Below are 114,147 nucleotides of genomic sequence, written 5' to 3'. Positions count from 1 at the left end.
GGTACGACGCGAGCGGACGCTCGAGCAGGGTCCGCACGGCCTCGAGCTTGCTCGACGACCGCCGAGAAGCGGTGGTACTCATGGCGTTCCTTCGGGGAAGAAGAAGAGAAACTCTCATCAGTGTGGCCCGTGGGGTGTCGACGGACCCGCATCTGGGACGCGTGTCGCGCCCCCGTCACAGGTCAGGTCGTGGCGCGGCGGGCGGCCTGCGCGAATGCGTCGCCGCGGTGGGCGTAGTCACGGAACTGGTCCATCGACGCCGCGGCAGGCGCCAGCAGCACCGTGTCACCGGGGCGGGCCAGCCGCGCGGCGGCGGCCACGACGGCGTCCATGAGCGCCTCGGCGTCGTCGGCGTCGACGACCTCGACCGGGACGTCCGGCGCGTGCTCGGCCAGGGCGGCCGCGATCAGATCGCGGTCGGCGCCGATCAGGACCGCGCCGCGCAGCCGATCGCGGACGTCGCGTGCGAGGTCGGTGTAGGTCGCTCCCTTGGCCAGTCCCCCGGCCACCCAGACCACGTGGTCGAAGGCCTGCAGGGACGCCCGGGCCGCGTGCGGGTTCGTGGCCTTCGAGTCGTCGACCCAGCGGACGCCGTCGTGCTCGACGACCGTGCTGATCCGGTGGGGCCCGAGCCGGAAGGCGCGCAGGCCGTCGCGGACTGCGACCGCCGGCACCCCGTGCGCGCGGGCCAGCGCCGCGGCCGCGAGGGCGTTCTCGACGTTGTGGGGCGAGTCGTCGTCCAGGTCGGCCAGCGAGGCCAGCTCGGCGGCGCTGGTGGCGCGCTCCTCGACGAACGCCCGGTCGACCAGGATCCCGTCGACGATGCCGACCATGCCGACCTCGGGGATCGCGCGGGTGAAGCCGATGGCGCGGGCGCCCTCGACGACGTCGGCCTCCTCGACCAGGTGCATCGTGGCCTCGTCGGCGACGTTGTAGACGCACGCGAGCTGCGCGCGCTCGTAGACCTTGCCCTTCGCGGCGGCGTAGGCCTCGGCCCCGCCGTGCCAGTCGTAGTGGTCCGGCGCGAGGTTGAGCACGGCGGCCGCCTGGGCCGACATCGAATGGGTCCAGTGCAGCTGGAAGCTGGAGAGCTCGACGGCCAGCACGTCGCGACCCGCCGGGTCCATGACCGCCTCGACGACCGGCGTGCCGACGTTGCCGACGGCCTGGGCGCGCAGCCCGGCGGCCTGCAGGATCGACTCGAGCATCTGCACGGTCGTGGTCTTGCCGTTCGTGCCGGTGACGGCCAGCCACGGCGCCGGGTCCGGCCCGCGCAGCCGCCAGGCCAGCTCGACCTCGCCCCAGACGGGCACACCGCGACCGGCGGCCTCGACCAGCAGCGGCGCGGTCGGGCGCCAGCCCGGAGAGGTGACCACGAGGTCGACGTCCTGCGGCAGGGAGGCCGTGGAGCCGGGGCCGAGCCGCACGTCGGCGCCCAGCACCTCCAGCAGCTGCGCCTGCTCGGCACGGTGCTCGTCGCCCTCGGACTCGTCCAGGACGATGACGTCGGCGCCCAGGTGGTTCAGGGTGTCGGCGGCCGCGAAGCCGCTGATGCCGAAGCCGGTGACGACGGCGCGCACGCCGTCCCAGGCGGACTCGCGCCCGAGTGTCGTCACGTCGCGGTCAGAAGGCACCGGCGACCCACTCCCAGTAGAAGAGGCCGATGCCGGAGACGACACAGATCCCGGAGATGATCCAGAACCGGACCACGATCGTGATCTCGGCCCAGCCCTTGAGCTCGAAGTGGTGTTGCAACGGGGCCATCCGGAAGATCCGTTTGCCGCCGCTGAGCTTGAAGTACCCGACCTGCAGGATGACCGAGAGCGTGATGATGACGAACAGGCCGCCCAGCACGACGAGCAGCAGCTCGGTGCGGGTCATCAGCGCGAAGCCGGCCATCAGCCCGCCCAGCGAGAGCGAGCCGGTGTCGCCCATGAAGATCTTCGCCGGCGAGGCGTTCCACCACAGGAAGCCGAAGCACGCGCCGGTGACCGCCGAGGCGATGACCGCGAGATCGAGCGGGTCGCGCACCTCGTAGCACTTGGGGCCGGCGTCGGGCATGAAGCAGCTCTGGTTGGACTGCCAGACGTTGATGAGGACGTAGGCGCCGAAGACCATCACCGAGGCGCCCGTCGCGAGGCCGTCGAGGCCGTCGGTCAGGTTCACGCCGTTGCTGGCGCCCGCGATCAGCAGCAGCACCCACAGCACCAGCAGCACGGTGGGCAGGGTCCACGGCAGGTCGCGCGTGAACGAGATGGCGTGCGTGATCGGGGTCTGGCCGTCGCCGTCCTCCCAGCCGATCGCCAGGACGGCGAAGACCAGGCCGACGAGGATCTGACCGACCATCTTGGCCTTGCTGCGCAGACCGAGGCTGCGCTGCTTGCTGACCTTGATCCAGTCGTCGAGGAAGCCGATGACGCCCAGGCCCACGAACAGGAACAGCAGCAGCAGCGCCGAGGCGCTGGTCTCGTGGCCGGTGATGAGCTTGGCGATGGCGTAGCCCAGGACGGTGGACACGATGATGACGAGTCCACCCATGGTCGGGGTGCCGCGCTTCACGTGGTGGGACGTGGGGCCGTCATCGCGAATGAGCTGCCCGTAGCCCTTCTTCACGAGGACGGAGATCGCGAATCGGGTACCGACGAGCGTTCCGACGAGCCCGACGACCCCCGCGATCAATACGGCCAGCATCGCTTCCGTTCGTTCCTTCCGTGACGTGATTCAGTCGCGCAACAGCGCTTCGACAACCCGCTCGAGGCGGGCGCCCCTCGATGCTTTCACAAGCACCACAGCATCGGGGCCCAGGCTCGCGGAGACAGCCGTCACGGCCGCCTCGACGTCCGGGACCGACTCGCCGACCGGACCGGCGCCCTCCGCGATGGGTGCGGCGGCGGCGCCCACGGCGACGACCCGGGCGATTCCCAGGTCGGCTGCGAGCCGGCCGATACGGCGATGCTGCTCCGGCGATTCCTCGCCCAGTTCCAGCATCTCACCGAGGATCGCGACGCCTCGTCCCGGGGCCATCTCGGCCAGGGTGCGCAGCGCCGCGGACATGGACTCGGGGTTCGCGTTGTACGCGTCGTTGATGACGACGGCTCCCCCACCGGCGCGATGCCGCTCCATCCGCATCGGCGACGCGGCGTGGGCGTCGGCGAGGGCGGCCACGGCGTCGGCGACGGGCACGCCCGCCGCCGTGGTGGCTGCCACCGCGGCGGCCGCGTTCATCGCCTGGTGCTCGCCGAGTTGGGGCACGGTGGCCTCGAACCGCTCGCCGTCGACCTCGAGGACGAAGTGCGGGTGGCCGTCGGCGTCAAGGCTGACGTCACCGACCAGCCGGACGTCCCCGGCGCGGCCGAAGGTGACGACCCGTCCGCGCGTGCGCGACGCCATGGCGGCCACGCGCTCGTCGTCGGCGTTGAGGACGGCGACGCCCTCGGGGCCCAGGGCCTCGACCAGCTCTCCCTTCGCCTGCGCGGTGCGGTCGAGACCGCCGAACTCGCCGGCGTGGGCGCTGCCGACGTTCAGGACGACCGCGATGTCGGGCGGGGCGATCGCGCACAGCGTGGCGATGTGGCCGATGCCGCGGGCGCCCATCTCCAGCACCAGGTGCCGGGTGTCCTCGTCGGCACGCAGCACCGTCAGCGGGACGCCGAGCTCGTTGTTGAAGGAGCCCTCGGGCGCCACGGTGGCTCCGCGCGTGGCGAAGACGTGTGCCATCAGGTCCTTGACGCTGGTCTTGCCCTGCGACCCCGTGACGGCGACGACGGTGACGTCCGCTCCGTGCCGCAGGGCGGCCAGGCGGTCGGTCGCCAGCAGGCCGAGGGCGTGGACGGGCTCGTCGACCAGCACGTGCGGCCCGGGCACCGCGCGGGTGGCGAGGCTCGCGACGGCGCCGGCGTCCAGGGCCGTGCCCACGAAGTCGTGTCCGTCGACCCGCTCGCCGGAGATCGCGACGAACAGCGATCCGGGCACGACACGACGGGAGTCGACGACGGCGGGGCCGTGGACGACGAGGGTGTCGTCGCCCTCGACGCGTCCCCGGGTGGCCTCGGCGATCTGCGCCAGGGTCGTGCGGATCACCGGACGTCCCCGATCAGCTCGGCGAGCACTTCGCGGTCGTCGAACGGGTGGACGACGTCGCCCACCTGCTGTCCCCGCTCGTGGCCCTTGCCGGCGACGACGACCGTGTCGCCCGTGCGGGCCAGGTCGACCGCGGCCGCGATGGCCTCGCGGCGATCGCCGATCTCCAGCACCCGCGCGGCGCTCCCCGCGGCGCCGGCCAGCACCTCGGCCCGGATGGTCGCGGGGTCCTCGCTGCGGGGGTTGTCGTCGGTGACGACGAGCACGTCGGCCAGCCGGGCCGCCACCTCACCCATGAGGGGGCGCTTGCCGCGGTCGCGGTCGCCGCCGGCGCCGAGGACGACGATGAGGCGACCGGCCGTGACGGGGCGCAGCGCGTGCAGGACGGCCTCGACCGCCTCGGGCTTGTGGGCGTAGTCGACGATCGCGGTGAAGGACTGGCCCTCCTCGACGCGCTCCATCCGGCCGGGCACGCCGCGTGCGGTCGCGATGCCGTCCGCCAGGCGCTGCAGGTCGTGCCCCTCGCCGGCGAGCGCCACGACCGCCGCCACGGCGTTCGAGACGTTGAACGCTCCCGGCAGGGGCACGGACAGCTCGGTCTCGCGGCCGTCGGGGGCGAGGAGGGTGACGTCGCTGCCGAGGCGGTGGGCGCGGATGTTCAAGGCGCGCCAGTCGGCCGCCGCACCCTCGGTGGAGAACGTCGTCACGGGCAGGGACGTCATCTCGGTCAACCGGCGACCGTGGGCGTCATCGATGTTGATGACCGCGCGACGGGCGTGCTCGGGCGTGAAGAGCTCGGCCTTCGCCTGGAAGTACGACTCGACGTCGTGGTGGAAGTCCAGGTGGTCGCGTCCGAGGTTGAGGAAGACAGCCGCGTCCAGCACGAATCCGTCGACACGGCCCTGGACGATGGCGTGGCTCGAGACCTCCATCGCGCAGGCGGCGACCTGCTCCTCGGCCATGACCGCGAAGAGCGCCTGCAGGGCGGGCGCCTCCGGCGTGGTGAGGCTGCTCGCGGCGGGACGGCCCGCGATCCGCGTGCCGATCGTGCCGATGACCGCCGCGTGGTCCTCCCCCAGCGCCGCCTCGGCGAGGTAGGTGGTCGTGGTCTTGCCCTGGGTGCCGGTGACGCCGATCGTCGTGAAGCGGGTGCTGGGGTGGCCGTAGAAGTCCGCCGAGAAGGCGGCCAGACGGGCCCGCGGCTGGTCGGCGACGACCCGCGGCACGTCGGCCGGCAGCGCCTCGGCGCCCTCCGGGTCGGTCAGCACCGCCACCGCGCCGGCCTCGAGGGCCCGGGCGGCGAACCGCACGCCGTGCGTGGTGGCGCCGGGCAGCGCGGCGAACAGGTCACCGGCCACCACGTCGCGCGTCGAGAGGCTGATGCCGGTGACCGTGGCGTCCCCCGCGACGGTCGATCCCGGGAGCGCTTCGGAGACCCTCGCGAGGTCCCATGCGGGCACGTCCAGCGGTCTGACCCTCATCTCATCCACTCGCCCCAACCTACCGGGCGCCACGCGGGCTACCAGTCCTGCTTGATCTTCGGCGGCTTGGCGCCGGTCGGCGCGACGCCGAAACGCTCCAGCGCCATGGACATGATGTCCTTGAAGACCGGGCCGGCCATCGAGCCACCACCGGCGTTGGCCGGCGGCTTGTCGATCACGACGTAGGTGATGAAGCGCGGGTTGTCCGCAGGCGCGAAGCCCATGAAGGAGATCGTGTTCTGTCCGCGCACGTACCGGCCGGTGTTCGGGTTGACGCGCCACGCCGTGCCGGTCTTGCCCGCCACGCGGTAGCCCTCGATCTGCGCCGCCGGCGCCGTGCCGTCGTCGGCCGTGACCGCTTCCATCATCCGCGTGACCTCGGCGGCGGCCTCGCGCGAGATGACCCGCTGGGAGTCGCCGGTCTGCGTCTTCTCCTCGGAGCCGTCGGCCTTCGTCAGCGAGTCGACCACCCGCGGCGTGCACATCACGCCGCCGTTGGCGATCGCGCCCACGGCGCGGACCATCTGGATGGCGTTGACCGAGACGCCCTGACCGAACGACGTCGTCGCCTTCTTCGCCTTCGTCCACTCGCGGACGGGCGAGACGATGCCGACCGACTCCTCCGGCAGGTCGATCCCGCTCTGGGAGCCGAAGCCGAACTTGCGCAGGTAGGAGTAGAAGGTCGAGTCCGACATCTGCTCGGCGGCGACGATCGTGCCCAGGTTGGACGACTTGGCGATGACGCCGGCCGCCGTCAGCTGCAGGGTGCCGTGCTGCCAGTAGTCGCCGATCGGGTAGCCGTCGATGACCATGCCCGAGGGGACCTTGATCTTGGTGTCCGCCGTGACCTTGCCCTGGTCGGCCAGGGCCGCCATGGTGATCGTCTTCATGACCGAGCCCGGCTCGAAGACGTTGGAGACGGCGCGGTTGACCAGCGTCTTGTCGTTGACGCCGACGCGGGTGTCCGGGTTGTAGGTGGGCGCCTGCGACAGCTGCACGATCTGGCAGGTGCGGACGTCCATCGTGACGGCGAGACCGTAGTCGGCGCCCGCGGAGCTCACCACGTCGCGCAGTCGCTGGTCGGCGTACCACTGCAGGTCCCGGTCGAGCGTCGTGTTGACGTCGCTGCCCGGGGTCATCTCCTTGACCGTCGAGTCGGCCATCGGGATGCGCTGGCCGGTCGAGGAGACCTCGTAGGTCGACGAGCCGTCCGTGCCGGTCAGCTTGCCGTCGTAGAAGGCCTCGAGGCCGGCGATGCCCTTGCCGTTCTCCTCGGTGATGCCCAGGACGTTGGCCGCCAGCGATCCGCCGGGGTAGCTGCGCAGGCTCTTGGTCTGCGTGAAGACGCCGGTGTACCCGGCCTCGGCCACGGCCTGGACCGCCTTGCGCGCCTCGTAGGCCGGCAGGTCCTTGGCCAGGTAGACGAACCGGGACTTCGGCGTGCGGAGCTTGCGGATCGTGTCGAAGTAGTCGATCTCGTCGCCGAGCTTCTCGTGCAGGATGCGTGCGATCTCGGGAGCCTTGTCGGCCGCCATGGACGGGTCGCCGGTGATCGTCAGGCCGTGGGTGCTGGTGACCAGCTCCTCGCCGTTGCGGTCGACGATGTCACCGCGGGGCGCCGGGACGACGGCCTTGCGGGTGCCGGCCTCGACCGCCATCGCGGCGTACGCCTTGGCGTCGACGGCCTGGATCTGGAACAGCCGGCCCGCGAAGAGCGCGAACAGGGCCAGGACGATGACGACGAGGAACCGCAGTCGGGTCCGGGTGACCGCGAGGGGCATCAGCCGGCCCTCCGCACGTTCGTGCCGCGCTCGGCGGGGACGGCCTCGCCGATGACCTTGCCGTCGGACAGGCGCAGGAAGACCGGGTTGGCATTGGGCACCATGCCCTCGGTGAGGGCGCGATCGGCCAGGCCCGAGGGGCTCTGCATCCGGTCGACCTCGGTGGCGAGCTGCTCCTTCTGGGCCTGGAGCAGCGTCGAGCGCTGCTGCAGCTCGTCGATGCGGAAGGCCTGGGCCTGCATCGCGGTGCTGAGCAGGATCAGGCCGACGAGCCCGAGCGCCAGGACCGAGAGCACGACCACGACGAACGGCGCCCGGCGGGCGCGGACCCGCACGGGGCCGACGAGGCGCAGGCCGACGTCGCGGGCGTCACGGCCGCGGGCGGCGATGCCCGAGGCCAGCGCGGAGGATCGGCCGACGGCCGTGCGGGTCAGGGTGCGGGGCGAGGTGGCGGTGCTCATGGGGCGGCGATCCGTTCGACAGCGCGCATCCGGACCGAACGCGCACGGGGGTTGTCGGCGATCTCGTCCTCGCTGGCCAGCTCGGCGCCCCGGGTGAGGGATCGGAAGCGGGCCAGCATGGACTCAGGTACGACGGGCAGGTCCCGCGGCGCCTTGGTGGTGGTGACGGAGGTGATGACGCGCTTGGTGATCCGGTCCTCCAGCGAGTGGTAGGACAGCACGACGACGCGGCCACCGACCGCGAGCAGGTCGAGGGCGGCCGGCAGGGCGCGGCGGTAGACGCCGAGCTCGTCGTTGACCTCGATGCGCAGCGCCTGGAACGTGCGCTTGGCCGGATTGCCACCCGTGCGCCGCGCGGGCGCCGGGATGCACCGACGGATCAGGTCGACCAGCTGGTCGCTGCGCTCGAAGGGACGCGTCGCGCGCTCGGAGACGATCTCCTTGGCGATGCGGCGGGCGAACTTCTCCTCGCCGTACTCGCGCAGGATGCGGGCCAGGTCGCCCTCGGCGTACGTGTTGAGCACGTCGGCGGCGGTCAGCTCGTCCTCGGGGTTCATGCGCATGTCCAGCGGCGCGTCCTGGGCGTAGGCGAAGCCGCGCTCGGCCAGGTCCAGCTGCATCGAGGAGACGCCGAGGTCGAAGAGCACGCCGTCGACCGTCGTGCGGCCACTGGCCGCGACGACCTCGGGCAGCTCGTCGTAGACCGCGTGGGCGGCCTCGAAGCGATCGCCGAAGAGGGCCAGCCGCTCCCCCGCGCGCCGCAGCGCCTCGCCGTCGCGGTCGACGCCGATGACGTGAAGGTTCTCGTACCGGGTGAGCAGCGCCTCGGTGTGTCCACCGAGTCCGAGGGTCGCGTCGATGATGACCGGACGGTCGACCCGCTCCACGACGGGCGCGAACTCCGACACGACGCGGTCCAGCATCACCGGGACGTGCCGGGCGCTCATGCGCGCGACTCCGTCGCCTGCCGGGCACGACCGATGAGGCCCGATTCCCGCCTGCCGAGCTCTGACGCCGGGGAAGTGACGTCAGAACCCCTCAGGCGGGCATCGCGCCCCACCGTCCGCGCGCTCAGAAGATCCCGGGGAAGATCTCCTCCGACAAATCGGCGAAGCCCTCCTCGTGCTCGTCGGAGAAGTCGTTCCATCGAGTGGAGTCCCAGATCTCGAACCGCTCGCCCGTGCCCACGACCGTGCAGTCGCGCTCCAGGCCGGCCCACTCGCGCAGCAGCTGCGAGACGGGCACGCGCCCCTGCTTGTCCGGCGTCTCGTGCGCCGCACCGCCGAAGAGCATGCGGATGAAGTTGCGTGCCTGCCGGTTCGTGAACGAGGCCTGCCGGGCTCGCGAGGAGAACTCGTCGAACGCCTCGGGCGTCCACCCGTAGATGCAGTGCTCCTGACCGCGGGTCAACACCACGCCGTCCGTGAGCAGTGGCCGGAACTTCGCGGGAAGGAACAGTCGCCCCTTCTCGTCCAGCCGCGGGGTGAACGTGCCGAAGAAGTGCGCTGATGCCGGTGCGGTCATCGCGTCCCTCCTGTTCCACGTTGCTCCCCTTCGCGGTCGAAGTTCGGTGTTTCCACCACTACGCACCACCTTAACCCACAACGCTCCACCATCCACCTACTTTTCGTCAAGAGTCGGGGTGTGTCGCGTGAGACGGCACAGAAAAGGCCCGTCATCACGGGGATGACGGGCCGGTGGAGCGAAGTGGGGAGATTCAGCGCCCCGGGTGGAGGATCAAGGGGAAACGTCGAAGGCCCCGCCGGAGGCGGGGCCTTTCGAGGGTGCTTCAGTCGATGGGGATCAGTAGCCGTCGTCCTGACGACGCTGCCAGCGCTCCTCCATCCGCTCGACGAAGGAGCCGGAGCCCTTCGGTCCGCGCGGCGACGACGGCGCGGGACGAGTCGGCTCCTGGGCGCCGGAGATCCCGCGACGCCAGGCACGGACGAACAGGTAGGCGGACGCCACCATCACGATGAAGCCCGCGGCGCCGATCCAGGTCATCTTGGACACGGCTCCGCCCAGCAACATCGCGATACCGGCCAGGAAGCCCACGACGCAGATGGCCGCGACACGACGGTTGTGCGCGATCAACTTGGAGCCGCGCAACGTGGACGCGAACTCGGGATCCTCTTCGGCCAAGGACTGCTCCAGTTGGGCGAGCAGTCGGGCCTCTTCGTCCGACAGTGGCACGGTGGACTCCTTGATCAGGGGTGTGATGTTGATTCTAGGCGGGCCATGGTCTGCAAACCAGCCGAACGTCCCGCGAACTGGGGAATCCGGCGGACCTCGCGCTCCAACGCGTACAACTGCTCGCGGGCGCCCGCGGATCCGTCGACGACGACACCGGGCACCTCGTCGCTGAGAACCCTGACTCCCTGGGCCAGGACGGGCGTCAGCCCATGACCGGACAGCAGGGCCTCGAGCTCCTCGAGCAGCCAGCGGCGCGGGCCGAGGCCGGCGAGGTCCCAGGACGCGTCCGGGGTGGCCTCCACGAGGGCGCGGGCTCCGGCGAAGTCACCCGCCGCGGCGCGGGCCGCGACGGCCGCGACCCGGCCCCCGACCAGCACGCTGAGCCAGCCGCCGGGCCGGAGCGCGGCACGGGCCGCGTCGACGGCCTGCGCCGGGTCGAGCACGTGCTCCAGGACGCCGTGGCAGATCACCAGGTCGATCGATCCGTCCGCCACGTGCTCGGCGAGGTCTGCGGAGTCCCCGAGCAGTCCCTCGATCTGCACCCCGGCCTCGGTCGCGCGTCGCGCCGAGGCGGCGAGGGCGTCGGGGCTGGGGTCGACGACCGTGACACGGTGGCCCAGCGCCGCGACCCGGACGGCGTCCGAGCCGGTGCCGCCACCGAGGTCGAGCACGTCCAGGGAGCCGGATCCGTCGTCGTCGGCGCCGGCCTGCACCAATGCGTCGAGCACGCACTGCCATGCCAGGACGCCACGGATCGGACCCATGACGTCACCTTCCCACAGGGCGGTGGGTCGAGCCGCTCGCGGTACGGTCACGGCATGGATCCCTCGGCCCTCGACCGACCCACCGACCGGCCCGACGGAGACCGTTCCGCCGGTGTGGCGGCGTCCGCGCGGAGGGCCTGACCATGGCACGCATCCTGGTCGTGGGTGGTGGATTCGCCGGCCTGTCGGCCGCGGCTCGGCTGGCCAAGCTGAGGCACGACGTCACCGTCCTGGAGCGCGAGACCGAGCCGGGTGGCCGCCTGCTGGGGATCCGGATCGGCGACGACCGCTGGGCCGCCGGCCCCGAGAGTGTGACGCTGCCCGGTGTCTTCCGTGACCTCTTCCGCAAGTCCGGGCGCCCCATGGACGCCCTCATCGCGATCACCCCGGCCGGCCCGCGCCACCACGTGCTGCCGGCCCGCTGGCCCCGGCGGACGGTGACGCTCGACCTGCCCTTCGGCACGCGCGGCGCCCAGGTCGACGCCGTCGTCTCGGCCTTCGGCTCCGACGCCTGGTCGCCGTGGGTCGACGAGTCGCCCGCCCCATGGAACGAGTTGCGCCGCCGCGTGTTCGAGGTGGCACACACGCCGGACTCCCCCGTCGCCGCGGTGACGTGGAGCGACCGGTCCCTGAGGGACGTCGTCCGCCCCCTGCGCGACTCGCGCCTGCGCCGGCTCGCGGCGGACCTGCCCGGCCTCACCGAGGCGGCTCCGGGCGTGCTGGCCGTGTGGCACTACGTCGAGCGGAACTTCGGCCGCTGGCGGTTCGACGGCGGCAGCGCCGGCCTGGCCGCGGCGCTCACGACGCGCCTGCGCGAACGCAAGGTGACGGTCGAGACCGGCGTCGACGTCGCCCGACCGGTCGAGAGCGGGGTCGAGCTCGCGGACGGGTCGACCCGCGAGGCCGACGTCGTGGTGTGGGCGACGGGGACCGATCCGCTGGCGTCCCCGACGGCGCCGACCCTGGAGCACACCGCGGTCCGGCTGGACGGTGACCCCGACGTGCCGGACGACCTGGTGGTCCACGACCGCGACGTCGTGCGCGGCTGGCGCTCGGGCCCGGACGGCTGGGTGTTCGAGGCCCGCCGTGACGTGGATCCGCTGGCGGTGCTGGCCCGTCACGGGCTCGACCTGACACCGCGCGTGACCTGGAGGGAGAGCGTCCCCGCTCCCCCGACGTCGGACGACCTGCCGCGCCCGGCCAGGAGCCCGCGCCCCGGACTGTGGCTCGTGGGCGCCGCCGCGTCGCCCGGTGCCTCGCTCGAGGTCACGGGCATGGGCACCGCCGCCCTGGCGGAGCACCTCGGCGCCGTTCCCCGCTGACGCGAGGCAGCGGGCTCAGATCACGTCGTCGGCGCGCAGCCGCTCGAAGATCTCGCGGGTCGCGGGCGAGCGGTTGAGCGTCATGAAGTGCAGGCCCGGGGCGCCGCCGGCGATCAGCTCGCGGCACAGCTCGGTCGCGAGGTCGATGCCCTTGGCCCGCACCGCCTTCGGGTCGTCGGCGAGCGGCTCGATCTGGTCGAGCACCTCGCGCGGCATCTCGGCGCCGGAGAGCTCGGCCATCCGGGCCACCTGCTTGAGGTTCAGGATCGGCATGATGCCCGGCACGATCGGCAGGTCGCAGCCGCGCTCACGGATGCGGCGGACGAGGCCGAAGTAGTCGTCCGCGCGGAAGAACAGCTGCGAGATCGCGAACGACGCGCCGGCCCGGGCCTTGGCCACGAGGACGTCGGCGTCGGCGTCGAGTCCGTCCGCGTCGGGATGTCCCTCGGGGAAGGCTGCGACGCCCACCGAGAGCCCGCCGACCTCGTGCACCAGCTCGACCAGCTCGATCGCGTGGCTCATGCCGTCGGGGTGCGGCTCCCACGGGGCGCGGGGGCCACCGGCCGGGTCGCCGCGCAGGGCGAGCACGTGCCGCACGCCGGCGGCGACGTACTGCTTCAGCACGGTCTCGATCTCACCGCGGCTCTGGCCGACCAGGGTCAGGTGGCCGACGGGCGGCATGGGGGCCTCGCGCGCGATGCGCTCGGTGATGCGGACCGTGCGGTCCTGGCTGGTCCCTCCGGCGCCGTACGTCACCGAGACGAAGGTCGGCTCGAGAGGCGCGAGATCGTCGATCGTGCGCCACAGCTGGGCTTCGCCCTCGTCGTCCTTGGGCGGGAAGAACTCGAACGAGACCGCGGGCCGGTCGGAGGCGAGAGCCTGCAGGATCGGGTCCTCGCGTGCGGCGTCGTCGGTGTCGGGCATGACCACAACGGTATCGTCACCGAGGTGACCAGCCCGGCAGACGATCCCACTTTTCGGACAGCTGTCGCCCGACAGCTGGACTCCTTCGTCGCGGACCAGCGCGTCCTGCTGACCGAGGTCGACCCGGCGGTCGGCGACCTCGTGCAGGCGGCGGTCGACTTCACCGTCGGCGGCAAGCTGTTCCGGCCGACCTTCTGCCACGCGGGCTGGCTGCTCGCCGGCGGCTCCCCCGCCGATCCGCGCATCGCCGCCGCCGGCGCCGCCTTCGAGTGGCTCCAGGGCAGCGCCCTGGTCCACGACGACCTCATGGACGGCTCGGACACGCGCCGCGGCCGGCCGAGCGTGCACCGCGACTTCGAGGCGCGCCACGTCGCGGCCGGCGCGGTCGGCGACCCCGAGCAGTACGGCGCCCGGGTCGCGATACTGCTCGGAGACCTCATGCTGTCGTGGGCCGACGAGCACTTCCGTCGCGCCGAGCCCGACTCCCGGACGGCGCTGCTGTGGGACGCCTGCAAGTCCGAGGTCGTCTCCGGCCAGTTCCTCGACGTGCTGACCCAGACCCGCGAGACGCTCGACGTTGCCAGCGCCATGCACGTCATCCGGTTCAAGTCCGCCAAGTACACGATCGAGCGGCCGCTGCACGTGGGTGCGGCGCTCGCCGGGGGCGACGACACGCTGCTGTCCCGCCTGACCGACGTGGCCCTGCCGCTGGGCGAGGCCTTCCAGCTGCGTGACGACGTGCTCGGCGTCTTCGGCGACCCCGCCGACACCGGCAAGCCGGCCGGCGACGACCTGCGCGAGGGCAAGCGCACCGTCCTCGTGGCGCGGACGGCCGACGTCACCGGCGACGCCCGCGTCCTGTCCCTGCTGGGCCGGCCCGAGGGCGTCGACGAGCTGCGTGACCTCATCGAGGCCAGCGGCGCGCTGACCGAGGTCGAGCGCGACATCGATCGTCTCGTCGCGCAGGCCGAGCGGGCCATCGCCGTGCTCGGCGACGAGGCGGCCGCGGTGCTCGACCCGCTGGTCGACGCGGCGACGCGACGCGTCCGCTGATCCGCCGGACCACAGCACTTCGGGGAGCGACCCCTAGAATCAAGGTGTTCTCAGGAGGCGTGGATGACGGTCACGGATGACAACGCACTGGTCGGGCGGACGCTCGACCAGCGTTACGTGATCCACGAACGCATCGCCCGCGGGGGCATGGCCAGCGTCTTCCGGGCCACCGATCTGCGCCTCGACCGGGTCGTGGCCGTGAAGATCATGCACCCCGACACGGACCTCGCAGAGGCCCCCGAGCGCTTCGTCCGCGAGGCCCAGTCCGCCGCCAAGCTGAACCACCGCGGCATCGTCTCGGTCTACGACCAGGGCGTCGACGGCGACACCGTCTACCTCGTCATGGAGTACGTCCCGGGCCGCACCCTGCGCGACGTCCTGCGCGAGGAGGCGCCGATGCCCCCGCGGCGGGCGCTGTCGTACCTCGAGCCGGTGCTCATGGCCCTGTCCGCCGCGCACGACGCCCGGCTGATCCACCGCGACATCAAGCCCGAGAACGTCCTCATCTCGACGACCGGCGAGGTCAAGCTGGCCGACTTCGGCCTGGCCCGCGCCATCAGCACGGAGTCGACGCTCGACGGCGTCCTCGTGGGCACGGTGTCGTACCTGGCACCCGAGGTCATCACCCATCAGGGCGCTGACCCGCGCACCGACGTCTACGCCTGTGGCGCGATGCTCTTCGAGATGCTGACGAGCACGAAGCCCCACGTCGGCGACTCGCCGCTGGCCGTGGCGCACCTGCACGTCAACGAGGACGTCAAGCCGCCCTCCACCCTGCAGCCGGGCATCCCGCCGTACCTCGACGCCCTCGTGATGCGCGCCATGACGCGCGACCGCGGCCGCCGCTCCCCCGACGCCCGCGTGCTGCTGCACCAGGTTCGTCAGGTCCAGCGCGCCCTCGCCGCCGGCCTCGCCGACGATCCCGACCTCACCGCCGACCTGCTGCCCGGCGCCGGCCCCACGCCGGCCGAGATGCCCACGCTCGACCGTCTGCCGGCCGACGTCGAGCTGACGGCTCCGGTCGCCTCCTGGATGGACGGCCCGCCGACACGGGCGACGACCTCGGTCAGCGAGCCCACCACGACCTTCGGCGCCGCACCGCCTGCCGCCACGGTGCCCCCGGCGGCGGCCGTCGCGACGCCCCGGAGCCGCCGCGGCCCCGTGCTGCTCATGGCCGCGGTGGCCGCCCTCGCCGCCACCGCCCTGCTGGGCTGGTACCTCGCGATCGGGCGGTACGAGATCGTCCCGAACCTGGTGTCCATGGACCGTCAGGAGGCGGTCGAGGCCGCCGAGGCGGCCGGCTTCACCGTCGAGATCGGCGACCCCGCGTTCTCCGAGGTCGTCGAGAAGGGCGCCGTCGTCTCGACGGACCCCGACGCCGGCTCGCGACTGCTGCCGGACGAGCCCATCACCGTCACGCTCTCCAAGGGCAAGGAACGGTACGAGATCCCCAACATCCAGGGCCGCACCGTTGCCGAGGCCGAGACGATCCTGGGCGCCCTGCACCTGCGCGTCGGCGAGGTCACCGAGGAGTTCAGCGACAAGGTCCCCACCGACGGGATCATCAAGTCCTCGAGCCACAAGGTCGGCGATCAGGTCAAGCGCGACACCGAGGTCGACCTCGTCGTCAGCAAGGGCCCGCGCCCGATCGAGATCGAGGACCACGCCGGCGACGAGGCCGACGAGGCCAAGGCCGAGCTCGAGGGAGAGGGCTTCACCGTCCGCACCGTCGAGGAGAACAGCGACTCGGTCAAGAAGGGCCGCGTCATCAGCCAGACGCCCTCGTCCGGAACCGGCGTGCGCGGCGACACGATCACGCTGACGGTCTCGCAGGGTCCCCCGCTCGTCGCGGTGCCCGACCTCAAGGGCAAGACCGAGGACGAGGCACGCGCCGCCCTCGAGGCGCTCGGGCTCAAGCTGAACGCCGCGCGCAACCCGTTCGCCGGCGGCGACGCGAAGGTCCAGTACCAGATGACCGACGCCGGCAAGAAGATCAAGCGCGGCTCGACCGTGACGGTCTTCCTGTCCTGAGCCGCCCGGCGCAAGGGGCCGTGGGGGGTGGGGCGCGCCGAGCGCGCCCCGACCCTCAGGAGCGGCCGGAGAGCATCTCCGCGACGAGGAACGCCAGCTCGAGCGACTGGGCGCGGTTCAGGCGCGGGTCGCACAGCGTCTCGTAGCGGTGCTCGAGGTCCTGCGCCGACAACTTCATGCCACCGCCCAGGCACTCGGTGACGTCGTCGCCGGTGAGCTCGACGTGCAGGCCGCCGGGCCACGTGCCCAGCGAGCGGTGCACCTCGAAGAAGCCACGGACCTCGTCGATGACGGCGTCGAACTCACGGGTCTTGTAGCCGTTGTCGGTGGCGAAGGTGTTGCCGTGCATCGGGTCGGTGACCCACGCGACCTCGGCGCCCGCGGCGGTGACCTTCTCGACCAGGGTCGGCAGCAGGTCGCGGATCTTCTCGGCGCCGAAGCGCGTGATGAAGGTGACCTTGCCGGGGACCCGGTCGGGGTTGAGCTTCTCGTAGAGCGCGAGCGCGTCGTCGGCGCTGCTCGTGGGGCCGAGCTTGACGCCGATCGGGTTGGCGATCCGGCTCAGCAGCTCGACGTGCGCGCCGTCGAGCTGGCGCGTGCGCTCGCCGATCCACACGAAGTGGCCGGACACGTCGTACGGCAGGTTCGTGCGCGAGTCGATGCGGGTCAGGGCGTGCTCGTACTCGAGCACGAGCGCCTCGTGCGAGGAGTAGAAGTCGACCGTGTGCAGCTCGTCGGGATCGGCGCCGATGGCCTCCATGAACGCCAGCGCGCGGTCGATCTCGTCGCCGATGCGCTCGTAGCGCTCGCGGACCGGGCTGTTGCGCACGAAGTCGGTGTTCCACGTGTGCATCTGCTTCAGGTCGGCGTAGCCGCCGGTCGTGAAGGCGCGCGCGAGGTTCAGCGTGGCGCTGCTGGCGTGGTAGACGTCGACGAGCCGCTGCGGGTCAGGGTAACGCGCCTCGGGGGTGAAGTCGAAGCCGTTGACCGCGTCCCCGCGGTAGGCCGGCAGGGTCACGCCGTCGCGGGTCTCGGTGTCACTGGAGCGCGGCTTGGCGTACTGCCCGGCGAGGCGGCCGACCTTGACGACCGGGACGCTCGCGGCGTACGTCAGCACGACCGCCATCGACAGCAGGACCCGCAGCTTGTTGCGGACGTTCTCGGCGGTGACGCCCTCGAACGTCTCGGCGCAGTCGCCGCCCTGCAGCAGGAAGGCCTCGCCGCGCGAGACGGCCGCCATCTTGTCGCGCAGGGAGTCGCACTCGCCGGCAAACACCAGCGGCGGCATCTTCCTCAGCTTCTCGACGGCACGGTCCCGCGCGTCGAGGTCGGGGTACGTCGGCTGCTGGGCAGCACCGATCGCACGCAGGTCTTCCAGGCTGGGGATGCTCACCCGCCAAGGATACGCGACCAGCTACCCGGACTCCGACGACGTCCAGATCCATGACGAGCAGCGCAGCGACGAGCCGGCCGGCCCGTGCGGAGCTCTGCGGAGCGCGGGATCGAGGGCGAAGCGCAGCGAGCCCGCCCGGCCCGTCACTCGGCGATCTCCTCCCAGATCTCCTGTGCCTCGGCCCGCTCACGTTCGCGGGCGGCCTGCTTCTCCAGCTCCTTGTCGCGCTTCTTCGCGTCGGGGGCGTAGAGGTCGACGTACTCCTGGCCGGAGAGGTTCATGATCTCGTACATGATCTCGTCGGTGACGGCGCGCAGGATGTAGCGATCGTCCTGCATCCCGTCGTAGCGCGAGAAGTCCAGCGGCTTGCCGAAGCGCACGCCGGGGCGGGCGTACCGGCCGAAGATCTTGCCCGGAGGGGCGACGACGTCGGTGTTGATGACCGCCACGGGGATCACCGGGACCTTCGCCTCGAGCGCCAGCCGCGCGACGCCGGTGCGGCCCCGGTAGAGCTTGCCGTCGTGCGAGCGCGTGCCCTCGGGGTAGATGCCGCAGACCTCGCCGTCGGCCAGCAGCCGCAGCTGCGTGCGGATCGCGCCGGCGGCGGCAGTGCCGCTGCTGCGGTCGATCGGGACCTGGCCCGATCCGGAGAAGAACTGGCGCTGCAGGAAGCCCTTGAGACCGGTCCCCTCGAAGTACTCGGCCTTGGCCACGAACGTCACCCGGCGCGGGATGACCAGCGGCATGAAGAGCCAGTCGCTGTACGACAGGTGATTGCTGGCCAGGATGACGGCGCCCTCGCGCGGGACGTTCTCGGTGCCCTCGGCCCACGGCCTGAAGATCAACTTGAGCACCGGACCCAGCGCCAGGAACTTCAGGAACCAATAGAACACGGACGAGACATTACCGCGCCGCTCCGCCGCCGAGCGTGACATGGGGCACGATGGCGTCATGTCCGACTCCTCCTCGCACGGCGACGCCCCCGTCCGGGCGGGCGCCGAGCCCTTCTACGCCCCCGGCGGCCGCGTCGGGATCCTGCTGAGCCACGGCTTCACGGGATCGCCGGCGTCGATGGCCCCCTGGGGCCGGTTCCTGGCCGAGCTGGGCCACACCGTCGCGGTGCCTCGCCTCCCGGGCCACGGCACCACGTGGCAGCAGATGAACACGACGACGTGGCGCGACTGGTACGGCGAGGTGGACGACGCGCTGACCGACCTGCGCTCGCAGTGCGACTGGGTCGCGGTGTGCGGCCTCTCGATGGGCGGAGCACTGGCCCTGCGCCTGGCCGAGCAGCGGCCCGAGGACGTCGACGCCCTCGTGCTGGTCAACCCCGCGATCGCCCTGAAGCGGCGCGACCTGCTGGCGGTCCCGCTGCTCAGCCGCGTCGTGCCCTCCCTCGCCGGCGTCGGCAACGACATCAAGCTGGCCGGACAGGACGAGGTCGCCTACGACCGCACGCCCCTCAAGGCGCTGGCCTCCCAGCTGCAGCTGTGGCGTGACGTGCGCGAGAACCTCGACCGCGTCACCGCTCCCCTGCTGATGTTCCGCTCGGTCGAGGACCACGTCGTCGACGAGATCACCGCCGGACTGGTGCTCGAGGGGGTCTCATCCCCGGAGTGCGAGCTGATCGAACTGCGGGACAGCTACCACGTCGCGACGCTCGATCATGATGCGCAGTTCATCATGGAGACGTCGGCGCAGTTCATCGCCGATCACGCTCCCACCCCCTGAGGGTGGCCGTATCCACCGGGAGGCCGCCGTGAACGACGCATCCTCGTCATCGGACGACTTCGACCGGATCGTCGAGGGCCTGGACCTGGACCTGACCGGCTTGGAGGACTTCGACGCCTCCGCCGCCCGGGTGACGGCCGAGCGCGAGCGCGCCGAGGAGCAGGCGCGTGAGGAGCGGCGTCTCGCAGCCGAGGCGCAGGAGACGGCGGACGACCAGTTCTACCGCGAGGTCGGACCCGCTCAGCTGCGCTCGCGCGGACGCGTCCGCTTCGCCTGGTTCGTCTTCGTGGGCGGGCCCGCGCTGCTGCTGATCACCACGATGGCGTCCATGCCGCTGCCGACCTTCGCGGCCGCCCTCGTGGTCATCGCGGTCGTCGCCTCCGTCGTCTATCTGATCTCGCAATTGCCGGACCGCGGACCGAGTAACCCGGACTGGCCAGACGACGGCGCCGCGCTCTGAGCCGCGCCAGGTCGGCCGCGCCGACCAGGCCGGCGTCGTTGCCCAGGTGCGCCGCGACGATCCGCGCCTCGGAGCGGTAGCCCCGTCCGGTCAGGTGGTCGGAGAACGCGTGGCGCGCGGGACGCAGCAGCGTCTCGCCGTTCGCGCTGACCCCGCCGCCGATGACGAAGATCCCCGGGTCGAGCGCCGCCGCGAGGTCGGCCAGCCCGATGCCGAGCCAGCGGCCGACGTCGCCCACCCAGGCGACCGCCTCCGCGTCACCGGCCATCGCCAGGCGACCGACGGTCGATCCGTCGACCTGCTCCGGCGTCCCGGCGAGCTCGATCAGGGCTCGGCCGATCTCCGAGCCCTCGGCCACGGCAGCGGCCGCACGGCGCTCGAGCACGCGACCGCTGGCGTACTGCTCCCAGCAGCCACGGTTGCCGCACGGGCACGGCAGGCCGTCCTCGACGACGCGCTGGTGACCGAACTCCCCCGCCATGCCGGAGTGCCCGCGGTAGAGACGCCCGTCGAGCACCATCGCGCCACCGATTCCGGTGCCGAGGTTGACCATGACGACGTCGGGGTGGTTCTGGGCCGCCCCGAACCGCCACTCGGCCCACCCGGCCGCGTTGGCGTCGTTGTCGACCAGGACCGGCAGGGCGGTGCGCCGCACGACGGCGTCGCGCAGCGGCTCGTTGCGCCAGGCCAGGTGCGGCGAGAAGACCACGGTGGACCCGGTGACGTCGACGTAGCCGGCCGCGCCCACGCCCACCGCCCGGATCACGTACTGGTCGCGGAACTCCTCGACGATCTCGGTGATCGCGTCCAGGACCGCCGTCGGATCGGTCGTCGGGGTCGCGCGGCGCGCCCGGGCCAGGATCCGGCCGTCCTCGTCGACGACGCCGCCGGCGATCTTGGTGCCGCCGACATCGATCCCGACGGCGAGCCGCTCAGACACCGGGCCGGCTCTCAACGCGTCGCTTGAGGCCCTTCAGAGCGGTGTCGACGATGACCTTCTCGGCCTTGCGCCGGAGCATGCCCAGCAACGGCAGCCGCAGCTCGACCGCCAGCTGATAGGTCACCCGCGTGCGTCCGCCGGCGACGGCGTCGAGCGTGTACGAGCCGTCCATCGCCGAGAGCATCGTCTCGTCCTGCGGCACCAGGCTCCACGTCACCAGCCGCTCGTCGCGCCACTCGTAGCGCAGCGTGAAGGTGTCACGGATCGGAGCGGAGTCCACGACGAACCGGACGTCCTGCGGCCGGCCCTGCCGGTCCCGCTCCAGCACGGTGACCTCGCGCATCCCCGTGGCCCAGTCGGGGTAGGCGTCGAACGCCGATATGACCGACATCACAGCAGCGGGCGGAGCCTCGATCACGATGTCACTGACGGTGCGCGCCATGTCCACCTCCCTCGACTGCCGCACAGCCTATCGGCGCGGGACCGCCATCGGCGGGAAGGTACGGTGCTGTCTGTGAGCACGCAGAAATCCCCCGCCGTGACCGTCGAAGATTGGGGCACCCTCAGCCAGGACATCCTCGACCGGCTCGAGGCCGACCGCGACAAGGTGGCCCTGCGCCGCGTCGTCGACGGCGCCTGGGTCGACGTCACTCTCGCCCAGTTCCACGCCGAGGTGATCGCAGCCGCCAAGGGCCTGCTCGCCGACGGCATCGCCCACCGCGACCGCGTCGCGATCCTGGCCAAGACCCGGTACGAGTGGACGGTCCTGGACTACGCCAACTGGTGGATCGGCGCCGTGACCGTCCCGATCTACGAGACCTCCTCGGCCTCGCAGATCGCCTGGATCCTGGCCGACTCCGGTGCGACGCACATCTTCTACGAGAACGAGGACCACCGGCTCCGCATCGAGGAGGCGCGTCGCGAGACGCCCGAGCTGACGTCGATCCGTCCGCTCGGTGACGTCCTGACCTCCCTGGCCGCCGAGGGCGTCGACATCGACGACGAGATCGTCGAGAAGCGCCGCGCGGCCGTCGTGCCCGGCGACTTCGCGACCATGATCTACACCTCCGGCACGACCGGACGCCCCAAGGGCTGCGAGCTGACGCACGCGAACTTCCGTGCCGAGCTGGCGGGCGCCAAGATCCGCCTCGACGCGATGTTCGCGGCCGACGGCGCCTCGACGCTGCTGTTCCTGCCACTGGCGCACGTGTTCGCCCGGATCATCCAGGTCGGCGCGATCCGCTACGGCTCGGTCCTGGGCCACACCGCCGACATCGCGAACCTGGTCGACCACCTCGGCCAGTTCCGCCCGACCTTCATCCTCGCCGTCCCGCGGGTGTTCGAGAAGGTCTTCAACTCCGCCAGCACCAAGGCGTACGCCGAGGGCAAGGGCCGCATCTTCGATGCGGCCGTGCGGACCGCGATCGCCTACAGCCGCGCCACCGAGACCGGCCGCGCCTCCCTGGCGCTCAAGTCCAAGCACGCGCTGTACTCCAAGCTCGTCTACAGCAAGCTGCGCAACGCGCTGGGCGGCCGCGCCGAGTTCGCGATCTCCGGCGGCGCTCCCCTGGGCGACCGGCTGGGGCACTTCTACCGCGGCATCGGCGTGAACGTCCTCGAGGGCTACGGCCTGACCGAGTCCACCGCCGCGCTGACGGTCAACCATCCCGGCGCGCAGCGCATCGGCACGGTCGGCCCGCCGATGCCCGGTGTCGAGGTCCGCATCGCCGAGGACGGCGAGCTGCAGTTCCGCGGGCCGCAGGTGTTCGTCGGCTACTGGAACGCCGAGGCCGCCACGCGCAACGTGCTCAGCGAGGACGGCTGGTTCTCGACCGGTGACCTCGGCGAGGTCACCGAGGACGGCTTCGTCAAGATCACCGGCCGGAAGAAGGAGCTCATCGTCACCGCGGGCGGCAAGAACGTCTCGCCGGCGATCCTCGAGGACCGCGTGCGCTCGCACTCGCTGGTCAGCCAGTGCCTGGTCGTCGGCGAGGGCAAGCCCTTCGTCGCCGCGCTCGTCACGATCGACCGTGAGGCGTGGGAGGGCGACCTGGACGACCCGGCGCTGCTCGAGCAGGTCCAGAAGGCGGTCGACGACGCCAACAGCCAGGTGTCGCGCGCCGAGGCGATCCGCAAGTTCGCGATCCTCGAGGAGGACTGGACCGAGGAGAACGGGTACCTGACCCCCTCGTTCAAGGTCAAGCGCCACATGGTCGTGCGCGACCTGCACGACCGGATCGAAGCGCTCTACGTCCGCTGAGACCCAGGACGAGGAACGGCCCCCGGCGCAGTGCGCCGGGGGCCGTTCTCTGTGTGCCCGTTCTCTGTGTTCTGAGCGCGGTGCGGGTCAGGACACGCGCGCGTAGACACCGAAGCCCGAGGACAGGCTGGTGATCTCGACGCTCTTGCCCGGACGGGGCGCGTGGATGACCTTGCCGCCGCCGAGGTACATGCCGATGTGGGCCATGCTCGGGTAGGCGACGAGATCGCCGGGCTGCAGCTCGCCGGCCGAGATCTTGCGACCGGCCGCGATCTGCGGGCCGACGACGCGCGGGATCGAGACCCCGGCCGCGGCGTAGGCCTTCATCATCAGGCCGGAGCAGTCCCAGCCGTCCGGGCCGGTGCCACCGTAGACGTAGGGGTCGCCGAGCTGGCTCATGGCGAACGCGATGGCCGCCTTGGCCGCGCCGGAGCCGGAGTTGCTCACCGGCTTGACGTCGCCGCCCTCGTTCATGGCCGACTGCTGCGGCGCCGAGAGGCGGGCGAAGTCGGCCTTGGCCTTGCGGTAGGACTCGGTCAGCTGCGCCTCGGTCTTCTTCGCCTTGGCGACCTTGGCGGCGAGCTCGTCCTCGTGCTCGGCCAGCTGGGCGCGGCGCTTCTGCAGTTCGACGCGGGTGCGCGTGAACGACTCCAGCGCGTCGGCGCGCGTGGTGTTCAGCGCGTCGATGGCGCTGAGGCCCTCGATGAACAGATCCGGGTCCTTGCTGCCGAGCAGGCCGACCGTCGGGCCGAGCGGCTGCTCCATGTGCTGCTGGACGATGTCGGCGCCCAGCTCGTCGCGCTGGACGGTGTAGACCTTGCGGATCTTGGCGATCTCGGCGCTGACCTCCTCGATGCGGGCGTCGAGGTCCTCGGCGTCCACGGTGAGCTGGTTGAGCGCCTCGTTGGCGGCCTCGGCGCGGTCGAATGCCTTCTCGACATCAGCCCGAGTGACCTCGGGATCGGCGTTGGCTGGGGAGACGATGATGAAAGAACCGGCCACGACGGCCGATGCAGCCATGGCGGCTGCAGCAGTGCGAAAGCGCACGAAGACAACTCCTGTATACCTCGACGCCTACCAGGTGAGCTGACGGATTCGGGCCTCGGTATTGCCCTACGACCGGCAAGCCGGTCGATTCACCCCACGTACCTTGGTTCCCCGGCTCGTCGTCGACCACGCGGGTCTCGGACGATTCGGCGGTGTCGCCGTCGGCGACACGGACGCAACTGTACGTCGGGCAGCCCAGGGGATTCAACCGGCGTCGCGGTGCGGCTCCGGATCGCTGAGGCCCACCACGAGGCGGAGCGGGGGCACGAGCCCCGAGGCGGCGAGGGTGTCGAGTGCGGCACGCTCGTCGGCGTCGAAGGCGACGTCGCTGGGCGGTCCGAGCAGCACGGAGACGACGCAGTCCCCGCACACGGCTGGGCAGCGGACGAGGCAACTGTCACAGTCGACGACGACCGGTGCCGTGGGTTCCATCTCGTTCATGCCCGCGACGCTAGGTGTGACGTCCGACAAATTCGCTCTGCGGCACCGCCTGCCCGGATTCGTCGGACCCGCGACCTACGGTCTGATCCATGGCACCGCACCAACCCGCCTTCGACGATCCCGACATCGACTGGGGCGGTCGCCCGCTCCACGACACCACGTTCTGCGTGGTCGACCTCGAGACGACGGGCGGGTCGCCGGCCAAGGGATCGCGGATCACCGAGATCGGCGCGGTCAAGGTGCGCGGCGGCCAGATCCTCGGCGAGTTCCAGACCCTCGTGAACCCCGACCAGCTGATCCCGGCGTTCATCACGGTCCTGACCGGCATCACCGACCAGATGCTCGTCGAGGCGCCCCGCATCGCCGAGGCGCTGCCCAGCTTCCTGGAGTTCGCCCACGGCACCGTCCTGGTCGCCCACAACGCGCCCTTCGACGTCGGCTTCCTCAAGCACGCGGCCAAGGAGCTGGGCATCACGTGGCCGGGCTTCGACGTCATCGACACGGTCCCGCTGGCCCGCCGGGTGCTGCTCCGCGACGAGGTCCCCAACGTCAAGCTCGCCACGCTCGCCGCCCGCTTCTCCCCCGTCCAGCCCGATCACCGAGCCCTCACCGACGCGCGCGCCACGGTCGACGTGCTGCACGCCCTCTTCGAGCGGCTCGGCACCTGGAACGTCGCCACGGTCGAGGACGTGGCCACCTTCACCGCCAAGGTCACGCCCCAGCAGCGCCGCAAGCGTCACCTCGCCGACAACGTCCCGGACGCCCCCGGCGTCTACCTCTTCCGCGACGCGCGCGACGAGGTGCTCTATGTCGGCACGTCACGGTCGCTGCGCACCCGCGTGCGCTCCTACTTCACCAAGGCCGAGACCCGCAGCCGGATGGGCGAGATGATCTCGCTGGCCGAGCGGGTCGACACGGTCGTCTGTGCCACCGACACCGAGGCCCGCGTCCGCGAGCTGCGCCTCATCGACCGCCACCGCCCGCCGTACAACCGTCGCTCCAAGTTCCCCGACCGCCTCTCCTGGCTGCGCCTGACCGACGAGCCCTGGCCGCGCGTCTCGATCGTGCGCAAGGTCACCGAGGGCGGGGCCACCCACATCGGCCCCTTCGGCAGCCGGCGTCAGGCCGAGGCCGCGCTGGCGACCCTGCACGACGCGTTCCGGATCCGCCAGTGCACCGGGCGTCTGCCGATCCTGCCCAGCCGGGCGGCCTGCGTGCTGGCCGAGCTCGGCCAGTGCCTCTCCCCCTGCGACGGCGCGATCTCCTCAGCCGACTACCTGCACGAGGTGGGACGCGTCCGCACCGCGATGACGGCCGACCCCGTCGAGGTCGTCACGCACCTGGAGCGCCGCATGGCCCATCTGGCCGAGTCCCAGCGGTTCGAGGACGCGGCCGTCCTGCGCGACCGCGCCGCGAGCCTCATCCGCGCCGTGCGCCGCACCCAGCGGCTCGACTCCCTCGCCCGCGAGCCCGAGGTGATCGCCGCGGCCCCGCACCAGGACGGGTGGCAGGTCCACGTCATCCGGCACGGTCGCCTCGCGGCCGCGGCCATCCTGCCGCGCCACGTGGCCACCACGCGGGGCGCCACGGCCGGGTGGGTCGACACGCTGCTGTCCACGGCCGAGTCGGTCGAGCCGGCCCTGCGGCCCGTCCCGTCGGCGCTCATCGAGGAGACCGAGACCCTGCTGCGCTGGCTCGAGTCGCCCGGCGTGCGCATGGTCCGTGGCGCGTGGCAGTCACCGTGGCCCGCGGCGGCGCGCCACCTCGTGCGGTTCGACGTCGACCTGGAGGTCGCGCGGATGGCCTGAGGCCACCGTTAGGCTGGCGAGGTGATCACCGCCATCGTCTTCATCCAGGCCGAGGTCTCGTCCATCCCCGAGACCGGCGCAGCCATCGCCGACATCCCGGGGATCAGCGAGGTCTACTCCGTCACCGGCGACCACGACCTCATCGCGATGGTGCGCGTGCGCGACCACGACGAGATCGCCTCGGTCGTCGCCGACCGCCTCAACAAGGTGCCCGGCGTCCAGTCGACCCAGACCCAGATCGCCTTCCGCACCTTCAGCCGTCACGACCTCGAGGGCGCGTTCAGCATCGGTCTGGACTGAGCCCAACCCTCGCGCCCAGTCCCGCGCCTCAGCGCGCGTGACGCGACGTGGCGTCGACCCAGCGAGCCAGGGCGTCGCGGGCGGCACCGGAGTCGATCGACTCCTTCGCACGGGCCACACCGGCCCCCAGACGCTCGACCAGGCTGCCCTCGGCGCCCTCGTGGGCGGCGATCGCCGCACCGGCGTTGAGCACGACCGCGTCGCGGACCGGACCGGTCTCGCCGTCGAGCACCCGACGGAACACGTCGGCGTTGTACTCCGGCTCGCCACCGCGCAGCGCATCGGCGGGCGCGAGCTCGAAGCCCAGGTCGGTCGGATCGAACACCTGCTCCTCGATGCCGTGATCCCCGGGGCCCCAGAACCGCGTCGTCGTGGTCACGGTGATCTCGTCGAGACCGTCGTCACCACGGAACACGAAGGCACTGCTGCCCCGGCGTGCCAGGACGTCGGCCATGAGCGGCGCCATCCGCGGGTCCGCGCAGCCGATCGCCGAGGCGGCCGGCCGCGCCGGGTTGGTCAGCGGGCCCAGGAAGTTGAAGAACGTCGGGATGCCGAGCTCGCGCCGGGCGGGCCCGGCGAAGCGCATGGAGGCATGGAACACCGGCGCGAAGCAGAAGGTGATGCCGGCCTCGCGGTAGACGTCCAGCACGCGCTCGGCGGGCACGTCCAGACGCACCCCGAGCCGCTCGAAGACGTCCGCCGTGCCGGACTGGCTGGAGGCGGCGCGGTTGCCGTGCTTGACCACGCCGATGCCCGCGCCGGCCGTGGTGACGGCAGCCATCGACGAGATGTTGACCGTCTTGGCCATGTCACCGCCGGTGCCGACGATGTCGACCACCCGGTCGGCCAGGTCAAGCGTCGTCGCCTTGGCGTACATCGCGTCGACCAGGCCCTGCAGCTCGGCCGCCGTCTCGCCCTTGGCGCGCAACGCGACGGCGAAGCCCGCGATCTGCGCCCCGGTGGCGTCGCCGGAGAGGATCTCGTTCATCGCCCACTGCGTGGCCGACGTGTCGAGGTCGTGACCGGCGAGCAGCCGGGTCAGGACGGACGGCCAGGTGAACCCCGCCGGACGGGCGCCGCTCAAGGACGCGCGCCGGACACGGCGGCCCCGCGCAGCAACGCGATGACCGACTCGGCCAGCCGGAACGGGTCCAGCGGCTGGGGCACGACGGCGTCGGCGCGCGACCACGTCGCCAGCCACGCGTCCTGCGGGCGGCCGGTCAGGACCAGGCTCGGCGGCGCCTGGTAGAGCTCGTCCTTCATCTGACGGGCGATTCCCATGCCGCCGGAGGGCCGGGCCTCGCCGTCGAGGATGGCCAGCGCGATGCCACCGGCATCGAGCTGCTGCCAGACCACGGGCTCGGTCGCGCACTCGACGTACTCAAGGGGCGGAAGGTCAGGGTGGGGTCGGGCGCCCAGCGCGGCGACGACGGCAGATCTGACGTCGCGATCGTCGCTGTAGAGCAGGACTCGAAGGGGCTGGTGCTGGCTCACGATCGCATCGTACATAATGAGCGTGTGGCAACTACTTCTGCGATCCCCGCGTCCCGTCTCCACGGCGTCGAGGGCCGTCCGTCCTACGTGACCGTCGGCACCATCGTGTGGCTGGCCAGCGAGCTGATGTTCTTCGCGACCTTGTTCGCGGCCTACTTCACGGTGCGCAGCGTCGCCCCTGACCTGTGGGCGTCCGAGACCGAGTTGCTGAACATCCCGTTCGCCACCGCCAACACCACGATCCTGGTGCTCTCGTCGGTCACCTGCCAGCTCGGCGTCTACGCCGCGGCCAAGGGCAACGCGGCCGGCATGCGCAAGTGGTTCATCATCAGCTTCGTCATGGGCTCGGTGTTCATCGCCGGCCAGGTGACCGAGTACGCCGAGCTGATCCACGAGGGCCTGACCATCCAGAGCTCGGCCTACGGCAGCCTCTTCTACCTTGCCACCGGCTTCCACGGCCTCCACGTCGTCGGCGGCCTGCTGGCCTTCCTCATCGTCATCGCGCGCACCTACGCGGCCCGCAAGTTCACCCACGAGCAGGCCGTCTCCGCGATCGTCGTGTCCTACTACTGGCACTTCGTCGACGTCGTCTGGGTCGCTCTGTTCGCGGCCATCTACATCATCCGCTGAGCCCGCGCCGCACAGGCGCACCTAACTACACAGTCTGAGCCCAGCGCTCGCTACTCTGATGCGAACGCATAGGCCCCACATTTTCTGGGGACGGCAGCACGCGCCGTCCCCACCTGGTCCGATTTTTGATCCTTCAGGAACGAGGTTCTCGGTGCGGAAACTGTCGACACGCCGCCGGCATCCCATGGCGCTTCTGGCGCTGCTGGCACTGGCGCTCTTGCTCACCGGCGCGGCCTACGCGACGGTGGCTCCGGAATCGGCCACGGCCGAGTCCGCCCCTTCCGTCTCCGATGTCGAAGCCGGACGGCAGCTCTTCGTCGTCGGCTGCGCCAGCTGCCACGGCATGAACGCCCAGGGCGTCACGACCAGCGGCAAGGGTGACAACCCCGGCAACTACGGCCCCTCCCTGATCGGCGTCGGCGCTGCCGCCGTCGGCTTCCAGATGGAGACCGGCCGCATGCCCATGGCGCAGACCGCGCCCCAGGCCGTGAAGAAGCACGTCGAGTACACGCAGGACGAGATCAACCAGATCGCGGCCTACGTGGCCACGCTGGCTCCCGGCCCCTCGCGTCCGTCCGACGAGGACATCGACTGGCAGAGCGTCGACGAGGAGGGCATCTCCGAGGGTGGCGAGTTCTTCCGCACCAACTGCACGGCGTGCCACAACTCCGTCGGCGCCGGCGGCGCGCTGCCCAGCGGCCGCTTCGCCCCGTCGCTCAAGGGCGTCGAACCCATTCACATCTACGAGGCGATGCTGACCGGACCGCAGCAGATGCCCGTCTTCTCCGATGACGTGCTGACCCCCGAGGACAAGCGCAACGTCATCGCGTACGTCAAGACGATCCAGCAGCAGGGCAACGCAGGCGGCATCGGCGGCGGCGGGCTCGGCCCGGTCGTCGACGGCATGTTCGTCTGGGTGATCGGCATGGGCGGCCTGACGGCGTTCGCGGTCTGGATCGGCGTGCACGGAACGAGGTCGAAGAAGCGATGAGCACGGAAATCGAAACCACCGGCGATCCGATCGCCGACCCGGGGCTCCAGCCCCACCAGTACCGTCCGCAGGACGTCGACGTCGCTCAGGAGCGTCGCACCGAGCGCCAGATCGCCGCGATGTTCGGCCTGGCCACGCTGCTGCTGATCGGCTTCTGCTTCGCGTACTTCATGATCGACGCGGACGAGCGGGTCTTCGCCTTCGGCGACCCGGCATCCGGTAACGCCTTCGGCGGCTGGTCGGCACAGAACTTCGCGTTCGGCACCACGCTCGGTGGCGGCCTGCTGCTCATCGGCGTGGGAATCATCCAGTGGGCCAAGAAGCTCATGGGCGACCACGAGATGGTCGAGATGCGCCACCCGGCTGGCTCCAGCGACGACGATCGCTCCGCCACGATGGCCGACATCAACGCCGGCATCCAGGAGAGCGGCATCGGCCGTCGTCCCCTGATCCGCAACAGCCTGCTCGGCGCCGTCGGCGCCATGGGCCTGCCGGCCATCGTGCTGCTGCGCGACCTCGGCCCGCTCCCCCACGACCAGGACGTCACGGTCTGGAAGAAGGGCATGCGCGTCGTCAACGACGTCTCGGGCACGCCGATCAAGCCCTCCGACCTCGAGGTCGGTCAGCTGGTCAACGGCGAGCCCGCGGTCTTCTTCGAGACCGACGGCGAGGGTCACCCCGTGATCCATGGTCACGACCTGCTCGCGGCCAAGGCCAAGGCGGCGGTCATCGTCGTCCGCATGCGTCCGCAGGACATCACCCCCGCCAAGGGACGTGAGAACTGGGGCGTCGACGGCATCCTGTGCTACTCCAAGATCTGCACCCACGTCGGCTGCCCGATCAGCCTGTGGGAGCAGCAGACGCACCACCTGCTGTGCCCGTGCCACCAGTCGACCTTCGACCTGGCCGACAACGGCAGGGTCATCTTCGGTCCCGCCGCCCGTCCGCTGCCGCAGCTGCCGCTCGCGGTCGACGGCGAGGGCTACCTCATTGCAGTCAGCGACTTCCCCGAGATCGTGGCTCCGAGCTACCCCGAGCTCGCTCGCGACCAGAAGCAGCTCAACAAGAAGTTCGGCGGTGACCTATGAGCCAGAGCACGTTCACCCGGGTTGAGGACTCCCCCACCGGAAAGAAGCTGGCCGGCCCCGTCGGCTGGCTCGACGATCGGCTCGGCCTGGCCGCAGCCGGCAAGAAGAACCTGCGCAAGGTCTTCCCCGAGCACTGGTCCTTCATGCTCGGCGAGATCGCCCTGTGGAGCTTCGTCGTCCTGCTGATCACCGGCGTCTTCCTGACGCTGTGGTTCGTCCCCAGCATGGGCGAGGTCGAGTACACGGGCTCGTACGGCCCGCTCTACGGCATCGAGATGTCGCAGGCCTACGCCTCGACGCTCGACATCTCGTTCGACATCCGCGGCGGCCTGCTGATGCGCCAGATCCACCACTGGGCGGCTGCCCTGTTCGTGGCGGCGATGATGGCCCACGCGCTGCGCGTGTTCTTCACGGGCGCGTACCGCAAGCCGCGTGAGGTCAACTGGCTCATCGGCGTCGGCCTGCTGAGCCTCGGCATGGTCGAGGGCTTCGCGGGCTACTCGCTGCCCGACGACCTGCTCTCGGGCACGGGCCTTCGCTTCGTCGACGGTCTGATCCGCTCGATCCCGCTGGTCGGCTCGTACCTGGAGTTCTTCGTCTTCGGTGGCGAGTTCCCCGGCGACATCATCATCCCGCGCCTGTACATGGCCCACATCCTGCTGATCCCGGCCCTGCTGCTCGGACTCATCGGCGCCCACATGCTGCTGCTCGTCTACCACAAGCACACGCAGTGGCCCGGCGCCGGCCGCACCGAGGACAACGTCGTCGGCTACCCGATGCTCCCGGTCTACATGGCCAAGGCCGGCGGCTTCTTCTTCGTCGTCTTCGGCTTCCTGGCGCTCATGGGCGCACTGATCCAGATCAACCCGGTGTGGGCGTACGGTCCGTACAACCCGTCCGAGGTCACCGCCGGCTCGCAGCCGGACTGGTACATGGGTCTGTCCGAGGGCCTCGTGCGCCTCATGCCTCCGCTGGAGACCACGTGGTTCAACCGCACGTGGACCTGGAGCGTGTTCCTGCCGGGTGTCGGCGGCCTGGGCATCCTGTTCACCTCGCTGGCCCTGTGGCCGTTCATCGAGAAGTGGATCACCGGTGACCAGCGCGAGCACCACCTGCTCGAGCGTCCCCGCAACGCTCCGGTGCGCACCGCGCTCGGCGTCGCGGCGATGACCGCCTACGGCGTCGGCTGGATCGCCGGCGGCAACGACATCATCGCGCTCAAGTTCGGCCTGGACATCTTCGCGATCACGTGGGTGCTGCGATTCGGGCTGTTCATCTTCCCGGTCATCGCGTTCATCATCACCAAGCGGATCTGCATCTCGCTGCAGCGCAAGGACAACGAGACGCTGACCCACGGCTGGGAGACGGGCGTCATCGACCGCTCCCCCGACGGCGGCTACTCCGAACGCCATGCGCCGCTGCCCGAGACCGAGGCCTACACGCTCACGGCCTCTCGTGAGCGTCTGCCCGAGCTCGACGCCGAGGTCGCGCACAAGACCGACGCCTACGGTGTTCGCAACCCGAACTACCGCAAGGAGTCGTTCCGCGCGAAGCTGCGCCGCTTCTACTACGACGGTTCGGTCGACAAGCCGACCCGCACGGACATGGAGCACGCGGCCGAGCACTTCGAGCACAACGGCGAGCACCCGGTCGAGCTGGGAGACGACTTCCAGGGAGTCTCCGAGACGGGCGTCCCGCGCGTCCACTGATCCACATCGCACGTACGAGGGCCCCGACCATTGCGGTCGGGGCCCTCGTGCGTTGCTCGTGCGGTTCGTGCCCGCGGGGGTGGTGGCCCGCTCAGCGGCTGTGCTGCGCGATGTCGGCCGCCAGCACGCCCGGCCAGCGGCGCACCTCCGCACCGGTCCGGGCGACCTGCAGCGTGGCCCGAGGCATGAGCTCGACCAGCGCCTCTGCCGTCGACAGCGGGTGGGCCGGGTCCTCGACCCAGGCCAGCACCGTGGTGGGGACCTCGATCCCTGCGAGCGCGTCGGGCGCCGGCAGGTCGCTGCGAGCGGCGCCGCGCAGCACCGACGGCAGCAGCTCGGCGGTCACGTCGGGCACGGTGTCGGGGTGGCCGACGGTCGCCGGGGGTCGCGGGGCGTCCCTGCCCTCCTCGATCACGCGCTCGATGCCGTCCGTCTCGATGAGGTCGGCCATGCGCAGGTAGTCGCCGGCGCGGGCCGCTCGCGTGGCCCACGCCGTGGGCGGCAGCAGCAGGGTCAACCCGCTGAACCGGTCCGGCTCGCGGACCGCGGCGTGCAGCAGCGTGGCGGTTCCCATGGACGGGCCCACGCCGTGCACCCGCTCCCCCGGGAACCAGTGGTCCAGCAGACGCAGGAGATCGTCAGCCAGCGAGGGCCACCGGTAGTCCTCGGGCTCGGCGCGGCCGGACGAGTGGCCGTGGCCCCGCGCGTCGTAGCGCAGCAGTCGCGTGCCGGACAGTCCGCGGCCGAGGTCGAGGTCGAGCACCCGGTCGCGTGCCCGACTGGACGTGAGGCCGTGGAGTTGGACGACCGCGGAGCCGGACTCGTCGCTGAACGCCCAGGCGAGCTCGGCACCCGGCACCGTGAACCTGTGCACGCCGCCTCCTGCGCTCGCGTGGGATCAGGGGAATAGGTTACTGGCATGCGTCTCACGCACGTCGCGCACCTGCGCCTGCCGTTCGGCCCCCTGCTGAGCCACGACCTCACGTTCTCGGCGCCCGGCGCTCCCCTGCCCGTGTCGTTCGACCAGGCGCGTCACGTCGGCGCCGGCGACCGGGCCGGCTCCTGGATGGCCCTGGCGATGCGTCTGGGCGCTCCGGTGGCCCGCGAGGACCTCGCGGCCGCGTGGCGGGCCGTCGTGGCCTCCCACGGCACCCTGCGCTCCGTGTTCGTGCCCGGCGCCGACGCGACGCCCGGCCTGCACGAGGTGACGGTCGGCGACGGAGGCTGGACCGAGCACGAGGTGAAGCCCGGCCAGGCGATGAACGACGCGCTCCACGCGGTGCTGGACGCGGGGTGCCGGCCCTACTCGAAGCCCTCTCACCGCTTCTGCGTCATCGAGACCGCCGACGGCCCGACCCTGGTCGTCGCGGCCGACCACGCCCACGTCGACATGTGGTCGATGCTGGTCATCGCCCGTGACGTGCTGGCGGCCCTCGACCAGCGCCGCCAGGGCATCGAGCCCACGCCCCGGCAGGTGCCGGCCTTCGCCGAGCACACGGTCGCCCTGCAGCAGCGCTCCCCCGCCCCGCCCGAGATCCACCGCCGCTGGGCCGAGGTCATCGACGCAGGCGGTGGCGCGATGCCCCGCTTCCCGCTCCCCTTGGGCGACCCGACGCCGCAGCCCGAGCGGGTCGTCATCCGCGACGTGCTCGATCTCGACAGCCTGGCCGCCTTCTCGGCCCGGGCCGCCGCCGAGGACGCCACCACGCTGGCCCTGGCCGTCTCCGCGATGACCACGACCACGCGAGAGCTCGCCGGCACCGCCCTGCGCACCGTCTTTCCCGTACACAGCCGCTACGAGGAGCGCTGGCACGACTCGGTGGGCTGGTTCATCACCAACGCCGTCCTCGAGTCGGAGAACCCCGACCCGAAGGCCTGCGCCGACGCCGTCCGCGAGGCCATCCGGCTCGGCTCGTGGCCGCTGGCCGACCTGATGGCACCCTGGGGCGGGATGCCCGAGGCTCCGGGCATGTTCGCGGTCTCGTGGCTGGACATGCGCCGGCTCCCGGTCCGGATCGACACCGCCGGACTGGACGCCCAGTACGTCAGCGCCGCCATCTCGACCCAGGGCGTGATGCTCTGGTTCATCATCGACGACTCGGGTGTGCACCTGCGGTGCCGCTACCCCGACACCGCCACGGCGCGCCGCAACGTCGGCGCCTGGCTGGACGATCTCGTCGCCCGCATGCGCGCGCTCGCCACGGGCGCCCCCACGGGGCCTGGCGCAGCACCGGAGGAACGACCGGCGAGGATGGGGGCATGAGCCTCTCGATCACCGGCGACGCCACCGCCGACCAGCTGCTGACCGACGACCCGTTCGCTCTCCTGGTCGGGATGCTGCTCGATCAGCAGATCGCGATGGAGACGGCGTTCGCCGGTCCGGCGAAGATCCGCGAGCGGGTCGGCACGCTCGAGCCCGCCGAGATCGCCGCGCAGGACCCCCAGTCGTTCGAGGCCGTGTTCCGCCAGACTCCCGCCGTGCACCGCTACCCCGGGTCGATGGCCGGTCGCGTGCAGGCGCTGGCGGTCGCCGTGCGCGACGAGTGGGGTGGCGACGCCTCGGCGATCTGGACCCAGGGCTCGCCCGATGGGGCCGAGGTGCTCAAGCGGCTCAAGGCGCTGCCGGGGTTCGGCGAGCAGAAGGCCAAGATCTTCCTCGCCCTGCTGGGCAAGCAGTACGGGTACACCGGCGAGGGCTGGCGCGAGGCTGCCGGCGACTACGGACAGCCGGGGCACCGCAGCGTCGCCGACATCACGAGTCCCGAGACCTTGACGAAGGTGCGCGAGTTCAAGCGAGAGCAGAAGGCGGCGAAGAAGGCCGCACAGTCCTGATCACGGGACCGGCCGGCTGAGGCTCAGGCCGCCGGGTCCTCGCCCTGCAGCGCCGAGCCCTCGAGCCAGTCGCTCCAGGACACGTTCCAGTCCGTCCAGCCGTTGGCCGGCTCGAGACGCCGGGGACTGCCCACGTAGCGGACCACGTCGCCGCGCTTGCTCTGCGAGAACAACCAGCCGGCGTTCGCCGTGCTCATGCCCACGCAGCCGTGACTCACGTTGGCGTTGCCCTGCGACGCGGCCGACCACGGCGCGGCGTGCAGGAACTCCCCGGAGTTCGTCACCCGCAGGGCGTACTTGACGCCCTTGAGGTTGTAGTAGTTCGGGTCGTCGGAGTCCACGCCGGTCGTGGCAGCGTCCATGTCGATGGACTCGTGCTTCTCCATGACGAGCTTGGTGCCGTTGCGGCTGCGGTGCGAGGCGTCGCCGGTCGACACCGGGATCGTCCGGCGGGCCTTGCCGTCGATCTTGACCGTCATGCGGTGCCGCTTGGTGTCGACGATCGAGACGACCGACCGGCCGACCGTGAAGTCCACGCGCTGGTCCTGCTGGCCGTAGATGCCGTCGCCGGCGGGGACGCTGTTGAGGGCCAGGTCGACCGAGACCTTGGTGCCGGGCTTCCAGTAGCTCTTCGGGCGCCAGTGCGCGGTGTTGTCGCTGAGCCAGTACCAGCCGCCGACGGTCGCCGGCTGGGCCGTGACCTTCATCCGCTTCTCGAACGCGGCGCGATCCTTCACGGGCAGGTCGAAGCTGACGATGACGGGCATCCCCACGCCGACGGTCTCGCCCTGGAGCGGCGCCACGGCGGGATAGGTCTGCTCGTCGAGCGACAGCGCCTTCGTGGTGAAGCGCGTCGTGGACGTGACCTTCTTGCCGTCGTCACCCGTGCCGGCGGCCGTGAGCACGTACGACGTGCCGGGCTCGAGGAACTGCTGCGCGGTCCAGCGGACGCCGCGGATGTCACCGGGGACCTTCGTCTTGCCGTCCTGCGAGGCCAGCGACACGTCCGACAGCTGGCCGTCGAATCCGTCGACCGTCACCAGGGTGTCGACCGGGACGGACGAGGCGCCGTTGTCGACGTTCGTCTCGATCGTCAGCGGGTCCTTCGGCGCCACGGCCTTGACGGGGTTCTTCACTCCCCCGCCGTCGGTGCAGCCGGAGAGGACGAGCACGGCGAGCATCAGGCTCGTGACGAGGCGTCCGACAGTTCTCATCCTCAAAGTGTAGGCAGCGGACCCACCTTCCCCGAAAACGCAACGCACCCGGTGTCGAGGACACCGGGTGCGTTGCGTGAGAGGAGGTCGGCTCAGTGAGCGTGCTCGCCTCGGTAGAACTCGAACAGCCAGCCGATGACGCAGATCGCGCCGAACGGCAGGGCCATGATGAACAGCCACCAGCCGAAGACGACACCCAGGACGAGCAGTCCGAACGACAGGGCGGCGAACAGCGGCCACCAGCTGAAGGGCGGGAAGAAGCCCAGCTCGCCGGCTCCCTCGAGGATCTCGCCGTCCTTGCGGTCCTCAGGACGCTCGGGAATGGCCTTGGTGACGAACCACAGGTAGAAGCTGATCATGAAGAACAGCAGCATCGCCATGGTCAGCGCGGTGGTGCCGGTGACCTCGTGCGTCAGCGCCCAGTAGACGGGCGTGACGATCACGAAGAACACGCCACAGCTCAGGAAGAGCCAGAACTCCTTGCGCATCGGTCACTCACCAGCCTTGGGGTTGTTGCCGCCGAGCGCCTCGGAGCGACCCTCCACGTCGGGAGTGTCCGCCAGGGCGTCGTTGGCGTCGGGGTTCTGGGCCATCTCCAGCTCCACCACGTCCGGGTGGTGCAGGTCGAAGGCCGGGCTCTCCGAGCGGATCCGCGGCAGCGACACGAAGTTGTGACGCGGCGGCGGGCTCGACGTGGCCCACTCCAGCGAGCGGCCCCAGCCCCACGGGTCGTCCTGACGCACCAGGGGCGCGTTGCGGGACTTCCACACGTTGTAGATGAACGGCAGCGTGGAGGCACCGAGCAGGAAGGCACCGATCGTCGAGATCTCGTTGAGTCGCGTGAAGCCGTCACCGGGCAGGTAGTCGGCGTAGCGACGCGGGAAGCCCTCGACACCCAGCCAGTGCTGGACCAGGAAGGTCAGGTGGAAGCCGACGAACAGCAGCCAGAAGTGGATCTTGGCCAGCTTCTCGTCGAGCATCCGGCCCGTCATCTTGGGCCACCAGTAGTAGTAGCCCGCGAACATCGCGAACACGACCGTGCCGAACACCACGTAGTGGAAGTGCGCCACCACGAAGTACGTGTCGGACAGGTGGAAGTCCAGCGCCGGCGAGGCCAGCACGATGCCGGTCAGACCACCGAACAGGAAGGTCGTCAGGAAGCCCAGCGAGAACAGCAGCGGCGAGTCGAACGACACGGACCCGCCCCACATCGTGCCGATCCAGTTGAAGAACTTCACACCGGTTGGCACGCCGATCAACAACGTCATGAAGGAGAAGAACGCGAGGTTGACCGCCCCCGTCACGAACATGTGGTGCGCCCACACCGCGGCCGAGAGGACCGCGATCGCCAGCGTCGCGCCGACCAGGCCGACGTAGCCGAAGACCGGCTTGCGGCTGAAGACCGGCAGGACTTCGGTGATGATGCCGAAGAACGGCAGGGCGATGATGTAGACCTCTGGGTGTCCGAAGAACCAGAACAGGTGCTGGTACATGATCGGTCCACCGGTCGATGGGTCGAACACGTGAGCACCGAGCATGCGGTCCGCGCCCAGCGCGAGCAGAGCCGCGGCGAACACCGGGAACACGACGATGATCAGGATGCTGGTGACCAGCGTGTTCCACACGAAGATCGGCATCCGGAACATGGTCATGCCCGGAGCGCGCATGCAGAAGATCGTGGTGATGAAGTTGACGGCACCCAGGATCGTGCCCAGGCCCGACATGTACAGACCCATGACCCACAGGTCGCCACCGACGCCGGGGCTGTTGATCGAGTCCGACAGCGGCAGGTACGCGAACCAGCCGAAGCTGGCGGCGCCGCCGGGCACGATGAAGCCCGAGACCGCGATCAGCGAGCCGAACAGGTACAGCCAGTAGCTGAACATGTTCAGACGCGGGAACGCCACGTCGGGAGCGCCGATCTGCAGCGGCATGATCATGTTGCCGAACGCGAAGAACAGCGGCGTCGCGAACATGAGCAGCATGATCGTGCCGTGCATCGTGAACAGCTGGTTGTACGTCTCGTCACCGACGAGCTGTCCACCCGGGCGGGCGAGCTCGGCGCGGATGATGAGCGCCAGGATGCCGCCGAAGATGAAGAAGAAGAACGTCGTCACGGCGTACATCTGACCGATGACCTTGTGGTCGGTGGTCGTCAGCAGCGTGAAGGCCTTCGTTCCGAGCGAGCGCTCCTTCTTCGCGGGAGTGCTCCGTGCCTCGGGGGCATCGAAGGTTGCGGTCGCCATCAGTCCTCCGGTTCGCTCTCGCCGCTGGCCTGCAGGCCGGCGACGGTTTCAGCTGTGGTCGAGCCCCTCGGGGTGCCGATCTGGCCGGCAGCCTCGAGGTCGGCCAGGTGGGCCTGGTACTCCTCGGCGGAGACGACCTTGACCTTGAACAGCATGCGGGTGTGGTAGACGCCGCACAGCTCCGCGCAGCGACCCGTGAAGGTGCCCTCGCGGTCCGGCGTCATCGTGAACGAGTTGTTGCCTTCCTTGCCCGGGATGTTGCCCGGGACCACGTCCATCTTGAAGTAGAACTCCGGGACCCAGAACGAGTGGATGACGTCCGGCGAGATGAGCTCGAACTTCACGGACTCGTTGACGGGGAGCCACAGCTCCGGGAGCTCGGCCGGGTTGCCCTGGTCGTAGACCGGCTCACCGCCGGGAGCGCCCTCGAGGTAGTTGAAGGTCCACTGCCACTTGCTGCCGACGACCTCGATCGTGTGATCGGGGTTCTTGACCTCGCGCAGCTGCTCGTTCTGCGACTCCACGGTGTGGAAGAAGAACACGGCGACGACGATGACCGGGGCGATCGTGTAGAGCGCCTCCAGCGGCAGGTTGTAGCGAACCTGGACGGGAGCCGGATCGTCGCTGTTCTTGCGACGGTAACGGATCGGCGCGTACAGGATCATGCCGAAGACCAGCACGAACACGACGAGGACGGCGATCCAGGTGCCGAGCCACAGGTTCCACATGTAGATGGACCGGTCGGAACCGGCCACAGGGAGCGCGAGCCGGCTGACGTCCGACTTGTCCCAGGGGGAGCAGCCGCCGAGCATGACAGCGGCCAGGGCGGTCAGAGCCGCCAATTTCATCCGACCCACGGAGCGCCTTTCTCAGAAGATTTTGACCCACACAGGGTTTTGGCCAACAGTAACGCAGGCGACGGGCCGCCCAGCGAGGAGGTCAAGCTGACTCGACAGGCGCTTCGTGCGCGATCGAGAGCGCCGCGGCGATCTCCTCGCGGGCCTGATCGCCGTACGTCGAGGCGACGCGATCGAGGAACGACGCGCGTTCCAGCACGTACTCCTGGGTGCCGATCGTCTCGACCACGCTGGCCGCGATGGTGCAGCCGACCTGGGCCGCGCGCTCGAGCGGGAGGCCCGCCGCGACGCCGGCCATGAAGCCCGCGCGGAAGCTGTCGCCGACACCGGTGGGGTCGACCGCGGTGACGCCGTCGATGGCCCGGACCTGGTGGGTCGTGCCGTCGGCCTCGTGGACGATGCAGCCGTCCTTGCCGTGCGTGACGACGCGGACGCCGACCCGCTCGGCGATGTCGGCATCGCTCCAGCCGGTCTTCTGGGCGATCAGGGCCGCCTCGTAGTCGTTGCTGAACAGGTACGCGGCGCCGTCGATGAGGTCGCGGATGAGCTCACCGCCGGCCCACGCGAGCTGCTGGGACGGGTCGGCGGCGAAGGGGATCCCCAGCTCTCGGGCGGTGCGCGTGTGCCGCAGCATGCCGTCCGGGTCGTCGGGGCCGATCAGGAGCAGGTCGATGGGGTTCTCGGCGTGCAGGGCGGCGACGTCGATCTCGCGCGCCTTGGCCATCGCTCCGGGGTAGAACGTCACGATCTGGGCGTGTGCCTCGTCGGTCGTGATGGTGCACAGCGCGGTGTGCAGCGTGGGATGGACCAGGACGCTCTCACAGTCCACGCCAGCGCCTTGCAGCCACTCGCGGTACCCGAGGTCGAAGTCGCGGCCCACAGCGGCCACGAGGGTCGGCTGGAGCCCCAGGCTGCCCAGTCCGAAGGTGATGTTGGCGGCACACCCCCCTCGACGTACGTCCAGGTCCTCGACGAGGAACGACACCGACAGCTTGTCCAGCTGATCGGGGACGAGGGAGTCGGAGAACTTACCGGCGAAGGTCTGCAGATGGTCGGTGGCTACCGACCCGGCGATGGCGAGGTGCACGGCCGCCACCATATGCGATCGGGGCGCACCCCCGGAAACCCCGGTGGTGCGCCCCGATCGATGTCGGTGGCCTACGCGACTCAGTGGAAGGAGTCGCCGCAGGCGCAGGAGCCGGTCGCCATCGGGTTGTCGATGGTGAAGCCCTGCTTCTCGATCGTGTCGACGAAATCGATCGTCGCGCCGTGCAGGTACGGCAGGCTCATGCGGTCGACGACGACGTTGACGCCGTCGAACTCGCGGATCTCATCACCGTCGAGCGTGCGCTCGTCGAAGAAGAGCTGGTAGCGCAGGCCGGAGCAGCCGCCGGGCTGCACGGCGATGCGCAGCGCGAGGTCGTCGCGTCCCTCCTGCTCCAGCAGGCTCTTGACCTTGCCGGCAGCACCATCGCTCAGGGTGATGCCGTCGGCGGGGGTGGTTTCGGTGCTGGTCTGGTCCGTGGCGGTCATCGAGGCTCCTCGGTCTACGGATGGATCGTGCTGCTGACGTCGTCAACACCGCGCGATCCGTTTCGATTCCCCATCCTACGCGGGTCGCGAAGGCCGGAGCCAGCGCAGCAGGCCGAAGGGGTCAGGCCGACCACGAGCGCGCGACCCGCGCGGCGAGGTCGCTCAGGTGCCGGGCGGGCTCGGCCAGCGCGGCCTCCTCCCCCACGCGGTCGACCAGGCTGTAGGCCGACTCGACCCCGAGGGCACGCATCTCGCGGCTGCCGACGTCGATGCGACCGGCCAGCACGACGCAGGGCACCGCGTGGCGCATGGCGACCGTGGCGACGCCGTGGACGACCTTGCCCGCGCGGGAGGAGTAGTCGAAGGCCCCCTCCCCCGACAGCACCAGGTCGGCTCCCTCGAGGAGCTCGTCCAGGCCGGACGCCTCGGCGACCAGCGCGATGCCGGACGTGACCTCGGCGCCCAGGACCATGAGGGCGAAGCCGATCCCGCCCGCGGCGCCCGCGCCCTTGAGGTCGGCGACGCGTCGCTCGGCGGGGGTCGTGCCGCACACCGCCTGCACGAACTGGTCGAGCCGGTGGTCGACGGTGAGGATCTGCTCGTCGGTGAGCCCCTTCTGCGGGCCGAACGTGCGCGCGGCGCCGAACATCCCCAGCAGGGTCGTCTCGACGTCGGCCGCCACGACCAGCTCGACGCCGGCGAGCCGGTCGCGGACGGCACCTAGGTCGACGTGGCTGACGCCGTCGAGACCGGCCGGCCCGGCGTCGAGCGGAACGTCCGCCGTGGCACCGAGGGCCGCCAGCAGACCCGCGCCTCCGTCGGTCGTGGCGCTGCCGCCCAGACCGACCACGATCCGTCGCGCTCCCCCGTCGACCGCGGCCGCGATGGCTCGGCCGACCCCGACGGTGGTCGCGTCCATCGGACGCTCCCCCGTCACGAGGTGCAGTCCGCACGCCTGCGCGGACTCGAGGTACGCGGTCTCACCCTGCAGCAGCAGTCCGACGGGCGTCGGCTCGCCGAGCGGGCCGGGCACCGTGACGACCTCGATCCGCGAGGAGTCGCCGAAGGCGCTGTGGAGCGCGTCGGCGAACCCCGGGCCGCCGTCGGCCATGGGGGCCTCGACGAGGTCGTCCCCGGGCGCGCTGCGTCGCCACCCCCGGGCGATCGCCCGGGCTGCCTCGGGAGCGGTCAGCGTGCCCGCGAACTTGTCGGGCGCGACGACGATGCGCACGTCAGGCGGCGAGAGCCTTCTCGGCGGCGGCGAGCAGGACGCAGGTCGTCAGTCCCTCCATCGCCTGCGTGAGCTCGTCCAGCGGCGGGAAGGACGGGGCGATGCGGATGTTGCGGTCGCGCGGGTCCTTGCCGTACGGGAACGAGGCGCCCGCCGGCGTCAGCGAGATGCCGGCCTCCTTGGCCAGCTGCACGACGCGCGAGGCGGTGCCGTCGACGACGTCCAGACTGACGAAGTACCCGCCGCGCGGCTCGGTCCAGGTCGCGACCCCGTGCGGGCCCAGCCGCTCGGACAGCAGGCGCAGCACCGTGTCGAACTTCGGCCGCAGGATCTCGCGGTGGCGGGCCATCAGGTCGAGCACGCCCTGCGGGCTGCCGAGGAACCGGGCGTGGCGCAGCTGGTTGACCTTGTCCGGCCCGATCGTGCGGAACGCGGTGTGCGACAGGTACCAGGCGATGTTCGCCGGCGAGCCCGCGAGGAAGCTGACGCCGGAGCCGGCCAGCGTGATCTTCGACGTCGACGCGAACACCAGGGCGCGCTCGGGGTGCCCCGCGGAGGCGCACAGGCCGAGGATGTCGACGGGCTTCGCGTGCTCGTCGGTGAGGTCGTGGACCGCGTACGCGTTGTCCCACATGATGCGGAAGTCCGGAGCCGCCGTCTGCAGCGCGGCCAGCTCGGCGGCCACCTCCTGGCTGACGACCGCGCCGGTGGGGTTGGCGTAGGTCGGGACGAGCCAGATGCCCTTGACCGCCGGGTCGGTGACGTGCTCGCGCACGGCCGCCATGTCGGGACCGTCGTCGAGCATCGCGACCGGGATCATCTCGATGCCGAGGTGCACGCAGATCGCGAAGTGACGGTCGTAGCCCGGCGACGGGCACAGGAACTTGATCGGACCGTCGCGCCACGGCGTCGGGGACTCGGGCGTGCCGTGCAGCAGCGCGAACACGATCGAGTCGTGCATCATCGACAGGCTGGCGTTGTTGCCGGCCACCAGCTGCTCGACCGGCACGCCGAGGAGCTCGGCGAAGATCGAGCGCAGCTCGGTCAGGCCGGTCCCGCCGCCGTAGTTGCGGACGTCGACCCCGTCCGAGAGGTGATCGGTCAGCGGTGCCGTCAACAGGTCCTGCGAGAGGTCGAGCTGGGCCGCCGAGGGCTTGCCGCGGGTGATGTCGAGCTTCAGACCGGCCTGCTGCAGCGCGGTGTACGCCTGCTGCTGCTCGGCCAGGAACGCTTCGAGCTGGTCTCGGGAGAGGGAGTCGAGGGTCACGAGGCCCAAGGTATCGCGCGCAACCCCGGCGGCGGTGTCCGGATCTGGCCGTCAGAGGCCGGGCGCACCCCAGATGGCGAGCCATCGGCCCAGGTCGGGCTCGATGGGCACGTCCTTCTCGATCAGGGCCCGCATCCGCAGCTCAGTGGGGTTGTCGCGGCGGCGCGCGCCCGCCGGATCGGGGACGAACGGGTAGAACGTCCCGCGCTTGAACAGGTACACCAGCGCCAGGCGGTGGCCCTCGTACTCGAACACCACGGTCGAGCACAGCATCGCGGTGTCGAAGCCCTGGTCGGCCATCGTGGAGTTCACGGCGTGCAGGTCGGTGACGAGGTTGGCGACGTCGCTCGACGGCCGGGAGACCTCCAGCCAGGAGAACCCGAACTCGTCGTGGTTCAGCTCGACCGAGGCGGTGGGATCGGTGCGGATCATCTCCTGCGCCGAGGCGATCACCTCGTCGTCCGCGCGCCCCTCGCCGTCGCGGAAGCACACCGCACCCTGCCCGGTGAACGTGAAGCCCTCGGCCTGCAGGGTCAGGGCCGCCTGCGGGACCGAGAACAGGACGTCGAGGTTCGCCTTCGGGGGCTTGCTGCGGCCGAGCAGACCGTCGAGGAAGCCCACGTCAGCGTCGCTCGGACAGGTCGGCGCCGATGCGGGCGAGCTGGTCGAGGCGGGCCTGCAGCGGCGGGTGCGTCGACATGATCTCCTGCACGCTCTGCCCGTTGACGGCGGGAGCGATGAAGAAGGCGTTCATCGACTGCGCCTCGCGCAGGTCGGAGGTGGGGATCCGGGCCATGTCGCCGGAGATCTTCACCAGCGCCGAAGCGAGCTTCGACGGACGGCCGGTCAGGTAGGCGCCCGAGCGGTCGGCGCTGAGCTCGCGGTAGCGCGACAGTGCGCGCGTGAGAACGAAGCTGATCGCCGACACGACGACGCTGACCAAGATGACGACGATCATCGCCGGGCCGCTGTTGCGGTCGCGGCCGCCGCCGAACCACATGCCCCAGCGGGTCAGGAATCCCGCCAGCAGGCCGAGCGAGGACGCCACGGTCATGACCGAGACGTCGCGGTTGGCGACGTGGGCCAGCTCATGGGCCAGCACGCCCTCCAGCTCGTCGGCGTCGAGGCGCTGCATGATGCCGGTCGTGACGCACACGGCCGAGTGGTTCGGCGAGCGACCGGTCGCGAAGGCGTTCGGCATCTCGGTCACCGCCACGGCGACACGCGGCTTCGGCATGTCGGCCAGCGCGACGAGCCGGTCGATCATCGCGTGCAGCTCGGGCGCCTGCTCGGGCTCGACGACGTGGGCGCCCATCGACTTGAGCGCGAGCGAGTCGGAGAAGTACCACTGTCCCCACGACATGCCGAGGACGACGATGAGTCCGAACACCATGTTGGTGCTCGAGATCAGGAACGCGCCGAACGCCACGTAGAGCAGGACCAGTCCCAGCCCGACCCCGCCCATCCGCAGGGTCAGGCCGCGATCACTGCGAAATCTGGTGCGGGCCATGGTCGTCTCCCTCCACGCGGCGCGGCTCGGTGGGGACCGAGTCGAGCGCCTCGTCGAATCGTCGCAGCAGCGCCTCGTCCTGCGACTCCCCCGGTCGCGTCAGGATGCCTTCGTTCATCAGCTCGTCCACCGCGTCGGCGGTGGCCTCGAGCTCGCGGGTGTGCCGCTCGGCGTCGGCCATCACGCGGCCCACCTCGCCGCTGGTCGCGCCGATCCCGGCGGTGGCGCCCTGGATCTCCTGGCGCGCCTGGGCGGCGGAGTACCGGGCGGCGAGCGTGTCCTTGCGGACCCGGAAGTCCTCGATCTGGCGCTCGATCGACGCGGCCGAGCCGTTCAGCCGGTCCTCCTCGGACCGCAGCTGCGCCCGGCGCTCGTCGAGCTCGGTCGCCGCCTTCTCCAGCGTCACCTGTCGTTCGAGCGCGCGACGCGCGTCCGTGTCGTCGCCGCGGTCGACCGCAGCCTTGGCCTCGGCGCCGGCGGTCTCGATCTCGCGGCGCAGCGAGGCCAGCTGGATCTCGACGCGCTTGCGGCTGGTCGAGACGTCGGCGACACCGCGGCGCACCTGGGCCAGCAGCTGCGACTGGGTGCGGTACGCCTCGTCGAGACGCTCGCGCACCTCCTCCTGGCTGGGGCCGTCGTTGCCGTTCTTGCGCGCGCGGAACAGTCCCGTGACACGTCCCCAGATGCCGCCGTCTGCCATGGCACCACCCTAGCCGTGCGCACCAGCACGCGGCCCGGCCTTGTAGGGTCCAAGGCGTGAACGACGCAGCCGATCCGACCCCCCAGCGCAAGAGCGGCCCCACCCGCAGCCGCAAGGAGGCCGAGGCCGCCCGCAAGGCCCAGATGAAGCGCCCCCTGACCCGCAAGGAGCAGGCCGAGCGCGAGCGCCGCCGCCGTGCGGCCGCTCGCGACAAGCAGCGTCAGGCGCTCATGGGCGGCGGCTCGACCGCCGACCTGCCGGCTCGCGACCGCGGCCCGGCCAAGGCCCTCGCCCGCGACGCCGTCGACCGCCGGCGCACCGTCGCCGAGTTCATGCTGCCGATCCTGGTGATCATCCTGGTGCTCAGCTTCTTCCCGTCGCTGGCCTCGGTCGTCTTCAGCCTCTGGACCGTCACGATCTTCGCGACGATCATCGACGAGGTCTGGCTGCTGTTCACGCTCAAGCGCGAGCTGGGCAAGCGCTTCACCAAGCCCGAGCGTCGCGGCGCGGTGCTCTACGCCGTCCTGCGCAGCACCCAGATCCGCCGCATGCGTCTGCCGAAGCCCGCCATCGCGGTCGGGCAGCCGCTGCGCGACCACTACTGAGTCGCCAGGCCGGGGGCCCTACTCGGGCCGCAGCGACATCGGTCCGTAGACCTCGGTCCCGTCCTGCAACAGACGGACCTGCTCGACGCCGTCCTCGAGCAGGTCCTCGAAGCTCGTGCCGATCCACGTCTCGGCCTCGCTGCGCTGGTCGAACGCCTCGGACGTGCCGGTCGCCTCGCCGGCGCTGTTCTCGTACTGCCAGGACCAGGTCATGTCAGCTCTCCTTGGTGGATGCTCGGACGAACGGGGGCTTGGTGACGGTGAAGGACTCCCGGCGACCGCGGACGTCGACCGTGACCGTCGAGCCGTCCTCGACGGAGGGTTCCAGCAGGGCCAGGCCGATGCCCTGACGCAGGGTCGGCGAGAAGGTGCCCGACGTGACCTCACCGAGGGTGCCGCCGTCGGCGTCGTGGACCGCCATCCCCGGGCGCGGGATGCCGCGTCCCTGTGAGAGCAGGCCGCGCAGCGTGCGCACCTTCTTCTCGGCCCGCTGGCGCTCCAGCGCCTCCTTGCCCCAGAACGCGGGCTTGGACCAGCCGACCGCCCAGCCGGTGCGCGCCATCACGGGCGTGACCTCGGCCGACAGCTCGTGACCGTGCAACGGGTAGCCCATCTCGGTGCGCAACGTGTCGCGGGAGGCGAGCCCACAGGCCCGGATGCCCAGGGACTCCCCCGCCGCCATGACGGCGTCCCAGACCGGAACCGCGTCCTCGGCCGGGACGACCAGCTCGTAGCCGCGCTCGCCGGTGTAGCCCGTCCGGCAGACGGTCAGCTCCACGCCCTCGACCGTCCCGGTCGTGAACGACATGTACTCGTGGTCGGCCGGCAGGCCGAGGGCACCGAGCAGCTCGTCGCTCAACGGGCCCTGGATCGCCAGGACGGCGTGGTCGCGGTGCTGGTTCTCGACCTCGACGCCCTCGGGCGCCGCAGCCTGCAGCAGGCGCACGACCTCGGCGTTGTTCGCGGCGTTCGGGATCAGGAAGACCTCGAAGTCACTGCGCAGGTAGGCGATGAGGTCGTCGACCGTCCCGCCGTCCTCGGAGCAGCACAGCGTGTACTGGGCCTTGCCCGGCGCGATGCGACCCAGGTCGTTCGTCAGGCAGGAGTTCACGAACTCCGCCGCGCCGGTGCCGCGCACGAGGGCCTTGCCCAGGTGACTGACGTCGAACAGGCCGACCGCCTCGCGGACGGCCTTGTGCTCGGCGAGCACACCGCCCCCGGCGTACTCGAGGGGCATCGACCACCCACCGAACTCGGAGAACTTGGCGCCGAGCGCCTCGTGCCGCTCGCGCAAGGGCGACTGGAGCAGGTCCATGCGGGCCAAACTACCGCTGACTACAGTGTCAGCATGTCCACGGTCCAGTTGCGCGCCACCCTGCCCACCGTCGACGCCGTCGTCACCTTGTTGCCGACCGGCTCCGAGCTCCCGGACGCAGTCCCGTGGGCCGCCTTCGGATTCACCGGCGAGACGGGCGACGTCGCCGTCGTCCCGAGCGGCGATGCGCAGGTGACCGCCTGGGTCGCCACCGCCGCCGAGCCCACCGCCGAGCAGCAGCGCCGTGCCGTCGCGAAGGGCCTGCGCGCCGTGCCGAAGGCCACCCGGATCGGCATCGACCCCAGCCGTCTGCCCGAGGCCGACCTGGCCGCCATCGCCGAGGCCGCCGTCCTGACGACCTACACGTACCTGGACTACAAGGGCGCCGAGGCGCGCGACAAGACCACGGTCGTCGACACCGTCACGATCCTCAGCCCCGACGCCCGCAAGGCCGCGACCAAGCGCCTCGTCGAGGAGGCCGTCGTGGTCGCCGAGGCCACCTGCGTGGCCCGCGACTGGGTCAACACGCCCCCCGGCGACCTGCGCCCGCCCGCATTCGCCGACGCGATCAAGGCGGCGGCCCCGGCCGGCGTGCGCGTCACGATCTGGGACGAGAAGCGCCTCGCCAAGGAGAACTGCGGCGGCATCCTCGGCGTCGGCGCCGGCTCGGACGCCCCGCCGCGCCTGGTCCGCCTGACCTACAACCCCGAGGGCGCCACCAAGCACCTCGCGCTGGTGGGCAAGGGCATCACCTTCGACTCGGGCGGCCTCTCGCTCAAGCCGGGCGCCTCGATGATGACGATGAAGTGCGACATGGGCGGCGCCGCCGCGATCGTCGCCGCCACCAACGCCATCGCCCGCCTCGGCCTGCCGATCCGCGTGACCGCCTACGCCTGCATCGCCGAGAACCTGCCCAGCGGCACGGCCACCCGCCCCGGTGACGTCCTGCGCATGCGCTCGGGCGCCACCGTCGAGGTCCACAACACCGACGCCGAGGGCCGCTTGGTCCTGGCCGACGGCCTGGCCCTCGCGGTCGAGAGCGAGCCCGACCACGTGATCGACGTCGCGACCCTCACCGGCGCCGCGATGGTCGCTCTCGGCCTGCGCACCACCGCCGTCCTGGGCAACGACGACGACCTTCAGGAGCGCGTGCTGGCCGCCGCCGACCTCGCCGGCGAGCCGATGTGGCGCCTGCCGATCACCGAGGAGATCGGCGCCGCCGTCACGACCTCGGCCATCGCCGACCTGCGTCAGCACAACCCGAAGCCCTACGGCGGCACGCTGTTCGCCGCCGCCTTCCTGCGCGCCTTCGTCGGCGAGGCCTCGTGGGCGCACCTGGACATCGCCGGGCCCGGCTACAACGACGGCGGCGCGTACGACTACACGCCCGGCGGCGGCACCGGCGCCGGCGTGCGCACCCTCGTCCGTCTCGCTCGCGACCTCGGCTGACGGGCGTGGCAGCCTTCGACGACCTCCTGCTCGCCGAGCGGGAGGCCTCGGGCTCTGCGTCCGTGAGCGCCGCGCTCGTGCGCGACGGCGAGGTGCACTGGTCCGGTGCCGTCGGCACGGTCGACGGTCGTGACGGCGCTGCCGCGACGCCCGCGACGCAGTACCGCATCGGCTCCATCACCAAGACGTTCGTCGCCGTCGAGGTCATGCGACTGCGTGACGAAGGCCGCCTCGAGCTCGCCGATCGCATCGACCGGCACCTGCCCGACGTCCCCTTCGGGCAGGTGCCGGTCGCGCAGCTGCTGACGCACACCTCGGGGCTGCAGGCCGAGACGAACGGCGAGTGGTGGGAGCGCACGCCCGGCGGCGACTGGGACGACCTCGTCGGCTCGGGCCTGGACCTGGTCCACACGCCCGGCACCCGGTTCCACTACTCCAACGTCGGCTTCGCCGTCCTGGGTCGCCTCGTCGAGGTGCTGCGCCAGACGTCCTGGTTCGACGCCGTCCGCGCGGGGATCCTCGAGCCGCTGGGCATGCGCGGCGTCACCCTGCAGCCCGGCTCCGATGCCGCGACGGGACTGTCCCACCACCCCGCGGATGACCGGCTCATGGTCGAGCCCCACCACGACGCCGGGGCGATGGCGCCCGCCGGACAGCTGTGGGCCGGCGCCGAGGAGCTGGCCCGCTGGGCCTCCTTCGCCGCCGGCGACACCGGGGAGGTGCTCTCGACCTCGACGTGGACCGAGATGGTCGTCCCGCTCGCCGTCGACGACCGGCCCGGCGTCCCCTGGGCGACCGCGCAGGGACTGGGCTGGCGCATCTGGCCCGGCAACGGAACCGGCCGCCGGGTCGGCCACGGCGGCTCGATGCCCGGATTCCTGGCCACCGCCATCGCCGAGCCCGAGAGCGGCTGGGGCGTCGTCGTCCTGGTGAACGACACCCTGCGCCTGGGCGACCTCGCCACCCGGCTGCTCGACTCCGCCACGATGCTCGACCAGCGGCCCACGGCCACGCCCGCCGTCGAGCCCGCGCCCGACGTCGCCGAGCTCGTGGGCGACTGGTTCTGGGGTCCTGTCCCCTACCGGCTCGAGGCGACGGCCGACGGCTTCCATCTCTCCGACGCCATGGCCAACCGGCGCTCGCGCTTCGTGCGCGACGGTGACGGCTGGCGCGGGCTGGACACCTACTTCGCCGGCGAGCGCCTGGTGGTGCGGCCCGACGGGTCGCTGGACCTCGCGTCGTTCATCCTGTCCCGCGAGCCCTACGACCCGGCGGTCGCGCACCCCGGCGGACTGGACCCCCGCGGCTGGCACTGAGGCCGGCGGCGCCGCTCAGAGACCGAGGGTGCGGGCGGCCTGCTCGACCTTGTCCCAGCGGGTGCGGTCGCCGCCGGTGCGGTCCGGGTGGGCCTTGCCGCGGGCGGCGCGCAGGACCTTCTCGAGATCGGACTTCGACGGATTGCGCGGCAGCGGATCGGTGCCGGCGATCGTCTCGAGCGTCATGATCGCGCCGAACTGCGCCGGGCTGTAGTCACCGCGCTCGACCTCGACACTGGTCTTCTTGGCGCTCGCGCGGGCGTTGTAGTCGCGCATGCGCTGGGGGTAGCCCACGCGGTTCGCGTCGTAGATCGGGATCTTGAGACTGCGGGCCAGGTCCGACGCGGCCTTCACGCTCGGGATGCGGCGGCGGGTCCACTCGCCGTCGGACGCCACGAACACGACCGTCGTCTGGGTGACGGTGGTCTGGGGCTCGACATACGCCTCGACCCCCGAACGGGAGGAGGCGAACTCACGCAGGGCGGCCAGGTCGGCCCGCGTGGCGTCGCGATCGGACACGACTGCACCGGCATCGGTGCGACGGCGACGCTTGAAAAGACCCACGGCGCAATTCTGCCGGACGTCGCCCACTCGTGGCGCCCACCTCGCCGAACACGCCCATCGACGGCTCCCCGGTGGCAGCCGTTACCGAGCAGGTGACAAGATGACTGGAGACCACCTACCCGGAGGACATCGTGCCCGACGACGCACCCCATTCGTTCGACATCGTCATTCTCGGAGCCGGAAGCGGGGGCTATGCGTGTGCACTGCGCGCTGTCCAGCTCGGCAAGACCGTTGCCATGATCGAGAAGGCCAAGGTGGGTGGCACGTGCCTCCACGAAGGCTGCATCCCCACCAAGGCGCTGCTGCACGCGGCCGAGGTCGCCCAGACCGCCCGTGAGGGCGACTCGATCGGCGTCCACACCAGCTTCGACGGCGTCGACATGACCAAGGTCAACGCCTACAAGCAGGGCGTCATCGACCGCCTCTACAAGGGCCTCACCGGGCTGGTGAAGTCCGGCGGCATCACCGTCATCGAGGGCGAGGGCCGACTCGTCGACGCCAAGACCGTCGAGGTCGACGGCCAGCGCTACACCGGCACCAACGTCGTGCTCGCCACGGGCTCGGAGCCGCGCACGCTCGGCATCGAGATCGGCGGCCGGGTCATGACCAGCGACCAGGCGCTCCACCTGGACGAGGTCCCGAAGCGCGCCGTCATCATCGGCGGCAGCGTGATCGGCGTCGAGTTCGCCTCCGTGTGGAACTCCTTCGGCGCCGAGGTCACCATCATCGAGGCGCTCCCGACGCTCGTCCCGCTCGAGGACCCGATCCTCAGCAAGGGACTCGAGCGCGCCTTCCGCAAGCGCAAGATCGCCTTCAAGACCGGCGTGAAGTTCACCGGCGTCGAGCAGAGCGACGACGGTGCCGTCGTCACCCTCGAGAACGGCGACACCATCGAGACCGACGTCGTCCTGGTCGCCGTGGGCCGTGGCCCGCGCTCGGCCGGCCTGGGCTTCGAGGAGGCCGGCGTCAACGTCGAGCGCGGCTGGGTCCCCACCGACGAGCGCCTGCGCACCAACGTCGACGGCGTCTACGCGGTCGGCGATCTGGTCCCCGGCCTGCAGCTCGCGCACCGCGGCTTCGCCCACGGCATCTTCGTGGCCGAGGAGATCGCGGGCCTCAACCCGCGCCCGGTCATCGACTCGAACATCCCCCGCGTCACCTACTGCGAGCCCGAGCTGGCGTCGGTCGGCCTGACCGAGGCCCAGGCCAAGGAAAAGCACGGCGAGGTCGAGACGGTCGAGTACAACCTCGGCGGCAACGGCAAGAGCCAGATCCTGCAGACCGCGGGTGTCGTGAAGGTCGTCCGCGAGAAGGACGGCCCGATCGTGGGTGTCCACATGCTCGGCGCGCGCATGGGCGAGCAGATCGGCGAGGCGACGCTGTGGGTCGGCTGGGAGGCCTACCCCGACGATGTCGCGGAGTTCATCCACGCCCACCCCACCCAGAACGAATCCCTCGGCGAGGCGGCTCTCGCCCTGGCCGGCAAGCCGCTGCACTCGCACGCCTGAGAACCGAACAGGACAACCACATGGCAACCGAAGTCACCCTTCCCGCTCTCGGAGAGTCCGTCACCGAGGGCACCGTCACCCAGTGGCTCAAGTCGGTCGGCGACACGATCGAGGTCGACGAGCCGCTGCTGGAGATCTCGACCGACAAGGTCGACACCGAGATCCCCTCCCCCGTCGCCGGCACGATCCTCGAGATCCGTGCCGAGGAGGACGACACCGTCGAGGTGGGCGCCGTGCTGGCGATCATCGGCGACGAGGGCGAGTCCTCGTCCGACGGTGGCTCCGACGCCGCTGAGGCCGCGGGCGACACGAACCTCGACGGCGAAGAGGCCGAGGTCGAGCCCCAGTCCGAGGAGCCGGCCGCCGAGGCCGAGGAGCCGGCTGCCGAGGCTGACGAGGAGGCGCCCGCCCAAGAGCCGGAGGCCAAGCCGACCTCGTCCGGCGGCCAGGCCGTGACCCTGCCCGCGCTGGGCGAGTCCGTCACCGAGGGCACCGTCACCCAGTGGCTCAAGTCCGTCGGCGACACCGTCGAGGTCGACGAGCCGCTGCTGGAGATCTCGACCGACAAGGTCGACACCGAGATCCCCTCCCCCGTCTCCGGCACGCTGCTGGAGATCAAGGTCGCCGAGGACGAGACCGTCGAGGTCGGAGCCGAGCTGGCCATCATCGGCGAGGAGGGCGCGGCGCCCGCCGCGTCCGAGCCCGAGGCCGAGGAGCCGAAGCCGGAGCCCCAGGCTGAGGAGCCGAAGGCCGAAGAGCCCAAGGCCGAAGAGCCCAAGGCCGAAGAGCCCAAGGCCGAAGAGCCCAAGGCCGAGGAGCCCCAGCAGGAGCAGCCGAAGGCGCAGGAGTCCGACTCCTCGTCCGACGCCGGCTCCAGCGAGGGCTACGTGACGCCGATCGTGCGCAAGCTGGCCAAGCAGCACGGCGTCGACCTGGCCGCCGTCACCGGCTCCGGTGTCGGCGGACGCATCCGTAAGCAGGACATCCTCGACGCCGCCGAGAAGAACAAGGCCGCGCAGGCCCCGGCCCAGGAGTCGGCGCCCGCCGCGTCCTCGGCTCCGGCGTCCGCGCCGTCCGCCCCGTCCCCGCTGCGTGGACGCACCGACAAGCTGACGCGGCTGCGCAAGACCATCGCCACGCGCATGGTCGAGTCGCTGCAGGTCTCGGCCCAGCTCACGCAGGTGCACGAGGTCGACGTCACCGAGGTCGTGCGACTGCGCGCCCAGCACAAGGACGCGTTCCTGGAGCGCGAGGGCGTCAAGCTGACGTACCTGCCGTTCTTCGCGAAGGCCGCCATCGAGGCGCTCAAGCAGTACCCGCAGGTCAACGCGGCACTCGACCTCGAGGGCGGCACCGTCACCTACCCCGACGGTGAGCACCTGTCGATCGCGGTCGACACCGAGCGTGGACTGCTGGCGCCGACCATCAAGGACGCGGGCGACCTCAACATCGCCGGCTTGGCGCGCAAGATCGCCGACATCGCGGACCGCACCCGCAACAACAAGGTGCTGCCCGACGAGCTCTCCGGCGGCACGTTCTCGATCACGAACCTGGGCAGCAACGGCGCCCTGTTCGACACGCCGATCATCAACCAGCCGCAGGTCGCGATCCTCGGTGTCGGCTCGATCGTCAAGCGCCCCGTGGTCATCACCGACGCGAACGGCTCCGAGTCGATCGCGATCCGGTCGATGGCCTACCTGGCCCTGACGTACGACCACCGCATCATCGACGGGGCCGACGCCGGTCGCTTCCTGACGGCGATCAAGGAGCGGCTGCAGGCCGGCGCCTTCGAGGGCGAGCTGGGCTGACCATGCGGATCGTGGTGGGGGGCGCGTCGGGATTTCTCGGCGCGCCCCTCGTCCATCATCTGCGCCAGCGCGGACACGACGTCATCGCGCTGGTACGCCGCACGGCGGGCACCGGCGAGTCCTGGTGGAAGCCCTCGGAGGGCCTCGTCGACCAGGAGCTCGTCAGCTCGGCCGACGCCGTCGTCAACCTCTCCGGCTCCCCCATCCAGCAGTGGCCGCGCACTCCCGGCCGCAAGGACGAGATCCTCTCCTCGCGCCTCGGCGCCACGAACACCCTGGCGCGCGCCATCGCCGCCTCGCGCACGCCCGCGGCGTTCCTGTCCGGCTCCGGGATGTCCTGGTACGGCGTCGATCGTGGCGACGACGAGCTGGACGAGACCTCCGGCCCCGGAACGGGCTTCCTCGCCGACGTCGCCCAGCAGTGGGAGGCCGCCGCCGCACCCGCTGTCGAGGTCGGCGCCCGCGTCGCCTACCTGCGCACCTCGGTCGTCCTGGACCGTTCCGGTGGCGCGCTCAAGCTGATGCTGCCGCCGTTCCGGCTGGGCCTGGGCGCCCGGCTCGGCAGCGGCGACCAGTACTTCTCGACGATCTCGCGCCGCGACTGGGTCACCGCCGTCACCCACGTGATCGAGGGCGAGCTGAGCGGCCCGGTCAACCTGGCCATCCCCGACGACGTCACCAACCGCGACTTCACCAGCACGCTCGCCTCGACGTTGCGCCGGCCGGCCGTGCTGGCTGCGCCGTCGGTCGCCGTCCGGCTCGCGCTGGGCGGACTCGCCGACGACCTGCTGGGCTCGCTGCGCCTGCGTCCCGCCGCGCTCATGGCCGACGGCTTCTCCTTCGCCGACCCCGGCATCGACCGCGTGCTGCGCACGGCACTCGGCCGCGGCGCCTGAGTCTCACGCCACCCGCACGATCCGCCACCGGCCGCCCTCGCGGTCGAGCGTGACGGTCCGGCGGCTCCAGCCGTCGGCCGGCAGGGTCCTGCGACTCCCGTCCGGCATCACGGCCACGGTGGGACCGAGCCGCTCGACGACCTCGACGCCGCCGGGTCCGCCGTCCCGGCAGGACGCGCGGATCGTCCGCGCCCCCTCGACGGTGATGCCCCGCTCGCGCCAAGCTCGGAGCCGCTCGACGTCGGGACGGCCCGCACCGTCGACGTAGACCCCAGCCAGGAGCCGGTCGCCACCGGTGGTCCACGCGGTGGTGCGGACGACGTCGAGCGCTGCCAGGGCGTCGCAGCCGCCGGTGCCCGGAACGACCAGCGCGACGAGAGCCGCGATCCACTCCCCCATGGCCGCAGCCTCGCGCCACGTCGCCCCGGATGTCGACTCTTCCTCCACAGCCCTGCCACGATGGACCCGTGGCGACCATCCGTGAGGCGACCCCGGCCGACCTTCCCGTGATCCTCGACATCCACAACGAGGCGATCCTGAACACGACGGCGATCTGGGACGAGACGCCCGTCGATCTGGCCGACCGCGTCCGCTGGTACGAGAAGCTGGTCACGGCCGGGTACCCCGTGCTCGTCGCCGAGACCGGCGGCGCGGTCGCCGGCTACGCCTCGTACGGACCGTTCCGCCCCCGCAGCTCCTACCGGCACACCGTCGAGAACTCGGTGTACGTGCACCGCGACCACCGCCGCCGCGGCATCGCGCGCGAGCTGCTGATCGCCCTGCTGGGCCATGCCTACGACTCCCCCGACGTCCATGTCGTGCTCGCCCTCATCGAGTCGGGCAACACCGTCTCGATCGAGCTGCACGAGGATCTCGGCTTCGAGCAGACCAGCCACCTGGCCGAGGTCGGCCGCAAGTTCGACCGCTGGTTGGACCTGACGATCCTGCGTTGCCCCGTAGGCTGATCGCGTGCGCTTCCTCCAGGACTGGTACGGCGACGCCGCGCTCGAGTACACGCAGGCGTGGGACCTCCAGCGCGACGTGCACGCCGACCGGGTCGCCGACGCGATCGAGGACACGGTCCTGCTCTTGGAGCACCCGCCCGTCTACACCGCCGGCCGGCGCACGGAGCCGCACGAGCGTCCGCAGGACGGCACTCCCGTCGTGGACGTCGACCGGGGCGGCAAGATCACCTTCCACGGCCCCGGACAGCTGGTGGGCTACCCGATCGTGAAGCTGCCCTCGCACGTCCTGGTCGTCGACTACGTGCGCCGGATCGAGGAGGCGGTGATCCGCACGCTCGCCGAGCTGGACGTCGTCACCGGTCGCGTTCCCGGCCGCTCCGGAGTCTGGCTGCCGGCCGCTCCGGGCCGCCCTGAGCGCAAGATCGCCGCGATCGGCATCCGGGTCTCGCGCGGCGTGACGATGCACGGCTTCAGCCTCAACTGCGACGTCGACATGGACTGGTACGACCGCTTCGTCCCCTGCGGCATCGCCGACGCCGGCGTCACCTCGCTCGACCGCGAGCTGGGGCGCGACATCCGACCGCTCGACGTGGCGCCCCGGGTGATCGCGCATCTGGGCGACCTGCTCACGTGGGGCTCGTACGAGCCCTCTCCCGACATCGAGCGCGTCGAGCACGCCTCGGTGCCACTGCTGTGAGCTCTCCGCTCAGTCGATGACCGCGTCCGCGTCGGGCGCGTCGAGCCGCCAGCCCAGGACTCCCGCGACGACGCTGGCCAGCGCCACGCAGGCCAGGAACGGCGCGAGGATCTGCTCGGGGCTCCACGTCGTCGCCGCCCAGCCCGCCAGGATCGTGGGCACCGCCATCGCGGAGTACGCCAGGACGTAGAAGGCGCTCATGACCTCGCCCCGGTGATTCGCGGGCACGACGTCGCCGAGGTGGCGCAGCGAGCTGCCGAACGCCATGCCGAAGAAGAAGCCCAGCACGGTCGAGGTGAGCAGGATCGCCGACGCCGAGCCGGTGCGGATCGCCACGATGCTGACCAGCAGCATCACCGCCGTGCCCGCGTCGCCGGCGACCGCCGCCACCCGGGGCGTCCACCGCACGGCGACGAGCTGGCTGATCGCGGCGGCGAAGGCCGACAGCGCCACGACGGAGCCGCCGAAGACGAGGTTGTCGGTGCCCACGGCGTCGGATGCGATCTTCGGGAACAGCGACAGGAAGACGCCCAGGACGGACCACGAGGCCATGACCCCGATGGCCGCGAACCGGAAGTCCGCGCTGATCGACGCCGGCACCCGGGGCCGCGCGATGCGCAGGTGGCCCGCTCCGTGACTCGCGTGCGGCTCCCTCATCACCAGGACCGCCACCAGCAGACCGGCGATCAGGACGGCCAGCAGCACGTACGGCGTCACCAGCGGGTGTGCCCCGTACTGCGCGATCAGCGCGGTCACCATGATCGAGATCGCGATGCCGACGTTGAACGCCACACCCGTGCGCTTGCCCGACCGAGCGCCCTCCTCGGGCTGCAGGTCGAGCAGCGCCGCCGAGGCGGCCACGACGATCGCGCCGACGCCGACGCCGTGGACCGCTCGAGCAACGACGAGCCAGGCGACGGACTCGGCCAGGATGAACAGCGCGAGTCCGACCAGCAGCGCCAGCACCGCCGCGATGAGGACGGGACGCCGCCCGACTCGGTCGGACACCGGACCGGTCAGCAGGACGCTGACCAGCGCCCCGAACGCGTAGACCGCGAAGACGACGGTCGTGGTGATGGGCGCGAAGTCCCACTCGGCGGCATACACGCCGTACAGCGGCGCGGGCGCTCCGGAGATGCCCAGTCCCACGGCCAACAGCACCATGATGAGTGGATAGGCCCATCGCTGCGTCGTGTCGACCCGAGTTCTCACCGGCTCAGCCTAGGGGGCGAGAGGCACTTCACAGACCCGATCAGGACCCCCGCGTAGGGTGGGCTCCGTGACCATCGCTCCCGAAGGACGCAAGATGTTGCGACTCGAGGTTCGCAACGCCGAGACGCCGATCGAGAAGAAGCCCGCGTGGATCAAGACCCGCGCCAAGATGGGCCCCGAGTACAACGAGCTGATGAAGCTCGTGAAGAGCGAGGGTCTGCACACGGTCTGCCAGGAAGCCGGCTGCCCCAACATCTTCGAGTGCTGGGAGGACCGCGAGGCGACCTTCCTCATCGGGGGCGAGCAGTGCACGCGCCGCTGCGACTTCTGCCAGATCGACACGGGCAAGCCCGCCGACCTGGACCGTGACGAGCCGCGCCGCGTGGCCGAGAGCGTCCGCACGATGGATCTGAAGTACGCCACCATCACGGGCGTCGCCCGCGACGACCTGCCCGACGGCGGCGCCTGGCTGTACGCCGAGACGGTCCGCAAGATCCACGAGCTGAACCCCGGCACGGGCGTCGAGAACCTCATCCCCGACTTCAACGGCATCCCCGAGCTGCTCACCGAGGTCTTCGAGTCTCGTCCCGAGGTGCTCGCCCACAACGTCGAGACCGTGCCGCGCATCTTCAAGCGCATCCGCCCGGCGTTCCGCTACGAGCGCTCGCTCGACGTCATCACGCAGGCGCGGGCGTTCGGCCTCGTCACCAAGTCCAACCTGATCCTGGGCCTGGGCGAGACCCGCGAGGAGGTCTCGCAGGCGCTGCGCGACCTGCACGCGGCCGGGTGCGAGCTCATCACGATCACCCAGTACCTGCGTCCCTCGGCCCGTCATCACCCCGTCGAGCGGTGGGTCAAGCCCGAGGAGTTCGTCGAGCTGCAGCAGGAGGCGGACGAGATCGGCTTCTCCGGTGTCATGTCCGGACCGCTGGTTCGTTCGTCGTACCGCGCCGGAAGGCTCTACCAGCAGGCCATGGACGCCCGGGCCTGACGTAGAATCGGGCTTATGTCCAGCCCCGCACCCGCCGTGCCCACCGGTCGCCTCGCGCAGTTGCGCAATGCGTACCAGATGACGAAGAAGACCCAGCCGCGCATCGGCCTGCTGCTGCTGGGCGTCTTCGTCCTGTCCGCAGCCGCCGTGGCCGCCCTCGGCGTGCTCCTGCTGGGCACCGCCTGGTTCTCGATCATCATCACCGCGGTGCTGGCGCTGACGACCTCGCTGCTGGTCACGATGATCGTGTTCGGCAAGCGCGCCGAGAAGTCGATGTACCAGCAGGCCGAGGGCCAGCTGGGCGCCGGCGCAGGCGCGCTGCAGATGCTCCGCCGCGGCTGGGACGTCAAGCCCGCCGTCGGCTTCACCAAGCAGCAGGACGTCGTGCACCGTCTCGTCGGCCGCCCCGGCGTCGTGCTCGTGGGCGAGGGCCAGCACGCGCGGGTCAAGAACCTGCTCGCCTCCGAGGCCAAGAAGCACCAGCGCATCGTCGGCGACGGTGTCCCCGTGACGACGCTGATCGTCGGCCGGGGCGAGGGCGAGGTCCCCCTGCCCAACCTGGTCAAGCGAGTCAAGAAGCTGCCGAAGGCGATCAAGCCCGCCCAGCAGACCGACGTGCTCTACAAGCTCAAGGCGCTCGACGCGATGCGTCCGGCCGCCCCCATGCCGCGCGGCCCGATGCCCACGAGCATGAAGGGCGCGCGCAAGGCGATGCGCGGCTGACTCAGGCCCGGACGACCTTGCTGCCGGCCGCGAGGTCGTGCAGTCCGCGCTTGTCCTCGGTCATGATGATCGCGGGGATCACGAAGCTGAGCAGGACGGTGCGCAACACCGCGCGAGGGATGCCGATCGGCCTACCGTCGGGGTTGATCAGTCGCAGGCCCATGACGCGCTTGCCGATCGAGAAGCCGACCAGGCCGAGCAGGATCGACACCTCGAGCACGAAGACGCCGTTGATGATCAGCTGGTCGCGAATGCCCGCCGGCGGGAACTGGACACCGGCCCACCCGAACAGGGCGACGGCGGACAGGCTGGCGATCACCCAGTCGATGAGCAGCGCGACGATGCGCCGGCCCAGCGAGGGCTCGTCGTAGGTCTCGGTCACCCCTCCAGCCTAGGCAGCGCCGTCAGCCCGCCCGGGCGAGGGTCGTGTCGTGGCGGTGGGTGTGGCGGTGGCAGGCGGTGCAGAGTCCGACGAGGTTGGCCAGGTCGGTCGGGCCGCCGTCGGACCATCGCTGGCGGTGATGGACGTGGTCGATCGAATGGTGGCAGTGGTCGGTGTCGCAGCGGCCTTCTTGCTGGACCCAGACCGCGTGGCGTTGCTTCGCGGTCGCGTCACGGTGACGGCGCCCGACGTCCAGCACGGTGCGGTTCGGGCCCACGTGGTCGACCAACACCGGGATCAGGTCGGCACCACAGGTCAGGTGCGCCAGCAGGTTCGGTCCGATGTGGCCGAACCCGTGCAGCACCGCCGGCTCGACCGGCTCGAACGCGCTCTCGGTGTGGGGCGCGAGCGCCTGCTGCAGGGTGCCGGCGTCAACGATGACGTGGATCTGGGGTCGCACCGTGCCATCGGTGGGCAGGCCCTCGGCGAGCACACGGGTGAGCAGCTGGTCGAGTCCGTCGATGCGCCGCTCGGACGCCGATCGCCGGTCCCCCGCCTCACGTGGCACCGAGACCGCGTCGAGCACGGCCTTGAGCTTCGCCCCGACGTCGATCGGCAGGAAGCCGGTGACGTGCCAGCCGTCCTGCAACGCGTTCAGCGTCAGGTGCGCCTTGTCGGCGCCGGCGATCCACGCCTCGTCCAGCTCCTCGGCATGGAGGATGGCCCGCAACCGGTCGACCAGCGACTGGACCCGCGACGGCGGGTGCAGCAGCGCCACCGCGACCAGGTGTGACTCCCACCGTCGCACCTCGACCTGGTCGACATGGGCCATCGCGAACGAGAACCGCGCGACATGATCGATCGAGATCCGACCGGCCCGTGCGGCCTGGCCCACCTCGGAAAGCTCGCGCATCGTGCCCGCAGCCCGGATCAGCTGGCGGGTGCGCCGTGCGTCCTGACGCAACTCACACCGCGCCCACGTCGACACACTGGACGCGTCCTCAGCCACGTACCCCTGGGTCTGCTCGAGTTCCGCGAGGCGCTCGGCCATCGCAGCCTCGGCGGCATCGCGGGCCGCGGACAACGCGCGCAACTCCTCGGCCACCGAGCTGGTGACCGATCGCACCGTCTGAGCAGCCGTGCGCAACGCGCCGACCAACTCGTCATCCCCCGAAGACATACCCACATCTTATTGGGTCACATGTTCGAATGTCCAGTCATTTTTCCTGCTATCTCAGTCCTTGCTGAGCGCTCGCTGCTTACCACTGACCACCGACACCGGGTCAATTTAACGAACTGCGGCAGCGTAACCTGCATGTAACAATCCGGTGATGGACGGGAAACTGCCCCCACCTAGCCTCTAGGTGGACGCAGGGAGATGCCGTCCGAACCGATCTATCCGCTGCATCGCGGTCGAGGAGGCCACATGTTCGGCAATGCCGACGAGTTCTTCAAGTTTGTCCGGGACGAGGGCGTCGAGTACATCGACATCCGCTTCACCGACCTTCCGGGCATCCAGCAGCAGGTCACGATGCCGATCTCGGCATTCGATGAGGACACCGCCGCCGAGGGCGTCGCGTTCGACGGCTCGTCGATCCGCGGGTTCCAGACCATCGACCAGTCGGACATGAAGCTGCTGCCGGACTACGGCACCGCGTACGTGGATCCCTTCCGCAACCCCAAGACGATCGCGATGGACTTCTTCGTCCACGACCCGATCACGGGCGAGGCGTACTCGCGCGATCCGCGCAACATCGCCCGCAAGGCCGAGGCCTACCTGAAGACCACCGGCATCGGCGACACGGCGTTCTTCGCCCCCGAGGCCGAGTTCTACATCTTCGACCGCGTCGCCTACGGCACCAGCGCGAACAAGAGCTACTACGAGATCCAGTCGGCCGAGTCGGCTTGGTCGACCGGCGACGAGCTGGCGGACAACCGCGGCTACAAGGTCCGCTACAAGGGCGGCTACTTCCCCGTCCAGCCGACCGACCGCTTCGCCGACCTGCGCAACGACATGATGACGAACCTGGCGAACGCCGGCCTCATCCTCGAGCGCGGCCACCACGAGGTCGGCACCGCCGGCCAGGCCGAGATCAACTACCGCTTCGACACGCTGCTCAAGGCCGCGGACGACACGATGAAGTTCAAGTACCTCGTCCGCAACACGGCGTGGGCCCAGGACAAGACCGTGACGTTCATGCCGAAGCCGATCTTCGGTGACAACGGCTCGGGCATGCACGTGCACCAGTCGATCTGGAACAACGGCGAGCCGCTGTTCTACGACGAGGCCGGCTACGGCGGACTCTCCGACACGGCCCGCTGGTACATCGGCGGCATCCTGAAGCACGCGCCGTCGCTGCTGGCGTTCACCAACCCGTCGGTGAACTCCTACCGCCGCCTCGTGCCGGGCTTCGAGGCCCCGATCGCGCTGGTCTACTCGGCCCGCAACCGCTCGGCCTGTGTCCGCATCCCGATCACGGGTGCGAACGCCAAGGCCAAGCGCATCGAGTTCCGCTGCCCCGACCCGTCGAGCAACCCGTACCTGGCGTTCTCCGCGCTGCTGCTCGCCGGCATCGACGGCATCAAGAACAAGATCGAGCCGGCGGCCCCGATCGACAAGAACATCTACGAGCTGCCGCCGGAGGAGTACGCCGAGATCGACATGGTCCCGACCTCGCTCGGCGCCGTGCTCGACAGCCTCGAGGCCGACCACGAGTTCCTGACGGCCGGCGACGTGTTCACGCCCGACCTGATCGAGACGTGGATCGACTACAAGCGCACCGAGGAGATCCTGCCGATCCAGCTGCGGCCGCACCCGCACGAGTTCGAGCTGTACTACGACATCTGATTTGTCCCGCGTGGGTAACGCCCACGGGCTGAGTGCCTGAGACGGCCCCTGACCTGCGAAGACACATTTGATCGTCTTCCAGGGCCAGGGGCCGTTTTTCGTTGGTTCGCGGCGCCAGTGCGGCCCGCGGCGGCCGACGGCCAATCGGATCGGCCTATCGAAGACCGCGGACGCCCGCGAAGAGGGCCGATCGCGTGGAACGCGACGGCTCTGACGATCAACGCCGGTTGCCGCGAGTGCAACCGAGGATGGGTCAAGGATCTGGAGAAGCAGGGGACGGCGGTCACCCACCAGACCAGCTCGGAAACGCAATCGATCCACGGGGACACATCCCATTTCCACCACGAGATGGCTTGCCTGTCCTCCGGCGAGCGCGCCTGACCTATCGGACCGCTGCAGGTCGATCCTGCCGGCCGACGTCACACCGTCAGGGCATCGGTCCTGTCTCTACACGCGGCAATGCATCGACAAGCACGTGACCGATGGCTGCTCCAAGCGGGATGGGCACTGCGTTGCCAATCTGGCGCGCGATGTCGTCACGAGTGCCCACCCATCGGTAGTCCTTGCGAAAGCCTTGGACGAGCGCGGCCTCGTAGTGCGTGATGACGCGGTCTTGGTCGGGGTGGATGTAGCGACCCTTCTCCGGCTTATAGAACTCGGTGCGGATCGTCACCGACGGCTTATCCCAGTAGAGCCGGCCCATGACGTCGCCTGTGCCCTTGGCGTGCTTGCGCCAACATGGCGCCTTGAGGTCGTCCGGCAGCTCCGACCGGCTGCCGCCGTCATGAGAGATCGCTGCGAATCGGTCAAGCGACAGCTGCCTGTAGGGGCGTCCGATGTGGAGCTCACGTGTTCGGAAGCACCCCGGAAACTCGCCGCCCCTGAACTCGACGCGGCCCTCGGGGATCCCAATGCGGTCGACCGCGCGCGGCACGCCGAGAAGCGCCTCGGCCAGGTTGCGATGTGCTCCCTCATGCGTCTTCTTCGGCAGGCCAAGTGCGGGCAGGTCTTTGTGACGACCGATGACAATGACGCGCTTACGCGCTTGGAACGCCCCGTAGTCGGCGGCGTTCAATACGGCGAACTCAATCTCGTAGTTCTTGAGGATGCCGCCGTCGAGTGCTTCCCTGAAGACACCCCATTGCTCCGACTTCAGAAACGCTGGGACGTTCTCTAGGACGAAGTACTGCGGGGTCGCCCTCTCTACAGTCTCGGCGTACAGCTTCCACAACTCGTTCCGATGGGACCCCACCCCGGCGCGGTTGAGTGTGGAGAAACCTTGGCAGGGTGGCCCACCTACGACCACGTCGACCTCGGGTACGTCCTCCTTGGCCAGCCAGTCCTCGATCGCACCCACGTACACGGGACCGCCGACGACCTTGCTGTCGCGGAGCTGTCCGCCATGGTTCAACGTGTACGTGGCGGCTGCCGCGGAGTCCATCTCAACGGCACGGACCGCCTTGAACCGCCTTCCCGGAGCGGCGTTCAGTCCCTCCGTCAGTCCCCCGGCGCCCGCGAACAGGTCGAGAGTCGTGATCTTGGGTTCGCGGCTCTTCGGTTTTGCCGCGGCCGGCCCTGAGTCAGATGATGGCGTATGGGTCGACACAATAAGTGAGATTATCCCCCCTTTGGAGGACGCGCCATGACCAACCCGGTGATCCCCCCGACCTCGGTCGAAATCACAGCCTCTCGACGGATGTCCCGGCAGAGAACACGCGACACTCAGCCTGAGATCCTTGTCCGAAGAGAACTCCACCGACGCGGCCTCCGCTATCGGGTCGACGCCAAGCTTCCCGGCATGCCACGCAGGCGAGCCGATCTCCTGTTCACCGGCGCGAAGGTCGCCGTGTTCGTCGACGGATGCTTCTGGCACGCGTGCCCCAAACACAAGACAGCACCGATGAACAACGGCTCCTGGTGGGCCGCGAAGCTGGCACGCAACGTTGAGCGGGACCATGAGACCCGTGACCATCTCAGCTCCCTCGGATGGACGGTGCTCCGCGTTTGGGAGCACGAAGACATGAAACACGCAGCCTCTGACATAGAAAGGGTGGTCCGCGCAGCGGCTGGCGGCTGAGCCGATAGCTCACATCGTCCGGCGGTTGCCATCAATCACGCCCAACCTCCAGCGGCCATCGGAGACGACCGACTACCATCTGAGCAACGACCCCACTGGAGAGTGCTTCACCGTATGACGACAAGTCCCGATGCCCCGGTTCGCAAGAAGCTGATCGAGGTGTCAATCCCGCTGGAGGACATCAACAGCGCGTCCGCCCGGGAGAAGTCCATACGCCATGGGCATCCGTCGACGTTGCACCTGTGGTGGGCGCGCCGACCGCTCGCTGCGGCGAGGGCCGTGTTGTTCGCTCAACTGGTCGATGACCCGTCCTCGAACCCGGACCTGACCGAGGAGCAGCAAACGGTCGAGCGGGAGCGGTTGCACGGGATTATCCGTCGCCTCGTCAAGTGGGAGAACATCAACAACGAGACCCTGCTGCGTGAAGCGCACGAGGAGATCCTCAAGTCCACTGGCGGCAAACCACCCGCGATCCTCGACCCCTTCGCCGGCGGCGGCACGATCCCGCTCGAGGCCCAACGCCTCGGCTTGGAGGCGCACGCCTCGGACCTCAACCCTGTCGCGGTGCTGATCAATAAGGCACTCATTGAGATCCCCCCGAAGTTCGCGGGCCGGGCACCGGTCTTTCCCGGAGCGGCCGAAACCAAGCTCGGGAATTGGCCGCGCGCCACAGGCCTCGCCGAGGACGTGCGCCGCTACGGCGCCTGGATGCGCGAGCAGGCCGAGGAGCGCATCGGTGATCTCTACCCGGACGCGACGGTCGTCGATGAGAAGACCGGGAAGAAGACGAAGGCGACCACGATCGCCTGGATCTGGGCGCGCACCGTCACCTGCCCCAACCCCGCCTGCGGCATCGAGATGCCACTGGTCCGCTCCTGGTGGCTCGGGAAGAAAAAGGGCAAGGAGGCGTACGTAGTACCCACCGTCGTCGACGACCCCGACTCCCCGAGCGGCCGACGGGTCGAGTTCACCATCGGGCACGACAAGGCAAAGGGTCCGACGAAGACGACCGACGGGACAGTCTCGGGTCGCGCTGGCGGAGTCTGCGTCGCGTGCGGCTCTCCCGCGACGAGCGACTACATCAAGGGCGAGGGAGTTGCCGAACGGATGGGCGCTGCGCTGATGGCGGTCGTCGCCGAGGGCAGCCGGCGCCGCATCTATGTCTCGCCGACGGATCAGCACCGCGAGGCGGCGGTTGTCGATCGGCCGCCCGGGAGCCCGAACCAGAAGCTCGGCCACGACCCACGCAATCTCTGGACGCCGGCGTATGGCCTGACGAAGTTCTCGGACCTCTTCACTAACCGGCAGTTGGTGGCGCTGACGACGTTCAGCGACCTTGTGAGCGAGGCGCGGGAGAAAGTCCTGCAGGACGCTGTCGCGTCGGGCCTCACCGCTGGCGCGCGTCTCGCCGACGGCGGTGACGGCGCCGAGGCGTACGCCGACGCGGTCGCCACCTACCTTGCGATGGGTGTTAGCCGGACGACTGACCTGAACAATTCCCTCGTTACGTGGTCGAACTCGCGAGATCAAGCAAGGAACCTTTTTGCCCGTCAGGCGATCCCCATGGCCTGGGATTTTGTCGAGGTCTCGCCATTCGCCCGCGCAGCTGGCGATCTTTCGATCGCCACCGAGACCCAGGCAGAGGCGATCGATAAGCTTCCCGCTACGCCCGTCGGCGAAGCATCCCAATTGGATGCGGCATCGCGGGACTACTCCACCGTCGTGGTCGCCACCGACCCGCCGTATTACGACAACATCGGCTACTCGGATCTGTCCGACTTCTTCTACGTCTGGCTGCGTCGTTCTCTGCGTGATGTCCATCCGGTTTTGTTCGCATCGATGCTCGTGCCGAAGGCAGAGGAACTTGTTGCCAACCCTTATCGTCACGGTGGGCGAAAGGGGGCGGAGATGTTCTTCGAGACTGGGTTTGAGCATGTCTTCGCCCGAGCGCGAGAGGGCGCGTCGGAGGAGTACCCGCTCACTGTGTTCTACGCGTTCAAGCAGTCCGAGCTCGAGGCGGAGGGCGTTACGAGCACTGGCTGGGCCACCATCCTGGAAGGCATGATTCGTGAGGGCTGGGCAATCACGGCAACGTGGCCGGTCCGCTCGGAGCGCAGTGGGCGAATGATCTCGGTTGGCACCAACGCGCTCGCCTCGTCGATCGTACTGGTCCTCCGGCCGCGCCACGAGACAGCAGGTCAGACGACGCGGCGCGGATTCCTCGCGGCACTACGCCGAGAGCTTCCCGACGCACTGGAGAAGCTGCGTCAGGGCGCGATCGCTCCTGTGGACCTCACGCAGGCGACCATCGGTCCCGGGATGGCAGTGTTCTCCAGCTTCACGCGCGTGGTCGAGAACGACGGCACTGATATGAGTGTCAAGGCTGCCCTTCGGCTGATCAACCAGGCCCTCGACGAAGTGCTGGCCGAGGGCGAGGGCGACCTCGATGCGGACACTCGGTTCTGCCTGAAGTGGTACGAGCAGTACGGCTGGAGCAAGGGTCCGTTCGGCGATGCCGACCTGCTGGCTCGCTCCTACGACACGTCGGTGCGAGGCGTGGCGGACTCCGGGGTGCTGACACAGGGAGAGGGAATCGTGCAGCTCGTTCGACCGCCCGACCTACCGCCGACGTGGAACCCGGTCACCGATGCCCGAATCTCCGCCTGGGAGGTGATGTGCCATCTCGGCCGCGTCCTCTCCTCCGAGGACGGTGGCCTGGAGCCGGCCGCGAGGCTCATGTCGCTGGCAGCGACCCGGCCGGAGCTCGACGTCGAGGCTGTGCAGCGGCTGGCGTATCGCCTGTATGAGATGACGAAGACCTCCCGCACCGACGACGCCCGGCTGTTCAACCTGGTCGGTGGATCGTGGACGGATCTGACCGAAGCCGCGAGCCGGGTGCAGCTCCGGTCCGAGGTGCAGACCGAGCTCGACTTCGGAGATGAGGACTGATGGCGAAGAGCAACATCGAGGTAGTGCGTGCGGCGCTCGAGTCGCTGGCGGCAGTTCTCGATCCGTACATCGAGCAGGTCACCGCGAAGTTCGTACCGGAGGGCGAGGACTGGACGGTGCTCCTCGCGGCGAAGGACGCCGCGAGGGGCATCCAGGGCAAGTCCTACTCGCGTACTGACCCACAGGACCAGTTCCGGATGGTCACCGAGCCGATCTCCTCGCTCGGGTACCTCTTCAACGACCACCTCTCGCGAGGTGAGCAGGGTTTCGTCAGCGAGTTGCGTAGCGTCCGCAACGACGTTGCGCACTTCAAGCCCTTCTCCCCCGACGACGCGGTCCGTGCGCTGGACACGATCGAGCGGGTCATGCGCGCAATCGGCGCGGTGCGCGAGGCCGACGCGGTCCGCACTTCCCGGCTCGGCATCCTGCGCGGAAGCTTCGAACAGCAGACCCGCAGGGCGGTGCGCGAGGCAATCGCTCTGCCCGGGACGCCCGACGCGGAATTGCCGGCGTGGCGGGAGGTGCTCAAGCCGCACCCGGACGTGGCCTCGGGTCGGTACAACAACGCGGAGTTCGCCGCCGACCTGTACTCGGTAGCGGTACAGCAGAATGCCGCGAGCGAATACCAGGATCCGATCGAGTTCTTCCGACGAACGTATCTCACCGACGGGCTCAAGGATCTGCTGAAGCGGGCCGTTGACCGGGTCTCCGGGTCGACGTCGGCCAACCCGGTCATCAACCTGCAGACCACGTTCGGCGGCGGCAAGACCCACTCCATGCTGGCTGTGTGGCACCTGTTCTCGGGGCGTGCGCTGCACGAGTTCCCGCAGAACGTCCAGGAAGTGCTCGCGGGCCATCATGCCGAGGTGGTCGGCCAGCCCGTGCGCAAGGCCGCACTCGTGGGCAACGAGATCCCCCCGGGTAAGCCGTCGACGAAGCCCGACGGCACCGTCGTCAACACGCTCTGGGGCGAACTCGCCTGGCAGCTGGGCGGCGCGGAGGGATATGAGGTCGTCGCCGAGGCCGACAGGACCGGCACCAACCCCGGCAACTTGTTGAGAGAGCTCTTCGCCAGGTTCGGACCGGCCATCGTGCTGATCGACGAATGGGTCGCCTATGCCCGACAGCTGCCGGACGACTACGACAACAAGGACCCCCACGCTCCCCGCGTGGCAGCAGGTCTGTTCGAGACTCAATTCACTTTTGCCCAGGCGCTGACGCTTGCTGCCGAGAATGTGGCTGGCATCTTGCTGCTGGTCTCCGTGCCGGCCAGCGAGAGCATGGCCCCCGGGACCGCAGCGGGAGGTGAGCTCGATGCGACCAAGGCCAGCGACCTGGAGGTAGGTGGCCACCGAGGCCGCGACGCCCTGGAGCGCTTGGACAATGTGATCCGCCGGGTGGCCTACCAGTGGACGCCGGCGACCCAGGACGAGTCGTATGAGATCGTCCGCCGGCGACTGTTCGTCGAGCCGGATGCGAGGGCGCTCTCGTCCATCGCAGCCGCGGCGCGGCGGTTCAGAGAGTACTACCGACACCACCATAAGGAGTTCCCGACCGGGGTCGGAGAGTTCGAGTACGAGGCGAGGATCAAGGCGGCCTACCCTATCCACCCCGAGCTTCTGGACCGGCTCTACTCGGACTGGTCGACCTTGGAGAAGTTCCAACGCACACGGGGCGTTCTGCGGTTCATGAGCCACGTGATCCACCAGCTGTATCAGCGCGAGGACCCCTCTCCGTTGATCATGGCAGGGTCGGTCCCCCTTGATGCGCAGCCGGTCCGCTCGGAGATCGTGCAATACGTCGGCAACGCGTGGGACGCGATCATCCAGTCCGAGATCGACGGGGAGAACGCTGTCGCCCGGATCGTCGACGCAGAGCGCCCCGTGCTCAAGGACCGCTCCTTGGCGCTCCGCACAGCCCGGGCGATCTTCGTCGAAGCCACACCCACCCTCGAGGCTGCGCTCAAGGGCAAGGACCGTCGCAGCATCACCCTCGGTGTCGCCATGCCGGGCGACGTGCTCGGCAATATCGGGTCGGCGCTGGATGGGCTGCAGGAGAAGTCCTCGCACTACTACGCCGAGGACGGCCGGTACTGGTACGACACTCAGCCGTCGCTCAACCGACTCGCCGCCGAACGCGCCTCCCAGCTCTCGCTCAACGCCGTCCACGGCGAAGTCGCAACCCGGCTCAAGCAGGCATTCAAGGGATCCACTGACGTCATCGCCGAAGTCGTCCATCCCGAATCGTCATCCGACGTCGCCGAGGCCAACCACCTCCGGCTCGTCGTCGTGCCACCTCAGTACACCCACAACGGCAAGGACAAGGAGTCCGGCGCCTCCAAGTGGGTGCACGACCTGCTGCGGCGCCGCGGCAACGCTCCCCGCTCCAATGTCAACACCATCGTGGCGGTCGCCGCGGACGAGAAGCAGTGGGGAACGCTCGAATCAGCTGTGCGGTCGTATCTGGCTTGGAGCTCGATCTTCAATGAGACGGCACGACTCGACCTCACTCAATCCGCAGCGACACAGGCCCAGACGATGCTCGAGACGGCGAACCGCACGGTCGACGATCGCCTGGCCCACACCTGGATCTGGGGCCTCCACGCAGTACAGGACGACCCGCAGGCACCGTACGCCGTCGGGCAGGTGCGTGCGGACGGTCCGGAGAAGAACCTCGCCAAGCGCATCGGCACCAAGCTTGCCTCCGTCGACGCCGCTCACTCCTACATCGCGAACCGTGTCGTGCGCCTCGACATCGAGGAGTTCCTGCGAGCACGGTGGACCCGTGGATTCATCAGTTTTACCGAGCTGTGGACCTACTACTGCCGATACCCCTACCTGCATCGCCTACGTGACCGCTCGGTTCTGGTTCGGGCTCTCGAGGAGTCGCTCCTCGATGCCGCCTTCGCGGACACCGGGTTTGCGCTGGCGACCGGGTTCGACACGATGACCGGCGACTTCCACGGACTGGCCGTCCCGCTTGACGACACCGAATTCGGACCGTTTGACGAGCGGACGCTCGTCGTACGTCCCGACCTAGCTCTTGCGCAGCGCGAGCGCGAAAGGTTGCCACGCCCGGGGCCCGACCTGGATCCCGATCCGGATCGGAAGGTGATACCGCCGCAGCCCGGGCCGACGCCAGCTCCATCCCCTCCCCCGCGCAAGGTCGTTGCCAACGCCACCTTCTCCCTTAGGCATGTCGTGAACCCCGATGGCGACATGCCCACGGAACTGCAGACCGTCGCCCAGGAGATCCTCGACCTGCTGCGGAAGGCGGGCCCGGATGTCCTCGACATCACTCTCACCGTGAATGCCGAGAAGGCTGATGGGTTCGACGAGAACACCGTGCGGGCAGTGAAGCAGAATTCGGGCGACCTCGGGCTGACGAACAGTTCGTTCGAGGACCTGTAATGGTCTCGGTATCCGCACCACAGCCTGTCGGCTCGCGGGTCGTCCCTCCCGATCCGTCGATCACGTCGGCGATCGGCCGCCATCACACGCTGGTCACCGCCGTAGCAGATCTTGTCGACAACAGCATCGATGCCGGCGCAACGAACATCCTGATCAGGTTTCGTATGGAGGGGGCACGTCCCGTCGGTTTGCAGGTAATCGACAACGCCTCGGGCATGGACTCGAAAAGCATCGACGACGCCATGACGTATGCGAAGAAGCGCGAGTACCAAGGCCGCGACCTCGGGCACTTCGGCATCGGCCTCAAGGCGGCGTCGCTGAGCCAGGCGAACACGTTGATCGTGTGGTCGAAGCGGTACGGCTCGCCGCCGGTCGGACGACGTCTGCGTAAGGAGACTATCGACACGGGCCCCGTAGTCGAAGAGTTCTCAAGCAGCGACGCCGCCGAGCGACTCGCCGGCTCGAAGGTCGATTTCGTCATGGACACGGGGACGATCGTGGAGTGGGAGAGCGTGCAGACGTTCCTCACGTCGTCGAACGACGAGGAGCAGCGGGCCTGGACCAGCAGAACCACCCAGGAGCTGGTCACTCATCTCGGGCTCGTCCTGCATCGTATCCTCCAGCGGGGCGATCTGACGATCACGGTTCAAACGTTCGACGTGTGGCTGGACTTCGCTGGGCCCCCGCGGCAGGTCACGGCCATTGACCCCTTCGACTATCGAGGTGTCGGACGTACCGGCTACCCAAAGGACCTCCCGGTGATCGTCGGCGACGCCGACAGTACGGCGCGGCTCCACGTCTGGCCACACTGGGACAGGGGGTCAGGCTTCACGCAAGGGGGTCGATCGGCAAGCGAGTCGCAAGGGCTCTACGTTTACCGCAACGATCGGCTCCTCCAGTCGGGCGGTTGGAACAGCCTGGCGACTCCAAGCACCGACCTTGCGTTCGCGCGTGTGGCATTCGACCTGACGACCGAGATGGAGAACCACGTCACGATCAACCCGGAGAAGTCGGGAACGACGTTCGACGATGAACTGCGCAGCGCGTTCGCTCACGCTCGTGCGGCCGACGGCACTACGCTCGCCTCGTTCCGGGAGGATGCGAAACATGCGGCGAAGATTGCGAGGCAGCGCGTCGCCTCGCCCATCGGGGCCCCGCGCCCGGGTGACGGACTCCCTGACGGCGTGAAGGGTGTGTTTGGCACGTACACCGAACCCAACGATGCCGCTCCCGTCGACATCATGTGGAGAATGCTGCCGGATGATCAGGTTTACGACATCGACGTCGACGCGCACAGGCTCGTCCTGAACGCCAGATACCGAGCAGCCGTCGTCGGGCACAAGAGCCTCGACATCAACGACGCGCCTCTCTTCAAGAGTCTTCTGCTCCTCCTTCTGGAGGACCACTTCGTCGGCACTGGTAGCGGCGCTAGGAAGAAGCGCGAGGACGCGGCGTGGCAGGCCATCCTCTTGTCCGCCATCCGGTCACAGTCCGCGCGAGGAGAGTGAGAATCCACCATGGGCGCAACGTTGTCGGAACTGAACCCGGCCACTCTTGAGAAATACTTCCGCAGCGGGACGGTGACCACGCACCTGGTCAGCGAATCTCCTGAGGCACTCATCAGGATCGACGGCCCCGGCCAGACGATCACACTGCTGACGCCGCACACCGGGATGGTTCAGGACACCGCGGAGCTGAAGCGCGTCAGCACCGGCATCGAGAATCGCGACGGCGCCACGTGGGCCCGCATTGCCTTCGATGCCCGCAACATGTACGCCGAGGCTTACGGACTGATGCTGTCGATCGTCCAGGCGATGCACGGCGGCGCCACGTTCGCCGCAGCGACTTCCGCCGCGATGACGAACATGAAGTCGCTGCTCGCGGCCAAATCGCGAATCTCAGACGAGAAGCAAGTCGGTTTGATCGGTGAGCTCCTCCTCTTCCGAACGCTGCTGGACGCCCACGACGAGTACGCCGTGACCGACTGGTGGTTGGGCCCGCTCGCCGAGGAGCGGGACTACGCGTTCCCGGCTTTCGACGTCGAGGTCAAGACCACCCTCGGCGAGAGACGCACGCACGTCATCCACGGAACGGGCCAGCTCGAACCAAGCCCCGGACGGTCCTTGTGGCTCGTGTCAGTCCAACTCACCCGGGCCGGGGGCGACCCGCACGGGATCACTCTGCCGGGACTGGTTCAGACGATCCGAGAGCGCCTCACAACGACGCGGGACCGGTTCGTGACCTACCTGGCGTCGGAGGGCTGGGAGGACACCGACGCTGCGATGTACCCGACGTCGTACATCCTCCGCACGACCCCGGCGGCGTATCTCGTCGACGACGACTTTCCCGCGCTCACTCCGAGCCGGCTGCACGCCGTGGTTCCGCACAGTGATCTTGTCAGTGCCGTGACCTACCGTGTCGACGTCTCCTCGCGCACCGCGGGAGATCCCGGCGAGCCGCTCTCCGGATTCATCAGCGCGCCACCCGCGCAGGAGGCATGACGTGACCGACCCGTACACCGATGCAATCGTGGGCGTCGTCCGCGGCATGAGCAAGAGTGACCCCAAGCCCGTGCTCAAGCGTGTGCGGTTCGAGCTGGACGACGCGGGGGTGGCTGGCGACTACTCCGAGCACGACCTCATCGACGCACTCACCTCGACCGACGTGAACAGTCCAGCGCGCTACGAGTTTCACATCCAGCTTTCCAAGTGGGATGCCGTGCGCAACGCCGCATGGGCCGAAGACACTGCCGCGTACTCGCAGGAGAGGCGAGATGCGACCCTCGGGGCTCTCGGCTTCTCCGATAAGGCACAGGCTTCGATCAACCATGCATTCCAGGTGAACCTCTCGGGCGCGGTTGTCATCTCCGGCAAGCCGGCCGATTGGGATCCCTGGTACGAGGCGAAGGCCGATCGCTCGTTCTACTGGGACGGGTATCGGGGTGTGCTCGAGGCGAAGGGCTGGGACGCGGACGCGATCAGTGAACTCGGCCGCACCACCGATGAGGTCGTCAAGCGTCTGGCTGACCCCACCCGCGATGACCCGTATCAATCGAAGGGTCTCGTCGTCGGTCACGTGCAATCCGGAAAGACCGCCAACTTCACTGGGGTCATCGCCAAGGCGGTCGACGCCGGCTACAAGCTGGTGATCGTCCTCACCGGCACCATCGAGCTTCTGCGTGGGCAGACCCAGCGCCGTATCGATATGGAGCTCATCGGCGAGGAGAACATCCTCGGCGGCGTGGACCGCAACAACCCCGACCTCACCGCCTCCGTCGACTACATCGGAGACGGGGACGTCGACTGGTTCGACGGGAAGTTCGTCTCCTACGGCAAGGATCCCAAGGAGCTCGGCATGCCGGGCATCCGGCGGCTGACCGGCGCCCACGACGACTACAAGCTACTCAAGGCGGGCCTCGGTTATCTCGACTTCCGCCAAACCGACCACCTCGTCGACCCGGCACGCCCCCTCTACGATCCGCAGAACCTCTATCGGCCCGACATCCGCATCGCTGTCGTGAAGAAGAATTCGCGAGTCCTGAAGAAACTTGTCCAAGACCTCCAGTCAGTGAAGACCGACCTCAGCGAGATTCCCACGCTGATCATCGACGACGAGGCCGACCAAGCGTCGATCAACACCACCAGGCCCAAGAAGGACTCGGCCGAGGAGAAGGAACGCACCGCGATCAACCGCCTGATCGCACAGCTACTCCGCGAGATCGGACGCGCCCAATACGTGGGCTACACAGCCACGCCATTCGCGAACGTTTTCGTCGATCCCGAGGACTCCGAAGACATCTTCCCGAAGGACTTCATCGTCAGCCTCCAGCCGCCGCCGGGATACATGGGCGGCGCAGCCTTCCACGATCTCGACCGAGACGTATCAGGGGACGACGGGGGCGAGGGCGAGGAACGGACCTTGGCCAACTCGAACGAAAGGGCCTACGTCCGGTCCCTTCTCGCGGCCCCCGATGACCCCGATGCACGGGACGCTGAGATGCTCGCGGCTCTCGACGCGTACGTGCTCGCCGGGGCAGTCAAGCTGCACCGGGCCGCGACGCTCGGCAAGCCCAAGCTCTTCCGCCACCACACGATGCTCGTCCACGAGTCCGTGAGGACTGCAGAGCACGCGATCCTGGCCGACGACATCCGTCGAGTCTGGATGTCCGCGGGCTATGACCTTCCCATGGGGCTAAAGCGGCTCCAGGACCTGTGGAACAACGATTACCGACCGGTCACGGAGGCGCGCGGCGCGGACGAGCCGATCGTCGAAAAGTTCGCGGACCTAATCCACTTTGTCGGTCAGGCGGTCGACAAGATCCAGGAGGGTGTCAACCCGGTCGTCATCGTCAACGGGGTCGCGGAGAAGGACTACCAGCAGGACGACATCAACTTCCAGGCACGCGACGTCTGGAAGATCCTCGTCGGCGGGGCCAAGCTCTCCCGCGGCTTCACCGTCGAAGGCCTGACGGTCTCCTATTACACGCGTCGGACCGTTGCCGCCGACACGCTGATGCAGATGGGCCGCTGGTTCGGCTACCGCCCCCACTACCGCGACCTCGTGCGGCTTTACATCGGCCGCAACGTACCGGGGCCGAGGAAGACGGTCATCGACCTGTACAAGGCGTTCGAGGCGATCGTCCGCGACGAGGAGGACTTCCGCGAGGAGCTCCGACGGTTCCAGGGCTTCGACGATGATGGCCGACCCTTGGTGCGTCCGATGGACGTGCCTCCGCTGGTCTACCAGAGCCTGCCCTACCTCAAGCCGACCAGCAGCAACAAGATGTACAACGCCGAGCTCACCGAGCAGGGCGAGGGCGGCAAGGTCGTCGACTTCAACCAGCAGGGCTTGCACAACGACAAGTTGAACGAGCAGCACTTTGAATACGTGCAGTCGCTGCTCGACGCGGCCGACAACACCGGCCAGTTCTTCTACATCAACGAGTCCGGGTCGCCGCGACCGTGGGCTGCCCGCTACGGCATCGTGGATGCTAACGCACTGATTGATGTCGTCAGCCGATTCCAGTGGGCAAAGAACTTCAAGTTTGACCCGTACGTCGCTTTCATGCGCAAGGCAATCAGGGAAGGCACGCTCAAGGACTGGGCTGTCATCGTTCCGGAGCTCGACACCTTGCCGACCAGGACAGTCGAAGGCCGCAGCCTTAGGATCATGCGCCGCTTCCGGCGGACGGACCGGCCGGAGCAGTTCTCGGGCTCGTCGACCCGCCAGCGCGACGCGCTCCTCGCGATCTCAAGCGGCATCGACGCTCAGACCGTCGATACCGACGGCGAGATCGCCGCGGCGCTCGAACGTCCCGAGTACAAGCACCTCAAGGATCTCAAAGTCGCGACCCGCGGTGCGTTCCTGCTGACCTTCGCCGGCGACAGCTCCTCGGCCAGGTTCCACGACGCGAAGGGGGTCACCGACCCGAAGCTTCTGCCCGAGCCCACGAAGCCCAAGGACATCGCGACGCTCTTCTCCTACGCACTGCCACTTGCCTCTGCGCCTGCTGGCCGAATTGCGTTTAAGGTGCGCCGGAAGGACCGGCCCGACGATGCGATCGTCGACGTGCAGACCACGGACGGCCGCACCCCTTTGGCCCGACCGTCGACTGCCTTCGAGCGTCCGCCTTCAAACATTTATCGCGTTCCTGACGACGGAGGTTCACCTCTGGAGGACGTCTCGGCCCGCCCCTCAATCGTTGCGCCGGTCGAGTTCCGTGACTGAGCCGACCAAGGTCATCGTTCGACGCGTGTGCGCCGACGACAGTTTGCTGTCCCGGCTTGCTGATTTTCGCTGTGCAGATCAGAACGCTGACCATGAGATTGAAGTAGAGCGTTGGATTCAAGACCAGCTTGCATCGTGGGCGTTCGACCCTGGCGCCGCAAGGGACGAGCCGCAAGTTCTCGCCGCGCTTGACGATCAAACTGAGGCACTCATCGGGCTGTTCGCTCACGAACATGCAGTGATGCAAGTGGGTGACGTCATCATCCCCGCCGAGAAGATCGCGGTCGTTGCAGTGGGCTTGGACTACCAGCGCCAACGCGATGTCGACAACCGGCGTTACAGCGACATCGTGATGAGTTCGGGGCTCCAGGCCATCGAGAGGCGCACGCCGCCGCAACGGCGTGTCTTCGGTTACGCACACATCGACAATGGAGGAAGCTTCCGGCTCCTGGAGCGCCACAGCATGGCGCGTCGCATCCCAATAGACGCGATGACACAGTTAGTCACCCACGGCTAAATCTCGCGTGGCGAGGTAGAACAAGGTCGCCGATGCATCAACCCACCGACCGTTTTCATCGCGCGGCGTACCACTCGCGGGTCACGCTAGCCAAGAAGAAGGTCACGGCGGGCCGGCAGCAGGTCGTCAAGGTGCGGCAGCTGCGTCCGGGCAGCACGGCGAAGATCCGTTACCGCGGCACGCTGCTGGCGACCGTCACGGTGAACTCGAAGGGCACCGTCAAGGTCGTCAAGCGCGGCAGGGCCGGCGGCTCGAAGGTCACGATCAGCCGCGGCAAGCAGGCGGTCAACCTGCGGTTCAAGGTCGGCAAGAAGCGGGGCAAGGCCGCGGTCGTGCTCACGGCCTCGGGCTCGCCCCGGGTCGCGCAGAAGTTCACGGTGACCAAGAAGCGCTGAGCACAGCGCCCGACACCCCGGCATCGCTGTCGACGACAGATGCGAGGGCCCCCGCCGTCCGGCGGGGGCCCTCCTGTGTTCAGGTCGTCTGGGGCAGCCGAGAAACGCCCCCCGGCGCTTCTCCTCCGCCCGGTCAGACCATGGCCAGTCGATCCTCCTGACGCGGGGTCGCCGGGACGGCCGTCGGCTCGACGGGGAGGTTCGCCTCGAGCACCTCGCGGTACGAGGGCTGATCGGTGTACAGCTCGTCGCGCAGCGGGTTGAGATGCCGCGTCACGATGACGTACAGCTGGTAGGCCGCCACGGCGATGTTGGCCGCGAGCGACAGGGCCGACACGATGAACAGCGCGGTCGAGTTGTGCGACGAGTCGACGGCGAACTGCGACGAGGTCACGAACGTCGGGAACGCCATCGTGAACATCATCCACAGGGCCAGGGTGTGGGCGCGGTGCTGCAGCCAGGCGCCCTTCTTGATGAAGAAGGCCGGGATGGTGCAGGAGATCAGCAGGGCCGCACCGGCGTAGAAGGAGTGGTCACCGACGCAGTTGTAGACGTAGGCGAAGTTCCACAGGTCGTACGCGATGACCCAGAACCACATCATGTCGGGCCAGATCATGTCCTTGGCCTTGTCGCTCGACACGATGATGCCCGCCCAGCCGCAGATGGTGAGCAGGTTGAGGATGCCGGCGATGCCGTTCATGTAGTTCCACGGACCGCCGACCATGAAGACGCCGTCGTGCATACCGTCCAGGCCCGCGACCTGGAAGTCACGGATGACCGCCTCGCCGATGTTGATCGCCAGGATCGCGGCGGGGAACATCAGCATCCAGCGGTTCTTCGCGAGCCGCGGGACGTACCGGATCAACATGAAGCCCAGGCACCCGGCGAGCGCCGAGTAGACCTTGACCCAGTGGAACCAGGTGCCCGTGGACGAGCCCGCGCCGGCCGTGTGGGGCCACACGAAGATCGTGAGCACGATGGGCAGCGCCACGAAAAAGGCCAGGCCGGCCCACTTCCAGCGACGCGTCACCTCGTTGAGGGCGATGAGAGCAACCAGGACGACGCTCCACATCACCCAGGAGTACCAGGGAATGGATTCGAACAAGAACACTCGGACCTCCTCCGTTTGGGGCGGCCCGCCGGCATGCGTGCCGTCATTCCCTACGGTAGAAATCCCTGTCGTTCCAGTCATTAGACACTTCGCGAAATGTGTCCAAGGACGTCCGGTCGTACTGTGAGGCATGCCCGAGGAGACCGCCGAGGAGCACCATCGCGCCGGCGCACGCGAGGCCCTGGCGGCCGCGCTCAAGGCGCGGTTGCGCACCGAGCCGCTCGACAAGGTGACGGTCACCGAGCTGACCCGCGACTGTGGACTGACGCGGCAGGCGTTCTACTACCACTTCCCCGACGTGCGGCACCTGGCGATCTGGGTGTTTGAGACCGAGGTCGCGGGCCAGGTGCGCTCCTTCGCGTCGGAGCTGGGATGGGCCGACGGTCTGGTCCGACTGCTGATCTACCTGCGCGACAACCGGTCATCGACCGTCGCGGTGCTCGACGGGCTGGGCCGGTCCGGGCTCGAGCGCTTCCTGTTCGCGCAGATGCGGCCGATCACCGAGGCCGTGATGGAGAAGGACGGTGGCGGCCCGGTGCGCGCGCAGGACCGGGTCCTGATCGTCGACTTCTACACCTCGGCGGTGCTGGCCGTGGTGCTGCGGTGGGTCGCGGACGGCATGGTCGAGCACCCGTATCGCGTGGTCGGTGATCTCGAGATCATCCTGCACGGGGCGGTGCGCGAGTCCGTCCGCCGGCTCGACGACCGTGCCACGCCGCGGCGAGATTGAGAACAGGCACGACGTCGCACGGGAGATACGGGCCCGCCGACCCGGCCCACGGCTCCCCCGGCGGCTCCGCGAGAATCGGCGGGTGCCCAAACCCATCACACTCCTCGTCGAGGGCGAGTCCGACCGCGGCGCCCTCGTCGCCCTCGCTCCGCGTTTCGGGGTCGACCTCGAAGCGGAGCAGATCACCGTCACCGTCATCGGGGGCGCCGGCAACTTCGGCCGTGCGATCGCCGAGGCGGCTGCCCAGGGACACCGCGTGGGCGGCCTGTACGACGAGGCCGAGGAGCGCTTCGTCGCCGGTGCGCTCAACCGCCAGGAGGGCGAAGACCTCACCCGGCAGGGGTTCTTCGCCTGCCGCCCCGATCTGGAGCTGGAGCTGGCTCGCGCGATGGGGGTGGCCGCGATGACGTCGCTGCTGGAGGCGAACGGCGATCTGAAGAAGTTCCGCGACTTCCAGAACCAGCCCGCCCACCGCGACGACGAGGCGCTGGGCCAGCTGCGCCGCTTCGTGTCCGCCACGGGCTCCCGGAAGGCCACGTACGCCGCGCTGATGGCCGAGACGGTCCCGTTCGAGGTGGTCCCGGAGCCCATGGCCGGACTGCTCGGCTGGATCTGGAGCAGCTGAGCCGCCTCAGCCGTCCGGGTACGAGACCGGCCCGCCCAGCCAGCAGCCGCTGATCTCCGGGCCATCGAGCCGAGCCGCAGCCTGGTGCGGACGGGGCCCTGCTCGTGCCACTCTGAGCGGACAGACCCAGACCCGCCTGACCGGATGCTCACCGAGGAGGGGCCAGCGCGATGACCACCGAGGTGCTCCACTACGCCGCGTTCACGACGGTCGAAGGGGGCGGCAACCCCGCGGGCGTGGTGCTCGACGCCACCGGGCTCGACGATGCGGCGATGCTGACGATCGCGCAGGACGTAGGCTACTCCGAGACAGCCTTCCTGTCGGTCGGCGCGACCGACGACGGCACGACCCGGGCGGACGTCCGCTACTTCAGCCCCGTGGCGGAGGTCGCGTTCTGCGGTCACGCCACGCTCGCCACCGCCGTGGCGTTCGCCGAGCGTCACGGCCCCGGGCGTCTCGCCCTGAGCACCGCCGCCGGCGACGTGGCAGTGAGCACCCGCAGTGAGGCCGGCCGTTTCGTCGCCACCCTGTCCTCGCCACCGACGCACACCCGTCCGGTCGACCCGGACGTGCTGACCGAGGCGCTGGCCGCGCTCCGCTGGACCGACGCCGACCTCGACCCCGCCTATCCCCCGCACGTCGCCTTCGCCGGAAACGACCACCTGGTCCTCGGCGTCCGCAGCCGGGAGACGCTGACCGCGCTCGACTACGACTTCACGGCGCTCGAGGAACTCATGGCCCGGGTGGGCTGGACGACGGCGCACCTGTTCTGGGCCGAGGACGAGGTGACGTTCCACGTCCGCAACCCGTTCCCGCCCGGCGGCGTGGTCGAGGATCCCGCCACCGGCGCGGCCGCCGCCGCGTTCGGCGGCTACCTGCGCGACCTCCACCTCGTGTCGACACCGACTCGCATGACGATCCATCAGGGCCACGACATGGGACGACCGAGCGAACTGCTCGTCGACGTGACGGCCGACGACCCGAGCGTCGCGGTCACCGGCCGCGCCGCCGCGATCCCCGCCTGGGATCACCCCACTCGTCCGGCGAACTCCGCAGACTAGGCGGGCGCGCCACACGGCGCGCCGAACGATGTCGGAGCCCTCTGGCAGGCTCGTGGGCATGGACGATCCCGACCAGCGGTCGACGTATGCCGCCGAGGACATGGTGACCGCGTGGCTGGACGCCGTCTCCCCCGACACCGGTGTCGTCCAGGTGACCCTCACCCGCCGGGGCAAGCGTCGCGTCGTCGACTTCTCGCCCGAGACCGAGCCCCGCTTCTCGAAGCCCTCGGACGTGACGGTCTTCGTCGACCAGGTCCTCGACCGGCTGCGTCAGCAGGCCCGCGACTACGGCTCGCGCTATCGCGACCGCGAGCGCAAGCCCGTCGAGGTCGTGACGTACCGCGGATGGAAGAAGGCCACCTACCGCGACGGGCAGATCTGCCTGCCCGAGCGAGAGCGCGGCGGCGCCTGGGCCCTGCGCGGCTTCGTGGTCGTGCACGAGCTGGCCCATCACCTGAACACCGGTGTCGAGGGCGCGATCATCGACACGCACGGCGCCGGATTCCGGGCGACGATGCTGCAACTGCTCGAGGACATCGGCTGGACCGAGATCGCGGCGATGCTCCGTGAGGCACACCGGCAGCTGGGGCTCGACAGCCAACGACCCGAAGGCGACGGCATGCTCGCCAAGGTCGGGAAGATGCTGCGCCACGCCGAGGGCGCCAGCACCGAGGCCGAGCGCGACGCCTTCCTCACGAAGGCCCAGCAGCTCGCCACGAGCCACTCGATCGAGCTGGCGGTGGCGCGGGCCGCGCACGAGCAGACGGAGTCGTCGCCGACCCCCTCGTTCGAGCCGGTCCGGCTCGGGCACCGTGGTCAGCAGTCGAACGTGCGATACATCGAGTTGATGCTGGCCGTCGCCCGAGCCAACGACTTGCGCTGCACCATCCGCGGCGACAACACCGGGGTGACCCTGTACGGGTTCCCCGACGACATCGCCGTGGTGAAGACCCTCTACGTCTCCCTCGTCGTGCAGATGGTGGCCGACGCCGACGCCTACATCCGCTCCGGCGCCCATCGGCCGGTGCACGGGCGCACCGCGCGCGCGGCCTTCTACTCCGGCTGGACCGCACGGATCGAGCAGCGGCTCCAGCGAGCCCAGTGGGCGGCGCAGTCCAGCGCCGGGGTCTACTCGAACGGCATCAACGTGATCACCGGCACGGCCAGGGGCGCCAAGCTGCCCGCGCTGGTCGCCAAGGAGGTCGAGGTGCGCGACTACTTCGACTACATGCGCCGCCAACACGGCGTCCGGGGCACGTGGCGCGGCAGCAACGCCGTGGCCGACGATCACTCGACCGCCCGGGGACGCGCCGCGGCCGAGCGCGCTCGCCTCGGCCGCGAGGCCGAGCTCACGACCTGAGGGCTCCTCAGGAGCCGCTGGTCACTGCGGGACCAGGCGCAGGGTCGTCGACACGACGTCCTCGCTGGTCATCGGGCCGATGTACGCCGGACCGTAGTGGCCGTACTTCTGCAGGTAGGCGGCGTTGATCGCGGCCTGCTCGTGGTCGCCCACCGGCTCGACGCGCACCTCCAGCTGCCTGCCCCCGATGCCGAGCATGGCCTGTCCCGCCTCCCGGACACTCCGATACCAGCGGCCCGTCGGGCCGCGGTACGACCGGACGTAGAGATCGCCACCGCTCCTGACGATCCAGATCGGCACCTGCTCCGGTGGTTTCCCGACCCCGGAGATGGTGACCTCGTCCGACCGTCCCGCCTCGTCCACCAGCGTCGCGTTCTCGCTCGACATGACAACCCCCGTTGTTCGGCGTCCGACTCACTCATCGTCACATCGCGGGGCCGCGATGTCAGCCGACGGCCACGACCTCCTCGAGCTCTTCCTCGACGTCCTGCGTCGAAGCGGTGGCGTGGGCAGCCCGCCACACGCCGCGCTCGGCCACGCCGGCGACACCGACGAGCGCCGCTCCGGCAACCAGCCACAGGACGAGGGTGACGACCTCACGTCCGATCCCCAGCTCCGGGAAGTAGACCAGGTTGCGGCCGATCTCGTTGAGCGCGGCGCCGTCCCAGAAGGAGTGCAGGGCGCCGAAGAAGCCCGGCTGGAGCTCGGGAGCGTAGACGCCGCCGGCCGAGGTGAAGTTCAGCATCACGAAGAGCGCGACCATCGTGGGCGTGGTCAGCCGACCGAGGAACGGGTGCAGTCCGACACCGAACAGGACGATGCCGGCGGTGTAGAGCCAGGCCAGCAGCCCGATCTGGCCGACGTGACTGGGCAGGGCGCCGTAGACCGGTCCGGCCACGAGAGTCACCAACGCGGCGAGGACACCGGACGCGACGATCGCCAGACCGAACCGGGTCCGAAGCCGCAGCCCCGCCCCGGCGGCACCGATGGCGATGCCTGCCGCGTACGAGCCCACCGTCAGCCCGACCACGTAGAAGAACATGCTCTGTCCGCTCGGGTCGCCCTCGGACGCGACGGGCACGACGTTCTCGGTCTGCAGCCGGACGCCCTGCTTCTCCGAGACGGCCTGGAAGACCGTGAGCACCGAGCTCGATGTGGTGGCGGAGGCGGCGTCGCTGTGGAGCAGGGTCGCCGTGTCGCGGCCGGGCACGAGCGCCGCGGCGAGCTCACGGTGCTCGATCTGGTCGCGGGCGTCCTCGACGCTCGCCACCGTGCGGACGTCGAGAGCGTCCCCGACCTCATCCTGCAGGGTCTGGGCCATCACCTTGGCGTCGGCACTGGTCCCGACGACGTCGACCCGGACCCCCTGCGGATTCGGCTGGTGGAACCCGCCCAGGTAGGCCAGAGCCATCCCGGTACCGAGGAAGAGAGGGACGAGCAGATGAACGGCGACGTGCTTGAGGGCGTGACGCTCGGCCGGCGAGTGGGTCATCGAGACCTTTCGAAGTTGCATAGTGAAACTTGTACTGTTGTAGATTACAACCCATGGCATCAGACGCGAAGTCGAGTGACGATCGGGTGAACGAGGAGCTGCTCGACCAGCTCTCCCTGTACGGTCGCCGCGCGCGCGGCGCAGTGGAGCGGATCGCGCCCGAGCTGTCGTTCGCGGAGTACAGCCTCCTCGGCCAGGTCTCAGCCGAGGACGGTGTTCGCGCCCATGACCTCGCCCGCGTCTTCGGCCTGGACAAGTCGACGGTGAGCCGTCAGCTCGCCGGCCTGACGCGGCGTGGGCTGATCGAACGCGACGAGTCTCGATCCGTTCGCGTGACGCCGGCCGGCGCGCGACTGTTGCGCTCGACCCGTGCCGCCCTGCTGGAGCTCCTGGGAGACCGGATCGCGGACTGGTCCCCCGAGGAGCGACGCACGTTCGCCGACCTCATGCGGCGCTACAACGCCGCGGACCCGGAATCGGGCGGCGACCACGCATGACCGCGGCACTCCCGGGGCACCGTGCCCCCACCCCGGCGACGGAGTCTGCCGGCCCCGGGCGCTCTAGGATGGCGAGCACTCCCATGCCTGCTCCCGATGCTCCGCCCCGCAAGCTGCTGCTCGTGGTCGACGCACCCTCGCTGCTGCACCGCAATCACCACGCCCGGGCACACACGGGACTGGTGGACCGGTCGGGCCGGCCTGCTTGGGCCCTGCACGGGATGCTGCGGCAGATCATCGAGGCCATCGAGCGGTTCGCCCCCGATGCGGTGATCTTCGGGCTCGACGACCGCAAGGCGTCCGTGCGCGAGGAGCTCTATCCGGCCTACAAGGCGGGACGAGCAGCCAAGGACGAAGCACTCGTCGAGCAGCTCGATCGCGCGGGTACGTTCCTCGACGCCCTCGGGCTGGCCACCCTCACTCCCCCGGGGCTCGAGGCTGACGACGTCAGCGCCTCCGGCGCCCGGTGGGCGCGGGACCACGACTGGAACTGCGTCATCATCACGTCCGATCGCGACGCGTTCAGCCACATCAGCGAGCACACCCGCGTGCTACGCCTCATCAACGGAGGCATCGACGCCTCGCCGCTGCTCGACCCGACCCGGCTCGTCAGCATGTACGGCATCGCCGCCGAGCACTATCTCGACTTCGCCGCCCTGCGCGGCGATCCCAGCGACAACCTCCCGGGCGTCTCCGGGATCGGGGAGAAGACCGCGGCGGTGCTCCTCACGCAGGCCGGCTCCATGCAGACGGTCTGGGCGGACATCGAGTACAACGAGGGACGCACCCTCGCAGCGACCCTGGACTCCTGGGCCGTGGAGACGGGCACGCGGCGGATGGGTGCCACCATCGTCCGCAAGCTCGCCGCGCCCGAGGCCCGCGAGCGCTACGAGTTCAACATCCAGATGATGTCCGGCCGCGATGACCTCGACCTCGGTCTCACCCCCGACGTGCCCGGCACGCCGGGCCTACTCCCACTGGACCTGGGCCGCGTGAACACGGTCGTGGGTTATCTCGGTGTCGAGAGGACGACGACGCTCGCAGTGCGGGTGCTCAGCACCGATCCGGCGTCCGTGGCGCTCCGCTGAACCCGCCTGCCGGGCTCCCGAGTAAAATCGGGTGGTGTCCGACAAACGCCCCCGCCGTACCTTCGCCGTCATCAGCCACCCCGATGCCGGCAAGTCCACGCTGACCGAAGCGCTCGCGCTGCACGCCCGAGTCATCAACCAGGCCGGGGCGGTGCACGGCAAGGACGACCGCAAGGCGACGGTGTCCGACTGGATGGACATGGAGAAGGCGCGTGGCATCTCGATCACGTCCGCCGCTCTGCAGTTCGTCTATCGCGACCACGTGATCAACCTCGTCGACACCCCCGGCCACAGCGACTTCTCGGAGGACACGTACCGCGTGCTCTCGGCGGTCGACTCGGCCGTGATGCTGGTCGACGCCGGCAAGGGCCTCGAGCCCCAGACCCTCAAGCTCTTCCGCGTGTGTGCGCTGCGCGGCATCCCGGTCATCACCGTCATCAACAAGTGGGACCGACCGGGCCTGTCCCCGCTGGCCCTGATGGACGAGATCGAGCAGCAGATCAAGCTGCGTCCGACTCCCCTGACCTGGCCGGTCGGTGAGGCCGGCGACTTCCGCGGCGTCCTGGACCGCCGCACCGGCGAGTTCGTGAAGTACACCCGCACCGCCGGCGGAGCCGAGCGCGCGCCCGAGCGCCGCATGACGTCGGACGAGGTCGAGGACGTCGACGCCGACGTCTGGGCCAACGCGACCGACGAGAGCGAGCTGCTCTCCCTCGACGGCGCCGACCACGACCAGAAGCGCTTCCTCGCCGGCGAGACGACGCCGGTCATGTTCGCCTCGGCGCTGCAGAACTTCGGTGTCGCCCAGCTGCTGGAGCTGCTGCTCGAGCTGGCTCCCGGACCGAGTGCGACCGCCGGGGTCGACGGCACGGTGCGCCAGGTCGACGACGCCTTCAGCGCGTTCGTCTTCAAGGTCCAGTCCGGCATGAACAGCGCCCATCGTGACCGGCTGGCCTATGCGCGCGTCGTGTCCGGGACCTTCGAGCGAGGCATGGTCGTGACCCACGCCTCGACCGGGCGGCCCTTCACGACGAAGTACGCCCAGTCCGTGTTCGGCCGGACGACCTCCTCGGCCGAGCACGCCGAGCCGGGCGACATCATCGGCTTCGTCAACGCCCAGGCGCTCCGCGTCGGCGACACCGTCTACGACGGTGACCCGATCGACTATCCCCCGGTGCCGAGCTTCGCTCCCGAGCACTTCATGACCGCGACCGCCGCCGACATCGGCCGGTACAAGCAGTTCCGCCGCGGCATCGAGCAGCTCGACCAGGAAGGCGTCGTCCAGGTGCTGCGCTCGGACCTGCGCGGCGACCAGAGCCCGGTCCTGGCAGCCGTCGGCCCGCTGCAGTTCGAGGTGGTCGAGGAGCGCATGAAGAACGAGTTCTCCTCGCCGATCCGCCTCTCCCGGCTGGACTACCAGGTGGCTCGCCGGACCGATGCCGAAGGCGCGCGAGCCCTGGCCGGCACGCGCGGCCTCGAGGTCCTGCAGCGCACCGACGGCACCTACATGGCCCTCTTCACTGACAAGTGGCGTGCGAACAAGGTCGCCCGCGACAACCCGGACGTCCTGCTGGAGGAGTTGCCCGCCGGCGACGTGTGACGTCAGTCGCCGCGTGAGGTCGAGCGGAGCCAACCCAGCACGGCTCGCACGCGGCGATGATCACTCTCGTCGGCATGCAGACCGAGCTTCGCGAAGATCCGCTGGGTGTGCTTCTCGACCGCACCCTCGGTGACGTGCAGCGCTCCTGCGATCGCGTGGTTGGAGCGCCCCTCCGCCATCAGCGCGAGCACGTCCCGCTCGCGCGGGGTGAGGGCGGCGACCGGGTCGGCTCGACGCCCCATCCACTGCTGGACCACCTGGGGATCCAGGACAGTGCCACCGCTCACGATCTGGTCGAGCGCACCCAGGAAGTCGTCGACGTTGCTGACGCGGTCCTTCAGCAGGTAGCCCACGCCACCCTCTCCCCCGGCCAGGAGGTCGTCGGCGTACGAGACCTCGACGTACTGGCTCAGGACCATGATCCGCGCCCCGGGCCACTGGGCCCGCACGGCGACCGCGGACCGCAGACCCTCGTCGGTGTGGCTCGGCGGCATCCGGACGTCGACGACGCCGACGTCCGGACGATGGTCGGTCATCGCCGACACGAAGCCCGGCCCGTCACCGGCCTGGGCCACGACCTCGTGACCGGCTTCGGCCAGCAGCAGGCTCAGCCCTTCCCGGAGCAGGACCGAGTCGTCGGCGATCACGATGCGCATCGCACCAGCATCGGCCATCGACTCGCGTGCGGTCACACCGCCGGCCGTCACCCGAGCGGGATCCGAGCGGTGACCACGGTCGGGCCACCCTCTGGCGAGTCGACCTCGAGGGTGCCGCCGACGGCGGCGACGCGTTGCCCGAGGCCGGCCAGTCCCTGCCCCTTGCCCAGATGGGCACCGCCGACGCCGTGGTCACTGATCTCGACGAGCAGGTCGGTGCCGACCGGGACGACCCGCACCTGCGCGGCCGCGGCTCCCGAGTGCTTCGCGACATTGGTCAGCGCCTCGGAGACGGTGAAGTAGACGGCCGTCTCGACGTGCGGCGAGAGTCCCGCGGGCAGCTCGTGGACGAGGTCGACCGGGACCGCGCCGCGGACGACGAGCTCGTCCAGGGCAACCCCGAGCCCGCGATCGACGAGCAACGGCGGCGCGATGCCTCGCGAGAGCGACCGGAGCTCGTCGAGCGTCTCACGGGCCTGTTCGAGGGCCGACTCGATCGTCGCCGACGCCTGCTCGGGATCGGCGTCCACCTGGCGCCGCGCGCGACCGAGGTCCATCGTCAACCGGACCAGGCGCTGCTGCGGTCCGTCGTGGATGTCCCGCTCGAGTCGCCTCAGTGCGACGGCCTCGGCCTCCTGGGCCGCGTCTCGCGCGCCCTCGGCACGCTCGACCCTCGCGGACAGGGAGCTGCGGCCGTTGAGCACGACGTCGGCGAGCGAGGCGTGGAGCCACGCGACGCCACGGACGGCCCACGGCAGGGTGGCGAACGCGATCAGTCCGAAGGCGAGGTTGAGCAGGCTCTCGGCGACCCGCCCGTTGCCGAGGCCGAGCTGCGACGCGAGCGTGTCGTAGGTGTCGGGCAGTGACCGCTGCCAGAACCAGTAGGTCGTTCCGGCGAGCGCGACAGCCCACCACGTGACGGTCACGACGCAGGCGAGGATCCCGGTCACGAACGCCAGCGGACCCCACAGGGTGTCCAGCCACATCTGCGGATCGCGCAGCGGGTCGAGCAGCCGGGCGATCGGGCCCCTCTTCGCGCCCGCGACGCGGTAGGAGTCGGGACGCGGCTCGCGGCCCTGCATCGCGACCAGGCGGAGGCGTTCGAGGCGGGCCAGCCACGACGACACGACCAGCGTGGCCGAGAGGACCAGCAGGCCCACCCAGATGATCAGGGTGCCGACGCCGGCGGAGATCCCGGTCACCGTCACCACGAAGCCGACGAGGCCCAACGGGAAGGCGGTGATCGCGTACAGGGTGTCCCAGCCGACGCGGGCGGCCACCGCGGACCGCGGTTGCCGGATGGAGGAAATGCTCACGGTTGTCATGTCTCCATCGTTGTCGCGTCTTGGCCGCGATCCGATCCTGCCATCCCGACACTTGGAGTCGGGCCAGCCCGACACCCGGACCTTCACGTGCGGGGTTCCCGCCCGTCACTCGTGCGGCCCGACGTGGCGGTCCAGCGATTGACTCTCCCGGCCCAGGAGGCGCGAGTCTCGCGGCATGACGACACCCATCACCATCACACCGACGGACCTGCCCAGTTCCTCACGTCCGCCGGCAGCCAGTTCGAGTACACCAGCGAGTTGATCGGCGCCCGGCGCGTCGACGACACGCGCTGGGTCGCTGAGATCCGCCTCGAGGGCGACTTCCCGGGCGGTGTCGCGGTCCTGCGCCATCGCTTCACGCTGGTCGGCGACCGGGATCGACGAGCTGGCCATCGCGCCGTGAGATGACCTGCTCCATCCGCTGCCCCGCCAGTCGCTATCCCAGCGACGTGACGAAGTCCGCGATGAACCGCTCGTAGAACTCCTCGTGATCCAGGCCCGGGGTGGGCATCTTGATCTCCGGGAGTGGCCACATGAAGTCGAAGTGGCCCACGCCCTCGTAGGTGCGCAGTTCGAGCCAGGTCGGAGCCGGCCACAGGACCTCGGCCGTGCTCGGCGGGGTGACGTCGTCCTTCGCGCCGATGAACACCGTGATCGGGACGCTCAGGTCGTCCAGAGCATCGGGGCTCTCGAACCACCCGGTCGCCGGCGCGAGCACCACCACGCGGCCGACCCGCGGCTCTCGGGGCACGTCGATCACGGCGCCCCGGCTGTTCCGCGGGCGCGCGCCGGCCAGGCACAGTGCCGCGCAGCCGCCGAGCGAGTGACCGGCGGCCACCACGGGAAGGTCCTCGTGCCCGAGACCCTCGAGACCTGCAGCGAGGGCCGTCACGCGCTCTCGCACGACCTCGTCGGAGAAGGTCTCGTCCAGGTCGTGCTCGGGCGACGCGACGATGAACCCGGCTTCGTTCGCGGACGTCAGCAGACGTTCGTAGCGGGTCGGGTCGCCGGCGGCTCCGGGCGCGAACAGCAGGATGCCGCGAGGGTCCTCGGACGTCAGCAGGATCGAGGTCATCCTCGAACCCTACGCACCGAACGCCGCGGCGGCAGGTGGGAGCGCTTGACCTGAAGTCCGGTTGAGGTAGTCCGATGAGGTCATGCACGCGATCCGTCATCACGATTTCGGCCCCGCCGACGTCCTGCGCCTCGAGACCCTGCCCGACCTCGTCCCGGGAGAGGGGCAGGTGCGCATCCGCGTGGACGCGGTCGGGGTCCACCTGCTCGATACGTCCATCCGGGCCGGGGACGCCTTCGGCGCCGGCGACCGCCCCACGCTGCCGATGATCCCGGGGCGCGAGGTCGCGGGCGTCGTCGACGACGTGGGCGCCGGCGTGGACGGGAGCTGGCTGGGGCGCAGCGTCGTCGCCCACCTCGGCTTCGCGAGCGGCGGCTACGCCGAGCAGGCCGTGGTCGACTCGCACCGGGCCCATCTCGTGCCCGCCGGTCTCGACGCCGCCACCGCGGTCGCCACCATCGGGACGGGCCGCACGGCCACCGCCATCCTCGAGCTGGCCGAGCTGAGGCCGCAGGACGTCGTGGTCGTCACCTCCGCCGCCGGTGGGCTGGGTCCGCTGCTGCTGCAGGGCGCGGCCACCGCGGGGGCACGGACCGTCGGACTGGCGGGAGGTCCGGACAAGACGGCGCTGGTCGCTCGCTTCGGCGCGACCTTGGCGCTGGACCACCAGCGTCCCGACTGGCAGCTGCGACTGCGTGAGGTCGGCACGCCGACCGTCGTGCTCGACGGCGTCGCGGGACCGATCGGTCGCGCCCTGTATCGCAGCCTCGCGCCGGGTGGCCGGCTGGTCCGGTTCGGCTGGTCCTCCGGAGAGCCGAACGACTACGACGATCCGAGCCGGCCGGTGATCGACGTGCTCGGCCCAACGATCCTGGACCGGCTCGACGAGTTCGAGCGGGCGGCTCTCCGCGCGGCGGCCGACGGGACGCGGGTTCCCCACGTCGGGACGGTTCTCCCCCTGTCCGAGGCGGCAACGGCCCATCGCGCGCTGGAATCGAGGGCGTCGGTGGGCAAGGTCGTGCTGCTGGTGCCACGCTGATCTCCCCCGTGGCGGAGGCGCACCATCGGGCTCGTTCCCCGCCGACGACATGCCGCCCTCGGCGAACCGTGGCACCGTGGACCGGATGCACTCCGCACGAATCCGGCTCCTCGACCTCTGGGCGAGTCACCCCCGGTTCGCGCTCGCGCTGCGCGCGGCGTGTGCCGCGGCGATCGCCTGGAGCCTCGTCCGCTTCATCCCCGGCGCCCAGGACTACCCGTACTACGCCCCGTTCGGGGCGATCATCGCCACGACGTCGACCCTCGCCGGCTCGGTCCGCGAGTCGATGCAGGCCGTGGGCGCCATCGTCGTGGGCGGCACCATCGCGTGGCTGGTGGACCTCGTCACCGGTGACACCGCTCCCCTGACCGTGGGCATCGTGGTCGCGCTCTCGGTTTGCGCGGCCGGCTGGCGAGCCCTGGGCGCGATGGGTGGCTGGGCGCCCACGGCGGCCGTGTTCACGCTGATCATCGGCCACGGCGAGGCGTTCTTCATCGGCGCGTACGGCGGCCTGACCCTCTACGGCGCCGCGGTCGGCATCCTGATCAACGTGATGGCTCCCCCGCTGCCGTTGGCTCCCGCCCGGTCCGCGGTGGGACACACGCGGCGCGTCCTGGCCTCACAGCTGCGCGAGCTGGGCGACCTCATGGTGGCGTACGAGCTGCCCACCCTGGAGCAGTGGCACCGCGACCACTCCGAGCTCCGTCGCGCACGGGCGCAGATGCGTGACGCCGTGCTGCGCGCCCAGGAGTCGCTGACGGGCAACGCCCGTGCGCGCCGCCACCGCGAGGCCCTGAGGAAGCTCACCGAGGAGGCGGACGCTCTCGATCGCGTGGCGTTGCTCGTGGCTGATGTCAGCGACCTGGTGCTGCGGCCGCACGGCATGCCGGGCGACCCCAGCGGTCAAGCGGCTCTGGCCGACTCCGTCCGAGAGCCGATCGCCCGCGCGATGCACCGGGTGGCCGATGCGCTCGACGCCTACGCCGACGGGGCGGACACGGACCCCGAGCTGAAGGCCGCCGACGAGGAGCTGAACGAACTGCTCCACTTCCAGCCTCGCGAGACCCACGAGCAACTGGTGGTCAACAGTGTGGTGCTCTCCCTGCGGCGGGCTCTCGACACCTTCGCCTGAGTCAGCGGCCCCGGTTCTTGCGCCAGATCGCCGTCGTCAGGACGGTCGCGAAGGTGTTCCACGCCGTGTACGGCACCAGCGCCCAACCGGCTCGCTTCGAGGCTCCCCCGGCGGTGCGTGCCAGATCCGCCGAGCTGGCAGCCAGCGCCCCGGCGACCGCGATCGAGGGCACGAGCTGGTGGCCGCGGAAGAACGACCAGCACCACCCCGCGTTGAGGGCCATGTTGAGCGCGAGCTTGCGGCGGTACGTGCTCGCCTCGTCCGGCGTCATCCGTGCCTGCGCATCAACCGACGCCCAGGCCGTGGACGCGTAGAGCCCGGTCCAGACGACCGGGAACACGGGCCCGGGCGGTTGGATCGACGGCTTGCGCAGCGTCCGGTACCAGAGGCTCTTCATCCCGGTGGACGTCGCGACGGATCCGAGGACGGCCGCGGCGACCGGCGCGGCGATGCTGCTGGCGAGGGTGCGGCACTTCATTCGGCCACGGTAGGCACGGTCCACCGGGCTCGCGACTCGACGCGTCTGCTGGAGGAGACGCGGACGGGCCCGCCGCGGCCGAAGCCGGGGGCGGGCCCGCTCGTACCGAGACTCAGCGCTTCACCTTCACCGCCTTGGTCCGGGTGGACGTCGCGTACTTCGCGTCGCTCGGGTTGAGGACGACCGTGATGACGGCTCGACCCCTGGCACGCTTCGGCACCGCGCCGAGCCGCACCGTCGTCTTGCGACCGGCCTTCACCGTCACGGTGCGGGTGAGCTTCTTGCCGCCCACCCGGACGGTCACGCGAACCTTCCCGGTGACGCTGGGCCGCACGGCCACGGCGGCCTTCCTGCCGGCCTTGACCGTCGCCTTGCCGACGGCGACCTTCGACGCGATCTTGCGGTCGGGGGCCACGATCACGGTCGTGGGCAGCGAGTGAACCGTCCGCGTGCCCGAGGTCACGGCCACCCGATATTGCTGCCGGGCGGTGTTCGCGGTGACGTCCTCCATCACGAGGGTGGACTTGTCCTGGTTCACGATGTCCGTCCACGCGTTCTTCCCGACCGGGCTGCGCTGCCACTGGTAGGACAGGCCGCCCTCGGCGCGGGCCTCGACGGCCAGGCGCACGGCGCCGCCGACCTTCGTGCGGACCGTGGTCGGCGACTGCTTCACGATCTGCGGTGCCGGGGTGAGGTCCTCGAACTCGGGGACCGGGGCACCGGCCTCGGTGACGACCTTGCGGCCGTCGTCGTGCTTGGTGACGACGAACTCGTCCCACACGCCACCGACCGGGACATCGGTCGTGGACGACGCGGTCTTCTCGGCGATGTACGACGTGTAGTGCAGGCGGTCGTCGGTGACCTTCACGACCGCGAAGCTCGAGAAGTCCTCACCCTTGCGCACCTGGGTCGCACCGTTCTTCGTCCACACGTTCCGCTCGTCGGTCTCCAGGTCGTAGTGCTTCGCGCCGGAGTTCTGGACGATGTAGACCGGGCCGTCGGTGACACCGTCGCGCTCGGTCCGGTTCTCGTTGTTGAAGCCGCGGGCGTAGACGTGGTCGTGGCCCATCTGGACGAGATCGATGTTGTGCTTCTGGAAGACCGGCACCCACGGTCCACGCAGGTGCGGCTCGTCGCGACCGGCCGACGCCGAGTAGACCGGCTGGTGGAACGTGACGACGTTCCACTTCGCGGGCGACTCGCCCAGGATGTGGTCCATCCACGCCGCCTGGTACTCGGCCCACAACGCGGCGACCCGCTTCGACGGGCACTCCTCACCCGAGCAGGACGGCAGGTTCTGCGGGGTCAGGAACGTCGAGTCGGTCGTCGCGTTGATCGTGATGAAGCGGATGCCCTGGTAGTCGCTGTAGTAGACCGTCTCGTGCGCGAACTGCGACCAGTGGTCGAAGTAGGCCTGGTACTGGCGCGCGACATCCGTGTCGCCGACCGAGCGCTGGGCCAGGTCGCCGATCGTGGAGGAGTTCGGCTGGTTGTCCGGGTATTCGAAGTGCGCCTTCCACGACTTCAGCAGCCGATCGCCCGAGTACTCGTGGTTGCCCGGCGCGGCGAAGATGTTCGTCGTCGCGGCGGACTCCCCCATGCCGGTGAACCAGTTCTTCCACTGGGTGTCGTTGCTGGAGGTGTCGATGAGGTCGCTGGCATGCACCGAGCCGATCGAGTTCGGCGCCTTCTCCCGGGCCAGCTTGACGACGTTCGGCCAGGTCGAGTCCAGGCCGATCTGGGCGTCGCCGTAGTAGACGTACTCGGTCTCCTCCGCGTCCGGGTCGGCGGTGGTGAACGTCTTCCACTGGCTCCAGGCGTCCGGGTTGCCGACGCGGTAGGTGTACTCCGTGTCGGGCTTCAGTCCACGGACCGTCGCGGAGAAGTGCGGGTTGGCCTGGTTGACGGCCGTGCCCTGACTCGTGGCGCCGACCGTCCGGATGGGGCCGTCGCCGACCCGCAGCTGGACGCGGCCCACGCTGACGTCCGGTGCGCCCGCGAGCCAGGTGAAGCTCTGCGAGGTCTCGGGGGTCTCGCTCGGCGTCAGGATGACGCGGCTGGGTGCGCCGACGGCGGGGCCGGAGGGCGGGGGCGGCAGCTCGCCGCCCAGGTGGTCCAGCGAGAACCAGATGTCCGAGCTCGTGGCACGGTCCTGGTGCAGCCGCACGGCGATGGTGTTGCTGCCCGTCCGGAACTTCGACGTGGGGATCGTGAACGCGAGCTCCTCGCCGGTGCCGCTGTCGTACGCGACGTTGGGTGTGCCGTCCTCGACGAGGTGACGCTTGACCTCCTCGCCGTTGATGAAGATGACGGCCGCGTCGTCGATGTACCCGTCGAAGCGGATGTCCTCGCCGGTCGCGAGCTGCTCGGCGGTCACATCGAAGGTCGTCCGGAAGAAGTACGTGGGGATGTTGTCGCCACCGGTCGGTCGCATCGGCAGCACGGTGGTGGCGCGCATTCCGTCGTCGAAGTTGGCGGTCTCGACACCGCTCTCCCACTTCGCACCGAATCCGCCCTTCCCGGTGGCCCAGGCGCTGTCGTCGAAGCCGGGCTGGGCCCAGGCGTGGCGGTCGCCGGTCGGCGAGGGGTCGACGCCGGTGGCCAGGTAGCGCCACGAGGTGCCGGCGTCGATCAGCGGCGCGAAGTAGGTCGGCTCGTCCGCGACCCGGACGATGCCCGGTTCCGCGGTCGACGAGACCGTGGCGGTCGCGACCGGACTCAGGCAACCGACGCCGGCGACGGCGAGCGCCACGGCGGCCAGTGACATGCGCCGGGATCGCGCCCGGCCCATGGGGTTCTTCATCTGGATTCCTCTCGGTACGTGCGCGTGGATGCGCACCCTGAGAGGTAGTCAGCCCGAGGCGGATGAACACCGGTGGGCTGGACGGGGACGGTGCTATGGCACGTGGGAGAAGAAGTCGCGAACCCCGGGTGAACGCTCCGTCCCCTCCGTGGCCCGGCGCACCTCACCGGTCGATCTCACCGGGCGGGCCCTCCTGCGCGCCCTCCGCCGGCAGCCGGACCGTGAAGGTCGTGTCACCCGGCCGGCTGTCGAGCGTGACGCCGCCGCCGTGCGCCTCGACGATCGCCGCCACCAGCGCGAGCCCCAGCCCGACGCCGCCCTCCCGGGTGCGGGCACGGTCCCCTCGGGTGAACCGCTCGAAGGCGTGCTCGGCCAGATCGGGTGAGAACCCCGGCCCGTCGTCGTGGACGGTGAACCCCGACGGGTCGGCGGCCACGGTCACGGTGGTGCCTGCGGGCGTGTGCTTGCGCGCGTTCGTGAGCAGGTTGGTGACGACCTGGTGCAGCCGCTGCTCGTCGCCGAGGACCTCGATCGGCTCGTCCGGCAGCGTCAGCCGCCAGACATGGTCCGGTGCGATCACCCGCGCGTCGGCGACCGCCTCCAGCAGCATCCGCGTCAGGTCGACGGGCTGGCGTGCCAGCGGACGGCCGGCGTCGAGCCGCGCCAACAGCAACAGGTCCTCGACGAGCGCGGTCATCCGGTGCGACTCATCCTCGACCTTCTCCAGGGCCCGGCGCAGCGCCTCCTCGTCGTCCGGTCGGCTGCGGGCCAGCTCGGAGTAGCCCGCGATGGTCGCCAGGGGCGTCCGCAGCTCGTGTGACGCGTCGGCCACGAACTGGCGCACCTGCTCCTCGCTGCGCTGACGTGCCTCGAGGGAGGACTCGACGTGGTCCAGCAGCGTGTTCAGCGCGCTGCCCACCTGACCGACCTCGGTCGACTCGTCGGCGAGGTCTGCGGGCACCCGCTCGGCCAGTTCGATGTCCCCACGGGCCAGGGGCAGCCGCGCCACGGCGTTCGCGGTGCCGGCCACCTCGCGCAGCGGCCGCAGCTGCCGGCGCACCAGGACGAGGGCCCCGCCCAGTGCGGCGACCGCGCCGAGCACCGTCAGCACGCCCTGCCAGCCCAGCAGTGTGGCCACCGCGGCGTCCACGTCACGGGTGGGCAGGCCCGCCGCCAGCTTCCCCGCCGATGTCTCGACGACCACGACGCGGTAGCCACCGAAGTCGTCCAGCCGCACGGTGTGGGGGCCGTCGTCGGCCGAGACCTCGTCGAGGGCCTCCAGGTCGTCCTCGGACAGTGGCGACCGACTCGTCCGACCGTCCTGCCCCTCGACGATGACGTCACCGACTGCCACGTCCCGGTCCGGGATCCACACCGCGGTGAGGGTGCCGACGCCCTGGCCGCGACGGTCGTCGAGACCGTCCGGGCCGGGCCCGTCGCCGAACGACGGCGCCCGCTGGGCCCGCTGCAGCGACGCCGTGACCTGGTCGTCGAGCTGCGAGAGCAGGTACGACCGCACGGCGAGAGCGCTCAGGGCCCCCACCAGCACGGTCACACCCACCACGAGCAGCACCGTCGTGGCCACCAGTCGCGCCGTCAGCGAGCGCGGTCGAACCATGCGCACGTCACTCCGCCGGCTTGAGGACGTAGCCGGCGCCACGCATCGTGTGGATCATGGGCGCACGGCCCGCGTCGATCTTCTTGCGCAGGTAGGAGATGTACAGCTCGACGACGTTGGCCTGTCCGCCGAAGTCGTAGTTCCAGACCCGGTCGAGGATCTGCGCCTTGCTCAGCACGCGCCGGGGGTTGCGCATCAGGAACCGCAACAGCTCGAACTCGGTCGCGGTCAGGGTGATCTCCTCCCCACCGCGGAACACCTCGTGACTGTCCTCGTCGAGGGTGAGGTCACCGACGACCAGCACCGAGGACGACTCGGCCTGCTGCGCCCCGGCACGGCGCATCAGAGCCCGGACACGGGCGACGACCTCCTGCAGCGAGAAGGGCTTGGTCACGTAGTCGTCGCCACCCTCGGTGAGGCCGGCGACGCGGTCCTCGACGGCATCGCGCGCCGTGAGGAACAGCACGGGCACGCTCGGGTCGAAGGAGCGCATCCGGCGCAGCACCTCGAAGCCGTCGAAGTCGGGCAGCATGATGTCGAGCACGACGGCATCGGGACGCAGCTCTCGCGCCAGGTCGACGGCCTTGCGACCGGTGTGCGCCATGGTGACCTCCCAGCCCTCGTAGCGCAGCGCCATGGCGATCAGCTCGGCCAGATTGACCTCGTCGTCGACGACGAGCACTCGCAGGGGCGACCCGTCCGGCCGGGTCAGCCGGGAGGACTGCGCTGCCTTGGGCTCCACCTGTCCGACGGTACTCGCGGGATCGCCCGGTGGGCAGTCGGAAGAAGGGCGCCTGCTCATGTCGCCTCTCCCCGGACGGCGAGGTGCGGCGTCAGCTGCTGCGGGGTCATGGAGGAGTTCCTCTGCTTCGAAGGGGTGGGCACCCACCACCCTCCCGGCGCGCGCTGTCGCCGCACTTCCGCCTTCCTGTGCGCTGGCTGTGAGCCGTGGCCGGGGGCCGGGGCGACGGCGTCCACCGGCTCACAGCCCGCTCACAAGTCGGCACCATCATGCCGACAGGTCGGCGCAGCACGATCGAGTCAACGAAGCACCGAGCCAGTCCCGAAAGGACCCTCATGAAGACTCACAGGTTGCGCACCATCCTGGTGGCGACCGCGTCGCTCGCGGTCATCGCAGGCTGCGGCGCGTCCGAGGCCCCGTCCGACGACGCCGGCCAGGCCTCGACCACGATCACCGACGCCACCACCGTCCGCGCGGCGCTCGACGACAACGTCGACATCGAGACCGGCGACACCTCCGAGGACACCGCCGACGCCGTGGACGTGAAGCTGGCCGGCGACAGCGCCACCTCCGACAGCGACGCCGTCACCGCGAAGGACGGCACCGTCACGATCTCCGCGCCGGGCACCTACCGGCTGCACGGCACCCTGGCGGGGCAGGTGGTCGTCGACTCCGACGCCGACGGCGCGGTGCGACTGCTCCTCGACGGCGCGACGATCACGTCCGGCACCACGGCCGCGTTGCACGTGGCCGAGGCGGACTCCGTCGTGGTCGTGTTGAAGGGCGGCACCCAGAACCTGCTCCAGGACGCGTCGACCTACGAGGACACCTCCGACGACGCTCCGACCGGCGCCCTCTACTCGACCGCCGACCTGACGATCGGCGGCACCGGCTCCCTGACCGTCGAGGGCCAGAGCAACAACGGCATCGTGAGCAAGGACGGCCTGGTCCTGGCCGGTGGCGCGATCTCGGTCGACGCCGTCGACGACGGGATCATCGGCAAGGACTACCTCGTGGCCTCGGGCGCCGACGTGAACGTGACGGCTGTGGACGACGGGCTCCGGTCCGACAACACCGAGGACCCCGGCTCCGGGTTCGTCCTCGTCCAGGACGGGTCCGTCCGCGTGGACTCCCGCGATGACGCCGTCAAGGGCGTGCAGGTCCTGGTCTCCGGCGGATCCATCGACGTCGCCGGGTCGACCGAGGCGGTCGAGGGCTCCGTCATCATCGTCGATGACGGCGACCTGGACCTGCGCTCGGCCGACGACGCCATCAACGCCTCGTCGTCGGACGGCGACGAGTCGACGCGCCAGCCCGGCGGCTCCATGGCAGCCGACGACTCGCTGCGCGTCGTCATCAACGGCGGCACGGTCGACGTGTGGGCCAGCGGTGACGGCATCGACTCCAACGGCGATCTCAGCATCACCGGCGGTCGGGTGACGGTCCACGGACCCACCGGCGGCGAGGACGGCGCCCTGGACGCGAACGGCGCCTTCGAGGTCTCGGGCGGCACCCTGCTCGCGACCGGGAGCGCCGCGATGATGGGCGTCCCGTCGAGCGACTCCCCGCAGGGGTGGCTCGCCGCCGACCTGGACTCCACCGTCGCCGCCGGCGAGCGGGTCGTCATCAAGGACGCGGACGGCACGGAGGTCGCGGCCTTCACGGCCCGCAAGGACCTCGAGTCGGTCGTCCACTCGTCGGCCGAGGTCAAGGCCGGCGCCACCTACACCGTCACCGCGGGCGGGAACACCACCACCGTGACCGCCGGAGAGGCGCCTGCGGGCGCCCACGCACCGGCGGACAGCTGAACCATCACCCCAGGAAGGAAGCACCACCCACCATGAACAACGAGAACCCCACCACCCCCCAGCCCACCACCCCCGCCGAGAACACGGCTCCGGCTGACGCCCCCGCCGCCGGCAGCGGCTCGAAGTGGCGCGACCGGCTCCCCCGGGGCCGCAAGGGCACGATCGCGGCCGCCGTGGCCGGAGGCGTGATCCTGGCCGGACTCGGCTTCGGCACCGGCTACGCCGTCGGCGGCGGCGATGACGACGGACCCGAGCGCGGACGCCACGAGATCTCGCAGGAGTTCGATCGTGAGGGCGGCCCGCAGGGCGGCGACCGGATGCCCGGCGGACCCGGGCACGATGACCGCGGCGGGTTCCCCGGCGGACCCGGCCAGGACGGCGGGCAGGACCAGGACGGGAACCGCGACCAGCGTGACCGGTCCGATCAGGATGACCGCGACGGCCGGTCCCAGCAGTCCCCCGACTACAACGGTGACGGCCAGCCCGACGGCGACTCCGCCACCCCGAAGCAGGACGACACGGCCAAGTCCTGACCCCATCTCTCACGACGACGACGGGCGGTCCGCATCATGCGGGCCACCCGTCGTCGTTCACTCTGCGGGCCGCCTGCCCGCTCGCGCTCAGTCGTCGTGCGAGAAGAGCTTCTGCACCTGACGGCGCATGACCTTGCCGATCTGCGAACGCGGCAGGTCCTTGAGGATCTCCACCCGGCGCGGCAGCGCATAGCGCGCGAGCCGGGTCTCCCCGTGGGCGCGGACCTCGTCGAGCGACGGCGCGTCGGCACCCTCCTCGAGCACGAAGGCCGCCAGGACCTGGTCGTCACCGGCAATCGTGCGCACTCCCACCACGGCCACATCGGCGATGCCCGGCATGAGGCGCAGGTGGTCCTCGACAGTCGAGGGGTACACCTTGAACCCGCCGACGATGATCATCTCCTTGACGCGATCGACCAGGGTCACCCAACCGGTCTCGTCGACCTCGACGACGTCGCCGGTACGCAGCCAGCCGCCCTCGAGCAGCTGGTGGGCGGTCTCCTCGGGTCGGTTGAGGTAGCCCAGGAACACCTGCGGACCGCGCACGAGCAGCTCACCGCGACGGTGCCCGTTCTCGTCGGGCGTCACCTCGTGGGTGTGGTCGTCGATGTCGACGATCTTCATGTCGGTGTTCGGGAACGGCACACCGAGGGTGCCGGGGCGGCGCGTGGGCGCGCACGGGTTGCCCAGGGCGATCGGCGCGCACTCGGTCATGCCGTAGCCCTCGATCAGCAGGCCACCGGTCAGGCGCTCCCACCGCTCGACGGTGGACGTCGGAATCGGCATGGCGCCGGCGAAGCCGAGTCGCACCTGGCGCAGGCCGGCGGTCGGCGGGTTCTTCGCCGTCTCGGCGGCGATCGCGATCCGGTCGAACATCGGGGCGACGCCGGCCATGAAGGTCGCGGGGCGACGGTCGAAGGCGGCCAGCACGGCCGCGGGATCGAAGTTGGGGAACATGACGAGCGTCGCGCCGATGTACCCGGGCAGGTTGAGGCAGAAGGTCAGGCCGAACGCGTGGAAGAACGGCAGGACGCCGTAGACCGTCTCCTCGCCGTCACGGAAGTGCGCCCAGGCCTGGCCGTGGACCACGTTGGCCACGAGGTTGCGATGGGTCAGCATCGCGGCCTTCGGCGTTCCGGTGGTGCCACCGGTGTACTGCAGCAGCGCGAGGTCGTCGGCGTGCACCTCGGCAGCCGCGACCTCGCCGCGGGCCTTCTTCACGAGGGTGTGCCAGTCGAGGATGTCCGACGGGACGCTGCCCCGGAGCGCGTCGCGCTTCTCGCGCGCCGCCTTGACGGGAAGCTTGAGCAGCAGCTGGGCCGAGGTCGGCAGGTCACGGCTGATGTCGACGCTGACCACCTTGACGCGGGTCTCTCCGCGTGCGGCCAGGACCGTCTCGACGGCCTTGTGCCACACCAGCGCGTACTCCGCCCCGCAGTCGGCCAGCAGGTGCGTCAGCTCTGCCTGCGTGTAGGTCGGGTTCAGGTCGACGACGACCGCGCCCAGGCGCAGGACCGCGTGATAGGCGACCAGGTGGCTCGGGCTGTTCGGCAACACCAGGGCCACCTTGTCGCCGGCCTTCACACCGAGATCGCGCAGCACCACCATGGCTCGGCGGACGGCGCGCTCGGTCTCCGCGTAGGTCGCCGTGGCACCCAGGAAGTCCGTCGCGATCCGGTCCGGCCACTTCTGTGCCGCCCGCTCCAGGCCCGCGGTGATGGGTTCGTCCGGGATGTCGATCTGCGTCGGTACGCCGGGGCCGTAGTGGACGGACCAGGGGCGCTCACCGTGCTCGTACATCGTTCCTGCCTTGCCGTTCGAAGGTCGGACCCGAGCGGCCCGACGTGACCGTTCGAGTCTAGGAGCCGTCGGATTCTCACCGGGGCGAGGTCCCGCGAGCCGGCGACAGATAACAGAGCGGTCGCTCTGTTATGGTACCTCCACCATCGCCTCGAACCAGGAGCCGTCATGGCGCGACCTCGCGTGCACGACCTCGACGTGCTGCTCGATCACGCCCGGGATCTGTGGGTCCAGGGCGGCCCCGGTCGGGTGACCACGCGCGAGCTCTCCGCCGTCTCGGGCGTGTCGAACGGGGCGATCTATCACGCCTTCGGATCGCGTGACGGACTCCTCGTGCGGGTCTGGAGCCGACAGGCCGAGGAGTTCCTGCGCTTCCAGCGCGACGCGACCGAGCAGGTCCTCGCTCGCGGCGGTGACGCCCGCGACGCCGTGACCTGCGCCGCCCTGGCCCCGGCCGACTACGCCACCCGGGACGAGCAGGGGGCGCGCCTGCTGCTGGCCGTCACCCCGCACACCCTCGCGACCGACCGCTTGAGCCAGGACGATCGTCGCCGGCTCCACCACCTGCGCACCGAGGTCCGCACGCTGGTCCACGAGCTCGCCACACGCCTGACCGGCGGCGCGAGCCCGGAGGCCCTGGACCTCGTCCGGCACTGCGTCGTCGACCTGCCCGGGGTCCTGCTGCTGAAGCCGGCGCGCCCCACCGATCCCCTCGCGCGGCATGCCCTCGAGCACGCCGTGCGCGGCATCCTGACCAGCCCTCACCTGACGAAACCTCCGGCATGATCCCCACGTCCACCGTCTCCATCACCTGCGCCGACGGGCGCGAGCTGGTCGGCGAGCTGCGCCGCCCCGCCGACCCGCGGGCGGCCGTGGTTCTGCATCCCGCCACCGCCGTGCCGACGAAGATCTACGGGGCCTTCGCCCAGCAGCTGGCCGAGCGAGGTCACGCGGTGCTGACCTACGACTACCGGGGGACGGGCCGCTCGGCGGCCACTCCCCTGCGCCTCGACCGGCACGTGACGATGACCGACTGGATCGACCTCGACGCACCGGCGGCGAGCGACTGGCTGCACGCCGCCTTCCCCGGGCTGCCGATGCTCGCGATCGGTCACAGCGTCGGCGGCCACGCGATCGCGCTCGGCGCGGGCGCCGACCACCTCACCGCGGCCGTCACGATCGCCTCGCACGCCGGCATCACCGCGCTGATCCCCGAGCGGGCCGAGCGCCTGCGCGTCGCCGCGATCCTCTCGGCCATCGGGCCGCTCACCGCGCGCGCCCTCGGCTTCGTGCCGGCGCGGCGCCTGGGCATCGGCGAGGACATGCCGGCCGGGGTCATGCTCCAGTGGGGCCGCTGGTCCCGGCAGCGTGACTACTTCTTCGACGACCCGTCGCTCGACGCCGTCACCCGGGCGGCTCGGCTGCGCCTGCCGATCCTGGCCGTCGGCATCGACGACGACCCGTGGGCCGCCCCGACCGCCATCGAGCGGATCACCCGGCGACTCACCGGAGCGCCGGTCGAGCGTCTGCAGCTCGCGACGACCCCCGACGCACCCGTCGGCCACCTGGGGTTCTTCCGCCCCTCCTCGTCCGAGCGACTGTGGGGTCCGGTCCTGGAGTGGACGGATGCGCAGGTCGAGGGCGCCCGTGCCGGCCGGGGATGATCACGCTCGTTCACAGGGCCCGAAAGCCCCTCTCATGAGACCCTGAACGGGCTGCTCGAGCGCAACGCGCCGGGGACCGGGCGGCCCGCCCCGGCCGGGGCGGAGCACGGAGAAGGGGGGCACGAGCATGGCGCGACTGCACGCTGAAGAGCGTCGCAGGCAGCTCCTCGAAGCAGCACGCGAGGAGTTCCTGCGGGTGGGACCGGGCAGTGCGCGCGTCAGCGACATCGCGGACCGCGCGGGCGTCAACGTCGCCCTGCTCTATCGCTACTTCGACTCCAAGGAGCAGCTGTTCGAGGAGGCGATCGTCGAGCCACTCGCTCAGTTGATGCGCACCCCGTTGCTCACCAGCCCCGTCCCGACCATGCCCGACATGATCGAGGCGTTCTACCGTGCGCTGTTGGGCGTCCTGATCGAGTACCTCGAGGTCTTCCACGTCGTCCTGTTCAGCGACCGTGCCGCCGGCCAGGACTTCTACCAGCGGCGGATCGCGCCCTACATGGACCAGATCGCCGCTCACTCCGCCTCTGCCGACACCGTGTGGTCCCAGGCCCTGGACCCGAAGCTGACCACGCCGATGTGCGTCGGCATGTGCTGGGGCGTCGCGATGGACTCCCACTTCCGCGGCGCCGAGGTCGACATGGACACCACGGTCGCCGCCCTGACGGCGATCACGATCGGCGGGCTCAGCCGAGCCGCGGCGCTCGGCATCGAACCGCCCGCCACCGGCTGACGGACCGGCATCGGTCGGTCAGAGGACCGCGGGATCCAGGTCCAGCACGGTGCGGTCCAGCGAGGCCAGCAGGTCGAACTGGGCGTCGACCCTCGGCAGCTCGAAGGCGAAGAAGTACCGGGCCGCCGCCCGCTTGCCGTCGTAGAATGCGTCCGCGCGGTCACCGACGGCGAGCAGTTGCTCGAGCCAGATCCAGGCCACGACGACGTGCCCGGCGGCCTCCAGGTAGACCGCCGAGTTCGCCAGTGCCACCGCAGGGTCGCCACCGGCCCACAGCGCGCCGGTCACCTCGACCAGCCGGTCCACTCGCGCGTCCAGCTGCGCCGCGTAGGCCGCGACCGTCTCGTCGCCGCCGGCCGCCCGCGCCGTCGTCGCCTTGATCGTGGCGACGAGCGCGCCCAGGGCGGCGCCGCCGCCCGCGACGACCTTGCGTCCGAGCAGGTCGAGGCTCTGGATGCCGTGCGTGCCCTCGTGGATCGGGTTCAGCCGGTTGTCGCGGTAGAACTGCTCGACCGCGTAGTCACGGGTGTAGCCGTAGCCGCCGTGCACCTGGATCGCGAGGTCGTTCGCCGCGAGGCACCACTGCGAGGGCCATGACTTGGCGATCGGCGTGAGCACCTCGAGCAGCTCACGGGCGCGCTCACGTGCCGCGGCGTCCGGGCCGCTGACCTCCTCGTCGATGAGCCGCGCGCAGTACAGGAGCAGGCCGAGCCCGCCCTCGACGTACGACTTCTGGGCCAGCAGCATCCGGCGCACGTCGGCGTGCTCGGTCAGCGGCACCTGCGGCTGGGCGGGGTCCTTGGCGCCGGCCACGCGGCCCTGCGTGCGCTGCTTCGCGTACTCGAGCGAGTGGAGGTAGCCGGTGTAGCCCAGGGCCACCGCGCCCATGCCCACCGAGATCCGCGCCTCGTTCATCATGTGGAACATCTGGGCCAGTCCGTGGCCCTCCTCGCCGACGATGTCGCCGACCGCGCCGGCCACGCCGCCCGGCGTCGCGAGACCCTCGCCGAAGTTGAGCAGCGTGTTGGTCGTCCCGCGCCAGCCCATCTTGTGGTTGAGGCCGACCAGGGCGACGTCGTTGCGCTCACCGAGCGAGCCGTCCGCCTCGACCAGGTACTTGGGCACGATGAACAGCGAGATCCCCTTGACGCCCGGCGGAGCTCCCTCGACCTTCGCCAGGACCAGGTGCACGATGTTCTCGCTCAGCTCGTGGTCGCCGCCGGAGATCCACATCTTGGTGCCGAACAGCCGGTACGTGCCGTCGGGCTGGCGCACCGCCCGGGTCGTGATGTCGCCGAGGGAGGATCCGGCCTGGGGCTCCGAGAGGGCCATCGTGCCGTACCAGCGACCCTCGATCACCGGGAGCGCGTAGCGCTCGACCTGGTCCGTCGAGCCGTGGTGGACGAGCAGGTTGGCGTTGCCCGTCGACAGGAACGGGTACGACGCGGCGGCCGCACTGGCGGCCTGCAGGAACGCGAACGCGCCCTGGCCGACGGTGAACGGCAGCTGCATCCCACCGACCTCGGCGTCGAACGTCGCGGCCGGCAGGCCCGACCGCGCGTAGACGCGCAGCGTCTCGGAGAGCTCGGCCGGCAGGACGACCTTGCCGTCCTCCCCCACGAACGGCTCGTGGGTGTCCAGCAGCCGATTGATGGGCGCGAACCGCTCGGTCGCGATCGTCTCGGCGAGGTCGAGGACCGCGTCGAACGTCTCGCGGGAGTGCTCGGCGTACCGCTCACGCTCGGTCAGACCGGCCGCGTCCAGCCACTCGAACAACAGGAAGTCGACGTCTCGACGGGACAGCACCACGGACATGGAAGTCTCCTGACTAAGCGCTTGCTTAGCCCTGACTGTAACCGATGCCACATCAGGACAGCGAGCGGATCTCCTCGCGCAGGCGGCCCATCTGGGCGTCGAGATCGGCCGCGGTGCTGGCGACCCGGGCCAGCTTCCCGCCCAGGTGCTCGGGCACCTCGTTGCGGTACTTGTAGTAGATCCGGTGCTCGACGCTGGCCCAGAAGTCCATCGCGATCGTGCGGATCTGGACCTCGACCGGCACGTGCACCGTGCGGTCGGACAGGAAGACCGGCAGCGAGACGATCAGGTGCAGGCTCCGGTAGCCGTTCGGCTTCGGGTTGGCGATGTAGTCCTTCGTCTCCAGGACCGTGAGGTCCTGCTGCTGCGAGAGCATCGTGGCGAAGCGGTAGGTGTCCTCGACGAAGGCACAGGAGACCCGGATGCCGGCGATGTCGCGGATCCGCTCGCGGATCGTGGGCAGGTCGCGCGGGCAGTCGATGCGGTCGACCTTGGCGACCAGGCTCTCAACGGTCTTCAGGCGCGACTTCACGTGCTCGATCGGGCTGTACTCGTGGGCGAGCTCGAACTCCTCGCGCAGGATCGAGATCTTGGTCTCGACCTCGTCGAGGGCGAACTTGTACTCCATCAGGAACGCCGACATCTGCCGCTGCGTCTCGCGCATCCGCTGGCGCCACTCGACCGGCCCGTGGGGCGTCCCGGCCAGCTCGCGCAGGATGCCCAGGTCGACCGGGTCGGACGTGTCACTGCTCGTCATGGGTTCCATTCTGTCCAACCCTTGGTGATCCCCCGGCGGGGTCTCAGCTGCGCCAGTCCTTGAAGCCCAGCACGATGAGCCGCATCTGGCGGCGGGCGCCCTCGCGGATGCGCTCCTCGAGGTCAGGCCGACCCTCGGGCATCTCGACGACCTCCTCGGCGTTCGCCACCATGTTGCGCACGAACAGCCGCGACACCATCTGCACGTCGTCGGCGCTCCAGGTCTCGATGTGGGGCAGTCGCGCCAGCACGACGGCCAACTCCGAGACGAACAGGTCCAGCTCGTGGCTGATCGCGCGTCGCACGACCTCGGACCCGCCGACGCGCTCGCGCGCCACGAAGGCGAAGTCGGCCTTGTTCTGCTTGACCGCCTCGACCAGGATCTCGGCGGCCGCGTCGATGATCTGCAGGAACACCTGGGGGTCGCGCGAGGCGTCGCGGATCATGGTGCGCAGCGTGCCGAAGCACCGCTCGACCAGCGCCAGCCCCAGCTCGTCCATCGACGCGAAGTGCCGGTAGAACGCCGCAGGGACGACGCCCGCGCGCTTCGCCACCTGGCGCAGGCTGGTCTGGGCGAATCCCTGCTCACTGCTCAACTCCAGCGCGGCGTTGAGGAGAGCCGCACGGGTGCGCTCCTTCTGCTGCTGACGCGCACTACCGGCTTCTGACACCGCCCCAGCCTAGGCCGTGGCACCGCCGAAGGGTTCAGTGAACACGTGTTCCACGACACGGCATGTCCTGTTGACCGTTGCGGGCCGGACCTGACATCCTTGGGTGAACAGACGTTCACTGATTCCGATCAGTCAACACGGCACCATCCGACAGGAGCTCCATGGGACTGATCCGCAGGGCCCTGGCCTCCCCGGCCGTCGCCAAGGTCACGTCCCCGCACCATCCCGACGAGTACCTGACCCTCGTCCACCCCATGCTCACGGTCCAGGCCGTGCGGGGTCGCGTCGTCGACGTCATCCGTGAGACCGGTTCCGCCAGCACCGTCCTGATGCGGCCCAACGGCGCCTGGTCCGGATTCGTCCCGGGCCAGCACGTCGAGTTCGGCGTCGAGGTCGAGGGCACCCGCCGCGTGCGCGTGTTCAGCGTGTCGAGTTCCGCAGAGCGCAAGGACGGGCTGTTCAGCGTCTCGGTCAAGGCCCACCCCGACGGCTACGTCTCGCAGTTCCTGCACGCCGGCCACCTCAAGCCCGGCACGATCGTCTACCTCTCCCCCGCCTCCGGTGACTTCGTGCTCCCGAAGCAGGTCCCCGAGGACATGCTGCTGATCAGCGGCGGCTCGGGCATCACCCCGGTCATGAGCATGCTGCGCACGCTGGCCGATCGCGGCCACCGCGGCCACGTCACCTTCCTGCACTACGCCCGCTCCCGCGAGGACGAGATGTTCTCCACCGAGCTGGACGCCCTGGGCGAGCTGCCGTTCGTCGACATGGTGCGCGTCTACACCCGCGAGCCCGAGCCGGGCGCCGAGCTGGTCGGACGCATCACCCTCGACCACCTGCGCCGTCTGGACATCGACGCGACGACCACGCCGACGTGGGTCTGCGGACCCGCCGGGCTGATCGCCTCGGTCCACGAGCTCTACGAGGAGCTCGGCGCGAAGGACCAGCTGACGGCCGAGTACTTCAAGGTCCCCTCGGTCGACCTGAACGCCGCGGACGCGACCGGCAGCGTCACGTTCGAGGCCAGCGGCGTCGCCGCCCCCAACTCCGGCACCACGATCCTCGAGCAGGCCGAGGCCGCCGGGCTGTCCCCCGTCTACGGATGCCGCATGGGTGTGTGCAACACCTGCGCGGTCAAGAAGCTCCATGGCGCCGTGCGTCACGTCATCAGCGGTGAGGTCTGTGCCGACACCGACGAAACCATCAAGGTCTGCGTCAACGTCCCCGTGGGCGACGTCGCGGTCGATCTGTGAGGAGAGAACAGATGCCCCTGTTGAAGCGAAGGAAGCACGCCCCCATCGAGCGGTTGAGCGCCTCGGAGCACAACCAGGCACCCGTGCCGCTCGTCGACGCCTACGACCCGAACCGCAAGTCGACCGTCGGCCTGGACTTCATGACGTACGAGCAGCTGGAGGAGTTCGGGCGCGAGCTCGACACCGTCCGCCAGCGCGTGCTCGACGACCTGGGCCAGGAGGACGCCGACTACATCCGCCGCGTCATGCGCCTGCAGAAGTGGCTCGAGGTGTTCGGCCGCATCGGCATCTTCCTGCCGATCTTCCCGCCCGCGTTCATCGCCGGCGTCATCTGCCTCTCCCTCTCGAAGATCATCGAGAACATGGAGATCGGCCACAACGTCATGCACGGTCAGTACGACTGGATGAACGACCCGATGATCAACGGCCTGCGCTACGAGTGGGACAACGTCGCGCCGTCGCAGGACTGGAAGCACGGCCACAACTACATCCACCACACGTACACGAACGTGCACGGCATGGACCGTGACATCGGCTACGGCCTGTTGCGGATCGACAAGGACCAGCCGTGGTACCCCAACCACCGGTTCAACCTGCCCCTGGCGTTCACGCTGATGCTGTTCTTCCAGTGGGGCGTGATGTACCACGGCATCGAGCTCGACGAGTACCTCGGCGGCAAGATGAGCAAGGAGGAGTTCGTCGCCCGCAAGAAGCGCGCCTACGCGAAGGTCCGTCGCCAGGTGTTCAAGGACTACGTCGCCTACCCGCTGATCGCCTGCGCCGCCATCCCCTTCGTCGGCTGGTGGGCACCCGTCGCGGTCATCGGCGCGAACCTCGTCGCGAACCTCGCCCGCAACGTCTGGACCTTCCTGGTCATCTTCTGCGGCCACTTCCCGGCCGGCGCCGAGACCTTCCAGGAGGAGGACGCCCAGAACGAGACCCGCGGCCAGTGGTACCTGCGCCAGCTGCTCGGGTCGGCCAACATCTCCGGCTCGAAGCCGTTCCACGTGCTGACCGGCAACCTCAGCTACCAGATCGAGCACCACCTGTTCCCGGACATCCCCGCTCGCCGGTACGACGAGGTGAGCCACGACGTGCAGCGTCTGGTCGAGAAGTACGGACTGCGCTACAACACCGGCCGCCTCTCCAAGCAGTTGGGCAGTGTCGTCCGCCAGCTGGGCGCGTACTCCAAGAAGCCGTCCGACCCGTACAAGGTCGGCCGCTCGCCGGAGTCGAAGGCCCTGCGCCGGGCCAAGCGTGAGGCGATGAAGGCCCACCAGGCCGCCTGAGTCCCACGATCCGGGCCGCGCGCCCGGTTCCACACAGCACCCGCGAAACGCGTCGAGTCCCCTGCGGACTCGGCGCGTTTCGCCGTGTTCGGGACCGGGTTCGCCGCGGTTTGCGCGGGGTCCGGGGCGGCCGCGTCCGGAGTGAACACTGACTTGTAACAGACGGTTGCACTTTCGTAACCTGCACCCTAAGTTGTGTGGTGTCTGTCACAGCCAACTCTCCCGAGAGCACCTCTCGCGCCCTCAGCGGAGTCGGCCCAACTCCCATAGAAGGACACCCTGTGAAGAAGATGACAACAACCGGAAGGGTCCTGGCGACAGGGGCAGTTGCAGCCCTCAGCGCAGGAACCCTCACAGTGATCGGAGCCGCGGGCGCCAATGCCGCGGACCTCGAGGAGAACTTTGACTACACGTGTGTGGTGCGGGCCGGCGGCCTGGGCCTCGGCACGCACGTCATCAACGTCCTGGCCGAGACGTCCGTTCCCGACGCCGTCTCGCCCGGCGAGGTGATTCCCCCGACTCCGGTGACCATCACCCTGACGCTGCCTGAGTTGCTGCGCAGCTCCACGGCAGGTCTCCTCGGTGGCACGTCGGCCTCGGGTACGTCCACCGACTCCGCGGTCACCATCACCACCGCTGGTGAGACCCAGACCATCGCGATCCCGAACCTCGGCGCGCCCGACACGGCGATCCCGCAGGTCGTGAACGAGCCGTGGATCATCCCGGCGTCCGGCACCGTGCCGGCGATCACGACCCCGGACAACGCGGTCGGAACGGTCGTCGTCGGCATGCCGGCGGCGTTCTCCATCACGGCCACCATCACCACCCCCGATGGCCCGGTCGACTCGACGCTGCGGTGCACCGGTCCTGCCGACCTGACCCTCGGCTCGATCGCCGTCACGCCGACCGAGGAGCCGACCACCGAGCCGACCACGGAGCCGACCACGGAGCCGACCACCGAGCCGACCACCGAGCCGACCACCGAGCCGACCACGGAGCCGACCACGGAGCCGACCACCGAGCCGACCACCGAGCCGACCACCGAGCCGACCACCGAGCCGACCACCGAGCCGACCACCGAGCCGACCACCGAGCCGACCACCGAGCCGACCACCGAGCCGACCACCGAGCCGACCACCGAGCCGACGACGGAGCCGACCACCGAGCCGACCACCGAGCCGACCACCGAGCCGACCACGGAGCCGACCACCGAGCCGACCACCGAGCCGACCACCGAGCCGACCACGCAGCCGACCACGCAGCCGACTGCTGAGCCGGTCAAGGTCACGTTCAACCTGAAGGGCAGCACCACGATCAAGGCCGGCAACGGCACCGCCCCGCTCACGGGCAAGATCGCGGCTGACTTCGATCTGGCCAGCGGCAAGTTCGTCGCCGACCTGACGCTGAACAAGACCACGGCCAAGCTGAAGGCCCTGGGCTTCCTGCCCGTCGACGCGGATCTCACCTTCAAGTCGGTCGGCAAGACCACGGGTGCCATCAACCTGAGCAACGGTCAGCTGACGGCCAACTCGAAGGTCGACATCTTCATCCCGACGGTCAAGTCGTTCGGTCTGAAGATCGGTGGCGGCGCGCAGTGCAAGACGTCGTCGCCGTCCGACATCCCGCTGTCGTCGACCGGCCGCTTCGATCCCCTCAGGGGTGGCTCGGTGACCGGTACGTACTCGATCGCGAAGCTCCAGGGCTGCGGTCTGCTGACGCCGGTCCTGTCGGTCTTCGCGTCGGGCAGCGGCAACAAGATCAGCGCCACGCTCGCTCCTTGAGCAGTCTGATCATCACCAACTGAATACCGGGGAGGGTCCCGCCGCTGTTGCGGCGGGGCCCTTCCTCAGTTCCGAACACACCGAAAGGCACACCATGAACAGGACGACCCGGGCCACCTTGGCCCTGGCGGCACTCGGTCTGGCACTCAGTGGGTGCACGGGCAGCTCCGACGAGGACCCGAAGGCCCAGGCGACGCCCCAGGACAAGTGGGCCCAGTCGTTGTGCGAGGCGTTGGAGCCGACGACCGCCGCCATCTCGCCGCCTGACACCGAAGCGGCCACCACCGCCGCCGAGTCCAAGCAGGAGATCGTCCAATTCCTGCGCACCCTCCGCGACCGCCTTGATGCCCAGGCCAAGGTTCTCGACGAGGCCGGCGCTCCCCCCGAGGTCGACGCCGCCGCCTACGAGAAGGCCAAGAAGTCGGTCTCGGACGGCTCACGGACCCTCCAGGGCGTCATCAAGCGCCTGAAGAAGGCCGATCCGAAGAACTCCGAGCAGATGCAGACCACCCTGACCCAGGTCGGCGCGTCCCTGGCGGAGTCCTCGAGCTACCAGGGCCCGCTGGCCGAGCTCAGCGCGACCAACGCCGAGCTGAAGAAGGCGTTCGAGAGCAACAAGACCTGCGCCTCCATCATGAGCTGATCTCGTCCACGCGCGTGCGTGCCCCGGTGCCCTAGCGGTACCGGGGCACGTTGCGTTCGGAGGGCTTCGGCCATGGGTTGAACGTGCATCCGTTCCGGCCCTTCGACTGCTGCATCATCACGGGCGCCTTCTTGCCCTTGCCACCACACGACGCGTGATTCCAGCCGAGCCAGTGACCGACCTCGTGGTTCACGACCATGTGCCGGTAGCCCAGCAGCGTGGTGCTCTTGGACTTGTTCCAGGCCGGCGAGGCGTGCTTCCAGCGCTCCTGGTTGATGATGACGTGGCGGCCGACCCGGCAGCTCCACGTCGACGAGCATCCGCTGGAGTACGTGGGCACCCGCGAGGCCTGCGAGAGCACGATCGTCATCGAGCCGCCCGACGTGACCCGCTTGAACGCGATGCCGGCCGCTCGCCAGCCCCGGGGGTCGTCCAGGATCTGCTGGACCTGACGCCGGAAGGCCGGGACGCTCGTGGTCATCGTGCCGTTCGTCTTGACCGAGTACTTCACGGTCTTGCGCACGTCGCGCACGTGCTTGACCGTCCTGCGCGGCGACCGCGGCGCGATGGTGGTGTACCCGGGACGGCTCACCGTCACCCGGACCGCGATCGTGTGCCCGACGTCGCGGACGCGGGGCTTGTAGGAGGCGCGGGTGGCGCCCTTGATCGCCTTGCCATCGCGCAGCCACTGGGTGCGGAACCGCAGCCCTCCCACCGAGTAGCGCCCCACCGTCCGCTTCAGCGTGCGGCCGAAGCGGGCCGTGCCCTTCACCTGCGGCCGCTGCGTCATCACGATGCGCTGCGGCGCGGGGGCCGACGTCGGCGCGGCGCTCGGCGCGGCGA

At 69.9% G+C, this 114,147-nt stretch carries 107 protein-coding genes and 1 riboswitch (2 of these 108 only partly in view); of the genes, 51 read left to right on the top strand and 56 right to left on the bottom strand.

Translation table 11 applies throughout. From position 1 onward, the window contains the following. From ftsW to NP095_RS05950, 11 genes are all read right to left on the bottom strand, one after another. A protein-coding gene (gene ftsW, locus NP095_RS06000; protein WP_232416877.1) for a putative lipid II flippase FtsW crosses the window boundary here: on the bottom strand, positions 1-82 show its beginning. The gene continues 1,139 nt to the left of window position 1, outside the view; only the first 82 of its 1,221 coding nucleotides appear in the window; the start codon lies at positions 80-82; its stop codon lies off the left edge, out of view. Between the two features lie 100 nt (positions 83-182). Continuing rightward, positions 183-1,634 carry a UDP-N-acetylmuramoyl-L-alanine--D-glutamate ligase gene (murD, locus tag NP095_RS05995; RefSeq protein ID WP_232416878.1) on the bottom strand — a complete coding sequence of 484 codons (1,452 nt, stop codon included), beginning with the start codon at positions 1,632-1,634 and terminating at the stop codon, positions 183-185. Continuing rightward, positions 1,624-2,691, bottom strand: a complete 1,068-nt coding sequence (gene mraY, locus NP095_RS05990) for a phospho-N-acetylmuramoyl-pentapeptide-transferase (RefSeq protein ID WP_232416879.1) — start codon at positions 2,689-2,691, stop codon at positions 1,624-1,626. The genes murD and mraY overlap by 11 nt, the downstream gene beginning before the upstream one ends. A gap of 30 nt (positions 2,692-2,721) precedes the next feature. Then, positions 2,722-4,080 (bottom strand): UDP-N-acetylmuramoyl-tripeptide--D-alanyl-D-alanine ligase, encoded by a 1,359-nt coding sequence (locus tag NP095_RS05985; protein WP_232416880.1) that lies wholly within the window; start codon positions 4,078-4,080, stop codon positions 2,722-2,724. Beyond that, positions 4,077-5,561, bottom strand: a complete 1,485-nt coding sequence (locus NP095_RS05980; RefSeq protein ID WP_232416881.1) for a UDP-N-acetylmuramoyl-L-alanyl-D-glutamate--2,6-diaminopimelate ligase — start codon at positions 5,559-5,561, stop codon at positions 4,077-4,079. The genes NP095_RS05985 and NP095_RS05980 overlap by 4 nt, the downstream gene beginning before the upstream one ends. 38 nt (positions 5,562-5,599) lie before the next feature. Next, entirely contained in the window at positions 5,600-7,342 is a 1,743-nt protein-coding gene (locus tag NP095_RS05975; RefSeq protein ID WP_232416882.1) for a peptidoglycan D,D-transpeptidase FtsI family protein, read from the bottom strand. After that, a complete protein-coding gene (locus NP095_RS05970) occupies positions 7,342-7,803 on the bottom strand; it encodes a hypothetical protein (protein WP_232416883.1) in 462 nt (153 codons plus the stop codon). The genes NP095_RS05975 and NP095_RS05970 overlap by 1 nt, the downstream gene beginning before the upstream one ends. Continuing rightward, on the bottom strand, positions 7,800-8,750 hold the full coding sequence (gene rsmH, locus NP095_RS05965) for a 16S rRNA (cytosine(1402)-N(4))-methyltransferase RsmH (protein WP_232416884.1): 951 nt from the start codon (positions 8,748-8,750) through the stop codon (positions 7,800-7,802). The genes NP095_RS05970 and rsmH overlap by 4 nt, the downstream gene beginning before the upstream one ends. Positions 8,751-8,874: 124 nt before the next feature. Continuing rightward, entirely contained in the window at positions 8,875-9,327 is a 453-nt protein-coding gene (gene mraZ / locus NP095_RS05960) for a division/cell wall cluster transcriptional repressor MraZ (RefSeq protein WP_154595281.1), read from the bottom strand. 279 nt (positions 9,328-9,606) lie between these two features. Then, the gene (locus tag NP095_RS05955; RefSeq protein ID WP_232416885.1) at positions 9,607-9,996 is read right to left on the bottom strand and encodes a DUF3040 domain-containing protein; all 390 of its coding nucleotides are present in this window, start codon (positions 9,994-9,996) and stop codon (positions 9,607-9,609) included. Positions 9,997-10,010: 14 nt separating this feature from the next. After that, complete coding sequence (locus tag NP095_RS05950) at positions 10,011-10,811, bottom strand: class I SAM-dependent methyltransferase (protein ID WP_256766126.1); 801 nt, start codon at positions 10,809-10,811, stop codon at positions 10,011-10,013. 92 nt (positions 10,812-10,903) lie between these two features. Here NP095_RS05950 and NP095_RS05945 point away from each other — a divergent pair, with 92 nt between their 5' ends. Continuing rightward, positions 10,904-12,082, top strand: coding sequence for a phytoene desaturase family protein (locus NP095_RS05945; RefSeq protein ID WP_232416887.1), 1,179 nt, complete (start codon positions 10,904-10,906; stop codon positions 12,080-12,082). Between the two features lie 15 nt (positions 12,083-12,097). On the opposite strand, the gene metF is transcribed toward NP095_RS05945, so the two are convergent. Beyond that, positions 12,098-13,006: a methylenetetrahydrofolate reductase [NAD(P)H] gene (gene metF, locus NP095_RS05940; RefSeq protein WP_232416888.1), complete on the bottom strand. Its 909-nt coding sequence runs from the start codon at positions 13,004-13,006 to the stop codon at positions 12,098-12,100. A gap of 24 nt (positions 13,007-13,030) precedes the next feature. Between metF and NP095_RS05935 the strand changes: the two genes are divergently transcribed. Then, complete coding sequence (locus NP095_RS05935) at positions 13,031-14,059, top strand: polyprenyl synthetase family protein (protein WP_232416889.1); 1,029 nt, start codon at positions 13,031-13,033, stop codon at positions 14,057-14,059. A gap of 63 nt (positions 14,060-14,122) precedes the next feature. Beyond that, on the top strand, positions 14,123-16,090 hold the full coding sequence (pknB, locus tag NP095_RS05930; protein WP_232416890.1) for a Stk1 family PASTA domain-containing Ser/Thr kinase: 1,968 nt from the start codon (positions 14,123-14,125) through the stop codon (positions 16,088-16,090). A 55-nt stretch (positions 16,091-16,145) separates the two neighbouring features. Here the strand turns inward: pknB and NP095_RS05925 are convergent, their stop codons facing one another. After that, positions 16,146-17,483: a class II 3-deoxy-7-phosphoheptulonate synthase gene (locus NP095_RS05925; RefSeq protein WP_232416891.1), complete on the bottom strand. Its 1,338-nt coding sequence runs from the start codon at positions 17,481-17,483 to the stop codon at positions 16,146-16,148. Positions 17,484-17,626: 143 nt separating this feature from the next. After that, entirely contained in the window at positions 17,627-18,376 is a 750-nt protein-coding gene (locus NP095_RS05920; RefSeq protein ID WP_232416892.1) for a lysophospholipid acyltransferase family protein, read from the bottom strand. Between the two features lie 58 nt (positions 18,377-18,434). On the opposite strand from NP095_RS05920, the gene NP095_RS05915 reads away from it, so the two are divergent. Both NP095_RS05915 and NP095_RS05910 read left to right on the top strand, forming a co-directional pair. Then, on the top strand, positions 18,435-19,214 hold the full coding sequence (locus NP095_RS05915) for an alpha/beta hydrolase (RefSeq protein WP_232416893.1): 780 nt from the start codon (positions 18,435-18,437) through the stop codon (positions 19,212-19,214). A gap of 28 nt (positions 19,215-19,242) precedes the next feature. Next, positions 19,243-19,674 (top strand): hypothetical protein, encoded by a 432-nt coding sequence (locus NP095_RS05910; RefSeq protein ID WP_232416894.1) that lies wholly within the window; start codon positions 19,243-19,245, stop codon positions 19,672-19,674. Here the strand turns inward: NP095_RS05910 and NP095_RS05905 are convergent. Beyond that, on the bottom strand, positions 19,577-20,614 hold the full coding sequence (locus tag NP095_RS05905; RefSeq protein WP_232416895.1) for an ROK family glucokinase: 1,038 nt from the start codon (positions 20,612-20,614) through the stop codon (positions 19,577-19,579). The genes NP095_RS05910 and NP095_RS05905 overlap by 98 nt on opposite strands. Next, entirely contained in the window at positions 20,607-21,056 is a 450-nt protein-coding gene (locus tag NP095_RS05900; RefSeq protein WP_232416896.1) for an SRPBCC family protein, read from the bottom strand. Before NP095_RS05900 ends, NP095_RS05905 begins: the two co-directional genes overlap by 8 nt. A 72-nt stretch (positions 21,057-21,128) precedes the next feature. Between NP095_RS05900 and NP095_RS05895 the strand changes: the two genes are divergently transcribed. Beyond that, the gene (locus tag NP095_RS05895) at positions 21,129-22,874 is read left to right on the top strand and encodes an AMP-dependent synthetase/ligase (protein ID WP_232416897.1); all 1,746 of its coding nucleotides are present in this window, start codon (positions 21,129-21,131) and stop codon (positions 22,872-22,874) included. Between the two features lie 87 nt (positions 22,875-22,961). Here the strand turns inward: NP095_RS05895 and NP095_RS05890 are convergent, their stop codons facing one another. Next, positions 22,962-23,921 carry a C40 family peptidase gene (locus NP095_RS05890; protein ID WP_256766125.1) on the bottom strand — a complete coding sequence of 320 codons (960 nt, stop codon included), beginning with the start codon at positions 23,919-23,921 and terminating at the stop codon, positions 22,962-22,964. A 9-nt stretch (positions 23,922-23,930) separates the two neighbouring features. Next, positions 23,931-24,083: riboswitch (cyclic di-AMP (ydaO/yuaA leader) on the bottom strand. A 42-nt stretch (positions 24,084-24,125) separates the two neighbouring features. Beyond that, positions 24,126-24,362: a hypothetical protein gene (locus NP095_RS05885; RefSeq protein WP_306173288.1), complete on the bottom strand. Its 237-nt coding sequence runs from the start codon at positions 24,360-24,362 to the stop codon at positions 24,126-24,128. An 89-nt stretch (positions 24,363-24,451) separates the two neighbouring features. Here NP095_RS05885 and NP095_RS05880 point away from each other — a divergent pair, with 89 nt between their 5' ends. Beyond that, the gene (locus NP095_RS05880; RefSeq protein ID WP_232416899.1) at positions 24,452-26,170 is read left to right on the top strand and encodes a DEDD exonuclease domain-containing protein; all 1,719 of its coding nucleotides are present in this window, start codon (positions 24,452-24,454) and stop codon (positions 26,168-26,170) included. A 21-nt stretch (positions 26,171-26,191) separates the two neighbouring features. After that, positions 26,192-26,470: an Lrp/AsnC family transcriptional regulator gene (locus NP095_RS05875; RefSeq protein WP_232416900.1), complete on the top strand. Its 279-nt coding sequence runs from the start codon at positions 26,192-26,194 to the stop codon at positions 26,468-26,470. Between the two features lie 28 nt (positions 26,471-26,498). On the opposite strand, the gene trpD is transcribed toward NP095_RS05875, so the two are convergent. After that, positions 26,499-27,554, bottom strand: coding sequence for an anthranilate phosphoribosyltransferase (trpD, locus tag NP095_RS05870; RefSeq protein WP_232416901.1), 1,056 nt, complete (start codon positions 27,552-27,554; stop codon positions 26,499-26,501). Then, positions 27,551-27,964 carry a response regulator gene (locus NP095_RS05865; RefSeq protein WP_232416902.1) on the bottom strand — a complete coding sequence of 138 codons (414 nt, stop codon included), beginning with the start codon at positions 27,962-27,964 and terminating at the stop codon, positions 27,551-27,553. Before NP095_RS05865 ends, trpD begins: the two co-directional genes overlap by 4 nt. A gap of 24 nt (positions 27,965-27,988) precedes the next feature. Here NP095_RS05865 and ctaE point away from each other — a divergent pair, with 24 nt between their 5' ends. The 4 genes from ctaE to qcrB all read left to right on the top strand — a co-directional run bounded on the left by ctaE (position 27,989) and on the right by qcrB (position 32,382). Further along, positions 27,989-28,594, top strand: coding sequence for an aa3-type cytochrome oxidase subunit III (ctaE, locus tag NP095_RS05860; RefSeq protein WP_429726101.1), 606 nt, complete (start codon positions 27,989-27,991; stop codon positions 28,592-28,594). A 184-nt stretch (positions 28,595-28,778) separates the two neighbouring features. Beyond that, a complete protein-coding gene (gene qcrC, locus NP095_RS05855; RefSeq protein ID WP_232416903.1) occupies positions 28,779-29,585 on the top strand; it encodes a cytochrome bc1 complex diheme cytochrome c subunit in 807 nt (268 codons plus the stop codon). Further along, positions 29,582-30,673: a cytochrome bc1 complex Rieske iron-sulfur subunit gene (gene qcrA, locus NP095_RS05850; protein WP_232416904.1), complete on the top strand. Its 1,092-nt coding sequence runs from the start codon at positions 29,582-29,584 to the stop codon at positions 30,671-30,673. Before qcrC ends, qcrA begins: the two co-directional genes overlap by 4 nt. Further along, positions 30,670-32,382: a cytochrome bc1 complex cytochrome b subunit gene (gene qcrB, locus NP095_RS05845; RefSeq protein WP_232416905.1), complete on the top strand. Its 1,713-nt coding sequence runs from the start codon at positions 30,670-30,672 to the stop codon at positions 32,380-32,382. Before qcrA ends, qcrB begins: the two co-directional genes overlap by 4 nt. 91 nt (positions 32,383-32,473) lie before the next feature. Here qcrB and NP095_RS05840 read toward each other — a convergent pair whose 3' ends face one another. Continuing rightward, positions 32,474-33,256, bottom strand: a complete 783-nt coding sequence (locus NP095_RS05840; RefSeq protein WP_232416906.1) for an alpha/beta fold hydrolase — start codon at positions 33,254-33,256, stop codon at positions 32,474-32,476. A 45-nt stretch (positions 33,257-33,301) separates the two neighbouring features. Here NP095_RS05840 and NP095_RS05835 point away from each other — a divergent pair, with 45 nt between their 5' ends. Together NP095_RS05835 and NP095_RS05830 are read left to right on the top strand one after the other, a co-directional pair. Next, entirely contained in the window at positions 33,302-34,645 is a 1,344-nt protein-coding gene (locus NP095_RS05835; protein WP_232416907.1) for a condensation domain-containing protein, read from the top strand. Then, complete coding sequence (locus NP095_RS05830; protein ID WP_232416908.1) at positions 34,642-35,214, top strand: HhH-GPD-type base excision DNA repair protein; 573 nt, start codon at positions 34,642-34,644, stop codon at positions 35,212-35,214. Before NP095_RS05835 ends, NP095_RS05830 begins: the two co-directional genes overlap by 4 nt. 23 nt (positions 35,215-35,237) lie before the next feature. Here NP095_RS05830 and NP095_RS05825 read toward each other — a convergent pair whose 3' ends face one another. The 11 genes from NP095_RS05825 to NP095_RS05775 all read right to left on the bottom strand — a co-directional run bounded on the left by NP095_RS05825 (position 35,238) and on the right by NP095_RS05775 (position 45,772). Then, entirely contained in the window at positions 35,238-36,428 is a 1,191-nt protein-coding gene (locus NP095_RS05825) for a L,D-transpeptidase (protein ID WP_232416909.1), read from the bottom strand. 92 nt (positions 36,429-36,520) lie between these two features. After that, a complete protein-coding gene (locus tag NP095_RS05820) occupies positions 36,521-36,916 on the bottom strand; it encodes a cytochrome c oxidase subunit 4 (protein WP_232416910.1) in 396 nt (131 codons plus the stop codon). Positions 36,917-36,919: 3 nt separating this feature from the next. After that, positions 36,920-38,674 (bottom strand): aa3-type cytochrome oxidase subunit I, encoded by a 1,755-nt coding sequence (ctaD, locus tag NP095_RS05815; protein WP_255668711.1) that lies wholly within the window; start codon positions 38,672-38,674, stop codon positions 36,920-36,922. Then, positions 38,674-39,522, bottom strand: coding sequence for an aa3-type cytochrome oxidase subunit II (gene ctaC / locus NP095_RS05810; protein ID WP_232416911.1), 849 nt, complete (start codon positions 39,520-39,522; stop codon positions 38,674-38,676). Before ctaC ends, ctaD begins: the two co-directional genes overlap by 1 nt. Positions 39,523-39,613: 91 nt before the next feature. After that, positions 39,614-40,618, bottom strand: a complete 1,005-nt coding sequence (locus NP095_RS05805; protein WP_232416912.1) for a carbohydrate kinase family protein — start codon at positions 40,616-40,618, stop codon at positions 39,614-39,616. A gap of 80 nt (positions 40,619-40,698) precedes the next feature. Then, complete coding sequence (locus NP095_RS05800; RefSeq protein ID WP_181756744.1) at positions 40,699-41,064, bottom strand: HesB/IscA family protein; 366 nt, start codon at positions 41,062-41,064, stop codon at positions 40,699-40,701. Positions 41,065-41,185: 121 nt separating this feature from the next. Next, positions 41,186-42,295, bottom strand: coding sequence for a glycerate kinase family protein (locus NP095_RS05795; RefSeq protein WP_232416913.1), 1,110 nt, complete (start codon positions 42,293-42,295; stop codon positions 41,186-41,188). A 1-nt stretch (position 42,296) separates the two neighbouring features. Continuing rightward, positions 42,297-43,562: an aminotransferase class I/II-fold pyridoxal phosphate-dependent enzyme gene (locus NP095_RS05790; RefSeq protein WP_256766124.1), complete on the bottom strand. Its 1,266-nt coding sequence runs from the start codon at positions 43,560-43,562 to the stop codon at positions 42,297-42,299. A 51-nt stretch (positions 43,563-43,613) separates the two neighbouring features. Further along, the gene (gene pspAB / locus NP095_RS05785) at positions 43,614-44,183 is read right to left on the bottom strand and encodes a PspA-associated protein PspAB (protein WP_232416914.1); all 570 of its coding nucleotides are present in this window, start codon (positions 44,181-44,183) and stop codon (positions 43,614-43,616) included. Between the two features lies 1 nt (position 44,184). Further along, positions 44,185-45,072: a zinc metalloprotease HtpX gene (htpX, locus tag NP095_RS05780; protein WP_232416915.1), complete on the bottom strand. Its 888-nt coding sequence runs from the start codon at positions 45,070-45,072 to the stop codon at positions 44,185-44,187. Beyond that, on the bottom strand, positions 45,047-45,772 hold the full coding sequence (locus tag NP095_RS05775; protein ID WP_232416916.1) for a PspA/IM30 family protein: 726 nt from the start codon (positions 45,770-45,772) through the stop codon (positions 45,047-45,049). The genes htpX and NP095_RS05775 overlap by 26 nt, the downstream gene beginning before the upstream one ends. Before the next feature lie 56 nt (positions 45,773-45,828). Here NP095_RS05775 and NP095_RS05770 point away from each other — a divergent pair, with 56 nt between their 5' ends. Then, the gene (locus tag NP095_RS05770) at positions 45,829-46,377 is read left to right on the top strand and encodes a DUF3043 domain-containing protein (protein ID WP_232416917.1); all 549 of its coding nucleotides are present in this window, start codon (positions 45,829-45,831) and stop codon (positions 46,375-46,377) included. Positions 46,378-46,395: 18 nt separating this feature from the next. On the opposite strand, the gene NP095_RS05765 is transcribed toward NP095_RS05770, so the two are convergent. Beyond that, positions 46,396-46,590, bottom strand: a complete 195-nt coding sequence (locus tag NP095_RS05765) for a hypothetical protein (protein ID WP_232416918.1) — start codon at positions 46,588-46,590, stop codon at positions 46,396-46,398. 1 nt (position 46,591) lies between these two features. Then, positions 46,592-47,692, bottom strand: coding sequence for a glycine cleavage system aminomethyltransferase GcvT (gcvT, locus tag NP095_RS05760; RefSeq protein WP_232416919.1), 1,101 nt, complete (start codon positions 47,690-47,692; stop codon positions 46,592-46,594). Positions 47,693-47,725: 33 nt separating this feature from the next. Between gcvT and NP095_RS05755 the strand changes: the two genes are divergently transcribed. Both NP095_RS05755 and NP095_RS05750 read left to right on the top strand, forming a co-directional pair. Beyond that, complete coding sequence (locus NP095_RS05755) at positions 47,726-49,141, top strand: leucyl aminopeptidase (RefSeq protein WP_232416920.1); 1,416 nt, start codon at positions 47,726-47,728, stop codon at positions 49,139-49,141. A gap of 5 nt (positions 49,142-49,146) precedes the next feature. After that, positions 49,147-50,457, top strand: coding sequence for a serine hydrolase domain-containing protein (locus NP095_RS05750; protein WP_232416921.1), 1,311 nt, complete (start codon positions 49,147-49,149; stop codon positions 50,455-50,457). A 15-nt stretch (positions 50,458-50,472) separates the two neighbouring features. Here NP095_RS05750 and NP095_RS05745 read toward each other — a convergent pair whose 3' ends face one another. Continuing rightward, positions 50,473-51,021, bottom strand: a complete 549-nt coding sequence (locus NP095_RS05745; RefSeq protein WP_249377850.1) for a hypothetical protein — start codon at positions 51,019-51,021, stop codon at positions 50,473-50,475. Between the two features lie 131 nt (positions 51,022-51,152). Here NP095_RS05745 and lpdA point away from each other — a divergent pair, with 131 nt between their 5' ends. Genes lpdA through NP095_RS05730 form a run of 3 tightly spaced genes read left to right on the top strand, consistent with a single transcriptional unit; the run spans position 51,153 to position 55,233 of the window. Next, positions 51,153-52,529: a dihydrolipoyl dehydrogenase gene (gene lpdA, locus NP095_RS05740; protein WP_232416922.1), complete on the top strand. Its 1,377-nt coding sequence runs from the start codon at positions 51,153-51,155 to the stop codon at positions 52,527-52,529. Between the two features lie 20 nt (positions 52,530-52,549). Then, complete coding sequence (gene sucB, locus NP095_RS05735) at positions 52,550-54,337, top strand: 2-oxoglutarate dehydrogenase, E2 component, dihydrolipoamide succinyltransferase (RefSeq protein WP_232416923.1); 1,788 nt, start codon at positions 52,550-52,552, stop codon at positions 54,335-54,337. Between the two features lie 2 nt (positions 54,338-54,339). Then, positions 54,340-55,233 carry a TIGR01777 family oxidoreductase gene (locus NP095_RS05730; protein WP_232416924.1) on the top strand — a complete coding sequence of 298 codons (894 nt, stop codon included), beginning with the start codon at positions 54,340-54,342 and terminating at the stop codon, positions 55,231-55,233. A 3-nt stretch (positions 55,234-55,236) separates the two neighbouring features. Here NP095_RS05730 and NP095_RS05725 read toward each other — a convergent pair whose 3' ends face one another. Beyond that, entirely contained in the window at positions 55,237-55,632 is a 396-nt protein-coding gene (locus tag NP095_RS05725) for a hypothetical protein (protein WP_232416925.1), read from the bottom strand. A 68-nt stretch (positions 55,633-55,700) separates the two neighbouring features. Between NP095_RS05725 and NP095_RS05720 the strand changes: the two genes are divergently transcribed. Next, entirely contained in the window at positions 55,701-56,198 is a 498-nt protein-coding gene (locus tag NP095_RS05720) for a GNAT family N-acetyltransferase (protein WP_232416926.1), read from the top strand. A gap of 4 nt (positions 56,199-56,202) precedes the next feature. Next, positions 56,203-56,895 (top strand): lipoyl(octanoyl) transferase LipB, encoded by a 693-nt coding sequence (lipB, locus tag NP095_RS05715; RefSeq protein WP_232416927.1) that lies wholly within the window; start codon positions 56,203-56,205, stop codon positions 56,893-56,895. Between the two features lie 9 nt (positions 56,896-56,904). Here lipB and NP095_RS05710 read toward each other — a convergent pair whose 3' ends face one another. Further along, positions 56,905-58,107, bottom strand: a complete 1,203-nt coding sequence (locus NP095_RS05710) for an MFS transporter (protein ID WP_232416928.1) — start codon at positions 58,105-58,107, stop codon at positions 56,905-56,907. Between the two features lie 94 nt (positions 58,108-58,201). Here NP095_RS05710 and lipA point away from each other — a divergent pair, with 94 nt between their 5' ends. Together lipA and NP095_RS05700 are read left to right on the top strand one after the other, a co-directional pair. Further along, on the top strand, positions 58,202-59,098 hold the full coding sequence (gene lipA / locus NP095_RS05705) for a lipoyl synthase (protein WP_232417424.1): 897 nt from the start codon (positions 58,202-58,204) through the stop codon (positions 59,096-59,098). Between the two features lie 15 nt (positions 59,099-59,113). Then, positions 59,114-59,821 carry a DUF4191 domain-containing protein gene (locus tag NP095_RS05700; RefSeq protein WP_232416929.1) on the top strand — a complete coding sequence of 236 codons (708 nt, stop codon included), beginning with the start codon at positions 59,114-59,116 and terminating at the stop codon, positions 59,819-59,821. Between the two features lies 1 nt (position 59,822). Here NP095_RS05700 and NP095_RS05695 read toward each other — a convergent pair whose 3' ends face one another. Then, on the bottom strand, positions 59,823-60,203 hold the full coding sequence (locus tag NP095_RS05695; RefSeq protein ID WP_232416930.1) for an RDD family protein: 381 nt from the start codon (positions 60,201-60,203) through the stop codon (positions 59,823-59,825). 22 nt (positions 60,204-60,225) lie between these two features. Beyond that, positions 60,226-61,383 carry an HNH endonuclease gene (locus NP095_RS05690; RefSeq protein WP_256766123.1) on the bottom strand — a complete coding sequence of 386 codons (1,158 nt, stop codon included), beginning with the start codon at positions 61,381-61,383 and terminating at the stop codon, positions 60,226-60,228. A 246-nt stretch (positions 61,384-61,629) separates the two neighbouring features. Here NP095_RS05690 and glnA point away from each other — a divergent pair, with 246 nt between their 5' ends. Next, positions 61,630-63,051 (top strand): type I glutamate--ammonia ligase, encoded by a 1,422-nt coding sequence (glnA, locus tag NP095_RS05685; protein ID WP_232416932.1) that lies wholly within the window; start codon positions 61,630-61,632, stop codon positions 63,049-63,051. A gap of 427 nt (positions 63,052-63,478) precedes the next feature. Here the strand turns inward: glnA and NP095_RS05680 are convergent, their stop codons facing one another. Next, on the bottom strand, positions 63,479-64,657 hold the full coding sequence (locus NP095_RS05680) for a DNA cytosine methyltransferase (RefSeq protein ID WP_256766122.1): 1,179 nt from the start codon (positions 64,655-64,657) through the stop codon (positions 63,479-63,481). 36 nt (positions 64,658-64,693) lie between these two features. On the opposite strand from NP095_RS05680, the gene NP095_RS05675 reads away from it, so the two are divergent. The 8 genes from NP095_RS05675 (at position 64,694) to NP095_RS05640 (ending at position 78,126) form a co-directional block, all read left to right on the top strand. Continuing rightward, on the top strand, positions 64,694-65,128 hold the full coding sequence (locus tag NP095_RS05675; protein WP_306173286.1) for a very short patch repair endonuclease: 435 nt from the start codon (positions 64,694-64,696) through the stop codon (positions 65,126-65,128). A gap of 114 nt (positions 65,129-65,242) precedes the next feature. Next, complete coding sequence (locus NP095_RS05670) at positions 65,243-68,077, top strand: DUF1156 domain-containing protein (RefSeq protein ID WP_232416935.1); 2,835 nt, start codon at positions 65,243-65,245, stop codon at positions 68,075-68,077. Continuing rightward, the gene (locus NP095_RS05665; RefSeq protein WP_232416936.1) at positions 68,077-71,487 is read left to right on the top strand and encodes a Swt1 family HEPN domain-containing protein; all 3,411 of its coding nucleotides are present in this window, start codon (positions 68,077-68,079) and stop codon (positions 71,485-71,487) included. The genes NP095_RS05670 and NP095_RS05665 overlap by 1 nt, the downstream gene beginning before the upstream one ends. Beyond that, entirely contained in the window at positions 71,487-72,995 is a 1,509-nt protein-coding gene (locus NP095_RS05660; RefSeq protein ID WP_232416937.1) for an ATP-binding protein, read from the top strand. Before NP095_RS05665 ends, NP095_RS05660 begins: the two co-directional genes overlap by 1 nt. A 9-nt stretch (positions 72,996-73,004) precedes the next feature. Continuing rightward, on the top strand, positions 73,005-73,988 hold the full coding sequence (locus NP095_RS05655) for a PD-(D/E)XK motif protein (RefSeq protein ID WP_232416938.1): 984 nt from the start codon (positions 73,005-73,007) through the stop codon (positions 73,986-73,988). A gap of 1 nt (position 73,989) precedes the next feature. Then, positions 73,990-77,214 (top strand): Z1 domain-containing protein, encoded by a 3,225-nt coding sequence (locus NP095_RS05650; protein WP_232416939.1) that lies wholly within the window; start codon positions 73,990-73,992, stop codon positions 77,212-77,214. Beyond that, entirely contained in the window at positions 77,207-77,731 is a 525-nt protein-coding gene (locus NP095_RS05645; protein WP_232416940.1) for a hypothetical protein, read from the top strand. The genes NP095_RS05650 and NP095_RS05645 overlap by 8 nt, the downstream gene beginning before the upstream one ends. A 32-nt stretch (positions 77,732-77,763) precedes the next feature. Further along, positions 77,764-78,126, top strand: a complete 363-nt coding sequence (locus NP095_RS05640) for a hypothetical protein (RefSeq protein WP_232416941.1) — start codon at positions 77,764-77,766, stop codon at positions 78,124-78,126. Positions 78,127-78,259: 133 nt separating this feature from the next. Here the strand turns inward: NP095_RS05640 and NP095_RS05635 are convergent, their stop codons facing one another. Then, the gene (locus tag NP095_RS05635; protein WP_232416942.1) at positions 78,260-79,237 is read right to left on the bottom strand and encodes a DUF5692 family protein; all 978 of its coding nucleotides are present in this window, start codon (positions 79,235-79,237) and stop codon (positions 78,260-78,262) included. 130 nt (positions 79,238-79,367) lie between these two features. On the opposite strand from NP095_RS05635, the gene NP095_RS05630 reads away from it, so the two are divergent. The 4 genes from NP095_RS05630 (at position 79,368) to NP095_RS05615 (ending at position 83,013) form a co-directional block, all read left to right on the top strand. Next, entirely contained in the window at positions 79,368-79,967 is a 600-nt protein-coding gene (locus tag NP095_RS05630) for a TetR-like C-terminal domain-containing protein (protein ID WP_232416943.1), read from the top strand. A gap of 82 nt (positions 79,968-80,049) precedes the next feature. Beyond that, positions 80,050-80,592, top strand: coding sequence for a TOPRIM nucleotidyl transferase/hydrolase domain-containing protein (locus NP095_RS05625; protein ID WP_232416944.1), 543 nt, complete (start codon positions 80,050-80,052; stop codon positions 80,590-80,592). 170 nt (positions 80,593-80,762) lie between these two features. Then, positions 80,763-81,653 carry a PhzF family phenazine biosynthesis protein gene (locus tag NP095_RS05620; protein WP_232416945.1) on the top strand — a complete coding sequence of 297 codons (891 nt, stop codon included), beginning with the start codon at positions 80,763-80,765 and terminating at the stop codon, positions 81,651-81,653. A gap of 58 nt (positions 81,654-81,711) precedes the next feature. Further along, on the top strand, positions 81,712-83,013 hold the full coding sequence (locus NP095_RS05615; protein WP_232416946.1) for a DUF7168 domain-containing protein: 1,302 nt from the start codon (positions 81,712-81,714) through the stop codon (positions 83,011-83,013). A gap of 21 nt (positions 83,014-83,034) precedes the next feature. On the opposite strand, the gene NP095_RS05610 is transcribed toward NP095_RS05615, so the two are convergent. Both NP095_RS05610 and NP095_RS05605 read right to left on the bottom strand, forming a co-directional pair. Then, a complete protein-coding gene (locus NP095_RS05610; RefSeq protein ID WP_232416947.1) occupies positions 83,035-83,400 on the bottom strand; it encodes a DUF2255 family protein in 366 nt (121 codons plus the stop codon). 58 nt (positions 83,401-83,458) lie between these two features. Continuing rightward, entirely contained in the window at positions 83,459-84,526 is a 1,068-nt protein-coding gene (locus tag NP095_RS05605) for an ABC transporter permease (RefSeq protein WP_232416948.1), read from the bottom strand. A 32-nt stretch (positions 84,527-84,558) separates the two neighbouring features. On the opposite strand from NP095_RS05605, the gene NP095_RS05600 reads away from it, so the two are divergent. The 3 genes from NP095_RS05600 (at position 84,559) to NP095_RS05590 (ending at position 87,690) form a co-directional block, all read left to right on the top strand. Next, a complete protein-coding gene (locus NP095_RS05600) occupies positions 84,559-85,002 on the top strand; it encodes a MarR family winged helix-turn-helix transcriptional regulator (RefSeq protein WP_232416950.1) in 444 nt (147 codons plus the stop codon). Positions 85,003-85,085: 83 nt separating this feature from the next. Continuing rightward, complete coding sequence (locus NP095_RS05595) at positions 85,086-86,090, top strand: 5'-3' exonuclease (protein ID WP_232416951.1); 1,005 nt, start codon at positions 85,086-85,088, stop codon at positions 86,088-86,090. 34 nt (positions 86,091-86,124) lie between these two features. Beyond that, entirely contained in the window at positions 86,125-87,690 is a 1,566-nt protein-coding gene (locus tag NP095_RS05590) for a peptide chain release factor 3 (RefSeq protein ID WP_232416952.1), read from the top strand. Between the two features lie 2 nt (positions 87,691-87,692). Here the strand turns inward: NP095_RS05590 and NP095_RS05585 are convergent, their stop codons facing one another. The 4 genes from NP095_RS05585 to NP095_RS15255 all read right to left on the bottom strand — a co-directional run bounded on the left by NP095_RS05585 (position 87,693) and on the right by NP095_RS15255 (position 90,746). Beyond that, the gene (locus NP095_RS05585) at positions 87,693-88,346 is read right to left on the bottom strand and encodes a LuxR C-terminal-related transcriptional regulator (RefSeq protein WP_232416953.1); all 654 of its coding nucleotides are present in this window, start codon (positions 88,344-88,346) and stop codon (positions 87,693-87,695) included. A gap of 47 nt (positions 88,347-88,393) precedes the next feature. Beyond that, the gene (locus NP095_RS05580; RefSeq protein WP_232416955.1) at positions 88,394-89,662 is read right to left on the bottom strand and encodes a sensor histidine kinase; all 1,269 of its coding nucleotides are present in this window, start codon (positions 89,660-89,662) and stop codon (positions 88,394-88,396) included. A 114-nt stretch (positions 89,663-89,776) separates the two neighbouring features. Continuing rightward, positions 89,777-90,064, bottom strand: a complete 288-nt coding sequence (locus NP095_RS05575) for a hypothetical protein (RefSeq protein WP_232416957.1) — start codon at positions 90,062-90,064, stop codon at positions 89,777-89,779. Between the two features lie 43 nt (positions 90,065-90,107). Next, a complete protein-coding gene (locus NP095_RS15255; protein ID WP_304523536.1) occupies positions 90,108-90,746 on the bottom strand; it encodes an alpha/beta hydrolase family protein in 639 nt (212 codons plus the stop codon). An 82-nt stretch (positions 90,747-90,828) separates the two neighbouring features. Here NP095_RS15255 and NP095_RS05565 point away from each other — a divergent pair, with 82 nt between their 5' ends. Both NP095_RS05565 and NP095_RS05560 read left to right on the top strand, forming a co-directional pair. After that, positions 90,829-91,785, top strand: a complete 957-nt coding sequence (locus NP095_RS05565; RefSeq protein ID WP_232416959.1) for an alcohol dehydrogenase catalytic domain-containing protein — start codon at positions 90,829-90,831, stop codon at positions 91,783-91,785. Between the two features lie 85 nt (positions 91,786-91,870). Continuing rightward, on the top strand, positions 91,871-92,917 hold the full coding sequence (locus NP095_RS05560; protein ID WP_232416961.1) for an FUSC family protein: 1,047 nt from the start codon (positions 91,871-91,873) through the stop codon (positions 92,915-92,917). Position 92,918: 1 nt separating this feature from the next. On the opposite strand, the gene NP095_RS05555 is transcribed toward NP095_RS05560, so the two are convergent. The 4 genes from NP095_RS05555 to NP095_RS05540 form a co-directional block, all read right to left on the bottom strand. After that, entirely contained in the window at positions 92,919-93,395 is a 477-nt protein-coding gene (locus NP095_RS05555) for a TspO/MBR family protein (RefSeq protein ID WP_232416963.1), read from the bottom strand. Positions 93,396-93,507: 112 nt separating this feature from the next. After that, a complete protein-coding gene (locus NP095_RS05550) occupies positions 93,508-96,198 on the bottom strand; it encodes a fibronectin type III domain-containing protein (protein WP_232416966.1) in 2,691 nt (896 codons plus the stop codon). Between the two features lie 163 nt (positions 96,199-96,361). Further along, positions 96,362-97,816 (bottom strand): sensor histidine kinase, encoded by a 1,455-nt coding sequence (locus NP095_RS05545; protein ID WP_232416968.1) that lies wholly within the window; start codon positions 97,814-97,816, stop codon positions 96,362-96,364. Positions 97,817-97,823: 7 nt separating this feature from the next. Beyond that, positions 97,824-98,558 carry a response regulator transcription factor gene (locus NP095_RS05540; protein ID WP_306173285.1) on the bottom strand — a complete coding sequence of 245 codons (735 nt, stop codon included), beginning with the start codon at positions 98,556-98,558 and terminating at the stop codon, positions 97,824-97,826. A 350-nt stretch (positions 98,559-98,908) separates the two neighbouring features. Here NP095_RS05540 and NP095_RS05535 point away from each other — a divergent pair, with 350 nt between their 5' ends. Next, positions 98,909-100,366, top strand: coding sequence for a carbohydrate-binding domain-containing protein (locus NP095_RS05535; protein ID WP_232416969.1), 1,458 nt, complete (start codon positions 98,909-98,911; stop codon positions 100,364-100,366). Between the two features lie 32 nt (positions 100,367-100,398). Beyond that, entirely contained in the window at positions 100,399-100,899 is a 501-nt protein-coding gene (locus NP095_RS05530) for a hypothetical protein (protein ID WP_232416971.1), read from the top strand. An 87-nt stretch (positions 100,900-100,986) separates the two neighbouring features. On the opposite strand, the gene NP095_RS05525 is transcribed toward NP095_RS05530, so the two are convergent. Next, positions 100,987-102,699: an AMP-binding protein gene (locus tag NP095_RS05525; protein ID WP_232416973.1), complete on the bottom strand. Its 1,713-nt coding sequence runs from the start codon at positions 102,697-102,699 to the stop codon at positions 100,987-100,989. A 168-nt stretch (positions 102,700-102,867) separates the two neighbouring features. Here NP095_RS05525 and NP095_RS05520 point away from each other — a divergent pair, with 168 nt between their 5' ends. The 3 genes from NP095_RS05520 (at position 102,868) to NP095_RS05510 (ending at position 105,096) form a co-directional block, all read left to right on the top strand. Further along, complete coding sequence (locus NP095_RS05520; protein ID WP_232416975.1) at positions 102,868-103,485, top strand: TetR/AcrR family transcriptional regulator; 618 nt, start codon at positions 102,868-102,870, stop codon at positions 103,483-103,485. Beyond that, positions 103,482-104,363: an alpha/beta hydrolase family protein gene (locus NP095_RS05515; protein WP_232416978.1), complete on the top strand. Its 882-nt coding sequence runs from the start codon at positions 103,482-103,484 to the stop codon at positions 104,361-104,363. Before NP095_RS05520 ends, NP095_RS05515 begins: the two co-directional genes overlap by 4 nt. 127 nt (positions 104,364-104,490) lie before the next feature. After that, positions 104,491-105,096, top strand: coding sequence for a TetR/AcrR family transcriptional regulator (locus tag NP095_RS05510; RefSeq protein ID WP_232416980.1), 606 nt, complete (start codon positions 104,491-104,493; stop codon positions 105,094-105,096). Between the two features lie 18 nt (positions 105,097-105,114). Here the strand turns inward: NP095_RS05510 and NP095_RS05505 are convergent, their stop codons facing one another. Genes NP095_RS05505 through NP095_RS05495 form a run of 3 tightly spaced genes read right to left on the bottom strand, consistent with a single transcriptional unit; the run spans position 105,115 to position 108,338 of the window. Further along, complete coding sequence (locus NP095_RS05505) at positions 105,115-106,911, bottom strand: acyl-CoA dehydrogenase (RefSeq protein WP_232416982.1); 1,797 nt, start codon at positions 106,909-106,911, stop codon at positions 105,115-105,117. Positions 106,912-106,963: 52 nt separating this feature from the next. Beyond that, entirely contained in the window at positions 106,964-107,668 is a 705-nt protein-coding gene (locus NP095_RS05500; RefSeq protein ID WP_232416984.1) for a GTP pyrophosphokinase, read from the bottom strand. A gap of 43 nt (positions 107,669-107,711) precedes the next feature. Further along, positions 107,712-108,338, bottom strand: coding sequence for a TetR family transcriptional regulator (locus NP095_RS05495; RefSeq protein ID WP_232416986.1), 627 nt, complete (start codon positions 108,336-108,338; stop codon positions 107,712-107,714). A 161-nt stretch (positions 108,339-108,499) separates the two neighbouring features. Here NP095_RS05495 and NP095_RS05490 point away from each other — a divergent pair, with 161 nt between their 5' ends. From NP095_RS05490 to NP095_RS05475, 4 genes are all read left to right on the top strand, one after another. Then, on the top strand, positions 108,500-109,591 hold the full coding sequence (locus tag NP095_RS05490) for a ferredoxin reductase (RefSeq protein WP_232416988.1): 1,092 nt from the start codon (positions 108,500-108,502) through the stop codon (positions 109,589-109,591). An 11-nt stretch (positions 109,592-109,602) separates the two neighbouring features. After that, on the top strand, positions 109,603-110,880 hold the full coding sequence (locus tag NP095_RS05485; RefSeq protein ID WP_232416990.1) for a fatty acid desaturase family protein: 1,278 nt from the start codon (positions 109,603-109,605) through the stop codon (positions 110,878-110,880). Positions 110,881-111,236: 356 nt separating this feature from the next. Continuing rightward, the gene (locus NP095_RS05480) at positions 111,237-112,661 is read left to right on the top strand and encodes a DUF6801 domain-containing protein (RefSeq protein WP_256766121.1); all 1,425 of its coding nucleotides are present in this window, start codon (positions 111,237-111,239) and stop codon (positions 112,659-112,661) included. A 94-nt stretch (positions 112,662-112,755) separates the two neighbouring features. Continuing rightward, positions 112,756-113,304 carry a flagellar protein FlgN gene (locus NP095_RS05475; RefSeq protein WP_232416993.1) on the top strand — a complete coding sequence of 183 codons (549 nt, stop codon included), beginning with the start codon at positions 112,756-112,758 and terminating at the stop codon, positions 113,302-113,304. 31 nt (positions 113,305-113,335) lie between these two features. Here NP095_RS05475 and NP095_RS05470 read toward each other — a convergent pair whose 3' ends face one another. After that, a protein-coding gene (locus NP095_RS05470; RefSeq protein ID WP_232416995.1) for a DUF3152 domain-containing protein crosses the window boundary here: on the bottom strand, positions 113,336-114,147 show its 3' portion. 82 nt of this gene lie beyond the right edge of the window; 812 of the gene's 894 nt are visible here — the last part of the coding sequence; the start codon falls outside the window, past its right edge; it ends in the stop codon at positions 113,336-113,338.

The sequence above is a fragment of the Aeromicrobium duanguangcaii genome (assembly GCF_024508295.1).
Lineage (GTDB): Bacteria > Actinomycetota > Actinomycetes > Propionibacteriales > Nocardioidaceae > Aeromicrobium > Aeromicrobium duanguangcaii.
The sequence above is the reverse complement of the archived record's forward strand: the minus strand, read 5'-3'. Positions and strand labels throughout refer to the sequence as shown.

What these genes read in the sequence shown, in the direction of transcription:
- mraY (WP_232416879.1), bottom strand. Translation starts at nt 2,691, where the DNA reads ATGCTGGCCGTATTGATCGCGGGGGTCGTCGGGCTCGTCGGAACGCTC.
- NP095_RS05980 (WP_232416881.1), bottom strand. Translation starts at nt 5,561, where the DNA reads ATGAGGGTCAGACCGCTGGACGTGCCCGCATGGGACCTCGCGAGGGTC.
- NP095_RS05975 (WP_232416882.1), bottom strand. Translation starts at nt 7,342, where the DNA reads ATGCCCCTCGCGGTCACCCGGACCCGACTGCGGTTCCTCGTCGTCATC.
- NP095_RS05970 (WP_232416883.1), bottom strand. Translation starts at nt 7,803, where the DNA reads ATGAGCACCGCCACCTCGCCCCGCACCCTGACCCGCACGGCCGTCGGC.
- rsmH (WP_232416884.1), bottom strand. Translation starts at nt 8,750, where the DNA reads ATGAGCGCCCGGCACGTCCCGGTGATGCTGGACCGCGTCGTGTCGGAG.
- mraZ (WP_154595281.1), bottom strand. Translation starts at nt 9,327, where the DNA reads ATGACCGCACCGGCATCAGCGCACTTCTTCGGCACGTTCACCCCGCGG.
- NP095_RS05945 (WP_232416887.1), top strand. Translation starts at nt 10,904, where the DNA reads ATGGCACGCATCCTGGTCGTGGGTGGTGGATTCGCCGGCCTGTCGGCC.
- metF (WP_232416888.1), bottom strand. Translation starts at nt 13,006, where the DNA reads ATGCCCGACACCGACGACGCCGCACGCGAGGACCCGATCCTGCAGGCT.
- pknB (WP_232416890.1), top strand. Translation starts at nt 14,123, where the DNA reads ATGACGGTCACGGATGACAACGCACTGGTCGGGCGGACGCTCGACCAG.
- NP095_RS05915 (WP_232416893.1), top strand. Translation starts at nt 18,435, where the DNA reads ATGTCCGACTCCTCCTCGCACGGCGACGCCCCCGTCCGGGCGGGCGCC.
- NP095_RS05900 (WP_232416896.1), bottom strand. Translation starts at nt 21,056, where the DNA reads ATGGCGCGCACCGTCAGTGACATCGTGATCGAGGCTCCGCCCGCTGCT.
- NP095_RS05885 (WP_306173288.1), bottom strand. Translation starts at nt 24,362, where the DNA reads ATGAACGAGATGGAACCCACGGCACCGGTCGTCGTCGACTGTGACAGT.
- NP095_RS05880 (WP_232416899.1), top strand. Translation starts at nt 24,452, where the DNA reads ATGGCACCGCACCAACCCGCCTTCGACGATCCCGACATCGACTGGGGC.
- qcrC (WP_232416903.1), top strand. Translation starts at nt 28,779, where the DNA reads ATGGCGCTTCTGGCGCTGCTGGCACTGGCGCTCTTGCTCACCGGCGCG.
- qcrA (WP_232416904.1), top strand. Translation starts at nt 29,582, where the DNA reads ATGAGCACGGAAATCGAAACCACCGGCGATCCGATCGCCGACCCGGGG.
- qcrB (WP_232416905.1), top strand. Translation starts at nt 30,670, where the DNA reads ATGAGCCAGAGCACGTTCACCCGGGTTGAGGACTCCCCCACCGGAAAG.
- NP095_RS05835 (WP_232416907.1), top strand. Translation starts at nt 33,302, where the DNA reads ATGCGTCTCACGCACGTCGCGCACCTGCGCCTGCCGTTCGGCCCCCTG.
- NP095_RS05830 (WP_232416908.1), top strand. Translation starts at nt 34,642, where the DNA reads ATGAGCCTCTCGATCACCGGCGACGCCACCGCCGACCAGCTGCTGACC.
- NP095_RS05825 (WP_232416909.1), bottom strand. Translation starts at nt 36,428, where the DNA reads ATGAGAACTGTCGGACGCCTCGTCACGAGCCTGATGCTCGCCGTGCTC.
- NP095_RS05820 (WP_232416910.1), bottom strand. Translation starts at nt 36,916, where the DNA reads ATGCGCAAGGAGTTCTGGCTCTTCCTGAGCTGTGGCGTGTTCTTCGTG.
- ctaD (WP_255668711.1), bottom strand. Translation starts at nt 38,674, where the DNA reads ATGGCGACCGCAACCTTCGATGCCCCCGAGGCACGGAGCACTCCCGCG.
- ctaC (WP_232416911.1), bottom strand. Translation starts at nt 39,522, where the DNA reads ATGAAATTGGCGGCTCTGACCGCCCTGGCCGCTGTCATGCTCGGCGGC.
- NP095_RS05800 (WP_181756744.1), bottom strand. Translation starts at nt 41,064, where the DNA reads ATGACCGCCACGGACCAGACCAGCACCGAAACCACCCCCGCCGACGGC.
- htpX (WP_232416915.1), bottom strand. Translation starts at nt 45,072, where the DNA reads ATGGCCCGCACCAGATTTCGCAGTGATCGCGGCCTGACCCTGCGGATG.
- NP095_RS05775 (WP_232416916.1), bottom strand. Translation starts at nt 45,772, where the DNA reads ATGGCAGACGGCGGCATCTGGGGACGTGTCACGGGACTGTTCCGCGCG.
- NP095_RS05765 (WP_232416918.1), bottom strand. Translation starts at nt 46,590, where the DNA reads ATGACCTGGTCCTGGCAGTACGAGAACAGCGCCGGCGAGGCGACCGGC.
- gcvT (WP_232416919.1), bottom strand. Translation starts at nt 47,692, where the DNA reads ATGGACCTGCTCCAGTCGCCCTTGCGCGAGCGGCACGAGGCGCTCGGC.
- NP095_RS05755 (WP_232416920.1), top strand. Translation starts at nt 47,726, where the DNA reads ATGTCCACGGTCCAGTTGCGCGCCACCCTGCCCACCGTCGACGCCGTC.
- sucB (WP_232416923.1), top strand. Translation starts at nt 52,550, where the DNA reads ATGGCAACCGAAGTCACCCTTCCCGCTCTCGGAGAGTCCGTCACCGAG.
- NP095_RS05730 (WP_232416924.1), top strand. Translation starts at nt 54,340, where the DNA reads ATGCGGATCGTGGTGGGGGGCGCGTCGGGATTTCTCGGCGCGCCCCTC.
- NP095_RS05725 (WP_232416925.1), bottom strand. Translation starts at nt 55,632, where the DNA reads ATGGGGGAGTGGATCGCGGCTCTCGTCGCGCTGGTCGTTCCGGGCACC.
- lipA (WP_232417424.1), top strand. Translation starts at nt 58,202, where the DNA reads ATGTTGCGACTCGAGGTTCGCAACGCCGAGACGCCGATCGAGAAGAAG.
- NP095_RS05700 (WP_232416929.1), top strand. Translation starts at nt 59,114, where the DNA reads ATGTCCAGCCCCGCACCCGCCGTGCCCACCGGTCGCCTCGCGCAGTTG.
- NP095_RS05690 (WP_256766123.1), bottom strand. Translation starts at nt 61,383, where the DNA reads ATGTCTTCGGGGGATGACGAGTTGGTCGGCGCGTTGCGCACGGCTGCT.
- glnA (WP_232416932.1), top strand. Translation starts at nt 61,630, where the DNA reads ATGTTCGGCAATGCCGACGAGTTCTTCAAGTTTGTCCGGGACGAGGGC.
- NP095_RS05675 (WP_306173286.1), top strand. Translation starts at nt 64,694, where the DNA reads ATGACCAACCCGGTGATCCCCCCGACCTCGGTCGAAATCACAGCCTCT.
- NP095_RS05670 (WP_232416935.1), top strand. Translation starts at nt 65,243, where the DNA reads ATGACGACAAGTCCCGATGCCCCGGTTCGCAAGAAGCTGATCGAGGTG.
- NP095_RS05665 (WP_232416936.1), top strand. Translation starts at nt 68,077, where the DNA reads ATGGCGAAGAGCAACATCGAGGTAGTGCGTGCGGCGCTCGAGTCGCTG.
- NP095_RS05660 (WP_232416937.1), top strand. Translation starts at nt 71,487, where the DNA reads ATGGTCTCGGTATCCGCACCACAGCCTGTCGGCTCGCGGGTCGTCCCT.
- NP095_RS05655 (WP_232416938.1), top strand. Translation starts at nt 73,005, where the DNA reads ATGGGCGCAACGTTGTCGGAACTGAACCCGGCCACTCTTGAGAAATAC.
- NP095_RS05640 (WP_232416941.1), top strand. Translation starts at nt 77,764, where the DNA reads ATGCATCAACCCACCGACCGTTTTCATCGCGCGGCGTACCACTCGCGG.
- NP095_RS05630 (WP_232416943.1), top strand. Translation starts at nt 79,368, where the DNA reads ATGCCCGAGGAGACCGCCGAGGAGCACCATCGCGCCGGCGCACGCGAG.
- NP095_RS05620 (WP_232416945.1), top strand. Translation starts at nt 80,763, where the DNA reads ATGACCACCGAGGTGCTCCACTACGCCGCGTTCACGACGGTCGAAGGG.
- NP095_RS05615 (WP_232416946.1), top strand. Translation starts at nt 81,712, where the DNA reads ATGGACGATCCCGACCAGCGGTCGACGTATGCCGCCGAGGACATGGTG.
- NP095_RS05610 (WP_232416947.1), bottom strand. Translation starts at nt 83,400, where the DNA reads ATGTCGAGCGAGAACGCGACGCTGGTGGACGAGGCGGGACGGTCGGAC.
- NP095_RS05605 (WP_232416948.1), bottom strand. Translation starts at nt 84,526, where the DNA reads ATGCAACTTCGAAAGGTCTCGATGACCCACTCGCCGGCCGAGCGTCAC.
- NP095_RS05600 (WP_232416950.1), top strand. Translation starts at nt 84,559, where the DNA reads ATGGCATCAGACGCGAAGTCGAGTGACGATCGGGTGAACGAGGAGCTG.
- NP095_RS05595 (WP_232416951.1), top strand. Translation starts at nt 85,086, where the DNA reads ATGCCTGCTCCCGATGCTCCGCCCCGCAAGCTGCTGCTCGTGGTCGAC.
- NP095_RS05585 (WP_232416953.1), bottom strand. Translation starts at nt 88,346, where the DNA reads ATGCGCATCGTGATCGCCGACGACTCGGTCCTGCTCCGGGAAGGGCTG.
- NP095_RS05575 (WP_232416957.1), bottom strand. Translation starts at nt 90,064, where the DNA reads ATGGCCAGCTCGTCGATCCCGGTCGCCGACCAGCGTGAAGCGATGGCG.
- NP095_RS15255 (WP_304523536.1), bottom strand. Translation starts at nt 90,746, where the DNA reads ATGACCTCGATCCTGCTGACGTCCGAGGACCCTCGCGGCATCCTGCTG.
- NP095_RS05565 (WP_232416959.1), top strand. Translation starts at nt 90,829, where the DNA reads ATGCACGCGATCCGTCATCACGATTTCGGCCCCGCCGACGTCCTGCGC.
- NP095_RS05560 (WP_232416961.1), top strand. Translation starts at nt 91,871, where the DNA reads ATGCACTCCGCACGAATCCGGCTCCTCGACCTCTGGGCGAGTCACCCC.
- NP095_RS05555 (WP_232416963.1), bottom strand. Translation starts at nt 93,395, where the DNA reads ATGAAGTGCCGCACCCTCGCCAGCAGCATCGCCGCGCCGGTCGCCGCG.
- NP095_RS05550 (WP_232416966.1), bottom strand. Translation starts at nt 96,198, where the DNA reads ATGAAGAACCCCATGGGCCGGGCGCGATCCCGGCGCATGTCACTGGCC.
- NP095_RS05545 (WP_232416968.1), bottom strand. Translation starts at nt 97,816, where the DNA reads ATGGTTCGACCGCGCTCGCTGACGGCGCGACTGGTGGCCACGACGGTG.
- NP095_RS05530 (WP_232416971.1), top strand. Translation starts at nt 100,399, where the DNA reads ATGAACAACGAGAACCCCACCACCCCCCAGCCCACCACCCCCGCCGAG.
- NP095_RS05525 (WP_232416973.1), bottom strand. Translation starts at nt 102,699, where the DNA reads ATGTACGAGCACGGTGAGCGCCCCTGGTCCGTCCACTACGGCCCCGGC.
- NP095_RS05520 (WP_232416975.1), top strand. Translation starts at nt 102,868, where the DNA reads ATGGCGCGACCTCGCGTGCACGACCTCGACGTGCTGCTCGATCACGCC.
- NP095_RS05515 (WP_232416978.1), top strand. Translation starts at nt 103,482, where the DNA reads ATGATCCCCACGTCCACCGTCTCCATCACCTGCGCCGACGGGCGCGAG.
- NP095_RS05510 (WP_232416980.1), top strand. Translation starts at nt 104,491, where the DNA reads ATGGCGCGACTGCACGCTGAAGAGCGTCGCAGGCAGCTCCTCGAAGCA.
- NP095_RS05505 (WP_232416982.1), bottom strand. Translation starts at nt 106,911, where the DNA reads ATGTCCGTGGTGCTGTCCCGTCGAGACGTCGACTTCCTGTTGTTCGAG.
- NP095_RS05500 (WP_232416984.1), bottom strand. Translation starts at nt 107,668, where the DNA reads ATGACGAGCAGTGACACGTCCGACCCGGTCGACCTGGGCATCCTGCGC.
- NP095_RS05490 (WP_232416988.1), top strand. Translation starts at nt 108,500, where the DNA reads ATGGGACTGATCCGCAGGGCCCTGGCCTCCCCGGCCGTCGCCAAGGTC.
- NP095_RS05485 (WP_232416990.1), top strand. Translation starts at nt 109,603, where the DNA reads ATGCCCCTGTTGAAGCGAAGGAAGCACGCCCCCATCGAGCGGTTGAGC.
- NP095_RS05475 (WP_232416993.1), top strand. Translation starts at nt 112,756, where the DNA reads ATGAACAGGACGACCCGGGCCACCTTGGCCCTGGCGGCACTCGGTCTG.